Origin of the sequence: Salinicola lusitanus, assembly GCF_003206045.1 — a bacterium.
Classification (GTDB): Bacteria; Pseudomonadota; Gammaproteobacteria; order Pseudomonadales; family Halomonadaceae; genus Salinicola; species Salinicola lusitanus.
Map to the genome: position 1 here is coordinate 506434 of NZ_PZJM01000004.1, position 115343 is coordinate 621776.

105 protein-coding genes and 1 pseudogene (2 of these 106 only partly in view) are annotated in these 115343 nt (G+C 64.7%); 44 read left to right on the forward strand and 62 right to left on the reverse strand.

Translation table 11 applies throughout. The features are described from left to right. Positions 1–506, forward strand: partial view of a hypothetical protein gene (locus DOM45_RS09685; protein ID WP_110599897.1) — the 3' portion only. It extends 394 nt beyond the left edge of the window; 506 of the gene's 900 nt are visible here — the last part of the coding sequence; its start codon lies off the left edge, out of view; it ends in the stop codon at positions 504–506. Positions 507–533: 27 nt separating this feature from the next. Here DOM45_RS09685 and DOM45_RS09690 read toward each other — a convergent pair whose 3' ends face one another. Further along, positions 534–1325 carry an alpha/beta fold hydrolase gene (locus tag DOM45_RS09690; protein ID WP_110599899.1) on the reverse strand — a complete coding sequence of 264 codons (792 nt, stop codon included), beginning with the start codon at positions 1323–1325 and terminating at the stop codon, positions 534–536. A 70-nt stretch (positions 1326–1395) separates the two neighbouring features. After that, positions 1396–2076 carry a 7-cyano-7-deazaguanine/7-aminomethyl-7-deazaguanine transporter gene (locus DOM45_RS09695; protein WP_110599901.1) on the reverse strand — a complete coding sequence of 227 codons (681 nt, stop codon included), beginning with the start codon at positions 2074–2076 and terminating at the stop codon, positions 1396–1398. Between the two features lie 272 nt (positions 2077–2348). On the opposite strand from DOM45_RS09695, the gene DOM45_RS09700 reads away from it, so the two are divergent. Beyond that, complete coding sequence (locus tag DOM45_RS09700; protein ID WP_110599903.1) at positions 2349–2651, forward strand: ArsR/SmtB family transcription factor; 303 nt, start codon at positions 2349–2351, stop codon at positions 2649–2651. Positions 2652–2661: 10 nt separating this feature from the next. Here the strand turns inward: DOM45_RS09700 and sohB are convergent, their stop codons facing one another. Further along, positions 2662–3702: a protease SohB gene (gene sohB, locus DOM45_RS09705; RefSeq protein ID WP_110599905.1), complete on the reverse strand. Its 1041-nt coding sequence runs from the start codon at positions 3700–3702 to the stop codon at positions 2662–2664. Positions 3703–3830: 128 nt separating this feature from the next. On the opposite strand from sohB, the gene DOM45_RS09710 reads away from it, so the two are divergent. Continuing rightward, complete coding sequence (locus DOM45_RS09710) at positions 3831–4151, forward strand: SCP2 sterol-binding domain-containing protein (RefSeq protein ID WP_110599907.1); 321 nt, start codon at positions 3831–3833, stop codon at positions 4149–4151. Positions 4152–4159: 8 nt separating this feature from the next. Here the strand turns inward: DOM45_RS09710 and nudC are convergent, their stop codons facing one another. The 4 genes from nudC to DOM45_RS09730 form a co-directional block, all read right to left on the reverse strand. After that, positions 4160–4930, reverse strand: a complete 771-nt coding sequence (gene nudC, locus DOM45_RS09715; RefSeq protein WP_110599909.1) for an NAD(+) diphosphatase — start codon at positions 4928–4930, stop codon at positions 4160–4162. Continuing rightward, positions 4930–5679, reverse strand: a complete 750-nt coding sequence (gene dnaQ / locus DOM45_RS09720; RefSeq protein ID WP_110599911.1) for a DNA polymerase III subunit epsilon — start codon at positions 5677–5679, stop codon at positions 4930–4932. Before dnaQ ends, nudC begins: the two co-directional genes overlap by 1 nt. A 53-nt stretch (positions 5680–5732) precedes the next feature. After that, the gene (gene rnhA / locus DOM45_RS09725) at positions 5733–6188 is read right to left on the reverse strand and encodes a ribonuclease HI (protein ID WP_110599913.1); all 456 of its coding nucleotides are present in this window, start codon (positions 6186–6188) and stop codon (positions 5733–5735) included. Positions 6189–6287: 99 nt separating this feature from the next. Next, entirely contained in the window at positions 6288–6950 is a 663-nt protein-coding gene (locus DOM45_RS09730; RefSeq protein ID WP_240612348.1) for a class I SAM-dependent methyltransferase, read from the reverse strand. Positions 6951–7375: 425 nt separating this feature from the next. On the opposite strand from DOM45_RS09730, the gene gloB reads away from it, so the two are divergent. The 6 genes from gloB (at position 7376) to DOM45_RS09760 (ending at position 15099) form a co-directional block, all read left to right on the forward strand. After that, a complete protein-coding gene (gene gloB / locus DOM45_RS09735) occupies positions 7376–8143 on the forward strand; it encodes a hydroxyacylglutathione hydrolase (protein ID WP_110599917.1) in 768 nt (255 codons plus the stop codon). Positions 8144–8220: 77 nt separating this feature from the next. Continuing rightward, positions 8221–9387, forward strand: a complete 1167-nt coding sequence (locus DOM45_RS09740; RefSeq protein ID WP_110599919.1) for a transglycosylase SLT domain-containing protein — start codon at positions 8221–8223, stop codon at positions 9385–9387. A 92-nt stretch (positions 9388–9479) separates the two neighbouring features. Beyond that, the gene (locus DOM45_RS09745) at positions 9480–11333 is read left to right on the forward strand and encodes an extracellular solute-binding protein (protein ID WP_240612349.1); all 1854 of its coding nucleotides are present in this window, start codon (positions 9480–9482) and stop codon (positions 11331–11333) included. 9 nt (positions 11334–11342) lie between these two features. Continuing rightward, complete coding sequence (locus DOM45_RS09750; protein WP_110600465.1) at positions 11343–12416, forward strand: microcin C ABC transporter permease YejB; 1074 nt, start codon at positions 11343–11345, stop codon at positions 12414–12416. Next, positions 12416–13519, forward strand: coding sequence for an ABC transporter permease (locus DOM45_RS09755; RefSeq protein WP_110599921.1), 1104 nt, complete (start codon positions 12416–12418; stop codon positions 13517–13519). Before DOM45_RS09750 ends, DOM45_RS09755 begins: the two co-directional genes overlap by 1 nt. Further along, a complete protein-coding gene (locus DOM45_RS09760; protein ID WP_110599923.1) occupies positions 13516–15099 on the forward strand; it encodes an ABC transporter ATP-binding protein in 1584 nt (527 codons plus the stop codon). The genes DOM45_RS09755 and DOM45_RS09760 overlap by 4 nt, the downstream gene beginning before the upstream one ends. A gap of 69 nt (positions 15100–15168) precedes the next feature. On the opposite strand, the gene DOM45_RS09765 is transcribed toward DOM45_RS09760, so the two are convergent. Genes DOM45_RS09765 through DOM45_RS09775 form a run of 3 tightly spaced genes read right to left on the reverse strand, consistent with a single transcriptional unit; the run spans position 15169 to position 17688 of the window. Further along, positions 15169–15873 (reverse strand): pseudouridine synthase, encoded by a 705-nt coding sequence (locus DOM45_RS09765; protein WP_110599925.1) that lies wholly within the window; start codon positions 15871–15873, stop codon positions 15169–15171. Positions 15874–15905: 32 nt separating this feature from the next. Continuing rightward, positions 15906–16853, reverse strand: a complete 948-nt coding sequence (gene corA / locus DOM45_RS09770) for a magnesium/cobalt transporter CorA (RefSeq protein ID WP_110599927.1) — start codon at positions 16851–16853, stop codon at positions 15906–15908. A gap of 13 nt (positions 16854–16866) precedes the next feature. Then, positions 16867–17688 (reverse strand): amidohydrolase, encoded by an 822-nt coding sequence (locus DOM45_RS09775; RefSeq protein ID WP_110599929.1) that lies wholly within the window; start codon positions 17686–17688, stop codon positions 16867–16869. A 103-nt stretch (positions 17689–17791) separates the two neighbouring features. Here DOM45_RS09775 and rarD point away from each other — a divergent pair, with 103 nt between their 5' ends. Beyond that, the gene (rarD, locus tag DOM45_RS09780) at positions 17792–18772 is read left to right on the forward strand and encodes an EamA family transporter RarD (protein ID WP_110599931.1); all 981 of its coding nucleotides are present in this window, start codon (positions 17792–17794) and stop codon (positions 18770–18772) included. Positions 18773–18877: 105 nt separating this feature from the next. Here rarD and fliE read toward each other — a convergent pair whose 3' ends face one another. After that, a complete protein-coding gene (gene fliE, locus DOM45_RS09785) occupies positions 18878–19204 on the reverse strand; it encodes a flagellar hook-basal body complex protein FliE (RefSeq protein WP_110599933.1) in 327 nt (108 codons plus the stop codon). A 305-nt stretch (positions 19205–19509) separates the two neighbouring features. On the opposite strand from fliE, the gene fliF reads away from it, so the two are divergent. From fliF to fliR, 13 genes are all read left to right on the forward strand, one after another. Beyond that, positions 19510–21354 (forward strand): flagellar basal-body MS-ring/collar protein FliF, encoded by a 1845-nt coding sequence (fliF, locus tag DOM45_RS09790; RefSeq protein WP_110599935.1) that lies wholly within the window; start codon positions 19510–19512, stop codon positions 21352–21354. Then, positions 21351–22349 (forward strand): flagellar motor switch protein FliG, encoded by a 999-nt coding sequence (gene fliG / locus DOM45_RS09795; RefSeq protein WP_110599937.1) that lies wholly within the window; start codon positions 21351–21353, stop codon positions 22347–22349. Before fliF ends, fliG begins: the two co-directional genes overlap by 4 nt. Continuing rightward, on the forward strand, positions 22336–23124 hold the full coding sequence (locus DOM45_RS09800; RefSeq protein WP_110599939.1) for a flagellar assembly protein FliH: 789 nt from the start codon (positions 22336–22338) through the stop codon (positions 23122–23124). Before fliG ends, DOM45_RS09800 begins: the two co-directional genes overlap by 14 nt. Further along, entirely contained in the window at positions 23099–24538 is a 1440-nt protein-coding gene (gene fliI, locus DOM45_RS09805; RefSeq protein WP_110599941.1) for a flagellar protein export ATPase FliI, read from the forward strand. Before DOM45_RS09800 ends, fliI begins: the two co-directional genes overlap by 26 nt. A gap of 173 nt (positions 24539–24711) precedes the next feature. After that, positions 24712–25167 carry a flagellar export protein FliJ gene (gene fliJ / locus DOM45_RS09810; protein ID WP_240612363.1) on the forward strand — a complete coding sequence of 152 codons (456 nt, stop codon included), beginning with the start codon at positions 24712–24714 and terminating at the stop codon, positions 25165–25167. Positions 25168–25241: 74 nt separating this feature from the next. Continuing rightward, entirely contained in the window at positions 25242–26663 is a 1422-nt protein-coding gene (locus DOM45_RS09815; protein WP_110599945.1) for a flagellar hook-length control protein FliK, read from the forward strand. Between the two features lie 216 nt (positions 26664–26879). Next, the gene (fliL, locus tag DOM45_RS09820; protein WP_110599947.1) at positions 26880–27350 is read left to right on the forward strand and encodes a flagellar basal body-associated protein FliL; all 471 of its coding nucleotides are present in this window, start codon (positions 26880–26882) and stop codon (positions 27348–27350) included. 18 nt (positions 27351–27368) lie between these two features. Then, a complete protein-coding gene (fliM, locus tag DOM45_RS09825) occupies positions 27369–28376 on the forward strand; it encodes a flagellar motor switch protein FliM (protein WP_110599949.1) in 1008 nt (335 codons plus the stop codon). Next, the gene (gene fliN / locus DOM45_RS09830) at positions 28369–28902 is read left to right on the forward strand and encodes a flagellar motor switch protein FliN (protein WP_110599951.1); all 534 of its coding nucleotides are present in this window, start codon (positions 28369–28371) and stop codon (positions 28900–28902) included. Before fliM ends, fliN begins: the two co-directional genes overlap by 8 nt. Beyond that, a complete protein-coding gene (gene fliO / locus DOM45_RS09835; RefSeq protein WP_110599953.1) occupies positions 28899–29327 on the forward strand; it encodes a flagellar biosynthetic protein FliO in 429 nt (142 codons plus the stop codon). Before fliN ends, fliO begins: the two co-directional genes overlap by 4 nt. Before the next feature lie 83 nt (positions 29328–29410). After that, the gene (gene fliP, locus DOM45_RS09840; protein ID WP_110600468.1) at positions 29411–30097 is read left to right on the forward strand and encodes a flagellar type III secretion system pore protein FliP; all 687 of its coding nucleotides are present in this window, start codon (positions 29411–29413) and stop codon (positions 30095–30097) included. A 57-nt stretch (positions 30098–30154) separates the two neighbouring features. Beyond that, entirely contained in the window at positions 30155–30424 is a 270-nt protein-coding gene (fliQ, locus tag DOM45_RS09845; RefSeq protein WP_110599955.1) for a flagellar biosynthesis protein FliQ, read from the forward strand. Between the two features lie 16 nt (positions 30425–30440). Next, complete coding sequence (gene fliR, locus DOM45_RS09850) at positions 30441–31232, forward strand: flagellar biosynthetic protein FliR (RefSeq protein ID WP_110599957.1); 792 nt, start codon at positions 30441–30443, stop codon at positions 31230–31232. Positions 31233–31400: 168 nt separating this feature from the next. On the opposite strand, the gene flgL is transcribed toward fliR, so the two are convergent. The 11 genes from flgL to flgB form a co-directional block, all read right to left on the reverse strand. Next, the gene (gene flgL / locus DOM45_RS09855) at positions 31401–32612 is read right to left on the reverse strand and encodes a flagellar hook-associated protein FlgL (protein WP_110599959.1); all 1212 of its coding nucleotides are present in this window, start codon (positions 32610–32612) and stop codon (positions 31401–31403) included. An 85-nt stretch (positions 32613–32697) separates the two neighbouring features. Further along, a complete protein-coding gene (flgK, locus tag DOM45_RS09860) occupies positions 32698–34326 on the reverse strand; it encodes a flagellar hook-associated protein FlgK (RefSeq protein WP_110599961.1) in 1629 nt (542 codons plus the stop codon). Between the two features lie 146 nt (positions 34327–34472). After that, positions 34473–35564, reverse strand: coding sequence for a flagellar assembly peptidoglycan hydrolase FlgJ (flgJ, locus tag DOM45_RS09865; protein ID WP_110599963.1), 1092 nt, complete (start codon positions 35562–35564; stop codon positions 34473–34475). Further along, positions 35564–36634, reverse strand: coding sequence for a flagellar basal body P-ring protein FlgI (locus DOM45_RS09870; protein ID WP_280951677.1), 1071 nt, complete (start codon positions 36632–36634; stop codon positions 35564–35566). The genes flgJ and DOM45_RS09870 overlap by 1 nt, the downstream gene beginning before the upstream one ends. Before the next feature lie 74 nt (positions 36635–36708). Further along, a complete protein-coding gene (locus DOM45_RS09875; RefSeq protein ID WP_240612351.1) occupies positions 36709–37362 on the reverse strand; it encodes a flagellar basal body L-ring protein FlgH in 654 nt (217 codons plus the stop codon). 59 nt (positions 37363–37421) lie between these two features. After that, on the reverse strand, positions 37422–38204 hold the full coding sequence (gene flgG / locus DOM45_RS09880) for a flagellar basal-body rod protein FlgG (RefSeq protein ID WP_110599969.1): 783 nt from the start codon (positions 38202–38204) through the stop codon (positions 37422–37424). 61 nt (positions 38205–38265) lie between these two features. Next, complete coding sequence (locus DOM45_RS09885) at positions 38266–39033, reverse strand: flagellar basal body rod protein FlgF (RefSeq protein ID WP_110599971.1); 768 nt, start codon at positions 39031–39033, stop codon at positions 38266–38268. Positions 39034–39094: 61 nt separating this feature from the next. Beyond that, on the reverse strand, positions 39095–40387 hold the full coding sequence (flgE, locus tag DOM45_RS09890) for a flagellar hook protein FlgE (RefSeq protein WP_110599973.1): 1293 nt from the start codon (positions 40385–40387) through the stop codon (positions 39095–39097). 64 nt (positions 40388–40451) lie between these two features. Next, entirely contained in the window at positions 40452–41153 is a 702-nt protein-coding gene (locus tag DOM45_RS09895; RefSeq protein WP_110599975.1) for a flagellar hook assembly protein FlgD, read from the reverse strand. A 29-nt stretch (positions 41154–41182) separates the two neighbouring features. Continuing rightward, positions 41183–41593 carry a flagellar basal body rod protein FlgC gene (gene flgC / locus DOM45_RS09900; protein ID WP_110599977.1) on the reverse strand — a complete coding sequence of 137 codons (411 nt, stop codon included), beginning with the start codon at positions 41591–41593 and terminating at the stop codon, positions 41183–41185. A 4-nt stretch (positions 41594–41597) separates the two neighbouring features. Next, entirely contained in the window at positions 41598–42017 is a 420-nt protein-coding gene (gene flgB, locus DOM45_RS09905) for a flagellar basal body rod protein FlgB (RefSeq protein ID WP_110599979.1), read from the reverse strand. Between the two features lie 209 nt (positions 42018–42226). On the opposite strand from flgB, the gene flgA reads away from it, so the two are divergent. The 3 genes from flgA to DOM45_RS09920 all read left to right on the forward strand — a co-directional run bounded on the left by flgA (position 42227) and on the right by DOM45_RS09920 (position 43883). Continuing rightward, entirely contained in the window at positions 42227–43000 is a 774-nt protein-coding gene (gene flgA / locus DOM45_RS09910) for a flagellar basal body P-ring formation chaperone FlgA (RefSeq protein WP_110599981.1), read from the forward strand. A gap of 115 nt (positions 43001–43115) precedes the next feature. After that, positions 43116–43391 carry a flagellar biosynthesis anti-sigma factor FlgM gene (flgM, locus tag DOM45_RS09915; protein WP_110599983.1) on the forward strand — a complete coding sequence of 92 codons (276 nt, stop codon included), beginning with the start codon at positions 43116–43118 and terminating at the stop codon, positions 43389–43391. Positions 43392–43430: 39 nt separating this feature from the next. Further along, a complete protein-coding gene (locus tag DOM45_RS09920; protein ID WP_110599985.1) occupies positions 43431–43883 on the forward strand; it encodes a flagella synthesis protein FlgN in 453 nt (150 codons plus the stop codon). Positions 43884–43953: 70 nt separating this feature from the next. Here the strand turns inward: DOM45_RS09920 and DOM45_RS09925 are convergent, their stop codons facing one another. After that, a complete protein-coding gene (locus tag DOM45_RS09925; RefSeq protein WP_110599986.1) occupies positions 43954–44331 on the reverse strand; it encodes a histone-like nucleoid-structuring protein, MvaT/MvaU family in 378 nt (125 codons plus the stop codon). A 516-nt stretch (positions 44332–44847) separates the two neighbouring features. Between DOM45_RS09925 and DOM45_RS09930 the strand changes: the two genes are divergently transcribed. The 4 genes from DOM45_RS09930 to DOM45_RS09945 all read left to right on the forward strand — a co-directional run bounded on the left by DOM45_RS09930 (position 44848) and on the right by DOM45_RS09945 (position 48259). Further along, entirely contained in the window at positions 44848–45783 is a 936-nt protein-coding gene (locus DOM45_RS09930) for a GGDEF domain-containing protein (RefSeq protein WP_157958394.1), read from the forward strand. A 171-nt stretch (positions 45784–45954) separates the two neighbouring features. Beyond that, positions 45955–46587 (forward strand): hypothetical protein, encoded by a 633-nt coding sequence (locus tag DOM45_RS09935; protein WP_110599988.1) that lies wholly within the window; start codon positions 45955–45957, stop codon positions 46585–46587. Beyond that, positions 46584–47330, forward strand: a complete 747-nt coding sequence (locus tag DOM45_RS09940; protein ID WP_110599990.1) for a DUF3307 domain-containing protein — start codon at positions 46584–46586, stop codon at positions 47328–47330. The genes DOM45_RS09935 and DOM45_RS09940 overlap by 4 nt, the downstream gene beginning before the upstream one ends. Beyond that, entirely contained in the window at positions 47327–48259 is a 933-nt protein-coding gene (locus DOM45_RS09945) for an N-acetylmuramoyl-L-alanine amidase (protein WP_110599992.1), read from the forward strand. The genes DOM45_RS09940 and DOM45_RS09945 overlap by 4 nt, the downstream gene beginning before the upstream one ends. A gap of 1 nt (position 48260) precedes the next feature. Here the strand turns inward: DOM45_RS09945 and DOM45_RS09950 are convergent, their stop codons facing one another. Further along, positions 48261–48812 carry a helix-turn-helix domain-containing protein gene (locus DOM45_RS09950; protein ID WP_110600470.1) on the reverse strand — a complete coding sequence of 184 codons (552 nt, stop codon included), beginning with the start codon at positions 48810–48812 and terminating at the stop codon, positions 48261–48263. 157 nt (positions 48813–48969) lie between these two features. On the opposite strand from DOM45_RS09950, the gene DOM45_RS09955 reads away from it, so the two are divergent. Beyond that, positions 48970–50163, forward strand: coding sequence for a benzoate/H(+) symporter BenE family transporter (locus DOM45_RS09955; protein WP_110599994.1), 1194 nt, complete (start codon positions 48970–48972; stop codon positions 50161–50163). Between the two features lie 2 nt (positions 50164–50165). On the opposite strand, the gene DOM45_RS09960 is transcribed toward DOM45_RS09955, so the two are convergent. The 3 genes from DOM45_RS09960 to DOM45_RS09970 all read right to left on the reverse strand — a co-directional run bounded on the left by DOM45_RS09960 (position 50166) and on the right by DOM45_RS09970 (position 57176). Next, positions 50166–51068 carry a transglutaminase family protein gene (locus tag DOM45_RS09960; protein ID WP_110599996.1) on the reverse strand — a complete coding sequence of 301 codons (903 nt, stop codon included), beginning with the start codon at positions 51066–51068 and terminating at the stop codon, positions 50166–50168. 28 nt (positions 51069–51096) lie between these two features. Continuing rightward, positions 51097–53625 (reverse strand): circularly permuted type 2 ATP-grasp protein, encoded by a 2529-nt coding sequence (locus tag DOM45_RS09965; protein WP_110599998.1) that lies wholly within the window; start codon positions 53623–53625, stop codon positions 51097–51099. Positions 53626–53801: 176 nt separating this feature from the next. After that, positions 53802–57176: a transglutaminase family protein gene (locus DOM45_RS09970; RefSeq protein WP_110600000.1), complete on the reverse strand. Its 3375-nt coding sequence runs from the start codon at positions 57174–57176 to the stop codon at positions 53802–53804. A gap of 219 nt (positions 57177–57395) precedes the next feature. On the opposite strand from DOM45_RS09970, the gene DOM45_RS09975 reads away from it, so the two are divergent. Next, positions 57396–58850 (forward strand): circularly permuted type 2 ATP-grasp protein, encoded by a 1455-nt coding sequence (locus DOM45_RS09975; RefSeq protein WP_110600002.1) that lies wholly within the window; start codon positions 57396–57398, stop codon positions 58848–58850. Between the two features lie 4 nt (positions 58851–58854). Beyond that, positions 58855–59853, forward strand: a complete 999-nt coding sequence (locus DOM45_RS09980) for an alpha-E domain-containing protein (RefSeq protein WP_110600004.1) — start codon at positions 58855–58857, stop codon at positions 59851–59853. A gap of 130 nt (positions 59854–59983) precedes the next feature. Here DOM45_RS09980 and DOM45_RS09985 read toward each other — a convergent pair whose 3' ends face one another. The 3 genes from DOM45_RS09985 to DOM45_RS09995 all read right to left on the reverse strand — a co-directional run bounded on the left by DOM45_RS09985 (position 59984) and on the right by DOM45_RS09995 (position 62305). Then, the gene (locus DOM45_RS09985; RefSeq protein WP_110600006.1) at positions 59984–61051 is read right to left on the reverse strand and encodes a zinc-binding metallopeptidase family protein; all 1068 of its coding nucleotides are present in this window, start codon (positions 61049–61051) and stop codon (positions 59984–59986) included. A gap of 87 nt (positions 61052–61138) precedes the next feature. After that, positions 61139–61558, reverse strand: coding sequence for a hypothetical protein (locus DOM45_RS09990; RefSeq protein ID WP_110600009.1), 420 nt, complete (start codon positions 61556–61558; stop codon positions 61139–61141). A gap of 141 nt (positions 61559–61699) precedes the next feature. Next, complete coding sequence (locus DOM45_RS09995; protein ID WP_110600011.1) at positions 61700–62305, reverse strand: Yip1 family protein; 606 nt, start codon at positions 62303–62305, stop codon at positions 61700–61702. Positions 62306–62631: 326 nt separating this feature from the next. Here DOM45_RS09995 and DOM45_RS10000 point away from each other — a divergent pair, with 326 nt between their 5' ends. Then, positions 62632–64341 carry a proline--tRNA ligase gene (locus DOM45_RS10000; RefSeq protein ID WP_110600013.1) on the forward strand — a complete coding sequence of 570 codons (1710 nt, stop codon included), beginning with the start codon at positions 62632–62634 and terminating at the stop codon, positions 64339–64341. A gap of 14 nt (positions 64342–64355) precedes the next feature. After that, positions 64356–64961 carry a lytic transglycosylase domain-containing protein gene (locus tag DOM45_RS10005; protein ID WP_342588717.1) on the forward strand — a complete coding sequence of 202 codons (606 nt, stop codon included), beginning with the start codon at positions 64356–64358 and terminating at the stop codon, positions 64959–64961. A 17-nt stretch (positions 64962–64978) separates the two neighbouring features. Here DOM45_RS10005 and DOM45_RS10010 read toward each other — a convergent pair whose 3' ends face one another. Beyond that, the gene (locus DOM45_RS10010; protein ID WP_110600474.1) at positions 64979–65494 is read right to left on the reverse strand and encodes an FKBP-type peptidyl-prolyl cis-trans isomerase; all 516 of its coding nucleotides are present in this window, start codon (positions 65492–65494) and stop codon (positions 64979–64981) included. Between the two features lie 179 nt (positions 65495–65673). Further along, the gene (gene rfaH / locus DOM45_RS10015; RefSeq protein WP_110600015.1) at positions 65674–66210 is read right to left on the reverse strand and encodes a transcription/translation regulatory transformer protein RfaH; all 537 of its coding nucleotides are present in this window, start codon (positions 66208–66210) and stop codon (positions 65674–65676) included. Positions 66211–66577: 367 nt separating this feature from the next. On the opposite strand from rfaH, the gene DOM45_RS10020 reads away from it, so the two are divergent. Next, on the forward strand, positions 66578–68032 hold the full coding sequence (locus DOM45_RS10020; RefSeq protein ID WP_110600017.1) for an AmpG family muropeptide MFS transporter: 1455 nt from the start codon (positions 66578–66580) through the stop codon (positions 68030–68032). Between the two features lie 18 nt (positions 68033–68050). On the opposite strand, the gene DOM45_RS10025 is transcribed toward DOM45_RS10020, so the two are convergent. Next, complete coding sequence (locus DOM45_RS10025) at positions 68051–69871, reverse strand: SEC-C domain-containing protein (RefSeq protein WP_110600019.1); 1821 nt, start codon at positions 69869–69871, stop codon at positions 68051–68053. A 121-nt stretch (positions 69872–69992) separates the two neighbouring features. Between DOM45_RS10025 and DOM45_RS10030 the strand changes: the two genes are divergently transcribed. The 3 genes from DOM45_RS10030 to DOM45_RS10040 all read left to right on the forward strand — a co-directional run bounded on the left by DOM45_RS10030 (position 69993) and on the right by DOM45_RS10040 (position 74966). Beyond that, positions 69993–71906, forward strand: coding sequence for a hypothetical protein (locus tag DOM45_RS10030; RefSeq protein ID WP_110600021.1), 1914 nt, complete (start codon positions 69993–69995; stop codon positions 71904–71906). 97 nt (positions 71907–72003) lie between these two features. Beyond that, positions 72004–74016: a DNA topoisomerase III gene (locus DOM45_RS10035; protein ID WP_110600023.1), complete on the forward strand. Its 2013-nt coding sequence runs from the start codon at positions 72004–72006 to the stop codon at positions 74014–74016. 26 nt (positions 74017–74042) lie between these two features. Next, entirely contained in the window at positions 74043–74966 is a 924-nt protein-coding gene (locus DOM45_RS10040) for a ketopantoate reductase family protein (protein WP_110600025.1), read from the forward strand. Between the two features lie 74 nt (positions 74967–75040). Here DOM45_RS10040 and DOM45_RS10045 read toward each other — a convergent pair whose 3' ends face one another. From DOM45_RS10045 to cysM, 9 genes are all read right to left on the reverse strand, one after another. Next, positions 75041–76534, reverse strand: coding sequence for a sugar porter family MFS transporter (locus DOM45_RS10045; RefSeq protein WP_342588720.1), 1494 nt, complete (start codon positions 76532–76534; stop codon positions 75041–75043). 6 nt (positions 76535–76540) lie between these two features. After that, positions 76541–77224 carry a nucleoside/nucleotide kinase family protein gene (locus tag DOM45_RS10050; protein ID WP_110600029.1) on the reverse strand — a complete coding sequence of 228 codons (684 nt, stop codon included), beginning with the start codon at positions 77222–77224 and terminating at the stop codon, positions 76541–76543. Positions 77225–77426: 202 nt separating this feature from the next. After that, complete coding sequence (locus DOM45_RS10055) at positions 77427–77732, reverse strand: chaperone modulator CbpM (RefSeq protein ID WP_110600031.1); 306 nt, start codon at positions 77730–77732, stop codon at positions 77427–77429. Then, positions 77729–78718 (reverse strand): DnaJ C-terminal domain-containing protein, encoded by a 990-nt coding sequence (locus tag DOM45_RS10060; RefSeq protein WP_110600033.1) that lies wholly within the window; start codon positions 78716–78718, stop codon positions 77729–77731. Before DOM45_RS10060 ends, DOM45_RS10055 begins: the two co-directional genes overlap by 4 nt. Before the next feature lie 92 nt (positions 78719–78810). Next, positions 78811–81474 carry a phosphoenolpyruvate carboxylase gene (ppc, locus tag DOM45_RS10065; RefSeq protein WP_110600035.1) on the reverse strand — a complete coding sequence of 888 codons (2664 nt, stop codon included), beginning with the start codon at positions 81472–81474 and terminating at the stop codon, positions 78811–78813. A gap of 148 nt (positions 81475–81622) precedes the next feature. After that, positions 81623–82519: a nucleoside triphosphate pyrophosphohydrolase gene (gene mazG, locus DOM45_RS10070; RefSeq protein ID WP_110600037.1), complete on the reverse strand. Its 897-nt coding sequence runs from the start codon at positions 82517–82519 to the stop codon at positions 81623–81625. An 8-nt stretch (positions 82520–82527) separates the two neighbouring features. After that, positions 82528–84777, reverse strand: a complete 2250-nt coding sequence (gene relA, locus DOM45_RS10075; RefSeq protein WP_110600039.1) for a GTP diphosphokinase — start codon at positions 84775–84777, stop codon at positions 82528–82530. Position 84778: 1 nt separating this feature from the next. Then, complete coding sequence (rlmD, locus tag DOM45_RS10080; RefSeq protein WP_110600041.1) at positions 84779–86218, reverse strand: 23S rRNA (uracil(1939)-C(5))-methyltransferase RlmD; 1440 nt, start codon at positions 86216–86218, stop codon at positions 84779–84781. A gap of 2 nt (positions 86219–86220) precedes the next feature. Next, positions 86221–87117 carry a cysteine synthase CysM gene (cysM, locus tag DOM45_RS10085; RefSeq protein ID WP_110600043.1) on the reverse strand — a complete coding sequence of 299 codons (897 nt, stop codon included), beginning with the start codon at positions 87115–87117 and terminating at the stop codon, positions 86221–86223. A 252-nt stretch (positions 87118–87369) separates the two neighbouring features. On the opposite strand from cysM, the gene DOM45_RS10090 reads away from it, so the two are divergent. After that, on the forward strand, positions 87370–89895 hold the full coding sequence (locus DOM45_RS10090; RefSeq protein ID WP_110600045.1) for a response regulator: 2526 nt from the start codon (positions 87370–87372) through the stop codon (positions 89893–89895). Between the two features lie 5 nt (positions 89896–89900). Here DOM45_RS10090 and pdxJ read toward each other — a convergent pair whose 3' ends face one another. From pdxJ to rpoE, 10 genes are all read right to left on the reverse strand, one after another. Further along, positions 89901–90692: a pyridoxine 5'-phosphate synthase gene (gene pdxJ, locus DOM45_RS10095; protein WP_110600047.1), complete on the reverse strand. Its 792-nt coding sequence runs from the start codon at positions 90690–90692 to the stop codon at positions 89901–89903. 85 nt (positions 90693–90777) lie between these two features. Next, positions 90778–91488 (reverse strand): DNA repair protein RecO, encoded by a 711-nt coding sequence (gene recO, locus DOM45_RS10100; protein ID WP_110600049.1) that lies wholly within the window; start codon positions 91486–91488, stop codon positions 90778–90780. Between the two features lie 70 nt (positions 91489–91558). Next, entirely contained in the window at positions 91559–92458 is a 900-nt protein-coding gene (gene era, locus DOM45_RS10105; protein WP_110600051.1) for a GTPase Era, read from the reverse strand. After that, positions 92455–93138, reverse strand: coding sequence for a ribonuclease III (gene rnc / locus DOM45_RS10110; protein ID WP_281430470.1), 684 nt, complete (start codon positions 93136–93138; stop codon positions 92455–92457). Before rnc ends, era begins: the two co-directional genes overlap by 4 nt. 180 nt (positions 93139–93318) lie before the next feature. After that, a complete protein-coding gene (gene lepB, locus DOM45_RS10115; protein ID WP_110600055.1) occupies positions 93319–94107 on the reverse strand; it encodes a signal peptidase I in 789 nt (262 codons plus the stop codon). Between the two features lie 12 nt (positions 94108–94119). Continuing rightward, positions 94120–95937 (reverse strand): translation elongation factor 4, encoded by a 1818-nt coding sequence (gene lepA / locus DOM45_RS10120; protein ID WP_110600057.1) that lies wholly within the window; start codon positions 95935–95937, stop codon positions 94120–94122. A gap of 218 nt (positions 95938–96155) precedes the next feature. Next, entirely contained in the window at positions 96156–97571 is a 1416-nt protein-coding gene (locus DOM45_RS10125; RefSeq protein ID WP_110600060.1) for a DegQ family serine endoprotease, read from the reverse strand. A 233-nt stretch (positions 97572–97804) separates the two neighbouring features. Further along, positions 97805–98854, reverse strand: coding sequence for a MucB/RseB C-terminal domain-containing protein (locus tag DOM45_RS10130; RefSeq protein ID WP_110600062.1), 1050 nt, complete (start codon positions 98852–98854; stop codon positions 97805–97807). After that, entirely contained in the window at positions 98854–99621 is a 768-nt protein-coding gene (locus DOM45_RS10135; protein WP_110600064.1) for a sigma-E factor negative regulatory protein, read from the reverse strand. Before DOM45_RS10135 ends, DOM45_RS10130 begins: the two co-directional genes overlap by 1 nt. 281 nt (positions 99622–99902) lie before the next feature. Further along, entirely contained in the window at positions 99903–100508 is a 606-nt protein-coding gene (gene rpoE, locus DOM45_RS10140) for an RNA polymerase sigma factor RpoE (protein WP_110600066.1), read from the reverse strand. Positions 100509–100841: 333 nt separating this feature from the next. Here rpoE and DOM45_RS10145 point away from each other — a divergent pair, with 333 nt between their 5' ends. Further along, entirely contained in the window at positions 100842–101924 is a 1083-nt protein-coding gene (locus tag DOM45_RS10145) for a 3-deoxy-7-phosphoheptulonate synthase (protein ID WP_110600068.1), read from the forward strand. 112 nt (positions 101925–102036) lie between these two features. On the opposite strand, the gene dinG is transcribed toward DOM45_RS10145, so the two are convergent. Further along, complete coding sequence (dinG, locus tag DOM45_RS10150) at positions 102037–104190, reverse strand: ATP-dependent DNA helicase DinG (RefSeq protein ID WP_110600070.1); 2154 nt, start codon at positions 104188–104190, stop codon at positions 102037–102039. A 123-nt stretch (positions 104191–104313) separates the two neighbouring features. After that, positions 104314–105603, reverse strand: coding sequence for an ATP-dependent RNA helicase RhlB (gene rhlB, locus DOM45_RS10155; protein ID WP_110600072.1), 1290 nt, complete (start codon positions 105601–105603; stop codon positions 104314–104316). Between the two features lie 357 nt (positions 105604–105960). Here rhlB and DOM45_RS10160 point away from each other — a divergent pair, with 357 nt between their 5' ends. Beyond that, positions 105961–106197, forward strand: a complete 237-nt coding sequence (locus tag DOM45_RS10160) for a hypothetical protein (protein ID WP_110600075.1) — start codon at positions 105961–105963, stop codon at positions 106195–106197. Next, a complete protein-coding gene (xthA, locus tag DOM45_RS10165; RefSeq protein WP_110600077.1) occupies positions 106197–107015 on the forward strand; it encodes an exodeoxyribonuclease III in 819 nt (272 codons plus the stop codon). The genes DOM45_RS10160 and xthA overlap by 1 nt, the downstream gene beginning before the upstream one ends. Positions 107016–107128: 113 nt before the next feature. On the opposite strand, the gene DOM45_RS10170 is transcribed toward xthA, so the two are convergent. The 8 genes from DOM45_RS10170 to DOM45_RS10205 form a co-directional block, all read right to left on the reverse strand. Beyond that, positions 107129–108340 carry a hypothetical protein gene (locus DOM45_RS10170; protein WP_240612352.1) on the reverse strand — a complete coding sequence of 404 codons (1212 nt, stop codon included), beginning with the start codon at positions 108338–108340 and terminating at the stop codon, positions 107129–107131. Further along, a complete protein-coding gene (locus DOM45_RS10175) occupies positions 108340–109107 on the reverse strand; it encodes an energy transducer TonB (protein WP_110600079.1) in 768 nt (255 codons plus the stop codon). The genes DOM45_RS10170 and DOM45_RS10175 overlap by 1 nt, the downstream gene beginning before the upstream one ends. Continuing rightward, positions 109107–109514 (reverse strand): ExbD/TolR family protein, encoded by a 408-nt coding sequence (locus DOM45_RS10180; protein ID WP_110600081.1) that lies wholly within the window; start codon positions 109512–109514, stop codon positions 109107–109109. Before DOM45_RS10180 ends, DOM45_RS10175 begins: the two co-directional genes overlap by 1 nt. Beyond that, positions 109507–110040, reverse strand: coding sequence for a MotA/TolQ/ExbB proton channel family protein (locus DOM45_RS10185; protein WP_110600083.1), 534 nt, complete (start codon positions 110038–110040; stop codon positions 109507–109509). The genes DOM45_RS10180 and DOM45_RS10185 overlap by 8 nt, the downstream gene beginning before the upstream one ends. Beyond that, complete coding sequence (locus tag DOM45_RS10190) at positions 110024–111442, reverse strand: MotA/TolQ/ExbB proton channel family protein (protein ID WP_110600084.1); 1419 nt, start codon at positions 111440–111442, stop codon at positions 110024–110026. The genes DOM45_RS10185 and DOM45_RS10190 overlap by 17 nt, the downstream gene beginning before the upstream one ends. Continuing rightward, a complete protein-coding gene (locus DOM45_RS10195; RefSeq protein ID WP_110600086.1) occupies positions 111439–112239 on the reverse strand; it encodes a DUF3450 domain-containing protein in 801 nt (266 codons plus the stop codon). Before DOM45_RS10195 ends, DOM45_RS10190 begins: the two co-directional genes overlap by 4 nt. Positions 112240–112718: 479 nt before the next feature. Continuing rightward, positions 112719–113645 (reverse strand): electron transfer flavoprotein subunit alpha/FixB family protein, encoded by a 927-nt coding sequence (locus tag DOM45_RS10200; protein ID WP_110600088.1) that lies wholly within the window; start codon positions 113643–113645, stop codon positions 112719–112721. Between the two features lie 14 nt (positions 113646–113659). Next, the gene (locus tag DOM45_RS10205; RefSeq protein ID WP_110600090.1) at positions 113660–114421 is read right to left on the reverse strand and encodes an electron transfer flavoprotein subunit beta/FixA family protein; all 762 of its coding nucleotides are present in this window, start codon (positions 114419–114421) and stop codon (positions 113660–113662) included. Between the two features lie 395 nt (positions 114422–114816). Here DOM45_RS10205 and DOM45_RS10210 point away from each other — a divergent pair. After that, positions 114817–115343 (forward strand): annotated as a pseudogene (locus tag DOM45_RS10210) (electron transfer flavoprotein-ubiquinone oxidoreductase) (its annotated part continues 1006 nt past the right edge of the window); the annotation flags it as partial.

The following is a 115343-nucleotide window of genomic DNA, read 5'->3' on the forward strand; positions in this document are numbered from 1 at the left end:
AGCCGACGCTGACCGACGGCCAGTGGGTGGTCACGGCTCGCTCCCGGTTCCATGGCCTGTTTCGTAATCGTCGCGACGCCCAGATGACGTTGCGGGATATTGCCAACCAGGAGTCGCTCTGCCTCCAGGTGCTGGGGCTGGAGAAAGGAGCGGGTCGCTGTTTTGGCTATCAGATCGGCCGCTGTCTGGGCGCATGCTGCGGCGCGGAACCTCGGGAGGCCCACACCCGGAGAGCACGCGACGCGATGGAACGGCTGCGTATCGAGAACTGGCCGTGGCCCGGTCGCGTCGCCTTCCGGGAGAGCGGGCCCGATGGCGACGTCGGGCTGCATGTCGTCGATCACTGGCACTATCAGGGCAGCGTCCAGCGGCTCGAAAACCTGCAGGCCCTCCCCGACGCCCGCGGCTTCGACATCGACACCTACCGCATTCTCAACCGCTTCCTCTCGGCGCCCGACGGCAGGATCGAGCCGATCCCGATCGATGGCGAGATCGACTTGGCATGATGCCGACGCGGCCGAGAAGCCACGCCGTCACGAGTTGGCGATGAACCGATTGACGGCGTCCCGAAACGCGTCGGGCTGTTCGGCGTGAAGCCAGTGCCCCGCGCCTTCCAGTGTCTGCCACTCGATGTTGGGCATCACCGCCTCGACCGTATCGCGATGACGATCCTGCACGTAGGGTGAGGCACCACCGCGAATCAACAGCGCCGGGCCCTCGAAAGGCCGGTCGCCGTCTGGTGGCGCGATGATGTCCTCGTACCCGGCACCGATTTCGTCGAGGCCGACGCGCCAGTGCATGACCCCATCGTCGCCGCGAAGCAGATTGGTCGCCAGGAACTGACAGGTGGCGGCATCGTCGATCTCTTCCTGCATCAGCGCCATGGCATCGCGCCGCGAGGTCGGCCTGCCCGCCTCGACCCGTCGCATCGCGGCGAAGACGTCATCGTGGCCGTGATCGTAGGCGACAGGCGCAATATCGGCGACGATCAAATGCGCCACCCGTGCCGGGTTCGACCGGGCCAGCGTCATGGCGACCTTACCGCCCATCGAGTGGCCCAGCAGGTCGAACTGTTCGATGCCGAGATCGTCCAGCAGCGCGATGACGTCGGCCGCCATCGCCGCATACCGCATTCCCTCGACGTGGGGCGAGCGTCCATGATTGCGCAGGTCAACCGCAACCACGCGACGATCGTCCTGCCACTGCTTGATATGGGAGCGCCAGTTGTCCGCGCTACCGAACAGGCCATGCAGCACGACCAGCGGTAACGCCGAGCTCTCTCCGTCCGGTGCGCCGGTATCGATACAGTGAAGTTGCAACGTCATCCCTCCCGAGATCCGATTCGGCAGCCGGAACGGCCACCGCTTCCCTCCCTAGAATAACAAAGACAGCCGGTTATCCCCGCCCGCGCGACATGCCCGGCAGATTGACCTGATCGCCCCGCGTCAGCAGGCGACGGCCAAGATAGGCCAGCAGTGCGCCGTAGAGTGGCAGGAAGAAGATCAGGCTGATCGATAGTTTCACCGCATAATCGAACCAGGCGATTTCCACCCAGTGCTGACGCATGAAGGGGTCCGGGCCCTGCCAGAAGGCGATGGCGAAGAAGGCGAAGGTGTCCGCCAGGTTGCCGGCGATCGTGGACAAGGTCGGCGCGACCCACCAGGCGCGAAGCCTGCGCAGCCGATCGAAAACATGGATATCGAGCAGCTGACCCAGGACGTAGGCCATGAAGCTCGCCAGCGCGATGCGTCCGACGAAGAGATTCCATGCCATCAGTGCTTCGAATCCCTGGAAGCGCCCCTGCTGGAACAGCACGGATACCGCGTAGGAGATCAGCAGCGCAGGCACCATGACCCCGGCGACGATTCTTCTTGCCGCTGGCTTGCCGAACAGCCGCACCGTCAGATCGGTTGCCAGGAAGATGAACGGAAAGCTGAAAGCGCCCCAGGTGGTATGCAAGCCCCACAGGGTGAAAGGGAGTTGAACCAGATAGTTGCTGGCTGTGATCACCAGCACGTGGAAGCTCACCAGGCAGAGCAAGGCGAATCGAAGTTGACGGTTGTCGAGTGCAAGCATGAGAAACCTTTTTCGTCTGCCGTGGCGCTGCGGAAGGCGATCTACCGGCGCCAGGCCGAGGGGTTAGGGAACCCTCTGGGTGATAAAGGAGCGATTCAGACGATCAGAAGCGGGCGCGAATTATAGGGATCCCGGCGCACGAGCACCAGCCCTGCCATCAAGAGACACATCAAAAACCATTGTAACTTTAAGTTACATTAGGCTAATATCAGAAACCCTGAACATGAGGTTCAGCGGCGGCGATCCGCCCAGCGTGCTTGGGAATTTTGACTATGACGACAATGGCTGCCCCACTGGGAGACCACCAGATTGGCCCAGCGACCGCCACGCTAAAGGCCGTCGCCAACGAGAGCCGGCTACGCATACTCTGTCTTCTGATGCAGGGAGAGCGCTCCGTTACACAGATCAATCAGGAGATGACGCTCAGCCAGTCGGCGCTCTCCCAGCATCTTGCCGTGCTACGCCAGGAACGCCTGGTGACGACGCGCCGCAGCTCTCAGGTGATCTACTACTCGCTGCGCGGCAATGTGGCCGAGCGTTTGATTCGGACACTCGGTGAACTGGATATCGCGTAGCTGGCGATAGCTAGCGACGTTCCCAGCGCAGGTCATCGACCCGCTGCAGCACGCGATCGATGCAATTTTCCATACTGCCTTCCACCCCCTTGCCCAGCCTTCCCAGCAGGCCGGGGCGAGATGCCAGCGACACTTTCAGTATTCGCGCTCGATCTGCCTGCCGCCCCAGTAGATAGGCATCGCTGGTGCCCACCGCATCGACCAGTCCCGCTTCCAGGGCTTCACTCCCATACCAGATCTCCCCGGTCGCGACTCGCTCGATATCCAGCGCGGGGCGACGGGCGGCCACGTAACGCTTGAACAGGTCGTGGGTGGACTCGAGGTCCTCGATGAACTTGGTCCGGCCTTCCTCGCTGTTTTCGCCCAGCACGGTCAGGGTCCGCTTGTAGCGCCCCGCCGTCAGGAGCTCGACATCCACGTCGTGCCGTTTCAGCAGCCGGTGAACGTTGGGTATCTGCGCCACGACGCCGATCGAACCGATCACGGCAAAAGGTGCCGCGATGAGATGGTTGGCGCAGCAGGCCATCATGTAACCGCCGCTGGCGGCAACCTTGTCGACGCACACCGTCAGCCGTGCGCCCGCATCACGCAGGCGATCCAGCTGCGCCGCGGCCAACCCGTAGCTGTGCACCAGCCCGCCGCCGGACTGCAGGCGCAACACGATCTCGTCTCCATCGCGAAGCTCCTCCAGCAGCAGGGATACCAGCTCGGCCAGCGCCGGTGTGCCCGAGGCCTTGAGGTCGCCATCGAAATCGAGGACCCACACACGCTCCGGGTCCTGCGAGGTCCCCTGCTTGTCTGCCTGCTTGGCAGCTTTACGCAGCCGCTTGGCCAGCTGTCGGCGACGCGCTTTGGGCTCGGCGGCCAGGCGCAATTGTCGAGATCGGCGCTGAAACCGCTCATCGAGCTCCGTGACCGTCAACTTGGCTTCATTGTCGCCCCGACCTCGACGCCGCCCCTGAGCCATCAGCGCCAGAATGATCCCGATGGCGACGACCAGCGTTACCGTCTTCGCCAGAAAGAGGCCGTATTCGGCCAGCCATTCGATCACGTCACACTCCTTGGTTCGGAAACTTCTTCGGTTTGAGCAACTCGCCACAGGCGATTAAGCTGCTCCGGCGCTTGCGTGCCGATACCGGCAATGATCTGCTTAGCGCTTCTGCCACGGGAGATGTCATCATGAACGACGATCCATTGATCGCCAAACTCAGGGCCCGATTCGACGCCGAGGCGGCCGAGGGCGTTTCGGCCATCTATCAGTTCGATCTCGACGATGTCGACGATTACCACATGACCATCGAAGACGGTTCGCTCGACATCCAGCCCGGCCGCCATCCGACTCCCGGCGTCACCATCACCAGCGACACGGCAACGCTGATGGCACTGGTCAGGAAGGAGCTCAACTCGATGCAGGCGTTGCTCACGGGCAAGGTCAAGGTCAAGGGCGACATCGGACTCGCGAGCCGCCTGCCCAAGCTCTTCGCCAAATCCAGTCGCTGAGCCGCGGGTCAACGCACCGCAACCGCGCCCCGGTGGGTCTCGATCAATTGACGGGAAATCGAGTACGCCGGCGGCAGTTGCGGCAACGTCGTCGGGCTGAACCAGGCCGCATCCACGATCTCCTGGCCATCGATACGAATATCCCGGCTGGCCGCTTCGGCGAAGAAGCCCATCATCAAAGAGTGTGGGAATGGCCAGGACTGGCTCTTGAAAAAGCTGACCCGGCCGACGTTCACGCCCACCTCCTCCATGACCTCGCGGCGAACGGCGGCCTCCACGGCTTCTCCGGGTTCGATGAAACCCGCCAGGGTCGAATACCGCTGGGGCGGAAAGCGAGGGCTTCGCGCCAACAGCATATCCGTGCCATGGGTCACCAGCGTGATGATGCAGGGCGATATCCGCGGATAACCGCGCAAGCCGCAGTGGTCGCACTGCATCGCGAACTCATGGGTCAGGCGTCGGGTGGCATTGCCGCACCGTCCGCAGAAACGATGGTCGCGTTCCCAGCGAGTGACCTGCAGTGCGGTCGCCAACAACTCGCTCTGCGCGACGCTCACCTGGGCCAGCCAGTCACGGAAGCCCGGCCAGTCGTCGCCGTCCGCCTCGACCACGACAGCGACCGGCTCGCCCTCCCAGTATCCCAGCCGCAGCGCCTGGTCCGGCCACCGCCGGCAATAACCGAGCATGCTGCCCGATTCGGCCGGCGCCACCCCAGTGGCGTTCATTCGCAGCAACCAGCCGCCGACGACGTCCATCGGGGGTATTTCCCGCCTTAGCATCAGTGCTGGGTCTCCGCTGCCGTCAGCGCATCCCAGCGGCACTCGCCGGCCGCCTGACGAATCTGCTCGAGACGCTGATGGTGAGCCTGCCACTCGGCTTCGCTGGGTCGGGTGACCGCCAGGGTCAAGCCGTCGCGGTCGATACGCCGCAGCCCGCTGGCGCCGCCCGCCTCGCGATCGCCCCCCTCGTCGTTGCCTGCCAGCGACAGTGCGGTCTGCCCCCCGGTCATGGCGAGATAGACGTCGGCGAGGATCTCGGAGTCCAGCAGTGCGCCGTGAAGCACGCGTTGACCGTTGTCGATGTCGTAACGCTTGCATAGCGCATCGAGGCTGTTGCGCTGTCCCGGGTGCATCTCGCGCGCCATCTTCAACGTATCCAGCACGCTGCAGTGCTCCGCCACCGGCCCCAGAACGGGTTCGCCGCGCGCTGCCTTCAGCAGTCTGAATTCATGATCGAAGAACCCGACATCGAAGGGCGCGTTGTGGATGACCAACTGCGCACCCCGCATGAACTCCCAGAGTTCGTCGGCGATCTGCGCGAACACCGGCTCGTTGGCGACCCGCTCGTTGGTGATGCCGTGAATCCCGATGGCTTCCGCCTCGATGTCCCGCTCGGGATTGACGTACTGGTGATAGGTCCGCCCCGTGAACCGGCGGTTGATCAGTTCGATACCACCGATCTCGATGATGCGATGGCCTTCACGCGGATCGATACCGGTGGTTTCCGTATCCATGACGATCTGGCGCATGGTTGTCCTCGCTGTAGTCTGGCGGTATTCCTGTCATTGCGGACGGTAAATCGCTATCTGGCCGCGCCGCGCCCGGCGACCACTTCATCGATCGCCTCGTTGACCAGCCGGTCGGCCGCTTCATTGCCCCGATGTCCGCTGTGGCCCTTGACCCAGTGCCACTCGATACGGTGACGGCGGGTCTCGGCAAGCAGCTCCCGCCAGAGCTCCGCGTTCTTCACCGGCTGTTTCGCCGCGGTCACCCAGCCTCGCTTCTGCCAGCCGTGGATCCATTCGGTGATGCCCTTGCGGACATATTGGGAATCGGTCCAGAGGGAGACCTGGCACGGCCGGTCCAGCGCCCGCAGCGCCTGAATGGCGGCCATCAGCTCCATGCGGTTATTGGTGGTCTCGGCCTCGCCGCCCTTTATCGGCTTCTCGTGTCGGCCGGAGACCAGCAAGGCCCCCCAGCCACCGGGGCCCGGGTTGCCGCGGCACCCACCGTCGGTGTAGATCGTCACGGCAGGCATCGTAGGGGATTCAGAGGTCGGGGCGGACAAGACGTACTCTCTCAGTGTCAGGCGATCTTGGTTATCTATCGGTGTCGAGGTGGGCGGGGCTGTACCCGCTCAGGCGATCGTGCGGAAAGATCCGTTGCGCAAGGCGCCACGCGGTTCGGGTCGCTCTTGCTTCGCTGCGGTTTCCAGACCCTCTTGGTCTTTGCCCGGCGGCAGTGGCGAGGGCGCCCGGCGCCGGGCACTGACTGGGGTCGAATTCGACGCCTCGCGATCGCGCGACCGACTGGGTCCGGTCTCCTTCGCCAGCCCGAGCCACGCGCCCGACCGGCGACCCTGGAGCACCGGCTCACGCAGCTTGATGGGCTGAACGGGTATGTTGCGCCGACGTGCCACCAGCAGGTAGGCAGCCGCCAACGGCACATTGTAGCGACGACCGAGCGTTTCCAGCCGATCGCTTCCCATCGCCCGACCGGGCAGTCGAAAGCCGCAGTAGTCTACCCGCTCGATCTCGAAGTCGACAAACGCCAGCCAGTCCCGCAGCCGTCCCGGTGTCCGCCACTGACGCTGCCACGGCGCCGGACGTTTACCACGGCGGGCCGCGGCGGGCCCGAACGGATGCCAGCCGAACACCAGCAAGCGGCCGTCGGCGCGGGTGACGCGAGCCGCTTCCTGCAGCACGTGATGTGGCCGGTCCACCGCCTCCAGCAGATGATGCAACAGCGTCAGGTCGACGCTGTCGTCGGCCAATGGCAGGCTGTCGGGCAGGCATATCAAGCTGTTCCGGGTGCGGACGAGATCAGGAGAAGGTGCCCAATCCAGAGCGTGTCGAATGGGGCACATATCGCTCATCAAGGGCGCCATCCCCAACTGCAGACTCACGATGCCCCGGTGCTGTTCACAGTGCGGACCAAGGCAGGCGCGCTCGGCTCGCCAAAGCGAGAGACCTGATGCCGATTCCCAGAACCGGCGGCCCTCCCGAACGGCGGACTGCAAGCTCTGAACGGGCGACGAGATTGACACGGCCGACTTTACTCCCCAAGGTTAGCGCTTTTTGACGATGGTTCGAAGCGGCTCTCCACGTCACGTTCGCGCCCAGACGATGATCGTCTCGGTGAACCTGCGGCCGACGTGGGGGTCACAACGACGTTCGAACCCCGACATCCGAATCTCGAGACCAACCTGCCGGAGAAGCATGCCACATGTTGACCGTGATGCCGATTCCCGCGTTCCAGGACAACTATATATGGGTGCTGCGTCAAGATACCCAGGATCGTGTCGCCGTTGTCGATCCCGGTGATGCCGATCCCGTCATCGCCTGGCTGGAGCAGGAGAACCTGACCCTCGACACCATCCTCGTCACCCATCATCACAAGGATCACACAGGCGGACTGCGAGCGCTGATCGAGCGCTATGCACCGCAGGTCTACGGTCCCGCCAACGACGCCATCCCCGGTATTCACCACCGCGTCGGCGAGGGCGATGAATGTCGTGTCCTGGGTCGACGCTTCGAGGTCTATGCCGTTCCCGGCCATACCCTGGATCATATCGCCTTCCACGCCCCCGGCACACCAGGATTGCTGTTCGCCGGTGACACCCTCTTCTCCGGCGGCTGTGGGCGACTGTTCGAGGGCACCCCTCTGCAAATGCAGGAATCGCTCGCCAAGCTCGACGCCCTGCCCGAGGACACCCTGGTGTTCGCCGCCCACGAGTACACGCTGGCCAACCTTGCCTTTGCCGCCGCTGCCGAGCCCGACAATGCGGTCCGGGACCGCTATCGGCGCGAGTGCGAGAAGGCCCGCGATCTGGATCGTCCGACCTTGCCGACCACCATGGGCCGAGAGCGCCAGATCAATCCTTTCCTGCGCATCGGCAACCCAGGCCTTCGCGAAACGCTCAGCCAGCAGGGGCCGGTCGATGACGACGCTGCCGCGTTTGCCACGCTGCGAGCCTGGAAGGACCGCTTCTGATCGTCACCGTCGAAGACGGAGGTATCCACCGTCGGCCGCGTCGATCGGCCGCCGGTGTCATCAAGGATTCTGAACGCATGAATTTTCGAACCCGACGCTGTCGGATTGTCGTCGGCATCACGGGAGGGCTGCTGCTGTCGACGCTACCCTTCACGGCGGTAGCCAAGGAAGTTTCGGCTATCGCCAGCAGTGCCTCCCGGCACTCGTTCTGGTCCGCTCTCGCCCTGCAGAGTCGTCGCGCACCCGATGCCTGGGCCCGTCTACGCAACGGCTTTCGGCTGTCTCACGAAAAGACCAATCCTCGGGTCGCCGCGTGGCTCGACTGGTATCGCGCTCATCCGCGGCACGTCGAGAGTGTCGCGTCGCAGGCCAAGCCCTGGCTGCGCTGGGTGACGCAGCAGTTGGAATCCCATCGGCTGCCCAGCGAGATCGCGCTACTGCCGTTCATCGAAAGCGGCTACGACCCGACGGCCACCAACCCCGGTGGTGCCGCCGGATTGTGGCAGTTCATGCCGGCGACCGGCGATGCGATGGGCCTGGCGCGCACCGCCTGGTACGACGGGCGCCACGACGTCGTCGCCGCCACCGACGCGGCGATGAACTACATCCAGCAGCAGGCCGATCGCTGGTACGACGGCGATATCCTGCTGGCGCTGGCCGCCTACAATGCCGGCGCGGGCACGGTCAACGCCGCCAGAGAGGCGGCCGCCAACCGCGGAGACCCGATCGACTACTGGCATCTGCGACTGCCCGCCGAGACCATGAATTACATTCCGCGTCTGCTGGCACTTTCCGAAGTCATTGCCGAACCCGAGCAGTACGGCGTAGTCCTGCCGACGATCCCGGACAAGGCCCAGTTCGCCCAGGTCGATACCCATGGGCCTTTGACACTCTCGATGGCAGCCGATCTCGCGGGGGTGGACCCGCAGACCTTGCGAGCGCTGAACCCGGGGTTCAAACGGGCGTCGACACGACCACGCGACGATGCCAGTATCCTGGTGCCGGCGGCGGCCAAGCAGCGGTTCCTGGCCAATCTCGCCACGCTACCTGACTCGGAGCGCACGGTGCTGAACCGCTATGTGGTTCGCCGCGGCGATACGCTCTCAGCCATTGCCAAGCACTTCGGGGTCAGTGTCGGCGAGATCCAGCGGGAAAACGGCCTCGACGGCAGCACCATTCGCATCGGCCAGGCATTGACCGTCCCGTCCATGGCGCTGGCTCAGAATAGCGGCGCCCGACGCTAGCCCCCGGCGCGAACGCTGTGGCCGTTATCAATGCAACGTGCTGAACGCCAGGTACCCGTGCAGACCGCCGCACCGACAGGAGGATGTCGACAATGGCTGGATTTCGATGGCTGCTGATGGCCATCACGCTGGCCGCGCCGCTGGCGGTAGCCGCCGACGGCCAGCTTGACGCCCCCGAGCAAGTGCATCGCGATGTACCGACCGTGCACGCCATCGCGCTCTACGATGATCCGGCACTGCCCGCTGGCTTCCAGCATCTGCCCTACGCCAACCCCGAGGCGCCCAGAGGCGGCACCTTGCGCCGCGCGGCCAACGGCAGTTTCGACTCGACCAATCCCTTCATCATCCAGGGCACGCCAGCGGCTGGGCTCAATCAGATCTACGACACGCTGATGGAGTCCAGCGCCGACGAGCCATTCACCATGTATGGACTGCTGGCGGGAGGGATACGGCTCGACCCGGATCGCCACTGGATGGAGATCGATCTACGACCCGAAGCGCATTTCCACGACGGCCATCCTGTCACCGCCGAGGACGTGGTGTTCAGCTTCCAACTGCTGCGCGACAAGGGCTCGCCCTTCTATCGCGCCTACTACGCCAGCGTGGAGTCGGTCTCGGCGGTGAGCGAACGGACGGTGCGATTCGAGTTCTCGAACAATCAGTCGCGAGAGCTGCCGCTGATCCTGGGTCAACTGCCGGTATTGCCAGAGCACTACTGGCAGGATCGCGATTTTACGCGGCCCACGCTCGACAAGCTCCTGGGCTCCGGTCCCTACGAGATTGCCACAGTCGACCCCGGCCGTCGCATCGTCTACCGCCGGGTCGACGACTACTGGGGCCGCGACCTGCCGCTGAACCGGGGCCGCTACAATATCGACCGCCTCGTCTACGACTATTTTCGTGATCAGTCGGTCGCCCTGGAAGCCTTCATGGCCGGGGCACTGGACATGCGTATCGAAAGCAGCGCCAAGAACTGGGCGACGGCCTATGACACGCCGGCGGTCGAGGATGGCGCGATCCAGCGCGTGATCGTGCCGGATGGGCAGCCCGCCGGCATGCAGGGCTACGTGATCAACACCCGACGAGCACAGCTCAGCGACCCGCGGGTCCGCCGCGCACTGGGCCTGGCGTTCGATTTCGACTGGGTCAATCAACATCTGTTCTACGGCGCCTATCAACGCACCGAGAGCTACTTCCAGAACTCGGAGATGGCAGCCAGAGGGCTGCCCGGAGACGAGGAATTGGCGTTGCTCGCTCCCTATCGCGACCAACTGCCCGCCGCGGTGTTCGATCAGCCACTGCCCATAGCGCAACCGGAAGCGCTCCGTCCGCGCCTGCGGGAAGCGTTGGGGCTGTTGCGTCAAGCCGGCTATGACGTGCGCGACGGCACCCTGGTGAACCTCGAGACCGGTCGACCTTTCACCCTGGAGTTCCTGCTCTACGATAGCCAGTGGGAACGTATCACCCAGCCCTTCGTCCGCAACCTGGAACGGCTCGGTATCCGCAGCAAGATCCGGGTGGTCGACGTCAATCAATACCTCGACCGCCTGAGACGCTTCCAGTTCGACATGATCGTCGGCAGCTTTCCGCAGTCGGCCAATCCGGGTAATGAGCAGCGGGATTTCTGGAGCAGCGAATACGCCGATGTTCCCCAGAGCCGAAACCTGGCCGGCGTGCGAGACCCGGTCGTCGACGCCCTGGTCGATGACCTGATTCGTGCGGACAGTCGCGAAAAACTGGATACTGCCTCGCGAGCGCTGGATCGCGTGCTGCGATGGGGGTTCTACGTCGTGCCGCAATGGAACTTCGACGGTACTCGCGTCGCGATATGGAACAAATTCGCGTATCCCCGACCTTTCCCGCGCTATACGCCGGATTTCTCGGTCTGGTGGGTCGACCCCGAACGGGCCGGCGCCATCGCCGCCCGTCAGCGCGGACAGGAGTGATTGCCGATCATGGCCAGCTATGTCGTTCGCCGCCTGCTGTTGATGATCCCGACGCTATTGGGAATCCTGCTGCTCAACTTCATCATCGTCCAGGCGGCGCCGGGCGGCCCCATCGATCAGATGATGGCGCGCTTCGAGGGCTTGAGCAGCACCGCGAGCACCGGCCTCGAGGGCGGTGGCGGGGACAGCGTCGGCGGCAACGACTCCCGGCGCCTCCAGGGCGTCAACGACCAGTTGCGCCAGACGCTGACCGAGGAGTTCGGGTTCGACAAACCCGCCTGGGAGCGCTTCGCCCTCATGCTGCGGGACTACGCCACTTTCGATCTCGGTGACAGCCTGTTTCGGGGCCAGTCGGTCACCACCCTGATTCTGGATCGACTGCCGGTATCGATCTCGCTGGGTCTCTGGACCACCCTGCTCGTCTACCTGATCTCGATCCCGATGGGCATTCGCAAGGCGCTACGCCATGGTAGCGCCTTCGATATCTGGTCCTCGGGGGTGGTGATCGTCGGCTACGCCATTCCCGGCTTCCTGTTCGCCATCCTGTTGATCGTGGTATTCGCTGGGGGCAGCTACCTCAACTGGTTCCCCCTGCGCGGGCTGACCTCGGTCGATTTCGACGAGCTGTCCCTGCTGGGCAAGATCCAGGACTACTTCTGGCACATCACGTTGCCCGTGGCTGCCTCGGCGATCGGCAGCTTCGCCACGCTGACGATGCTGACCAAGAACAGCTTTCTGGACGAGATCCACAAGCAGTACGTGCTGACCGCGCGCGCCAAGGGCGCCTCCGACCGGCGCGTGCTCTACGGCCATGTCTTTCGCAATGCCATGCTGATCATCATCGCCGGCATGCCGGCGGCACTGATCGGCATCTTCTTCACCGGCTCGCTGCTGATCGAGGTGATCTTCTCGCTCAACGGCCTGGGGCTGCTCGGTTTCGAGGCCGTCATGCAGCGTGATTACCCGCTGATCTTCGGCACGCTCTATCTCTATACCCTGATCGGCCTGCTGCTGAAGCTGGTCTCCGACCTGACCTATGTCTGGGTCGACCCACGAATCGACTTTGCGACCCGGGAGTCGTGATGACACCGAATCGACGTCAACGGCTCTCGCCGATCACCCGGCGCCGGCTCCAGGTCTTCCGGCGCCACGGGCGCGCATACTGGTCGCTGTGGCTATTCGGGTTACTGTTCGCGTTCAGTCTCGCCGCGGAACTGATCTCCAATGACAAGCCGATCGTGATGCAGTATCAGGGCGAGTGGTACGTCCCCATGCTGGTGGATTACCCGGAAACCGAATTTGGCGGGTTTCTCCCCACCACGGCCGATTACCGGGACCCTTTCGTGCGCGAGCAGATCGAGCGCCACGGCTGGATGCTCTGGCCCCCGGTCCCCTTCTCCTACCAGACCCTCGATCGCGATATTCAAGGCCCGGTCCCCTCCCCGCCGGGGTCACGCCACTGGCTGGGAACCGACGATCAGGGTCGCGACGTGTTCGCGCGGGTGCTCTACGGCTTCCGCCTGTCGGTGACATTCGCCCTGGCCCTGACCGCGGGTTCGATTCTGCTCGGCGTCTTCATCGGCGGCGCGCAGGGGTACTACGGCGGCAAGATCGACCTGTTCGGCCAGCGCCTGATCGAGATCTGGTCGGGACTGCCCGTGCTGTTCCTGCTGATCATCCTGGCCAGCCTGGTCGAACCCAACATCTGGTGGCTGCTGGGTATCATGCTGCTGTTCTCCTGGCTGGGCCTGGTGGACATCGTGCGTGCCGAATTCCTGCGTGCCAGGAACCTCGAGTACGTCAAGGCGGCCCGAGCCATGGGCCTGCCCTCCCGGTTGATCATGCGGCGCCATGTGCTGCCCAACGCCATGGTCGCCACCCTCACCTTCATCCCGTTCCTGTTCACCGGCGCCATCACCACCCTGACCGCACTGGACTTTCTCGGTTTCGGTTTGCCGCCGGGCTCGCCATCACTGGGCGAGCTGGTGGCCCAGGGCAAGAACAATCTGCAGGCGCCGTGGCTCGGCATCACCGCCTTTCTCTCTCTCAGTGTGATGCTGTCGCTGCTGGTGTTCATCGGCGAAGGCCTTCGCGACGCCTTCGACCCGCGCCATATCATGACGTCGACGACCGCAGCACGACCTCCGCTAGCGGCAACGACCCAGGCACAGGACAGCCAGCCATGAGTCAAACGCCCCTGTTCGAACTGCGTCGGTTTTCGGTCCACTTCGGCGAGACGCAAGCGGTGTCCGAGCTTGACCTGCAGGTGGAACAAGGCGAGACGGTGGCCATCGTGGGCGAGTCCGGCTCCGGCAAGTCGGTCAGCGCCCTCGGCGCTCTGGGGCTGCTTCCGCCTGGCAGTCGGGTGACGGGGACGCGCACCTTCGCCGGCCGCGACCTGGGCCGGTTGAGTCGGCGGGAATGGAACGAGCTTCGCGGCGGCGGCATCGGTTTCATTTTTCAGGAGCCGATGACCTCGCTCAATCCACTGCACACCATCGGCAAGCAGCTGCGGGAAACGCTGCGCCTGCATCAGGGTTTGCGTGGCAACGCCGCGACGCGGCGTGCCAGGGAGCTGCTGGCGCAGGTCGAGCTCCCCAGAGTCGACGAGCTCATGGCTGCCTGGCCTCACCAGCTCTCCGGGGGCCAGCGTCAACGGGTCATGATCGCCATGGCGATCGCCAACGAACCACAGCTGCTGATCGCCGACGAACCCACCACGGCGCTGGACGTCACGGTGCAGCGGCAGGTCCTGGCGTTGCTGGACGAGCTCCGCCAGCGCCTCGGCATGGGCCTGCTGTTGATCAGCCACGATCTCAATCTGGTCCGGCGCCACGCCGACCGGGTGGTCGTCATGCAGCAGGGCAAGCAGGTAGAGACCGGCCCGGCTCGAACCCTCTTCGAGACACCGCAGGCCGCCTATACGCGCCAGTTGATCGACGCCGTGCCGTCCGGCCGCCCCAGGCCGTTGCCACCGCAGAGTGAGCTGCTGCTGAGCGCCCGAGATTTCAGCGTGACATTCAAGCGGCCCAAGCCGTTGCTGCGCCCCAGCCCGCCGGCTTTCGTCGCCGTCGAGCCGCTGTCACTGGAACTCCGCCGCGGTGAGACTCTCGGCGTGGTCGGCGAGTCCGGATCGGGCAAGTCGACCCTGGCCTCGGCACTCATTCGACTGCTGCCCTCCCACGGTGAGATCCACTTCGCCGACCAGCGTCTGGACCAGTTGGGTGGAGAAGCGCTTCGACGCCAGCGGCGAGCGCTCCAGATCGTGTTCCAGGATCCCTACGGCTCGCTCTCGCCCCGCCTGTCGGTTGCCGACATCATCAGCGAAGGACTACGCTTTCATCACCCCGAGCTGACGCCGCCGGAGGTGACTGAACGTGTCGCCGAAGCCCTTCACGACGTCGATCTGCCGGCGGATTGCGGTCACCGTTATCCCCACGAGTTCTCCGGCGGTCAACGCCAGCGTATCGCCATTGCCCGCGCGCTGATCCTGAAACCCAGACTGCTGATCCTCGATGAGCCGACCTCGGCGCTGGATCGCACGGTACAGAAGCAGTTGATCGAGCTGTTGCGTGACGTTCAGGCGAAACATGACCTCAGCTACCTGTTCATCAGCCATGATCTCGCCGTGGTACGCGCGATGGCACACCGGATTCTGGTGCTCAAGGATGGCAAGGTCATGGAACAGGGCGACTGCGAAACGCTGCTGCACTCGCCCCGAACCGCCTACACGCAAGCCCTCATCGCGGCTTCATCGCTAACCTGATGACGCTTGGCTCGTTTGTTTTGGCTGAAAGATAAGATAACGGTATAAAGTTGTCTGCCGCTGACGCGATCATTCGAAGGCTGCGACTTCTTCCGGACGCAGATGGCGACACTCCCCCGGCGCCAGCTCCGGATCGAGGGCCAAAGGGCCGATGGATTCACGATGCAAGGTCACCACCGTGTAGCCGACTGCCGTCAACATCCGGCGAATCTGGTGGTAGCGCCCCTCGGTCACGCCGACGATCACCTCGGACTCGCCAACGGCTTCGAAAGTCGCCGGTTTCGTCGGTTTCTCGTCGCCGTTCAGCATGATTCCCTCCGCGAACTGCTTCGCTACGCGCGCCGCGTCGGCGGCGGACAGGGTTTCTCCCAGTGTTGCTCTGTAACGCTTCTCGCAAGCGTGATTGGGCGAGGTCACGCGATGTGTCCACTTGCCGTCGTCGCTGATCAGCAGCAGTCCCGAGGTATCGACATCCAGCCGCCCTACCGGATGCAGTCGCTCGATCTGCTCGATCTCGATCAAGCTCATCACCGAGGGGTAGTGAGCCGGGCGCAGCGAGCACTCCACTCCGACCGGCTTGTGCATCATCAGATAGCGCCAGCCGATCCGCGCCAGCGCTGACCCCTGCCAGCGAATGTCCTGGGTATCCGAGACCTGGCGCGAGGCATCGCGCACGGTCTCGCCATCGACGCTGACTTCCGACTGGCGCAGGGCACGCTTGGCCTGGCTGCGCGTCAGCTCGGTGGCTTCACTGAGAAATCGGTCCAACCGCATGGGTTCTAGACACTCCTGGGTAGGCGGCGGGCTTACAACCAGCCGCGATATTTGAAGTAGAGATAGGGCGAGATCCCCGACAGCGCCATCAGGCCGATCGCCATCGGATAGCCGAAGCTCCAACTGAGCTCCGGCATCACCTCGAAGTTCATCCCGTAGATACTGGCGATCATGGTCGGCGGCAGAAACACCACCGAGGCGATCGAGAAGATCTTGATGATCTGGTTCTGCTCGATATTGATGAACCCCTGAGTGGTATCCATCAGGAAGTTGACCTTGTCGGATAGGAAAGTGCTGTGCGACATCAGCACATCAACGTCCTGCAGCGCCTCCTTGGCCTGCTCCTGCAGCTCGGCGTGATAGCGCAGGTGGCGAATGAGAAAGTAGAGCGAGCGCTGGGTGTCCATCAGACACAGGCGGATCTTGCCCACGCTGTCCTCGACCTTGGCCAGCCGGTCGATCGCCTCTTCCAGATCCGCATCCTCGATCTCCAGCACCATATGGCTGACCTGCTCGAGGTCGCGGTGCATGTCCTCGATGCTGTCGGCGAGGTTCTCGACCTTCTGCTCGAACAGCGTGACGATCAGCGACTGCGGCGAATGGGCCTCGGTCTGACCGCGCCGTGCGCGCAGCCGGAACAGGCGAAAATCGGCCAGGTCGTCCTCGCGGAGCGACAGCAGCCGCTGCGACTGGAGGATGAAGACCACGGTATTGGTCTGGTGCTTGCCCTCGTTGCGGGATAGAAACAGCGAGTGCACGTGCAGGCCGTCGGTATCGGTGAAGAAGCGCGCCGAGGATTCGATCTCCTCGATATCGGTATTGGCCGGCAGCTCCTCGGCGAGGAACGGCTTCAGCGCCTCGCGATCCTCGTCACCGAGATCATAGGCATCGATCCAGTTGGCCTCCAGCAGGCGTTCGGCGATGGCGCCGTCGCTGAGCTCCTGAAAATCGGCCTGGTCGAGGCGAAAGGTTCGGATCATTGCTCATCCTTACTCATTGCAGGTGATCGTCGAGGTCGATCAACGCGAAGGCATCTGCGTCTCTCCAGGCGGGGAAGGTATCGCGAAACGATGACAGCGCCGCTGCAGACAAGCTCACCGTCTCGACGAACGGCGTGTCGGCCGGGTGATCGATCATCAGCTCGCCCTTGAAGTCCACGACCATCGAGTCACCGGCGTACGCCAGCCCGTTGCCATCACGCCCCACACGGTTGACGCCAATGACGTAACCGAGATTCTCGATCGCCCTGGCCTGCAGCAGCGTCCGCCAGGGCCGTCTGCGCGGCGCAGGCCAGTTGGCGACACACAATAGCGCATCGTACTCGAACGGCTCGTGCTCGCTTGGTCGTTGGCGCAGCCAGACCGGGAACCGCAGGTCGTAACAGACCGACAGCAGCAGCCGAAATCCCTTCAGCTCGACGACCTTGCGGGTCTGCCCCATCGCGTAGTGCAACGGCTCATCACCCATTCGGAACAGATGGCGTTTGTCGTAGTGCTCGACACCGCCGTCCGGCGTCACCCAGTAGAGCCGGTTGTATCGGGCGCCACCATCGGCGATCGCCAGACTGCCGGCGATCACGCAATCACGCTCGCGCGCCTGGCGCCGCATCCAGTCCAGCGTGGGGCTCGCCTCGGCCGGCTCCGCCATCCCTTCGGCATTCATGGTAAAACCGGTGGCAAACATCTCCGGCAGCACGATCAGATCCGTCCGGCTTCCGTCCAGCGTGCCCATGCGGTGATCCATCAGCCGCCGATTGGCCTCCGGGTCTTCCCATTCGAGCTCGCTCTGGACGAGGCTGACTCGTAGCTCGTTCATGGCTTTTCCTCCTGCCGCATGTCGGGATCGATCAATTCGTCAACGCGAATGGCTGTCATGATAGATTACCCGGCCTCCAAACCCGAGAGCGACGAGCAGCGACATGTCGGCATCCCCCTCAGACAAGACCCTGTCAGGCAGCGTAGAACCGTCGATCGATACGCCACGCAACGAGACCCGCCGCGGTGTCGGTTACGGCATTACCGCCTACGCCCTCTGGGGATGCTTCCCGCTCTTCTTTTCGCTGTTCGACGGGGTACCGGCCTTCGAAGTGCTGATCCAGAGAATTCTCTGGTCCTGCATCTTCCTGATCGCCGTGGTCACGCTGATGGGGCGCTGGCCCGCCATCCGCAGCAGCTTTCCGGGGCGCCGGGAGGCGATCCGCGGACTGGGATGGATTCTGGGATGCGCGCTGCTCATCGCGCTGAACTGGGGGCTCTACATCTATGCGGTGGAAACGCATCGTGTGCTGCAGGCGAGTCTGGGTTATTTCATGACCCCACTGGTCAACGTTGCCCTGGGCATGCTGGTCCTGCGCGAACGGCTCGGCCGCTGGCAGAAGGTGGCAATGGGACTGGCGCTGGCGGCAGTGATGCTGCAGCTTCTCCTGCTGGGGACCCTGCCCTGGATCAGTCTGGTGCTGGCCATGACGTTCGGCAGCTACGGTCTGCTGCGCAAGCGCGTGCCGCTGGATGCGCTCTCCGGCCTGCTGGTGGAGACCAGCCTGCTGCTGCCGCTGAGCCTGGCGTCCCTCGCCTGGCTGACATGGCACGGGCAGTCTCACTTCGGTGTCAGCTACGATATCACCGCGCTGATGATCGTCAGCGGCGTGGTGACTACCCTGCCGCTGCTCGCCTTCGCCGGTGCCACCAAGCGCCTGACCCTATCCACCATCGGCTTCCTGATGTATCTCAACCCCACGCTGCAGTTTCTGCTGGCACTGTGGGTCTTCGGCGAGCCTCTCGTCTGGCCTCAGCTGCTGACCTTTGCATTGATCTGGGTCGGCCTCGGGCTCTACTCGATGGAGGCGTGGCGCGGCCACCGCAGGACCCTCGCCCGTGGCCGCGATGGCGTAGCGAAATGAGTGCATCGGATCGACTTCCGCGCATGGGCAACGTGGCTGGAACGCCCGCCCGAGCTGACAGCGCCCGGGCGCAAATGGGAGATCGTGGGGAAGCGTCGCCGGGTGTTACACCTGCAGCCCCATGATCTCCTTGTAGGCGGTTACCAAACGGTTACGCACTTGAACCCCCATGTCGAAGGAGACACTCGCCTTCTGCATGTCGATCATCACGTCGTTCAGCGCCACATTCGGGTCGCCGGCCTGGAACGACATGGCCTGCTGATTGGCGGTCTGCTGCATCTGATTGATTCGTCCAAGCGATGCCTGCAACTCACCGGCGAAACTGCCGCCTGTCTCGTTCAGCGATGGCTGCGATGCCGCGGCCTGACCGCTTGCCTGGGTCGATAGCGCCTGCATCTGCTGAAGCGCTGCTTGAATGGCTGGAGCACTCATGAGGGGTTCCTGTATGACGATGCTCACGGCCATGATGCCGGGAGCCGTCGTGGTAATCGACGCTGGCAGCCTATCAACAGCGTGACCACGACCATCGCGGTAAATGCGTGTGAAAACACCGGCTTTTCCCACCTTCAGCGTTAACAGACCGACACATAATGGCTGCCATCAAACTAACGCCCCGGCCAGAGCCGCATCGGAGCAGCACCCCGAGCGTGTCGAGGTACGGATGAGCAGACGCGTTGCAGGGAGCAGACTACTGCCATGTTGTCGAGTTGCACCACGTGCCATGATCGGAGCACGACATGAGCACGGCCACGTCGCCCAACGACACTTCAAACCCAGGTAGTTCGTCCGCACGCCAATCGACCCGACAGACCGCGTCGGAGACGACCGCCGGCGGACGCGACTGGTTGAGCAAGCTGCAGGGGAACCCGCGCATACCGCTTATCGTGGCCGGCGCCGCTGCCGTCGCCATCGTGATCGCGCTGCTGCTCTGGGCTCGCGCGCCGGAGTACCGCGTCCTCTATTCCACCCTGACCGATGCCGACGGCGGTCGCATCATCAATCAGCTCGATGCCATGGGCGTCCCCTATCGGTTCAGCGAAGGCGGTCAGGCACTGCTGGTGCCCGCCGACCAGGTCAGGCCCATTCGTCTCAAGCTGGCGGAGCAGGGTCTGCCGGAAGCCAGCGGCGTCGGCTTCGAGCTGATGGACGACCAGGCCTTCGGCATCAGCCAGTTCGCCGAGCAGGTCAACTATCAGCGGGCGCTGGAGGGAGAGCTGGCCCGCACCATCGGTACGCTGGGTAGCGTCGCCCGGGCTCGCGTCCATCTCGCCATGGCAAAGCCATCGGTATTCGTCCGCGAGAGCCAGCCCGCCACCGCCTCCGTCGTTCTCGATCTCCAGCCGGGCCGCGTCCTGGGTGAGGGCCAGGTCAACGCCATCGTTCACATGGTTTCCAGCAGCGTACCCCAGCTGGCCGTGGACGACGTCACCGTGATCGATCAGAACGGCGACCTGCTGAGTCGCCCTGCCAGCAACGCCAGTCAGCTCGACGGCAGCCAGCTCGACTACGTCAGCAACCTCGAGAACCAGTATGCCGACCGCATCGAGGCGATCCTCGCCCCTATCGTCGGCGCGCGCAATGTCCGGGCACAGGTCACGGCCCAGGTCGACTTTTCCCAGCGGGAGCAGACCGCGGAACGCTACGGTCCCAATCAGGCACCGAACGAAGCAGCGGTTCGCAGCCAGCAGAGCAGCGCTTCGTTCCAGAGCAATGGCGATCTCGCCATGGGCGTCCCCGGCGCCTTGAGCAACCAGCCGCCGGGTACCGCGGCCTCGCCGATCAACGCGCCGGCGACCCAGGCGCCGGCCCAGGACCAGAATGCCGCCAACGACAATGGCAACGGCAACCAGGCCGACGGTCAGGCGACGGACACTCAGGGCACGGACACCCAGACCGCGAGCAATACCGATACCGGCCAGGTGCATCGTGACAGCACGATCAACTACGAAGTGGACCGTACCGTCGAGCACGTCAAGCAGCACAGTGGCGATATCGACCGCCTCTCGGTCGCCGTCGTGGTCAACTATCGCGACGGCGTCGATGATGCCGGCAACCCGACCCGCGTCGCTCTGAGCGACACGGAGATGGACCAGATCCGTGGCCTCGTGCGTCAGGCGATGGGCTTCTCGGAGGCACGCGGCGACGACCTCGCGGTCGTCAACAGCCCCTTCCAGGCCAATGCACCGGAGTTCGAGACGCCGCCGTGGTGGCAGACGCCGGAGATCTGGAGCCTCGCCAAGAGCGTGCTGAAGTATCTCGTCGTGGCACTGGTCGCCCTGTTCCTGTGGTTCAAGCTGGTCAAGCCGCTGGTGCGTCGCCAGACCCGCGAACCGGTTCCGGCCCAAGCGACTTCGCCGATGTCCGCCACCGATGCGGCGGCCGCGGCGGCAAGCTACCAGAGTGTCGGCGCTGGCGCCGGCGTCGACAACGCTAGCCGCGCCGGTGGTGCATCGCGTGGACGAGATCGCAATCGTCGCGGCGCCTCGAGTTACGAGCAGGATCTCAAGGACGTCCGTGAAATCGCCCAGGAAGACCCGCGCCTGGTCGCCATGGTCGTCAGAAGCTGGATGGACAAATCATGACGACGGCAATGACCGGCGCCCGACGTGGCGCCATCCTACTGCTCTCCTTGGACGAGGACAGCGCTGCCGAGGTATTCAAGTACCTCTCGAGCCGCGAGGTGCAGGACATCAGCCAGGAGATGGCCAAGTTGGGGCAGGTCTCCCACGAGGAGATGGCGCTCGTTCTACGGGAATTCCACGCCGAGACCGAGCAGTTCACCGCCATCAACCTGCACTCCAACGACCATATCCGTGCGGTGCTGACCAAGGCCCTGGGCAGCGAGCGCGCCAGCAGTCTGATCGAGGACATTCTCGAGACCAGCAACACGGCATCGGGCATCGACTCCCTGAACCTGATGGAAGCGTCGATGGTCGCGGAGATGATTCGCGACGAGCACCCGCAGATCATCGCCACCATCCTGGTGCACCTGGAGCGCGGCCAGGCCGCCGATATCCTCGAGCTGTTCGACGAGAAACAGCGCGATGACGTCATGCTGCGCATCGCCACGTTCAGCGGCGTGCAGCCGGCGGCTCTGCAGGAGCTCACCGAAGTGCTCAGCTCGATGCTGGACGGTACCAACCTCAAGCGCAGCAAGATGGGCGGCGTGAGAACCGCGGCCGAAATTCTCAACCTGATGAATTCCGCCCAGGAAGAGCAGGTCATCAACGTGGTTCGCGCCCACAGCGAAGATCTGGCGCAACGGATCATCGACGAGATGTTCCTGTTCGAGAACCTGCTGGATATCGACGACCGTGGCATCCAGCTGGTGCTACGCGAGATCGAGACCAACTCGCTGGTCATCGCGCTGCGAGGCGCGGAGGAAGCGTTGATCGACAAGTTCACCCGCAACATGTCCCAGCGTGCGGCACAGCTGATGCGCGAAGACATGGAGAATCGTGGGCCGGTGCGCCTGTCCCAGGTGGAGAACGAACAGAAAGCGATCCTCGGCGTCGTGCGGCGACTGGCGGACTCCGGCGAAATCGCCCTGAGCGGTGGCGACGATGGCTACGTCTGATCACGACGACCGTTCCACGTCCGGCAATCGTGGCGAATGGCACCGGTGGCAGATGGAGGAGCTGGGCTACCCGTCCGCTTCCGAGCCGTCCACCACGCATGCCGACGCCCGCCGACGCCGCCAGCGTCAGGATGCCGAGGCCAAGGCGCGCCAGAGCATCGCCGAAAAAGCCCGACTCGAGGGGCTCGAGCAGGGCTACCGCGAGGGACACGAGCAAGGCTATCAGGCTGGCTACAGCGAGGGCGTCAAGGAGGGTAACGCCGCTGCCGAGCTGGAGTTCAACAAGCGGCTGGACATGACCCTGGCACCGCTCGCCGGGCTGGCCGACAACTTTCGGCTGGCGCTGGCATCGCTCGACGCCGAGATCGCGGATCAACTGGTCGAACTGGCGCTGATCGCCGGTCGCCAGCTGGCCGGCGAATCGCTGGCTGCCAAGCCCGAACACATCCTCAGCGTGGTGCGGGAACTGCTCGATGCCGACACCACGCTGAACGGCAAGCCTCGGCTCTGGCTGAACCCGCAGGATCTCGAACTGGTGAAGTCGACGATGAACGATACGCTCGAGGCGAGCGGCTGGGAATGCCACGCCGATCCGACGCTGGAGCGTGGCGGCTGTCGTGCCACCAGCGCCGGCGGCGGCCTGGATGCGAGCCTGAGCACGCAGTGGAAGGCCATTCTCGATCAGCGCCGACGCTCGCGGACCGGTTCGGCCCCCGTGGAGTCAACGCCGCTGGCGAAAGGAAATGCCGATGACGGAGAAGCGCCCGGTGAGTGACATCGGCCAGTCGGCAAAGGCACCGGAGGTCGCCTCGCACCATCAACGCTGGCGCCTGGCGCTGGACAAGGTCACCCAGCGGGTCGAATCGCTCTCCCACTACCGTCACGAGGGGCGGGTCACCCGCGCCACCGGCCTGGTGCTGGAGGCCGTCGGCATCCGTCTTCCCCTGGGCAGCGCCTGCCTGATAGAACTCTCTGCCGGCACGGGCAACGGTGATGGCGAACGGTTCGCCGAGGCCGAAGTCGTCGGCTTCTCCGGCGACAAGCTGTTTCTTATGCCGCTGGCCGACACCAGCGGCTTGCTCCCCGGCGCCCGCGTACTGGCACTCAGCGGCAATCGCCTCGACGTTGCCAGCGCGAGACGCTTTCCGCTGGGCGACGGGCTGCTCGGGCGCGTCGTCGACGGCAATGGGCGCCCTCTCGACGACCACGGCCCCCTCGAACAGCTACCACACGCCCCGCTCGAGACGCCCCCCATCAATCCCCTGGCCCGAGCCCCCATCGATACCACCATCGACGTCGGGATTCGTGCCATCAACGGCCTGCTGACCGTGGGTCGCGGCCAGCGCATGGGCCTGTTCGCGGGCTCCGGGGTGGGCAAGAGTGTGCTGCTGGGCATGATGGCCCGCTACACCGACGCCGACGTCATCGTCGTCGGCCTGATCGGCGAGCGTGGGCGCGAAGTCCAGGATTTCATCGAGAACATCCTCGGCGAGGAGGGTCTGGCCCGTGCCGTGGTGGTGGCGGCCCCCGCCGACACCTCGCCGCTACAACGCATGCAGGGCGCCGCCTACGCCACGCGCCTGGCGGAGGATTTCCGCGACCAGGGCCGCAACGTGCTACTGATCATGGACTCGCTGACCCGATACGCCATGGCCGCTCGGGAGATCGCCCTGGCGATCGGCGAACCCCCGGCCACCAAGGGCTATCCCCCGTCGGTATTCGCCAAGTTGCCAGCGCTGGTCGAACGAGCCGGCAACGGCAAGCGCGGCGGCGGCTCGATCACCGCGTTCTATACCGTCTTGACGGAAGGCGACGACCAGCAGGATCCGATCGCCGATTCCGCCCGCGCCATCCTCGACGGCCATATCGTCCTGTCACGGCAGTTGGCGGAGAGCGGCCACTATCCCGCGATCGATATCGAGGCCTCGATCAGCCGCGCCATGCCCGCGGTGGTCGACACCAGGCGTCTCCGCCAGGCCCAGGGATTCAAGCAGATGATCTCCCGCTACCAGCGCAATCGCGACCTGATCAACGTCGGCGCCTACGTCAGCGGCCAGGATCCTCAACTCGACCGCGCCGTCGCCCTCTATCCGAGGCTGGAGACGTTCCTGCAGCAGCGAATGAACGAGACGGCGGGGATCGACCATACCCGTACCGAACTCGACCGGCTCATCCCGATCGACGACTGAGCCGTCACCCCGGCGCATCGCCCCCTATCCCCTGATCTCGAACGGGAATAGTGGCTTTTTTTGACGCTTATCGAACCTTTGGGGTGGCACCGGCGCCGTCACAATGGGCGTCGTTGAATTCTCCCGTCGCCATGATGACGGACGGATGGATAGGAGGTAACGCTTTGGCCAACATGCAAGCCATGGAGATGCTTCGAGACCTGGCACAACGCAGCAGTGACAAGGCCGTGGAGAGTCTCGGTCAGTTACAGCGTCAGCAGCAGGAAGCCCAGACCCAGTTGGGTCAACTCCAGCGCTATCGGGAAGAGTACCAGCGCAAGCTGCACGACAGCCTGACGCAGGGCGTCTCCTCCAGCCAGTGGCGCGACTACCAGCAGTTCATCGGCTCTCTCGACAAGGCGATCGAACAGCAGCAGCGACGGCTCGGCGAGCACCAGACCCGGGTCGACAGCGGCAGGCAGCATTGGCAAGGCGAGCGCCGCAAGCTCAACGCCTACGAGACGCTGCACGCCCGGGGAGAGCGCGATGCCGCCTATCACCAGGCTCGCCAGGAGCAGCGTCACAGCGACGAGATGGCCGCGCAGCTGCTACGTCGCCAGCAAGACGCCCGACACTCGCAGCAAAGCTGAAGTAGAGATTCGGCGCACCGAATCGAGGCCTGATCCGAAGCGTCACCCGACCACGAAACCGACGGCCCCCGCCCATGGAACTTTCTGCAATCACCGCCGTGACCTTGCCCCCGGATCGTAGCGCGAGTGCCAAAGGCAAGGCCTCCAGCGAGAGCGCCCCTTTCGCCGACTCCCTGCAGCGGGCGACGGCCGAAAAAACAGCGCGACCGGCCGCACAGAACAGTACGACCGCCGCCAAGGCGCCGAATTCGGACGCCAATGGCCAGACCAGCAGTGAGCCAGCGAACGCCGTGGCGGCGCAACCGCCTGCCACCGATAGCGCCGAGGCCGGCACCGGGTCGTCGGTCGCGCCTGCCGTTCCCGCGCCGCAGGCGCTCGACGAGGAAGACATCTCCAGCCTTCGGGCCATCCTGGCCAGCCTCTCGTCCGCCGCCGACGATCCGTCGGGCAGCCGAGCGGTCGACGGGGAGTCGAGCTCGATTGATGCGGACTCTCTCGCCGCCATGGTGGCCGGTTTGCCGCTCGCCATGGCGTCGCAACCACCGAATGCCGCCAGCGGCACTGGCGCAAGCACTGGCTCAGCCTTGCCGAACGCCGGGCAACGGGAACTGGCGCAGCAGCTTTTCAAGGCCACCGTGACCGCACCGCCGGCCGATGGTGACGAGGCCGCCACACTCGATGCACCGACCGCCGACGTCGGTCGGGCCGGAACCTCGGATCGCGCCAAGACGACCGTCAGCCAGCCGGGTTTCGGTGGACTGCTGTCAGCCATCGATAGTCGACGCAGCGATGGCACCGCACCCGGGGCCAACTCCGGCATGACCGCCATGAACGGTCAAACGCCCGCCCTCCCCGGCGCTTCGGACAGCGCAGCCGTGACCGCGGCGAGCCAGATCCGCGATGCCGCATCGATCAGCCTGCCCGAGAGAAATGCGTCGGACGTCGGTTCCGTTCCGACGCCCCGCTCCGATATCGGCTCGTTGGCGACCGCCACCACGTCGTCGCCGACCGGTGCGGCGAGCCCTGCATCGGCGGGCTCCTCGACGCCCGGTTTCATCAATGCACCGGTACAGTCTCCCCAGTGGCCGGCCTCCTTCGGCCAGCAGGTAGTGCAGATGCACCAGCGCGGCGACCAGCAGATGTCGCTTCGCCTCCATCCCCAGGAACTGGGACCGCTGAGCGTCTCGCTGACGGTTCAGGATCAGCAGGCACAACTCCAGATCCTGTCGGCGCACGCCCCGGTTCGCGCCGCCGTCGAGGCGGCGATCCCCCAACTGCGTCAGGCGTTGGCCGATAGCGGTATCGCGCTGGGCGAAGCGATGGTGAGCGATCAGGGCCACTTCCAGCAGGGGCACTCCTCCGGCGATGACCGTCCGCGCCACGGTGGCGGAGCTGCCGGCTCCCTGTTGACGGCGACGGGCATCGAGCCGGTCGATGACGTCACGGCGCGGAGCATCGCGCTGACCGGCAATGGCAACATCAACCTTTACGCCTGACCGGCGCTGCCGATAACACGGATGACGGCTGGCTCGTGCCAGCCGTGACACCAGGTCGTGCGGCGAGCCGGCGACCGCAGCGTCCCTTCTCGGTAGTAGCGTGACACGAAAGGGGAAGTTGACCGACCGGAAGGCGTCTTTTCCGGCGATCGCCAGGCCGCCCGCCACCGCATAATCCGCTGCAACTTCCAGAGATCACCCGTAATGGCAGAAGCAATGGCCGCACCCCGTAAAAGTCGATCCCTACTCGTGGTAGGGCTCTTGATCGTCCTGCTGGCGATCGCGAGTTCGATCGCCGTGTACTTCTTCCTCGATGCCCGTGGTGGTAGCGAGGCGACCGATGTCGTCGAGGAACAGCCGACCGAGCCCCCCGTGCCGATATTCGTGACCATCCAGCCGTTCACGGTCAACCTGCAGAGCGACTACGGCGACCGGCTGCTCTACGTGGGTCTGTCGCTGCGCGTCAACGACGATCAGACCCGTGAGTTTCTGACCCAGCACATGCCGGAAGTTCGCAGCCGTCTGCTGATGCTGCTGTCCGGCAAGAGCGCGGAAGAGCTGATCAAGCCCGAGGGCAAGGTCAAGTTGAAGCAGCAGATTCTCGGTCTGTTCGACGACCCGATCACCACGCCACAGCCCACGTTAGCCATCAGTGACGTGCTGTTCTCCGACTTCATCGTGCAGTAAGCGGACGCCAGGCCAACCATGTCCCAAGACGACCTGTTATCGCAGGAAGAGATCGATGCCCTCCTCAACGGCGTCAGCGGCGATGACGACAAGCCCGCCGACGAGCCGAAAGGCGAGCGTCGCACCCGCCCCTTCGATCCGGCAAACCAGCATCGGGTCGTTCGCGAGCGCCTGCAGGCGCTGGACATCATCAACGAACGTTTCGCGCGTCTGTTTCGGGTCGCGCTGTTCAACCTGATCCGGCGCAGTGCCGACATCACCGTCTCCGGCGTGCGCTACCAGAGCTACAGCGAATTCGCGCGCAACCTGCCGGTGCCGACCAATCTCAACCTGATCAGCCTCAAGCCGCTGAAGGGAACGGCGCTGCTGGTGTTCCCGCCGGGACTGGTCTTCATGGTGGTGGACAATCTGTTCGGCGGCGACGGGCGATTCCTGACCAAGTCGGACGGCCGCGAATTCACTGCCACCGAGCAGCGGATCATCCAGCGCCTGATGTCGTTGGCGCTGGAGGGCTACAGCGACGCCTGGAAATCGATCTACCCCCTGGAGATCGACTACATGCGCTCGGAGATGCAGGTACGTTTCGCCAACATCACCAATTCGCCGAACGAGATCGTCGTCAACAGCACGTTCCATCTCGAAGTCGGCAATCTGGCCAGCGACTTCAACATCTGCATACCGTTTTCCATGATCGAACCGATCCGGGACATTCTCTCCAGCCCGATCGGGACGCTCGACAGCGACGATACCCAGTGGGAATCGCGCATGGCCGGCGAGATCAAGCAGACCCAGGTCGAGCTGATCGCCGACTTCGTCAAGATCCCCTCGACCATTGGCGACGTACTGTCGCTGGAGGTCGGGGACGTTCTTCCCATCGACATTCCCAAGGCCATCGACGTGCGCGTCGACGGTGTGCCGGTCATGACCTGCGAGTACGGTAACCGACAAGGCCAGCGCGCACTGCGGGTGAAACATCTCATCGACCATGGTACGTACTCCGCCATGAAGGACTTCGACAATGAGTGACGATCAAAAACCGGGATCCCAGAAGGGAGCCTCCGATACGGCCGGCGACAGCCAGCAGGAAGCCGAGGATCTGTGGGCCGCGGCGATGGCGGAACAGGGCGTGGAACCCGAGACCGAAGAGACGGAAGCGCAGGCCGAAGACACAGAGCCTGCCCAGGCACCCGATGTCGACGCCAAGGCGAAAGCGACGCCCGCGGCGGCGAGCTCGGTGGATGCCGGGATCTTCCAGTCCTTCGACCAGGGCGGAAGCGATACCCGCCAGCCCCGCGACCTGGGCGTGGTGATGGATATCCCGGTCAAGCTTTCGGTGGAGCTGGGCAGAACCCGTATCACCATCAAGCAGCTGCTGGAGCTTGCCCAGGGCTCGGTCGTGGAGCTGGACGGTCTCGCCGGCGAACCCATGGACATCCTGATCAACGGCTACCTCATCGCCCAGGGCGAAGTGGTGGTCGTGGATGACAAGTACGGGATTCGAATCACCGAGATCATCACGCCCTCCGAGCGCGTCCAGAAATTGAACCGATGAACGAAGCTACCCTACAGCAGGCTACCCAGGCCGGCGGCAGTGACAGCATCGGTCTGCTGATGCTGGGCAAGACCGCGGTCTCCCTGCTGGTGGTCGTCGCGATCATCCTGGCCTGCGCCTGGCTGCTCAAGCGCCTCGGCCCCAATCGGCGGGCAGGTACGCAACATCTCCGCGTGGTGGCCAGTACGCCGGTGGGGCAGCGCGAGCGCGTGGTGATCGTCGCCGTCGAGGATCGTTGGCTGGTACTGGGTGTCGGTGGCGGACAGGTGACCAGGCTGGACACCCTCGAGCCACCGACGGCGCCCGAGGTCGAGCCGCCGGGATCAGCACCTGGCGGCTCCTTCGCCAGCCGCTTCGCCCAGGCGCTGAAGCAGAACGCCCGGGGCGCGGTCCGTGGCCGGCACAACGGACGGGACGGCAGCTAGTGGCGATGACGCTCCGACTCAACCCACGCCATGTCGCCGCCGGTCTGGTGGCGGTGCTGGCATTGACCGCCAGCCAGTGGGCGATGGCGCAGGCCCTGCCCGGGATCATCAGTGAGCCGATGCCCGACGGCGGCCAGCGCTGGTCGCTGAGCCTGCAGACCCTGCTGTTCCTGTCGTCGCTCGCCTTCCTGCCGGCGATGCTGCTGATGATGACCTGCTTCACCCGAATCATCATCGTCCTCGGGCTTCTGCGCACGGCCATGAGCACGCCGTCGGCGCCACCGACCCAGGTTCTGCTGGGACTGGCGCTGTTTCTCACCTTCTTCGTCATGTCGCCGGTGCTCGACCGGGTCTACGACGAGGCCTGGCAACCCTTCTCGGCCGAGCAGATTTCACTGGAGGAGGCACTCGATCGGGGTAGCCAGCCTTTCCGGGAATTCATGTTCGCACAGACCCGCGAGGCCGATCTGGCGATGTTCGCCCGCATCGCCGACATCGGCGCAATGCAGGGCCCGGAGGACGTCCCGATGCGGATCCTGGTGCCGGCGTACGTCACCAGCGAACTGAAGACGGCATTCCAGATCGGCTTCACGATCTTCATTCCGTTCCTGATCATCGATCTCGTCGTGGCCAGCGTGCTGATGGCGCTGGGGATGATGATGGTGCCGCCGGCCACGATCTCGCTGCCGTTCAAGTTGATGCTGTTCGTGCTGGTCGACGGCTGGCAGCTCCTGATCGGTTCGTTGACCCAGAGCTTCTATTTTTCCTGAGTTCCTGACATGAATCGCGTCGTGATGGCATGTCGCGGGACCACACGGAGGTGAGCAATGTCTCCCGAGATGGTAATGAGCCTCGCCTATCAGGGCATGAAGGTGACCCTGATGATGGCCGCGCCACTGCTGCTGACTGCGCTGCTGATCGGCCTGCTGGTGAGCTTGTTTCAGGCCGCGACGCAGATCAACGAGATGACCCTCTCCTTCATCCCCAAGATCCTCGGCGTCTTCGCCATGCTGATCGTCTCCGGCGCCTGGATCATCCAGCTGCTGGTCAACTTCACCCGGGAACTGCTGCAGAACATTCCCCAGATGGTCAGTTGAGACGCTGTCGCCGGCGATGATCGACATCACCTCCGACCAGTGGCTGGGCTGGCTGCAGCTGTTCTTCTGGCCCACCGTTCGCATCCTCGCGTTCTTCATGGCCTCTCCGCTTTGGAGCCTGCCCAGCGTACCCACACCGGTCAAGGCCCTGTTCGGCGCCGCCATCGCCGTCGCTATCGCGCCGTCGCTGCCAGCGATGCCGGCGATCCCGCTGTTCTCGCTGGAAAGCTTCGGCATCCTGCTGCAGCAGATCCTGATTGGCATTGCCATGGGGCTGGTGCTGCGGATCATGATCGCCGTGGTGCAGACCGCCGGCGAATTCATCAGCATGCAGATGGGGCTGGGATTCGCGACGTTCTATCAGCCGGATGCCGGCACCAACACCATGGTGCTGTCGCGAATGCTGGAACTGCTGACGCTGTTGATGTTTCTGGCGATGAACGGACACCTGATCACCATCGAGATCCTGGCCTGGACCTTCGAGGTGCTGCCCATCGGCGCGACTTCGATCGATGCCAGCTTTGCCGAGACCCTGGCCCGCTGGGGAGGCACCATCTTCTCCTCGGGCCTGCTGATGGCCATCCCCATCGTCACTGCCCTGCTGCTGATCAACCTGTCGCTGGGCATCCTCAACCGGGCTTCCCCCCAGCTGTCGATCTTTTCCGTGGGTTTCCCGATGACGCTGACCGCCGGCCTGGTAATGATCACCGCCCTCATGCCGGATCTTGGCGGGTTCTGGCATGACCTCTTCACCCAGCAGCTGCGTTTCATGCAAGGCATGATCGAGCAGATGAGCGGCACGCCCTGAGACGACGGGGCCGGCCCGAGGGCCGGCTCCCCCCAACGGGCACGATGCCACCGTCGGAGGGCCCCAACGACAAGGGCGCACCCACTGGATGCGCCCTTCTTCCTGCTATCGCCCTGCCGCGCCCGCCTTCGACCGCTATCCCGGCCGGCCGCCGGAGCGCCATTACGTTCACATCATCTCGAACAACGACGTCCCCTGGAGATCGACGAAGGCTTTCTGCGCCGCCTGCAGCCCCACCTGGCGCAGCACGTAATCGGAGATCGCGGTGGTGTAGTCGAGATCGATCAAATCGCTCTGGGTCTGGGTGTAGGCGATCTTGCGATCGCTGCCCACGGTATCGAGCGTGTCCAGCTCGTTGAGGCGAGCGCCGACGGAAGCCCGCACGGTCAGCACATTATCCAGCGCGTTGTCCATCTCCCGGCTGGAAGTCGACAGCGTATTGGCAAAGGCGGCCTTGTCGACATCCGAATCGAGCGGTTTCTCCAGCGCCGAGAGCATGTTCTCCAGCGTGGTGAATACGTCCGGATTCATGTTCTTGGCGGTGCCGACGTCCAGCCCATCGCCATCGGCCGGCGTGCCCTCCAGGGTGAGACGCACCCCGCCGAATTCCAGGGTAGCGCTGGTGCCGTCGTAGTTGCCGGTGGTGTCGCCATCCGGTCCGCTGATCGTGTAGTCGAAAGTGCCATCGCCATTGGCACTGAACGAGATCGCGTAATCGTCACCGTATCCCGGCGCGGTGGTATCGGCGACCTGCGGACCGGTGAACGTCAGCGTGCCGGCGTTGTCCGCGTCGGCCCGGGCGATATAGCCGGCCCCTCCCGCCACGGTCTGGAACACGTCACGGCCGGTATTGCCCACTTCCATCAGACGCGAGGAGTCCACCTTCTGCTGGCGAACCTGATCGGCGCCGGCGTACTGGACCGCGCCGGTAGCATCCTTGACGAAAGGCTCGGCGCCGTCCTGATAGCCACCGAACAGATAGCTGCCATTACCATCGGTCGAGTTGGCCTGGCCGAGAAGCGCTTCGTAGACACCGCGCATTTCGGTCGCCATCGACTGGCGATCCGCATCGCTCAAGGTGCCGTTGCCGGCCTGGACCATGAGCTCCTTGGCACGGGTCAGCGAGTCGGAGACACTGTTGAGAACGCTCTCCTCCTGGCTCAACGAGTTGCGTGCGGTGATCCGGCTGTCGCTCTGCTGGGCGTTGGACGCCAGCGACTGCGACACGCCCACCGCGCGCGAGGCGGCCTGGGGATCGTCGGAGGGACGCACCACGCGCTTGCCGGAGGCGATCTGTTCGCCCACCTGCATGAAGGCGCTCTGCTGGCGGTTCATCGAGCTGACACTGCGCTCGAACATCATCACGGTGCTGACACGCACGGCTCTCTCCTCGAAGGCGCCTCCACACGGCGCACTCAATGGCTATTCAATAACGACGCGAAATCGACTCTTGGCGATCCCTGGCTCAGGCTCGCAGGCCCAGGATCGTGTCCAGAATGCTCGAGCCCGCCTCGATGATCTTGGCATTCGCCGAGTAGTACTGCTGGTACTTCAGCAGGTTGGCGTACTCTTCATCCAGGTTCACGCCCGAGTCGGCCTGCTGATAGGCGAAGAGCTGGTCGCTCAACCCCGTCTGCGTGGTGAGGTTGGCCTGGGTGATCGCAGCCCGATTACCGACATCGCTGACCAGCGAGGCGTAGCCTCCGCTGAATGTCTTGCTGCCGCCGACCAGCCTCTGATTCTGCAGGTCAAGCAGAGCCAGGGCGTTGCGGTTATCGCCGCTACCGCCACTGTCGGCATCCGCGGCGGCGATCTTGTCGGTATCGGTAACCGCGACTTCGAATACACCCGCGGCGTTGCGCGTCGGCTGGAGCATGAAGACATCGCCTTCGGCGGGCGTGCCACTCGGCGTCAGGGTCACGCCACCGACGGATAGCGTGCCATCCCCGGCCGGCGATACCGAACGGGTCTCGCCGCTGCCGAGGTTCTCGACCGAATAGCTGCCGTCCGCCTGATAGGTGAGCCGGTAGTCGTCCGCCGTCAACTCGCTGACATCACCGTACTCGGCGGCCAGCGAACCGCTCCCGTTGTTGACCGCGCTGCTGACGACGGTCGGACTGCCGATGGCGAAGAACGCCTCGCCGGCATCGCCGTTCAGATCCACCCCGGCTTCATGCTGGGCGTTGAAGCTGCGGGCCAGCGTCACCGCCAACTGGCCGAGCTGGTTCTGCGTGCTATCGAGGGTCTCGCTGCGGAAACTGAGCAGCCCGCCCAGCTCGCCTCCCTTGACCACGGACTCCTTGAGCGCGGAGCGCGTCCCGCCGCCATCTTCATAACCGAGCGTGATGGACGAGGGATCTTCATTGCCCTTCATCGCCACCAGGTCGAACGACTTGTTGCCCGCGACCAGCGGCATGCCGTTGGAGAGCGATACCTGATAGGTGGAGCCGTCCTGTACCTGGACATTGACGTCGACCAGATCGCCGAGATCGCTGACCAGCTTGTCGCGTTGATCGAGCAGGGCGTTGGGCTCTTCACCGCTGCGAGCCCGCGCCAGCGTCACCTGCTTGTTGAGATCGGCGATCTGGTCGCTGAGATTGTTGACCTGGGTGACCACGTCGCCGATCTGACCGTTGATGCCCTCGCGCATGTCGCTGAGATAGCCGTCATAGGCACGGAACTGCGCCGTCATGCTGCGAGACGTACCCAGCACACCTTCCCGCGCCGCTGCGTCCGCTGGCGAACCGGTCAGATCCTCCACGCTGGAGAAGAAACCCTGCATCAGCGTCGTCAGGCCCGAGTCGCTGTCCGCCAGCAGATCGTTGATCTGATTGACCTGACTCTGGTAGGTCTCCAGCGCCGACTGCCGGCTGTTGACCTGATTGAGCTGCGAGCTGATATAGCTGTTGTACTGGCGCTGGATACCGTCGACGCTGACGCCGGATCCGGCGCCGCCGCCACTGGCATTCTGGCCCAGTAGCGTCAGCTGTCGACTGTAGCCATCGGTATAGACGTTGCTGATGTTGTTGCTGGTGGTGGACAGCGCGTTCTGTGCCGCGCTCAACCCACTGAGACCAATCGAAAACAGGCTCATATCGCTATCCCGTGAAACGCCATCCAGAGTCCGGCGCGGATCCATGCAAAGTTATGATTTCTATCGGCTGTATCCGCCACTTCTTGAATCCCGGCCGGGGTGATTTCGCAATGTTTTGTTACTGCCCACCGCCATGCGGCCAGGCCCTAGAAAATCGCGGAAGGTAGCGTATCCGGACCGAAGGGGTTGTCGTCGTCGCTGGTGGCGGCCGCCAGCAGCCCGCGGTCAGGAATGGCGTCCAAGCCGCCCAACTGCGCCATGATCGCCTGGAGCTTGGCGGCATATCGCGGATCCGTGGCGTAGCCGCCCTGCTGCAACGCCCGGGCAGCCTCATCGGGCGACGAAGCCGCTACCACCCCTTGGTAGCGGGGATTGTCCCCGATCAACCTGGCGTAGTCGGCGAACGCCTCCGTATAGGAGTCGTAGACGCGGAACCGGTCGGCCATCTTGATCGGCCGGCCATTCACGTATTCGGTGGTGGTGATTTCCGTGGTGGTGCCCTGCCAGGACTGGCCAGCCTTGATGCCGAACAGGTTGTGACTGTTCCCCCCTCCTGCCGTGGGGATCTCGCGCTGCCCCCAACCGGTCTCGAGCGCGGCCTGGGCAAGGATCAGTTCGGCGGGCACCCCAGAGGAGTGCTCGGCACGTTGGGCCGGCCCAGCCAACTGCTCGAGGAAAGCGCGAACGTGGGCCGGTCGGTCGCCGAAATCGGCGCCCGACAGCCCTGTCGTCCCTGCGCCGGCCGACTCGCCGGCGGTCGCACCGCTGGCGGACGGCCCGGGCATCGCCAGACCATGTCGGGAGACGTCCGGCGCGAATCCGGGGGTGCGCAGGCCACCATGCAGCAGCCGCGGCGTGCCGCGGGGGATCCCGGCAATCAAGGTCGAGGCGTCCTCCCGCTCGCTGGCGGCCGGCAGCGCCGCTGTCCCGGGTAGGCCGCTGCCCTCGAGTTGCTGCACGAGCTGATCGGCCAGTCCCAGTCCCTTTCCCGCCAACTGCTGGGCCCACTGCTGATCCTGCATCGAGCGCATCATGTCCATCTGATGGCTCTGCAGCAGCCCGGACTTGGGACTGGCATCGCGCATGCTCTTGAGCATCATCTGCAGAAAGACGGCCTCGAACTGGCGCGACGCTTCCTTGAGGCTGTCCTGCGGCGAGTTCGCAGCGCTGTACTTGAGCCGCTGGACGCTCTGGACGTCGAGCGCGAACTGGCCGGAGAGATCGTTACCCAGTGCCATCAGATGATATCCAGTTCAGCGTTGAGCGAGCCTGCGGACTTCAGCGCCTGCAGGATCGACATCAGATCCTGTGGCGAGGCCCCCAGGGCATTCAGTGCGTTGACGACATCCATCAGGTCGGCGCTGGTCTGGACCACCTGCAGTGCACCGCCCTCCTGCTGCACGCTGATATCGGCATTCGGCACCACCACCGTATCGCCGCCGGCCAGCGCGTTGGGCTGACTGACCTGGGGGTTGGAGTCGATGACGATCGACAGGTTGCCGTGGGCGACCGCCGCGCGGTTCAACGTGACGGTATCCGACAGCACCACGGAGCCGGTGCGGGCATTGACGATCACCTTGGCCGGGCCGCGTTCGGTGGTGACGTCGACCCCCTGTACCCGGGCCAGGAAGGTGACCCGATCGTTGCTGTTGGCCGGCAGCTTGAGCTGCACCGTCCGCCCATCGAGCGCGGCCGCCACCGGCGCGCCGAACTCCTGATTGATGGCCGCCACCATCCGGCGAGCGTTCTCGAAATCGGATTGCTTGAGGAACAGGTCCAGGGTGCCGCTGGCGTCGCCCAGCCGCACCGGCACCTCCTGCTCGACCAGCCCGCCCCCGGGAATTCGGCCCGCCGCCAGGTGGTTGACCGACACACTGCTGCCGGCCGCCTGGGCGCCGGCGCCCCCCACATAGACGTTGCCCTGGGCCAGGGCGTAGACACGACCGTCCGCGCCCTTGAGCGGCGTCATCAACAGCGTGCCGCCCCGCAGGCTGTCGGCGTTGCCGACGGAAGAGACGGTGACGTCGATCTCTTGCCCCTGGCGCGAGAACGGTGGCAACTTCGCGGTCACCATGACCGCGGCCACATTGCGCAGCTGCATATTGGTGCCGGCCGGGATCGTCACCCCCAGCTGCGACAACAGGTTGGTGATGCTCTGGCCGGTGAACGGCGCCTGGGTGGTCTGGTCTCCCGTGCCGTCGAGGCCGACCACCAGTCCATAGCCGACCAGCGGGTTGTCACGCACGCCCGAGAAGTTGGCGAGATCCTGGATGCGTTGGGCCTGCGCACCGAGGCTGAACAGCAGCATCGTCACCAACGCCAATGTTTGTACCAGCGACGGGCGGCACGACCGGATCGAACGGAACAGGCGGATCATAGGCATCAGAAAGGCGAGACGTTGAGGAAGAAGCGCTGCAGCCAACCCATGTTCTGCGCTTCGTTGATGTAGCCGTCACCGATGTACTCGATGCGGGCATCGGCGACCTGGGTCGACTGCACGGTATTGGCGCCGGTAATCGCCCGGGGATTGACCACGCCGGAGAACCGGATGTATTCGGTGCCCTGGTTTATCGCGATCTGTTTCTCCCCCCGTACCTTGAGGTTGCCGTTGGCCAGCAGGTCGTAGACGGTCACGGTGATCGTCCCGGTGAAGGTGTTGTTGGCGTTCGCCCCCCCGGAACCGTTGAACACGTTCTCGCCCGCCAGATCCGTACCGTATCTCTCGAGGAAGTCGATCGGGTTGGGAACCACCCCCGGTGTAAAGGTGGTGGAGCCGTTGCGAGTGGCGTTTGCGGCGGAGTTCTTGCTGGCGCTGACCTGCTCGTCGAGCACGATGGTGATGATGTCGCCGACCTGGCGCGGACGCCGATCCTCGAACAGCGGCTGAAAACCGAAGCGCGCCTGATAGATGGAGCCGTTGGCCTGGGCCGGCGGCGTCGAGGGGATTTCCACCGGTGCGGAATTCTCGACCACGGAGTGCCTGGGAATCTGCGCACAGCCCGTCACGACCATCGTCAGCCCAAGGCCGATCAGCATCATCACTCTGCGCCACGTCGTGGCTAGTTCTGCGGTCAGCAACACGCGACTTCCCCGATTTATAGCTGCGTCAGACGCTGGAGCATCTGATCGGACGTTTCGACGGCCTTGCTGTTGATCTCGTAGGCACGCTGCGTCTCGATCATGCTGACCATCTCCTCGACCACATTGACGTTGGAGGTCTCGACATAGCCCTGGTAGAGCTTGCCGGCACCATCCAGCCCCGGGTTGAGATCGGTACGCGGACCCGAGGCATCGGTCTCCAGGTACAGGTTCTGGCCGATGCTCTGAAGTCCTGTCGGATTGATGAAGGTTGAGAGCATGATCTGCCCCACCGCATTGCTCTGGGACGTCCCCGGCTGGGTGACGGATACGGCACCGTCCTGACTGACGGTGATCGAGAGCGCGTTCTGTGGGATCACGATCGGCGGATCGACGGGATAGCCACTGGCGGTGACCAGTTGGCCGTTCTCGTTGACCTGAAAACTGCCGTCGCGAGTGTAGCCGGTGGTGCCGTCCGGCATCTGTACGGCAAAGAACCCCTTGCCGTTGATCGCCAGATCGCGGGAGTTCTCGGTATTCTGCAAGCCGCCCTGCGTATGCAGTCGTTCGGTCGCCACGGGGCGAACACCGGTACCCACCTGCATGCCGGAAGGCAAGTTGTCGACGACCGACGACTGAGCGCCGGGCTGACGCACGTTCTGGTAGAGCAGATCCTCGAACACCGCGCGGGATCGCTTGAAGCCGTTGGTCGAGACGTTGGCCAGGTTGTTGGAGATCACATCCAGTTTGACCTGTTGCGACTCCAGACCGGTCTTGGCCGTCCATAGAGATTTGATCATGACAGGAACCTCACTATCGGTGCGCTCGCGCTGTGGCTGGCACCGCTGGTCGAAATTGGCATCAGCTGGTCAGTGAAAGCAGACTGTTGGCGCGCTGCTCGTTCTCATCCGCGCTTTCGATCACTTTCATATGCATGTCGTAGCGCCGGGCGCTGTCGATCATCGAGATCATCGCGTCGGTCGGAGTGACGTTGCTGCCCTCGAGCGCGCCGGGAACCAGTCGCCGGGTGTCATCGGCCGGCAACGGGGCCGCGACGTCCTCGCCTTCCGCCGGCACTCTGCGGAACAGGCCATCCTCCCCGCGCACCAGATTGTCGTTGCCCGGAACCACCATCTTCAGACGCGCCAGCGGCGCCACGGCGTCGGGATTCTGGCCCGGCTCCAGCACGCTGATCGAACCGTCCGCGGCGATCGTCACGTCGCCCCCGAGCGGTACCACGATCGCCTGGCCGTTGTCGGAGAGAACCGGGTTGCCGAGCGACGTCAGCAGGCCGGTGGCGTCGACCTGGAGATCACCGCGCCGCGTGTAGGCCTCCCCGCCGTCCGGCGACTGCAACGCCAGCCAGGTGTCGTCGCCCTGCAGCGCGACGTCGAGGCTGCGCCCGGTGGTACTGATGGTGCCCGGCGTGAAATCGGCGCCGGGCGTGGTCATCATCGAAGCGATGCGCGTCGGCAGGCGCGCGTCGCCCTCCACCGGCACCGCGCGAAAAGCCATCAGCTCGCCACGAAACCCGGGAGTACTGACGTTGGCCAGGTTGTTGTTGACCACCGACTGCTGAGCCATGGTCTGGCTTGCGCCACCCCCGGCGGTATAGAGAATCCGGTCCATGCTGAAACCCTTTGGAAGCGAGGTGGCTGCCGGTCAAGACTTGACCGGCAGCGTGCCGTTGTCAGCGCAGCTGGGCGATCTGATCCATGACTTCGGACTGCGTACGGATCGAGTTGGTATTGGCCTGATAGTTGCGTTGCGCAATGATCAGGTTGACCAGTTCCTGGGTCAGGTCGACGTTGGAAGCTTCCAGCGTCTCGGCCTCGATCGATCCCAGCGTGCCCGTCCCGGCGATGCCCAGCAGCTCGTTGCCGGAAGTGGCGGTCGCCGCGAACAGGTTGCCGCCGGAGGGCGACAGCCCCTCGGGGTTGCGGAAGGTGGCCAGCGCGATCTGTCCGAGATCGATGGTTTTCTCGTTCGAGTAGCTGCCGACGACGGAGCCGTCATCGGCGAAGCTGACGCCCACCAGGGCGCCGGAGGCATAACCGTCCTGCGCCAGGCTCTTGACCGTGGAGTCGTTGGAGAACTGGGTGCTGCCCGCCATGTTGAAGGTCGCACTGATCGGATCGACGCCGTCGCCCAGCTCGTTGTCGGTGAACGCCAGGTTCGGCCAGTTAACCGGATTGGCGGTGGCGTCTTCACCGTCGATGGTGGCCAGCTTGCCGGCGCTATCGAAGGTCGCGGTGAGCGTCTGATCGGTGAGCACGCCGTCCAGCGCCGTGCGGGCGCTCCAGGCATTGTCGTCGGTCTTCTGGAAGTACAGCGTGGCGTTGTGCTGCGCGCCCTGCGAGTCGTAGACCGTGAAGCTGGTGGAGTAGTTGTAGGCGACGTTCGTCTGCTGGGTAGTGTCCCCCGCCGTCTTGGCCGCAAGACTGTCGTAGAGCACGGCGGTCGAGGAGTCGTCGGCCACGGTGGAGGCATCCAGGTTGAGCTGAATGTTGATCCCCGTGCCGGTGGCACCGGTAGCACTGGCCGGCATGTCCGCCGCCGGCACGTTGAGCACCTGCGGCTGGCCGCCGACGACAACGCCGGAGTTGACGTTGGTGGCATCCGCCAGGCCGTAGCCCATCAGCCGGGCGCCCTGGGCGTTTTCCAGAAATCCGTCGGCGGTCAGCGTCAACTGGCCGTTGCGCGAGTAGCCGACCTCGCCCTCCTGCTGGAAGCGCAGGAAGCCGTCGCCGCTGATGGCGATGTCCAGGTTGCGTCCGGTGGACTCGAGGCTGCCGGTGCTGAAGTCCTGGAGCACGCCGGAGACCCGGGTACCCAGGCCCACGGCGCTATTGGCGAATACGTCCGAGAACTGGACCGATCCGCTCTTGAACCCCTTGGTCTGGGAGTTTGAAATATTGTTGCCGATCACATCCAACTGCTGGGAAGCGGCGTTGACGCCACTCAATGCCTGCGAAAAGCCCATGACTGATCCCCTACGTTTATCGGTTGCGTCCGCTAGAACGGTTGATGTCGTTACTGAATCTCGCTCAGAGAATCTGACGTACTTCCGAGAGCGCCACGGGATCCTGAGCGTATCCCAAGTCGAGCTGGGCGCCGTTCGCCCCCTGAATCACCCCGTTGACCAGGGCGTAGTTCAGCGCAGCCGGCGCGTAGGTTTCATCCCCTACGGTGCCGGTCAGGGAAGCCGTGTAGGTGCTGTTGACGGCAGCGTTGGAGCCATCGGCCAACTTGCCATCCCAGGTAAAGCTGTGGACGCCCGCGGACAAGGGCCCGGTGGAGAAGCTGTCGATGATCTCGCCGCTGGCACCGCGAATATCGATCTGCAGATCCTCGACGGCACTATCCAGCTCCACGCCGATAGGCGTGGTGACCACACCGTTGGCATCCTCGGAAGTTCCCACCAGGATCCTGTTGCCCGGCACCATCACGCCCTGACCGATCAAGGCCGTGGCCTGTAACGCCTGGCCCGCGTCGATCTGGTCGGTAATCGCGGACAGACTGTCGTTGAGCTTCTCGATACCGCTGACGGTGTTGATCTGAGCCAGTTGCGCCGTCATGTCCGAGTTTTCCATCGGACTGGTCGGGTCCTGGTTCTTCAACTGTGTCACCAGCAGCGTCATGAAACGCTCGTTGAGCTCGCTGCCGGAGTCGACTCCCGTGGTAGAGCTCTTGGCGGCCGCACCATTGATGTTGGCCAGGGTACTGTTGCCGATCACCGGACTGGACATGACCTCTCCTCGCTATGGACCGACACCGATCAGCCTTCGCCGATGGTGAGTGTTTTCGTCATCAGCGTCTTGGCGGTGTTCATGACCTCGACGTTGGCTTGGTAGGAGCGTGAGGCGGCGATCATGTCCACCATCTCGTTGACCGGGTCGACATTGGGCATCGTCACGTAGCCCTCGTCGTTCGCCAACGGGTGCCCCGGTCGATACTCCATGCGCATCGGCGTGGTGTTGTCCTCGATCACGCCGTTGACGCGAACACCGCCTGCACTGCCGCCCTGCTGGCTCATCGCCTGGAACATCACCTGCCTGGCGTGATAAGGCTGCCCGTCAGGACCGGCGACACTGTCCGCGTTGGCCAGATTGCTGGCCGTCACGTTCATCCGCTGTGAATTGGCGGACAGCGCCGAGCCGGAAATTTCGAATACGCTGAACATCGACATCGTGTTACTCCGATTGCATGGCTTTCTTCAGCCCTTGGATCTTGCGGCTGACGAAAGTGACATCCGCCTGATAGCGCAGCGAATTGTCGGCAAAGGCCGAGCGCTCCCGATCCATGTCGACCGTGTTGCCATCGAGACTGGGCTGATCCGGCACCCGATAGAGCAGATCCCGGACGCCCGCCCCGCCTCCGGCCTGCCCGGGAATGTGCCGGGCCGAGGTCCGCGCCAGTGACAGCCCACCGGAAGCCTCGCTGCGGCCCTGCTCCATCACCCGGTTCAACTCGGCGCGAAAATCGAAATCCCGGGCCTTGAAGTTGGGCGTATCGGCATTGGCGATGTTATTGGCCAGAACCTGCTGGCGCTCCGCACGCAGATTGATGGCCTCCTGCTGGAAGCGCACCGCGTTATCCAACTTGTCGAACATGCCGTGCACCTCGAATGGCGTTCGCTGGAAAATTGACAGAGTGGAGAATAGCGGCGGGATGTTCGTGGCAAATGTGTAAACAGACCCGTAATTGCGCGCCATTTTTATCAATGCCTGGCGGCGGGCCCGTTTAAAATCGCTTCCACTATGGGGAATTCCGTCGATCGACGCGGTACACCGCGAGCCTGCCAGCCACCGAGGTCCATGACATGCGAGCAGATCCGCCCGACACGTTTCAGCGCGCCATGTCGAAGTGCCGCCCCGGTCTGCGCCGGATCGCCTGGACCGGAGCCATGACGCTGATGGCGCTGCTGTTCGCGCTGTCGCTGTTACCGATACCTTCGATATCGCAGGCGGATACCGAGGTTCCGCCGGACGATGCGATCAGCGCGAGCGTCACGCGCTTTCTCCAGCAGCAGACCGCTTCACTCGGGGATCAGGTCGAGATAGCGGTTCAGGATCGTGCAGCCGATCTCGGGGATTGTCCGACACCCCAACCTTTCCTGCCTCGACCTGGGGTTCCCCAAGGCCGGGTGACCGTGGGCGTGCACTGTGGCAGCGACAGCAGCCGCACCCGCTATGTGCAGGCAACGGTTTCCGCGGTCGTCCGTCACCTGGTGGCCAGCCAGCCAATCGAGCCGGGGCAAAGGATCGATGCGAGGGCGCTGGACTGGCAGCAGACGGACATTTCCCGGCTCCGCCGTGGCTATCTGGACGACCCCGCCCAGGTGGACGGCATGGTCGCCACCCGGCGTATACCGCCGGGCACCACCCTGACCGAGAGCATGGTGCGCAAGCCCTGGATGGTAAAACGTGGCGACACGGTGGTACTCACCGCCGTCGGCCAGGGCTTTCGTGTCAGTCGCAACGTCGAGGCGCTGGACAACGGTGGGCTGGGGAGTACGATTCGGCTCAAGACGGAGAACAACCAGATTCTCCAAGGGAGAGTGACAGGGCAGGATCGACTGCGGGTGGACTTCTAGCCTACCCGGATAAATTTCTTAACAAAACTCTTCCTTAATTGCTTTCAGCTTCCGCGGGCGCTGCCGATAACGTAGGAAACCCCGTCATCGTGCATCCAGCCATGAGGTAACGACTTTGAAAATCGACCAGACACAGCCGCTGACTCGCCCCACGCAGAACGAAGCCGCCGAGCAGCGCAAGAGTGTTGAATCGCTGGGAAACGCCAAGACGGCGGCCGGTTCGACCACGACGTTGAGCCAGATACCGACCGCTGACGATAGCGGCGACATCGACACTGCTCGCGTCAACGACATTCGCCAGGCCATCTCCGAGGGCCGGCTCGAACTCGATACCGGCAAGATCGCCGACGGCCTGATCCAGAGCGTCCGCGACATGCTGGGTGAGCGTTAATCATCTGACTGACTTCAGGTCCGGATTCAGGAATCTTTCATGACGCCAGCCGAATTGCTCCGCGAACAACAGGCCCTGCTGCAAGCGTTCGCCGAAACCCTGGATGCCGAGGCCACTTGCCTGGGCTCGGGTAACGCCGATGGAGAGCGTCTCAGCACGCTGGCGGCATCGAAGCAAAAGCAACTGAGCGAGCTTGATCGACTCGAAGGTCTACGCAGGGAGCAGCAACGGTCGCAGGGATTTGGCGTCGGCAGCCAAGGCGCGGCCCAGTTCGCCAATGCCACCGGCATGGACGAGACCTGGCAGCGTATTCGCCGGTTGGCGGAACAGGTTCGCCAAACCAACCGTCTCAACGGCCACATTATCTCCCAGCGGCTGGAGCATAACCAACAGGCCATCGATTTCCTGAATCGTGCCATTGGTGGCAGCGTCTACGGGCCAAGCGGCCAATCCCGACATGGCGGCTTCGGCGGGATCAGTTCCAAGGCCTGAAAAGCAGAACCCTCCGCCAAAACGATGGCAGAGGGCTCTTTAGACCAAGCGAAGTAACAGTAGTAAATGCTCAGTCTTCCGTTCTGACGACCCAAGATTCGACGGTATCGCCGCCGTGCTCGTCTTTCCAGGCCTTCAAGGTCTTGTGATTGCCGCCACGCGTCTCGACGACTTCACCAGTCTTGGGGTTCTTGTAGATTTTCAGCTTGCGCTTGCGGCGTCCTCCAGTGGAGCTCGCCGGCGCTGCCGAAGCCTGGGAGCCCTCGGCCGGACTCAACAGTTCCATGACGTCCCGCGTCGTCTTGCCGTATTCCGCCATCAGTGCCTCGAGCTTCTCCTTGAACTCGAGTTCGGATTTCAGGCGCTGATCACCCTCCATGCGCTTCAGCTCTTCTTCAAGCTGCTTCAGGAGCTGTTCTTTCTTGACATAATCGCTGAGTAGAGACATTCGTCGTTCCGTTGCGGATTGGTTTAAGCGAAGACATTATTGCCGATATTTACAGAGTTGCAAGGCTTGTCGGGATGATTTTTTTAAAGCATACCAATTACCGCTATTTATTAACTCACCCTTCCTTTCACTTCTTATCCGCGAACTGACTCCAAGCGATGACCGCCCGACACTTGCCACAAGGAAAACCCCACCGCCGAACTGAGCGCAATGTTCATCTCGGCAAAAAAAGCAGCGCCAGGGATATTCCGATGCCGATTTGATTGTTAAGACTTTATTCGAACAGGCGGCCTTTAAGATTACCAGCCTGCAAAACCTGGATCAGCGCACGCTAAATCAATGACATCTAATTACTTATGGTTCCGACGATAGCGCTACAGTTCGCCTACGGAACGTCGATATTGAACTGGAGGCCACGCGTATCCCCGCCTCGGCACGAGGGGGCACACGTTCCACTCATCCGACGACGGACTGCGGTCTTCGGCAACCAGGACATCGGTTCAAGACATGCCGAAAATGAAAAACTATTTATCGGCCCGGACACTGGGGGTCCTCGCCGGGATCTGGATAGGCAGCTCGCTGGCCACACTGACGGCGGCCTGGCTCGTGACGACCGCGGGCGGTACCTTGGTGACGGTCATACTGGCCGGTCTGCCTGTCGGGTTCGCGGGGCTGGCGGCCACGCTGTGGCTGATAAACCGCCAACTACTGGTGCCAGTCAGGCGCATGACCGATCACGTCCGCCTCGAACATGACTTCAGTACCACGCCTCGTGAAATGCCCTTCGATCTCTCCAGCCGTGCCGATGCCGTCGGTCTGCTGGCACGGCAACTCCAGCGATTGATCGAAGAGTCCAGAAGCCACCACGCCGCGCTACTGGAGCAGACCCTCAACGATCCGCTGACGGGACTCGGCAATCGCCGGATGCTGGAAAAGCGCCTGGATATCCTGGTCCCGCTGAGTCGCCGGCTGAGCTGTACGGTATCGGCGATGATGATCGACGTGGATCATTTCAAGGCCTTCAACGACAACTATGGCCATCCGGCAGGCGACAGCTGTCTCGTGGATATCGCCGGGGTGTTGAGGGATACTTTTCGGCGAGAGACCGATGTCGTGGTGCGTCTCGGCGGTGAAGAGTTCCTGGTACTGCTGATCAATACTGGCCATGAGGAAGCCCGGGCCCTGGCAGACGCGATGCGAGGCATGATCCAGGCGCTGGGGCTGCCGCATGAGTACTCTCCCGTTGCCCCCGTCGTCACCGTCAGCGTTGGCGTGGTAACGAGCCCCAACGGCCTGTTGATCGATATCGACGAAATGATCAACCACGCGGATCAGGCACTCTACGACTGCAAGGAACACGGGCGGAATCGGGTGGCGGTGAGACTGATCGGTGCCGACAACACGCCGGCAGCGCATACCACTGCCGTTGATTCGGCCACCCGGACATCATAGGGATAACAAAATTTACAAGCATGCACTGGATGAATATCCAGTAGTCGTTTACCTTCATCTTATCGATATCTTCAGCGTCCTGCCTTAATAGCTTTTTTTATGCATAATCGCAAAAATAGCTTTTTTAATCTATAATCCAGCTGTTTCACCTGGATATCGATAAGGAGTCTCATGACATTGATCGGCGTGCTCAGTGGAGACATCGTTGCCTCCCGCGATATTGCCGACAAACGCAAGTTGCGCGGCACGATCGATACCGGCATCCAGCGTCTCGGCCAGACGCTGGGTGCCGTGGGCACGCGGTTCCGTGGCGACGCCTTCCAGCTGGCCGTTCCGGGGATCGAAGACACTATCGTCGCGGCTGTCCTCATGCGTGCCAGCCTGCTCGAGCACTCTCCCTCTCGACGCCAGAGCTGGGACGCACGAATCGCCATCGGGATCGGCGAGGGTGAAGTGCCCGCGCCGGAAGACTTCATCAATGCGGATGGGGAGGCCTTCGTGCGCTCCGGTCAAGGTCTGGACGCGTTGGGCCAAGGCCATCAACGCCTGGGCCTGTTCCTCCCGTCTCCCCAACCGGATCTGAATCTGCTGATTCAGTTCGCCGATGACATCATCAGCCACTGGAGCCACAACGCCGCGGAAGTGGTTCGCCTGAGCCTTACCTCCGATCACTCCCAAAGTGAACTGGCCAAACGCTTGGAACGCTCGCAACCGACCATCAATCGCCGCCTGAGCGCGGCGCGCTGGTCGCTGATTCACGCCTTTCTCGAGTTCACCCGAGAACGCCTGGAGGCCATGAAATGAGCGAAACCGGCCTGTCGCTGCTCTTGGCGCTGCTGCTGTCGCACACCGTCGCCGATTTCATCCTGCAGAGTGACGCCTGGGCGCGCCAGAAGCAGCAATACCATTTCCGCGCGCGCTCGCTCTACTGGCATGTCGGCATCCACATGCTGCTGTGCCTGGCCATCCTGATCGCGTTTGGCATTCCCTTGCGTGAAGCCTTGATCGGCACGGGCGTCGTGGGTTTGACTCACTGGATGATCGACACGCTGAAAAGCTACATGCCGGCCCAGCGCGTCAGTTTTTTCGTCGTCGACCAACTTCTCCACCTCCTGGTTCTGATCGCCGTCTGGTGGTGGCTGATCGATGGCAGCGCCCTGCCCCTCGCCATCGATCTGAGCCTGTTATGGCAACCCCGAACGCTGCTGACCGCCCTGGCATATCTGCTGGTCCTGCGCCCGGCTTCGGTCCTGATCGCGCTGATCATGCGTCGCTGGAGCCAAGGCGTCGACACCCGCGGTACCCTGGCCGACGCGGGCGCCCGAATCGGCATGCTGGAGCGTTTTCTCATCCTGACATTCGTACTGAGCAACCAGATGGCCGCGATCGGCTTTCTCCTGACCGCCAAGTCGGTGCTGCGTTTCGGCGACCTCTACGAAGATCGCGACCGAAAACTCACCGAATACGTGCTGCTGGGCACGATGTTGAGCTTCTCGATCACCCTCACGCTAGGCCTACTGACACGTTATCTGCTGAGTGTGCTATGAAGCCCCCTTTCACGCGGTCACTGCACCAACTCGTCGCCCTGCTAGCGGTGGCGGCGTTGGCCGGCTGCGCCGGTTCATCGATCATGGAGACCCGGCCGGGTTACGTGGCGGACCACACCTACCAGTCGCAGGCCTACAATCACCGCGTCCGCTACCTGGTCCTGCACTATACCGATTCCGAAGCGCCCCGAGCCCTTCGCACGCTGCTTGGCCCCCATGTCAGCTCGCACTACCTGGTGGCTCGGCAGCCGAAGGCCGAAGGCGACGCCCCCCGAGTGTGGCAGCTGGTCGACGAAAAGGACCGGGCCTGGCACGCCGGTCTCAGCGCCTGGGAGGACCGCACTCAGCTCAACGACACCTCCATCGGTGTCGAGATCGTGAACCGTGGGCCCCGCGAAACGGCTTCGGGTAGACAGTGGCAGCCCTATCCGGATCCGCAGATCGAGGCCGTCATCGCGTTGGCGAGAGATATCATCCAGCGTTATGACCTTCCTCCGACCTCGATTCTGGGCCATTCGGACATCGCGCCCTCGCGCAAGATCGACCCGGGGCCGCGCTTTCCGTGGAAAAGGCTTCACGAAGCCGGCGTGGGAGCCTGGCCCGACGCTGAAGATACCGATACCTATCGACGTCGTTTCGCGCACTGCTCGCCAACCATGGCGCAATACCAACACGCGCTGAGCGCCTACGGCTATCGACTGGCGACGACGGGCATCCTCGATGAGCAGACCCGTGACGTCACCAGAGCGTTCCAGATGCATTTTCGACCCGCCAACTACGCCGGCCAGCCGGACGACGAGACCGCCGCCCTTCTCTGGGCGCTGCTGGCTCGCTATCGGCCACAGACGCTGGTGGGACCCGATCTGGCCGTGCCGAGGGGCTGTCTCGAGCCGAGGCAAGAGACTGTCGGCAGCGCTGGAATACAGTGAATCACGCGCTGAAAGGATAGTGAATCAGATCGTGAACCTTCGCTGGCGCCGGCCCCCGGTTGCGATAGCCATGCGGCTGGTCGGCCGCGAAGCGCAGCACTTCCCCTGCTACCAGCGTTTGCCATGCCCCCTCGACGAAAAGCTCCATCTCGCCTTCCAGCATGACCACGTGCTCGATCACCCCCGGCGCATGCGGCGATGACTCGCTCAGACAGCCCTGAGGCAGCTCGATCGCGAACATCTCGAACCCCAGCACCGGATCGAACGCGAACAGCGGCGTGACGATCATGCCGGAGGCATCACGGTGCCTGGGAGGTGACGTCGGTCGATGCACCACACCGCTCTCACCGACCAGGAAACGCGACAGTGGCGCCTGCAGGCCGCTGGCGATCTTCCACAGCGTCGCGACGGTCGGGGTCGACTCGCCCCGCTCGATCTGGCCCAGCATCGCCTTGCTGACACCGCAAAGCCCGGCGACCCGATCGAGGCTCAGGCCGCGCTCAGCGCGGAACCGTTTCAGGCGCTGCCCGATAGCCGCAAGATCTGGACTCATCATCCCTCCCAATGCTGACACTCCCGGCGCCAGGTACAGACCCGCTCCGGACCGATTTCGTTGCGACACTCCGCCAGTATCGTGCGCGACAGCGGAGATTGTCGAAATCCGCAATGTGCGTTATAACGCACACTCAATATCGATTTCGAGCATCGACATGGCACGTCTTCCGGCCGAGCGCCGACCCACTCCGCCTCCATTCACCGCCTCGCACATCACGGCGGGGTTCGTCGCCGTGCTGGTCGGCTACACCAGCTCCGCGGTGATCATCTTCCAGGCAGCGGCGGCGGCAGGCGCGTCGCCGGCGCAGATCGGTGGCTGGCTGAGCGCGCTCGGTCTCGCCATGGGCCTCACCTCGATCGGCCTCTCCCTGCACTTTCGACAACCGATTCTGACGGCCTGGTCGACGCCGGGCGCGGCCCTGCTGGCCACCAGCCTGCCGGGCCTGCCACTGAGCGAGGCCATCGGCATCTTCCTGTTCAGCGCCGCACTGGTCGTCGTGTGCGGCGTCACCGGCTGGTTTGCCAGACTGATGCAGATCATCCCCCAGTCCATCGCCGCCGCCATGCTGGCGGGTGTGCTACTGCGCTTCGGTCTCGACGCCTTTGCATCGATGGAGACCGACTTCATCCTGGTGCTGTCGATGTTTCTGACCTATCTCGTCGCCCGGCGCTGGCTGCGACGGTACGCCATCCTGCTGGTGCTGGCGGTGGCGCTCGGCGTCGCCGCCCTGCTGGGCAAGATCGACGCGGCGGAGACCCACCTGATCCTGACGCTACCGCAACCCATCTGGCCGACCTTCTCGCTGTCCAGCCTGATCGGCGTGGGCATTCCACTCTTCGTGGTGACGATGGCCTCTCAGAACGCCCCCGGCGTGGCAACGCTGCGGGCAGCCGGCTACGATACCCCGGTATCGCCATTGATGATCTGGACCGGGCTGACAACGCTTCTACTGGCGCCGTTCGGCGCGTTCAGCATCTGCCTGGCGGCCATCACGGCGGCCATCTGCATGGGACCCGACGTCCACCCGGAGGCCGACAAACGTTATCCCGCGGCCATATGGGCAGGCGGATTCTACCTGCTGGCAGGTCTCTTCGGCGGCTCGATCGGGACGCTCTTCGACGCCTTGCCCCAGGGGCTTGTACTGGCGATAGCCGGACTCGCGCTTCTACCGACCATCGGCAGCAGTCTTCATCGCGCGCTACTGGAGGCCCACCAGCGTGAGGCCGCCCTGGTGACCTTCCTGGTCACCGGTTCCGGCGTCACGCTGTTCGGCGTGGGTGCAGCGTTCTGGGGGCTCGTGGCCGGCATGCTGGTGCTGATCACCGCCTCCCCGCGGCATCCGAACTGATCTCAGATACCGCTCAAGGCCCCTTGCCGAAAGTCATCCCCGGGGCCTTCGATCGGCTCGACATCCACCGCCACCTCGAGTTCGTGGGCACCGCCACCGTTCATGACCCCTTTGAGCGGTGGCACATCCCCGTAGTCCCGTCCCCACCCCAGCACGAGGTGGCGCTCGCCCGGCACACTGCCGTTGGTGGGATCGTACTCTAGCCACCCCCAGTTCGGGATGTGCACCGCCACCCAGGCATGCGAGGCATCGGCGCCGACCAGGCGCGGTTGTCCGGGCGGCGGCAGCGTCTCGAGGTAACCGCTGACGTAGCGTGCCGACAGTCCCAGAGAGCGCAGGCATCCGATCATCAGGTGGGCGAAGTCCTGGCAGACGCCACGTCGCGCTTCCAGCACCGTCAATACCGGAGTCGCCAGAGACGAGAATTCGGGATCGTAGGTGAAACTCTCGAAAATCCTGCGATTGAGATCGTCGACACCGTCTCTCAGCGACCGCCCCGCTGGAAAGCTGGGCGCGGCGAATGCGCGCAGCGCCGTCTCCCGGGACACGAATGGAGAATCGAGCTGGAATTGCCGCAGTTCCGGCGTACGGCTGGCATGACGCGCCGCGGATTGCCAGTCACCGTCGACCTCTGCCGGCGGCAGCGGCCGCCCCAGTGTCTCCAGGCAGGTGGTGGCCGTGACCGACAGCGCCATATGAATCTCCTGGACGCTGAAGAAGTTCACCCGATTGCCGAAGAAGTCGACCCGCTGGTGGCTGACCGCGGGCCGCGGCACGATATCGAGCGCGGTGTCATCGACCCGCTGCCAGGAGAGCGCTCGAGGCACCACGCGTGCCTCGTTGTGACACAGCGATACCGGCGCGGCGTAATCGTAACGGGTCGAGTGGCGGACACGGTAACGCATGACGAAATCCTGTGACGGTAGAGACGACCTATGGCGCCTGCATGGGGACCAGCTGACGGGGCGTTTCGACGTGGCTGAAATGGCTGTGCTCGATGGCGAGCGAAAGGCTGCCGAGCGGCTCGGCCAGCGCATCCAGCAGTACCGCCAGGGCCTGCCTGGCATCGTCGTCGTCATCCAGTCTCGAGAGCCGTTCCAGATCGGCCAGGTGCAGCGCCGACCGCGCCTGGATCAGCAGGCGGGCCTCTTCACTTCGGTAAGGAGTATTGCTGGGCTGCGGCAGGCGTCCGATCTGGCGCTCCAGCCGCTTGAACATGTAGCCCACCGAGCGCGGATTGGCCTCGTCGAACAGCAGCAGGTCGAGAATGGCCGCGGGATGAAGCTCGCTCCGATACCGTCGCCGGTAGGCTGTCGCATTATCGGTCGTGGCCAGGACCACGTCCCACAGCGACTCGCCGGCATGAGCCGAATCGATCAACGCCAGCCGCAACAGGGTCAAGGTCGCCAGAGAGCGCTCGAGGAAACGCCCGATATCCATGAAACGCCAGCCGAAATGGTGAGGCATGGTCTCGTTGCACAGCCCGAAGAAGGCGGCGAGTTGGGTGATCACCGTCTCCACCGATCGACGCCCCTGGTCGATGCCTGCCAGGGGTAGGCGGCCCGACTCCTGCCGCAGTTGATTGAAGACCCGCCAGGCATCGTCGCCGAGATGATCGCGTACCGCGCGGCAGTTGTTGGCCATGCGCGAGACGAGCGTCGGCAGGCTGCCGTCCCGATCCTGCTGGAACAGCGCCAGCAGACGCTCGCGATACGCGGAGAAGCGCTCCTCCGTCATCTCGTCGGGCGAGAGTGCCTCCGGCTCCATCAGGTGCAGGATATCGGCCAGCGTTTCATCCGCGAGCCCTTCCTGGTCCTGCTCGAACAGGCGGTAGAGCGCCTCGCGCAGCAGCCGGGAACGGACATCGAGACGCTCGCCATAACGCCCCACCCAGAACAGGCTATCGGCAACGCGACTGGGAAGGTCGGCACCGTCACGCGTCACCACCAGAGGCTGTCGCGAACGTCGCAACCGGCTGACATGAGGCTGCGGCTCGTAGGCGGTGACCCAGACGTCCTTGACGCACTGGCTGGATCGCATGGCGGTTTCCGGCGAGCCCTGCCAGGCCACGCCTCCGGGCATCACCTCGTAGTCGGTGAAGCGGTGGTCCGCGTCGAAGACCGCCTGGCTGAAGCAGCGAACATTGAATGTCGAAGGCGTCAGGCGGCCGCAGTCGCGACTGAAAAACGGCGCGGTGGCGGCGACCAGCGGCTGCTGGGCCACGTACCGGTCCGGCTGAGCGACGATCGACTGGCGCAGCCGTCCGGCCGCCTCTTCGCTGAGTTCGGCGGGAGAGACCCGATTCCGATCTCCATCGAGGCGCTGGAAGTCCAGCGTCTCGAAGCCCGCCATCGCCCAGGCGAGCCCTTCCGGTTGCCCGCACCAGTGGCGTTCGGGGCTGCCGATCTGCAACGTCTCGCCGAGCAGGCGCTCGCACAGTGACGGCAGGTAGGCGGCGATCAGGGGGTGCTCCAGCGCCCCCACCCCCGGCGGGTTGGCGACCCCGACGCCGCCTGCCCGTATCGCCTCCAGCAGGCCCGGCACGCCGATCAGCGAGTCACCACGCAGTTCCAGCGGATCGACCCAGCCGTCGCCGATATGGCGCAGCAGCACGTCGACGGGCTGGAGGCCACCCAGCGTGCGCATCCAGAGCCGTGAATCCCGCACCACCAGATCCCCGCCCTCCACCAGTGCCAGATTGAGATAGTTGGCCAGATAGGCGTGTTCGAAATAGCTGTCGTGGCCAGGCCCCGGCGCCAGTAGCGCAATGGTGGGATGATCGAGATTGAATCGTGACAGCGACGACAGCGAGTGGTGTTGCGTGGCGAGAAACCCGGCCAGTCGCTTCAGCGGTGCGTTGCGGTAGAGGTCCGGCAGCGCGCGGGCCATGGCGATACGATTTTCGAGGGCGAACCCCATCCCCGAGGGGGACTGGACACGGTCGGCCAGCACCTGCCACTGGCCATCGGCGTTCCGGGTCAGGTCCACGCCGTGCAACAGCAATCCCGAGTCATCGTCGCTGAAAAGTTGATCGCATGGCAGCAGAAAGGCGGGGTTGGCATACAGGGCATCGGCCGGCAGGATGCCCTCCGCCAGCATCCGACGGGGGCCGTACATGTCCTTGAGCACGGCGGCCAGCAGCCGGCTGCGTTGACGCAGGCCCTGCTCGAGGCGTTTCCATTCCCGTGGAGAGATCACCAGAGGCAGCGGATCCAACCACCACTGCCGGCGACTGCCCGTTTCATCATTGGGCAGGTTGTAAGTCACGCCATTCTCGTGCAACAGGTGCTGCACTTCCTCCGCTCGCTGAACCAGCGACTCACGCCCCAGTCGTTCCAACTGGTGGAGCAGCGGCAGCCAGCGCCGACGCACCGAGCCATCGGAAGCGACCAGCGCATCGTGAACATCGCCGGAGGTGTAGGTCTCCAGCCAGGAAGGGCGAAGCGTCTCGGTTACTACCATCGTCTTTTATCTAAGTGTGCGCCGGGACTCCTTCCCAGCGGCCGTTCATCACCGAGCTCCTGCCGGTGTCGTGGGACCGGCCAGATCGCCGCCCCCTCTCTCGACTGTAAAGCGCTGGGCTGCCAGCGCTCGACCGAAAAACGTGCGCCCCAACGAACGGCGCACCGGAACCGAACCTAGCCAATCCCTGTCGTCCGCTCGCGTAGATCCAGGGTATACGGGTAATCGTCACTGATCGATGCGTCGGGCACGTCGTGGGTGCCCTGCCGATGGCCATGAGGCTGAAACCGCGCCAGGCGACGCGCCTCGGCCTCATTGGCATTGACCGGGAAGGTCTCGAAGTTGCGCCCAGCCGGATGCGAGACATGATAGCGGCAGCCGCCGATCGAGCGCCGGTTCCAGGTGTCGACGATGTCGAACACCAGCGGCGCGTGAACCGGGATCAGCGGGTGGAGCGCCGACGGCGGCTGCCAGGCGCGGTAGCGTACCCCGGCCACGGCCTCGCCATTGCGCTCCGTGGCCCGCAACGGCACGCGGTGGCCATTGCAGGTCACCGCGTAGCGATCACCGCTCATCCCGGCTACCTTCACCTGCAGCCGCTCCACCGAGGAGTCCACGTAGCGCGAGGTGCCACCACCGGCGGCCTCCTCGCCAAGCACGTGCCACGGCTCGATCGCCTGACGCAGCTCCAGTTCGACGCCCTGATACTGCACGCGCCCGAGGACCGGGCAACGAAATTCCAGGAACGGGGCGAACCACTCCGGTTCGAAGGCCATTCCATCGTTGCCGAGTTCGACCAGTATCTCCTCCAGGTCGCGCCAGAGATAGTGCGGCAACATCCAGCGATCGTGCAGCGCCGTTCCCCACCGGACCAGGTTGCCGTATGCCGGGCGGTCCCAGAAGCGCGCGACCAGCGCACGGATCAGCAGACCCTGCATCAGGCTCAGGCGAGGGTGCGGCGGCATCTCGAACCCGCGTAACTCGAGCAGCCCCAACCTGCCGGTGTCGCTGTCCGGCGAGTAGAGCTTGTCGATGCAGAATTCGGCACGATGGGTATTGCCGGTGAGGTCGGTCAGCAGATGGCGGAAGAGCCGATCCACCAGCCAGGGCTGCGCGGCCTCCTCCCGACTCAACTGGCCCAGCGCGATCTCGAGCTCGTGAAGCGACTCGTGCCGTGCCTCGTCTACCCGCGGGGCCTGACTGGTCGGGCCGACGAACAATCCCGAAAAGAGGTAGGAGAGCACCGGATGTCGCTGCCAGTAGCTGATCAGGCTACCCAGCAGCGCCGGCCGACGCAGGAACGGCGAATCCGCCGGCGTCGCTCCGCCCAGGGTGACATGATTCCCGCCACCGGTGCCGGTGTGGCGGCCGTCGAGCATGAACTTCTCGGCTCCCAGACGCGTCTGCCTGGCCTCCTCGTAGAGGATCTCGGTCTGGGCGACCAGTGCCGCCCAGCTCGGCGCCGGCATGATATTGACCTCGATCACCCCAGGATCCGGGGTGATCATGAATTGCTTGAGGCGCGCATCGGCGGGCGGCGGATAGCCCTCGACGAACACCGGCATCTCGAGCTCAGCGGCCGTGTGCTCGATCGCCGCGATCAACGCCAGGTAGTGTTCGACCTCTGTCACCGGCGGCACGAAGATGTAGAGCTGACCGTCGCGCGTCTCCAGGCACAGGCTGGTACCGATGACATCGGGCTGGTCGTTGATCGCAGCGGCATCGTTATCCCCGCCAGCGTGGCGGTTACCGCTCAACGCGTTGTAAGGCAGACTTTCGGCGCTCTCCAGCTGCGCGTCGGTTCCCGCCTCCGGCCTCGCCACGGCATGCCTCACCGCGTGGTAACGGCGCGTCACGCCGACGTGCGGGTCGGCCATGGCCGCTGGCGGCGCCCACAGCGACCGTGGCTGATCGACACCTCGGAACGCCGACTGGGGTAGTGACGACAGCGGCAACCGCAGCCCCATCGGTGAATCGCCCGGAATCAGGTAGAGGTGATCGCGTCGCAGCGGCCACTCACCGCTCTGCCAGCCACCCAGCCGCGGGGAATAGCGCAGCGGTAGCGCATACCCCGTGACGGTGCCGAGCCCCCTTTCCAATAGCCGGGCCAGCCGGCGGCGCTCTTCGTCGTCGTCGAGATCGTGCTCGCGGGGATCCACATCCACCGCCAGCGTCTGCTCGCGCCACAGATAGTAGATGGCATCCTCGTAGCCCGGCAGCAGATGGCCAGCGTCGACCCCCAGATGCGCCGCAAGGGCCTCGCCGAAGCGTAACGCATCCGCGGTGGCGTAACCGGGGTCGGCGGTTTCATCCGCCAGCCAACGATCGTCACGCCATACCGGCACCCCGTCCTCGCGCCAGTAGCAGGCCAGCGCCCAGCGCGGCAAAGGCTCGCCCGGATACCACTTGCCCTGGCGATAGTGCAGTAGGCCCCCGGGCGCGAACGCCCGACGCAGACGCTTGAGCAACTGGCCGGAGAGCTTGCGCTTGGTCTCCCCCTGAGCCGCGGTGTTCCACTCGTCGGCCTCCATGTCGTCGACAGACACGAACGTCGGCTCGCCCCCCATGGTCAGCCGTACGTCGCCGGCCGCCAGCCGTTGATCCACCTGCGCTCCGAGCCGGTCGATCGATCGCCACTGTTCATCGCTGTAGGGCCGGGTGACGCGGGGATCCTCGTGAATCCGCTCGATACTCATGGCGAAATCGAACGTTACCTCGCACTCGTCGGAATAGCCGACGATGGGCGAGGCGCTGGTGGGTTCCGGTGTCGCGGCCAGCGGAATGTGGCCCTCGCCTGCCAGCAGTCCGGAGGTCGGGTCGAGCCCGATCCAGCCGGCGCCGGGCACGAAGATCTCTGTCCACGCGTGCAGATCGGTGAAGTCGGTTTCGGTGCCGGAAGGACCATCGATCGACTTGACGTCCGCCGTCAGTTGGATGAGGTAACCGGACACGAAGCGCGCCGCCAGGCCGAGGTGGCGTGCGATCTGGACCAGCAGCCAGGCGGAGTCCCGGCAGGACCCGCGGGCTTTCTCCAGGGTCTCTTCCGCGCTCTGGACACCTGGCTCCATTCTCACCAGGTATTGGATGTCCTGCTGCAGGCGCTGGTTGAGCTGCACCAGAAAATCGGCGATGGCGAAGTCACCCTTGGGCGCCCCGGCCAACCATTTCGCCAGCCGCGGTCCGCGCTCGCGAATTTCCAGATAGGGCGCCAGCTCCTTGCGCAGCGCCTCCGGATAATCGAACGGGTAGCGTTCGGCATAGCCCTCGACGAAAAAGTCGAACGGGTTGATCACCGTCATCGGCGCGATCACCTCGACCGATACGTCGAGACGCGTCAATGGCTCGGGGAACACCACGCGGGCGATGAAGTTGCCGAAAGGGTCCTGCTGCCAGTTGAGGAAGTGCGGCTTGGCCGAGATGTTCAGTGAATAGGCCTCGATCGGCGTGCGGCAGTGCGGCGCCGGCCGCAGTCGAATCAGATGCGCGGAGAGGCCGACCGGGCGATCGAACACGTAAGAGGTACGGTGAGACAACGCAACACGTAAGGTCATGGCGATCTCTTGGTCGAGTGAGGGTCTCGTCGTGGACTTCGTGACACAAGATTGAGCAAATTCAGGCTAACAGGGTAGGCATTTAGCGTGACAGCGACATAGGCCTCTCACTATGCTTGATCGTGCATGCCGTCTCTTTATATACACGGTTTTGCCACAATGGGCGACGCGATAACACTCAACAACTGCGTCCTCGACCCCGCCGACAGGAGTCTTCCCATGGCCAATGTGGATTGGACGCATTATTCGAACCAGCACTTCTACGACGAGCTTCTAAGAACCAACGGCATTCCCCGGGAAGCGGCCAAGCCACTCTGCGACATCCTCGCCAGCTTCACCTCCAAGGAACTCAACGAGCGCAAGATCGCCGCGGAAGTGGCCATCCGTACCATGGGTATCACCTTTACCGTCTACTCCGAGGGCAGCACCATCGACCGGGCTTGGCCCTTCGACATCGTGCCTCGCATCATCCCGGCCAAGGAGTGGCGAATCGTCGAGGCCGGGCTAAAGCAGCGCGTCGACGCGCTGAACCTGTTCATCGACGACCTCTACCATGACCAGCAGGTCGTCAAGGATGGGGTGCTGCCCGGGGAGGTCCTGGCCCAGTCGGTCAACTTTCGTCCCCAGTGCATGGGCATCGATCCGCCCCATGGCGTCTGGGCCCATATCTGCGGTTCCGATCTGGTTCGTGACAGCGACGGGACCCTCTACGTCCTCGAGGACAACCTGCGGGTACCCTCCGGCGTCTCCTACATGCTGGAGAATCGCAACGTCACCAAGCGGGTATTGCCCGAGCTGTTCGAGACCGGCCGCATTCTGCCGGTCGACGATTATCCCGCCCAGCTCTACGACATGCTGGCCAGCATGTCGCCGCGTCCCAGCGATGAGCCACAGATCGTGGTACTGACCCCCGGCATCTACAACTCGGCCTATTATGAACACGCCTATCTCGCCCAGCAGATGGGGGTCGAGCTGGTCCAGGGATCCGACCTGATCGTGGACGATGACGATATCGTCCACATGCACACCGTCGATGGGCTCAAGCGTGTCGACGTGATCTATCGGCGCGTCGACGATCTTTTTCTGGATCCGGAGGCTTTCCACCCGGACTCCCTGCTCGGCACGCCGGGACTGATGCGGGCCTGGCGATCCGGGAAGGTGGCGCTGGCCAACGCTCCCGGCGCCGGTGTCGCCGACGACAAGGTGGTCTACGCCTTCGTGCCCAGGCTGATCAAGTACTATCTCGACCAGGAACCGACCATCCCCAACGTCCCCAGCTATCTCTGCATGCTCGAGGAGGATCGCCGCTACGTGCTCGATCATCTCGACGAGCTGGTGGTCAAGCCCGCCAACGAATCGGGCGGCTACGGCATGCTGATCGGTCCACGGGCAACCGAACAGGAGCGCCGGGAGTTCGCCAGGCGGATCGAGGCCGATCCGCGCAACTACATGGCGCAGCCCACCCTTGCCCTATCCACCGCACCAACGCTGTTCGACGGTGCTCCGGAACCCCGCCACGTCGATCTGCGACCTTTCATTCTCTCCGGCCCCGAAACGCACGTCACCATGGGCGGACTGACGCGGGTGGCCCTGGTCAAGGACTCGCTGGTCGTCAACTCTTCCCAGGGTGGTGGCAGCAAGGACACCTGGATCGTCGAAACCGAGGGGGAGTAAGAACATGCTGTCACGAGTTGCCGAAAATCTTTACTGGCTGGCGCGCTACGTCGAGCGCGCCGAGGACACGGCCCGACTGATCAGCGTCAACAGCAACCTGCTCCTCGACATGCCCGGCAAGGCGGCGCTGAGCTGGTCGACGCTGATCGACATCACCGGTAGCGGCGAAGTCTTCGATACGCTGTTCGATGAGCGCAACGAGCGCAATGTGGTGGATTTTCTCTGCCTGTCGCGCGAGCACGACAGCTCGATCCTGTCATCGCTGGCCAACGCCCGGGAAAACCTGCGCACCACCCGCGACGTGGTGCCGCGGGAGATCTGGGAGGAGATCAATCACTGCTACCTCGAGATCAGCGAGCAGACGCAGAGCGGCATGAAACCGCGCCAGCGCGATGGGTTTCTGAAAAGCGTGACCCGGGCATGCCAGACGCTGACCGGCTTGATCGAGGGCACCTTGAGCCATACCGAAGCCCGCACCTTCCTCTCGTTGGGGCGTCATCTCGAGCGCGCCGACATGACCACGCGGATCATCGATGTGCGCTCCGGCAACCTGCTCCCCCGCAACCCGGAGGAGCTGATCCCGTTTGAACACCTGCAGTGGATGAGCGTGCTCAAGTCGCTGACGGCCTATCAGATGTACCGCCAGAATGTGAGATTGCGGGTGAGAGGTCCGGACGTGCTGCGCTTCTTGCTGCAGAACCGCGCTCTGCCCCGGTCCGTGCTGCGCAGTCTCGATGAGGTCAGTTGGGAGCTGCAGTCGCTGCCCAACCACGATCGCCCGTTGGCGGTGGCCGCCCTGGTCCGCGCCGAGGTCGCCGAAGCGGACGTCCAGTCGCTGGCGCGCGCACCGGATCAGTTGCACCAGTTGATCGACGAGTTCCAGATTGGTTTCAACAACCTTCACGAAGCGATCGCCGGCGCCTACTTCGCGGTGAGCGAACGGCCGGTCAAGTCGTCGCAAAGCCAGGAGCAGACGACACTGGACCACGACGATGACGATTGACGGAGATCCTCATGGGCGTCGGGGGATGATGTCGGAGGGGCTGCCATCAAGAGAATCGCCAGCCCGGGCCACGACCTGACCCGATGCGCCTCGGCTCGTCGGGTCTGTCGGTTGCGGCCCTGCCCGCTTCTCAGGTAGCCGCCGCCGCGCCTCGCACCACCACTTGATGAACGTAGTGGAGCTTGTCACGAATCGGTGGCGTGATGATCAGCGGCACGATGTCCAGCAGCCCCATCTCGCGATTGAGCTCGTTCAAGGCCAGGCCGATCTGCTGGTAGGCCAGGATCATCTCATCGATACCACCGTCGTGCTCGGCCCGGCGCATGCCAAGGCTGGCGGCCGTATCGAGCACGGCGACGATATCCTGATAGGCGGCGAAGGTCTCGGCGAAATCCTCCCAGGCGTGCATGGTCGCGTAGGCCGACACATGGGATGCCTGCCAGTCCGGCGCAGGGCCCTGCTCGTAGTAGCGCTCCAGCGCCTCGGCATAGGTCGGGGAGTCGTGATCTCCGAAGACGGCCCGGCTCCCCTCCTCGTCCTGCCCCTTGATCAGCAGATCCCAGTAGTAGTGGCCGATCTCGTGACGGAAGTGGCCGATCAGCGTCCGGTGGGACTCGTTCATGTCGACGCGCAGGCGCTCCCGCTCCGCGTCGTCGGTCTCCTTCAGATTGATCGTGATCAACCCCTGAGCATGGCCGGTATAGACCTTCTCGCCACTGCCGGTCGATCGCCAGAGGCCGGCATCCGGCATGGCATCGGCCATGAACGCGAAACTGAGCGGCAATGGCGATCCATCCTGGGGAGCGGGATGCGGCAGGCCGATCAGGTCCAGGGTGTAGAAGAGCCGCCGCTTGGCAGCTTCCAATGCCGCCCAGCGTGCCCGGTGGCCCTCGACCGAAAGATCGGGAATCACCGCGTTGTGTCGACAGCAGTCGCACAGCCCACCGTACGTCGCATGGTCCTCCGCAGTCTGCATCCGGTTGCAGACGCCCTCGCTGGCGAAGTTGAAGCACTTGACCAGGGCCTGGCCACATCCGGGGTTGGCACAGCGGTAGCCGACTTCGCTGTCCGGGATCATCGCCGCGATGGCCTGGCACGACGGGCACCAGCCGACTTCGGCGTCGCAGACGACGCACCGGGTGTTATCGAAGAAGAGCCGGCTCGGCGGGTTGCAGTGATGGCATTCGAAAGTACGCATGACCAATCTCCGTATCAGTGGCGCAGCGAGGCTGGCGGCGGAATGATTCCACACACCAGACCAGAAGATTAGCAAAATGCGGCAGACTCAGGAGTCCATTGCGTCGCGACGATCGAATTCGATTCTGGAGAGGGCCTGATCCAGGGTTTCGACGCGTTCGACCACCGGGGCTTCCCCGGCTTCGATATCGCGCCCGGTACGGGTCTCGATCAGCGCGGCGAGCGAGGCGCCGTCCAGGTCGCCGTCGTAATGGACGCTGTCGACCGAGGCATCGCCGGAACCCGGCAGATAGATCGTGTTGTTGGAAAAGTCCACCGCGTAGGCGATCACGCCAGGGATGATGAACAGCAGCAGCCCCAACCCGTCGGCAATCGCCACGCCAGGATCGATGCGACCCTGGAGCTGCCCCTTGCGCTCGGGATAAAAGAGCGTGCCACAACCGGCAAGCGAGAGGACGAGCCCGGACATGACCGCGCCCACCACGAGACGTCGCAACAGTGAAAGCATCGAAGGATTCCAGTGACAGTTGGTGACGCAAGGTAACCTAATCCATCACCCACTGCCCGTCCAGCCATCGTAACTGACCGAACACCATCGAAAGTGGCGCCCGAGCTCCGGCCGGGCGCCTGAAGAGTAGCGGCCGCCGGCTCAGACCAGCGACGCGCCGTAGCCCCACAGCAGTACGGTGATGGCCAGCAATGCCTCCAGTACCAGTACGCCGATGGCGAGTGCAGCGCTCGAGGCCCGCATCCCCTCGTGCTGATCGATACCCAGGAACGACGGCAGTCCCGCGTAGACGAGGTAGACCGTATAACAGAGCCCGGCGATGCCAGCCAGCAGGCACAGCCATACCAGCGGATAGAGGGCCACCACGCCGCTCAGGAACATGGGGGTCGCCATGTAGCCCGCGAACACGACGCAATGGTTCAGATCCGGGCGCTCGGGGTAGCGACGCGCCAGCCAGTGGATGACGTTCCCCATCAGCCACACGGCCCCGAGGATCAGCGCGTAGAAGATGATGGCCAGCAGCACCGCCGTCGATGGCGACACGCTCACCGTCTTCGCCATCCCGGTCTCTGTGGTGCCGAAGTGCCAACCCACCATGGTCGTGCCGATGAAGGCGCAGACCACCGGGATCGCGGCCATCAGCAGCACGTGGGATCCATAGAAGTGCGACACGGTCTCGTTCTCGCCACGAATCTGTTGCCATTCGCGATTGGGATGCGTGAGCAGCCCCCAGACGTGATGAATCATGAAACACCTCCTTCCGACGCGGGCCGCCAACGACGGATTTTCAATGGTGTCCTGTTCCGCTCGCCTCTCCGACGATGCCGGATGCGACCCTGTCTCTCACTATAGGAAAGATCGTCAGGCTGAACAGCCGAATCTTCAACGAAATGCAGGTCAGCGAGACGGTGCGACAGGAGTGCGGCTCCGGCGGGGAGGTTTTTGCCGAGTGCCCTTTCCCGCCTGCGGCTCCCCTCTCTATACTGGCCGCCCGATGATTGACTGCAGATCTCGCCATATCGAGCATATGCCGCGTTCCGCTTGACGCTGATGAATACAGGAAAGAACACCCCATGCGTGCCAGCCAACTACAGATCTCGACCCTCAAGGAAACACCGGCGGACGCGGAGATCGTCAGCCACCAACTGATGTTGCGAGCCGGCATGATCCGGCGCCTGACGGCAGGGCTCTACACCTGGCTGCCAGTCGGTGTGAGGACGTTGCGCAAGGTCGAGCGCATCGTTCGCGAGGAGATGGATCGGGCCGGTGCGCAGGAGGTGCTGATGCCGGCGGTACAGCCCGCGGAGCTATGGCAGGAGTCCGGCCGCTGGGACGAATATGGCCCCGAGCTGCTGCGCCTCAAGGATCGCCATCAGCGCGACTACTGCGTGGGCCCGACCCATGAAGAGGTGATCACCGATCTGGTGCGGCGCGAGATCGGCAGCTACAAGCAGCTGCCGACCAACTTCTACCAGATCCAGACCAAGTTTCGCGACGAGATCCGCCCGCGCTTCGGCGTCATGCGCTCCCGCGAGTTCATCATGAAGGATGCCTACTCGTTCGATACCGACGAAGCCGGGCTCAAGGCTTCCTATCAGCGCATGTACGACGCCTATGTCCGGATCTTCACCCGCCTGGGCCTCGATTTCCGTCCGGTGCTGGCCGACAACGGCTCCATCGGCGGTACCGGCTCGCACGAATTCCACGTGCTGGCCGACTCCGGCGAGGATGCCGTGGTCTTTTCCACCGGCTCGGACTACGCCGCCAATATCGAAAAGGCCGAAGCGCTGCCGCCTGCGGGCGCCGAGCGCGCTGCCCCGCAGGAGAGCATGCGCCAGGTGCCCACGCCCGGCGTTCGCACGATCGCGGCACTGGTCGAAGGCTTCGATCTTCCGATAGAGAAGACCGTAAAGACGTTGATCGTGCACGCCGCCGATGGCGGCTTGATCGCGCTGATGGTACGTGGCGATCATCAGCTCAATGAGATCAAGGCCGAGAATCTCGACCTCGTCGCGGCGCCGCTGACCATGGCCAGCGAGGAGGAGATTCGGGCCGCCGTCGGCGCAGGCCCCGGCTCCCTGGGGCCGGTCGATTTACCGCTGCGGCTGATCGTCGACCACAGCGTCGCCCTGATGAGCGATTTCGGTGCGGGTGCCAACGTCGACGATCACCACCTGTTCGGAATCAATTGGGAGCGGGACCTGCCGCTGCCGGACGTCGCCGATCTGCGCAATGTGGTCGAAGGCGACCCATCGCCGGATGGCAAGGGCACGCTGTCGATCACCCGGGGCATCGAGGTCGGCCACGTGTTCCAGCTCGGTCAGAAGTACTCGCGGGCCATGAACGCCACCGTTCTCGATGACAGCGGTCAACCGGCGACCGTGTGGATGGGCTGCTACGGCATTGGCATCACCCGCGTGGTGGCGGCGGCCATCGAACAGAATCACGACGCCGGCGGCATCATCTGGCCCGACGCCATCGCGCCCTTCCAGCTGGCGATCGTGCCGATGAACGCCCACAAGTCGGACCGGGTTCGCGACACCGCCGACAGGCTCTATCAGGAACTGACCGCTGCCGGCATCGACGTGCTGCTGGATGATCGCGACCTGCGCCCCGGGGTAAAGTTCGCCGATCAGGAGTTGATGGGCATCCCGCACCGCCTGGTGGTCGGCGATCGCGGACTCGACAAGGGCGAGCTGGAGTACAAGGGGCGTCGCGACAGCGATGTCACCATGGTGGCGCTGGACGACCTCCGCCACTTCCTCGACGCCAGGTTCGCCTGAGCAGGCGCCAGCTCGTGACACGGTCGCTTCTCGTGCTGGCGGCGACGACCTGGCTCGTCGCCGCCAGCGCGCACGCCGGGGAGCAGGCCGCGAGCGGAGTCGACGAGCCGCCTTCCCGGGCGCTGCTCGATGCCCTGTCACGGGTCATGGCGGCGCCGGACGGGTTCGAGGATCTCTTCGACGCCCAGGTATGGCTACTGGACATGCAGTCGCGGCTGGCCAGACGACAGCCCAAGGCTTACCCCTCTCGGCCTCGGCGGCTGGCACTGCTCGAACGTATCCATACCGAAGCCCGGCGTGCCGGTCTGCCGCCCGAGCTGGTCCTGGCGCTGATCGACGTGGAGAGCCGCTTCCAGCCCGCGGCAGTTTCGTCGGCCGGGGCGCTGGGCTTGATGCAGGTGATGCCGTTCTGGAAAGCGGAGATCGGCCGTCAGCAGGATGACCTCCACGACATCGATACCAACCTTCGCTACGGCTGCACCATTCTCGCGCACTATCTCCAGCGCGAGCAGGGAGACTGGACCCGTGCCCTGGCTCGCTACAACGGCAGCCTGGGCCGCACGATCTACCCGGAGCAGGTGATGCAGGCCTGGTTCACCCGATGGTGGGTCGATCACTGACCTCACCTCCGGTTCCGCTAGCGTTTACGATCTTCGACCGCCGTGTGTGACGTCCCCGGCGGGAGCGGATGGCCCTTGGCCAGCTCGGCCCGCGTTGCCTCGCGCACTGCCAGGATCTCGATGTCGTAGGTCAGCGTCTCCCCCGCCAGCGGATGGTTGGCGTCAACGGTGACCCGAGCATCGTCGGTCGCGACCACCGTGACAGTGCGCGGCCCGTCCGGCCCCTGAGCCTGGAACCGCTGGCCGGCCTTTAACTGTTGATCCTGCGGGAAAGCCGAGCGCGAGCTCACGCCGACCAGCGCTTCGTCGCGCTCGCCATAGGTTTCGTCGGGCGCCAGCGTGACGCTCAGCCGCTCGCCGGAACGCCTTGCGGCCAGCGCGCTCTCCAGGGCCGGGAACAGATTGCCGTGGCCGTGAAGATATTCGAGTGGTTGTTGACGCGCCCTAGAATCGTCCAGGGTGCGACCTCGCTCGTCCGCGAGGACGTAGTGCAGGGTCGCAACATGGGACGTGTCGATGGCGAGCTGACTCATGATGACTCCGGAGTTGGAGGTGGAATTTGTGACGATGGATCGACGGCCGGCGCCGGACCCGAGAAATATCTGCGCGCTCACCCGCACGGCGTTGCCCATTGGCGGGAGGGCAAGCACGATCCGTTTTCGCCGCTCTTGCGCTTCGTCCTGCTGCCGCTCGTCGATGCCTAGGAGCATGCTCAGGAGGAGTGCTTGCGCAACGCCTTCACGGGTACCTCGAGACGCTGGGTCTGCTGCAACAGGTTGAGCAGCACGATGGCCCGCTCCTCGCCCTTCTGCGCTTCGAAAACGGCCTGAAGCGCGCGAAAAGGCCCGTCGGTGATCTCGACGATATCGCCCTGGCGATAGTAGACATTGGCGCGGTCACGACGGCTGTCGGCGCTGATGCGGTCACGGAGCGTCTCGACCAGTGCATCCTGGACGAATACCGGTTCGTTACCGAAACTGACCAGCCGCAGCACACCGCGGGTGGAACGGATCGGCCGCCAGTTGCTGGCCATTCGATCGAGACGAATGAACAAGTAGTGCGGGAACAGCGGCTCGGCCACCCAGGCCAGCTTGCCACGGCGGCGCTTCTGGACCTCGAGCACCGGGTGGAACACCTCGTAGCCCTGGTTGTCGAGATGTTCGCTGGCACGAAACGATTCGCCACCCTTGCATTGGATCACGTACCAGCGGGGTAGCGACTCGCCGTCCTGCGTCGGCTCACCGGTCATCGCACTATCCTTCCTGATCACAGCCACTAAAGAGACAATCCCTGTCGTCTGGCCCGCTGTCGGGGCAATATCACCTGCTGTCGCGGGATAGCCAGCGCGCCATTCGGACCAGACGCGACAAGCCATCTAGCGTACCATTTTCGATCCGACTCGTCCGCCCGCGGCGGGTCGACCCGGTTTCTTGGAAACACTGAACAAATCGGCGAGCAGGATGAAGCGGGCGGCATTCCGTCGCAAGGCGCACGGAGCGTAGCCACCGTAGCCTAGGGGTTATAGGTGAGGATGCGACCGGGCTGGCGCTCCAGCATCGCGCAACGCGGCGATTCACCTGCGCAGACATTTGGGCAGCGTTTCCTTTGGAGGTTGCATGCAACACGAGCCACGTGACTGGCTGACATCCTTGCGCGTCTATCTGCGGGCCCCGGTCGTGACCTTGCTGTTTCTGGGGTTTTCCGCCGGTCTACCCTACCTGCTGGTGTTCTCGACGCTCACCGCCTGGCTCGAGGACAGCGGCGTCGAAGTGGCCGCCATCGGCTTTTTCAGTTGGGTGGGACTGCTCTACTCGATCAAGTTGTTCTGGGCGCCGATCGTCGACCGCGTCAGGCTGCCGCTGATCGGGCGCTGGCTGGGCCAGCGCCGCAGCTGGATGCTGCTGGGCCAGTGCCTGATCGGCGGTGGCCTGCTCGGCCTCTCCGGGTTGGACCCCGTCGGTCACCTGCCACTGGTGGCGGCATTCGCCCTGGTCACCGCCTTCGGCGCCGCGACCCAGGATATCGTCATCGATGCCTATCGTATCGAGTCCGGCGAGGCGGCCATCCAGGCGGCCATGGCATCGACCTACATCATCGGCTATCGCATCGGTATCGTGATGGCCGGCGCGGGTGCGCTCTATATCGCCGATGCCGCTTCCTGGGCGGTGGCCTACCTGAGCATGGCCGCGCTGGTGGCGGTGGGCATGATAACCGTGCTGGTTCGGCCGGAGCCGCCTCGTCCGCAGAGTCTCTCGGTGGTGCTGTTCCATCCGCGGGTGAAGCGTTTCCTGCACCAGCGTCGCCAGCGGCCCGGTTGGCAACGTCAGGCCGGTGTCTGGCTGATCGCCGCGGTGGTCTGCCCGATCAGCGACTTTTTCCAGCGCTACGGCCGGCTGGCGCTGTGGCTTCTGCTCTTCATCGGCATCTACCGGATCAGCGACATCTCGATGGCGGCGATGGCCAATCCGCTCTACCTGAGCCTGGGCTTCACCAAGAGCGACATCGCCAGTGTCACCAAGGTCTTCGGCGTGCTGATGACCATCGGCGGTGGGATACTGGGCGGCCTGCTGGTGGTCCGCTATGGACTTGGTCGGATGCTGATCGTGGGGGCGCTCGCCGTGGCGCTGACCAATCTGCTGTTCGCCTTGCTCGCCACCGGCGGCAACAGCCTGCCGCTGCTGGTCGTCGCCATTACCGGCGACAACCTGGCCAATGGACTCGCCAGCACGGTCTTCATCGCCTTCCTGTCGAGCCTGACCTCGCGCACCTATACCGCAACCCAGTACGCGCTGTTCTCGTCGTTGATGACCCTGCCCGGCAAGTTCATCGGTGGTTTCTCCGGCCTGGTGGTGGCCGACCTCGGCTACGCCAGCTTCTTCGGCATCGTCTGCCTGCTGGGTCTGCCGGCCGTGGCCCTCGCCTGGTGGCTCAGTCGCCGCCTGCCGACACTCGATGGCGAAGAGATCGAGAACGGCAGGACGGCTGGGGATCCGGCACCGGCGTTTCAGGAGAGAGAGGCGCGCCCGCCGATGGGTACCGACGGGCGCCAAGGCGAGCAGCCGGGCCGCTGAGCGGCCCGCCGAAAGCCGTCAGCCGAGGGAGGTTCTTTGCCGCGAGAGCCACTCCAGCGCACCATCGGATGCCACCCACTGGTCGCGCATCAGTTGGCGATACTGCCACGCCTCCGCCCGCGTCCCCGGCTCCGGCATGTCCTCGCCGAGCCGCGCAGGGCGAGGCCTGTCCTCGCACAGGATGGTGAGGATATAGGGATTGGAAGCGTAGACATCCCGCAGCACGGCAAGCGCATCGTCGTGCCGGGTCAGGCGATAGAGCGCCAGCACCCTGCCCATCTGCACCCCCAGCATCTCGGCGCCTTCCGGCCCCTGCTCGCTCACCGCCAGCGCCTGCTCGTCACGCCCCTCGCGCAGCAGTTGGTCGATCACCAGCTCGCGCAGGCCCAGGCTGTCCTCCTCGTCCAGTGCCAGCAGCCGCTGGGCGAGTCGGCGCGCCTCCTGGCCGGCGCCTCGCTCCATGCCGATGACCAGCGCCAGGCCGGTCCGCAGCAGCGTGGCATTGTCCGCGTCGTGCCAGGAGAAGGTTCCACCGGCGTCCTCGAGCTGGCTCAGCCAGAAACCGTAACGCTCGGCCAGCGGCGTGAAGAAGGTGTCGACCATCCACGGCAGGCTACCGAAGCGACTGGCCAGCGCCAGCGTCAGCGCCTGCATCACGCGGGGCGCGTCGAGCCATTCCGGATTCGAGCACAGCGCCTGCAGCCACTGGGGTGCGGTCACCCAGGGATCGCCCAGAAATCCGAGCGCTGCATCCTCGTCGATCTCGACCTCGCAGGCCTCGGCCCAGCCCCGGTAGAGCGACTCCTCGCGGGCGCTGGGCTCGTACAGCAGCGCACCGTCATCGGCATGGCTCAAGGCGAGGCGTGGCGGCCGCTGCTGGGTGTGCAGCAACGCCTGCAGTGCCGTCAGTGGACCGGATAACGCCTCTTCGGAATGAATCACCTGCTCCGCCAGCGCCGCCTGAGGATCGTCGGCCAGTTCGGCAATGAATTCGAGCTGATCCGGGTCCAGGTGATGCTGGCGCGACAGCCGCCGCCACCAGAAGGCCGCCCGCTGCCGCGCCTTGCCGACATTCCCCTCGTGCAGCAGCACCATGGCTTCGATATAGGCCAGGGACGGCGAGTCCGGCAGGGTTCGTTGTGCACTCTGGAACGCCTCCCGGGCGCTGGCGAGATCCCCGCTATCCAGGTGCATCAGGCAGAGCCGCTCCAGCGCCGCGCCGCGCAGGAAGTCGGGGCCCTCCGCCATCACCCGCTCCAGCAGGGCACCCCGCTTGCGATGAAAGCCACGCTCCTGATAGAGGTCGACCAGGATCTCGAACGCCGGCTCGATCTGCTCCTTCAGCGCCTCCCAGTCCCGGTTGCCGGCGAACAGCGACTCCAGGATCTGCTGTGCCCGGCCGTTGTTGCCGCTCTCCGCCGACACGATGCCAGCCTCCAGCAGGGCCTGGGCCGGCGCCTTGCGGCTGTCCAGGGCCGCCTTCAGCGTCTCGCCCCGCCACTCGCGAAGCGACAGCATCCACATGAGATGCCCAGGTATCACGCTGGGCATCTCGACGCGGGCGCAACAGTCGCGGTAGAGCCGGCCCGAATCGCACCAGCACGGCTCGTCGCGCTGGGGCTCGGCCAGCGGTTCGGTATCGAAGTCGCGCCGCTTGAGCGGCGTCTGGTTCCAGATCAAGGGGGCAAGCGCCTGAGCCAGGTCGAGGCTGCCGCCGCAGTGTTCGACCCCCTCACTGCGGGCCCATGCCATCATCGTCGGGTAGTGTTCATTGGCGCGAATCGCCTCGAGGGCACCGCTGGCAAAGCCCAGCAGTTGTTCGACCCAAGCTGTCAGCATGGCATTCCTCCATTTTCTGGCTCCATCCTAGCACGCCGGGCAAGAGCGCTGGCGAGTGCCGCCACGGGGTGATAATTTAGCCGCCGCCAACCCCCGTCGTCGCTGCCAAAGAGGAGCGCCCGTGCTCTTGCCGAACCCGTTTCGTCGTCCTCCGCAGTCGACGGACAGCGATGCGCCTCAGGTTCGACTGGAACGTGAAGGCCGCAATGAAATCCGGCGGATCACCGCGGCGGTGGAGAAAGTGCCGTGGACCGTCAGTCTGCTCCAGATCCTGTGGACCGCCGGGCCCGTCACACTGCTGGGTGCCTGGGGTGGCTACCTGCTGGGGTACGGCAAGGCGCCGACGCTGGAAAACTACATCTTCTTCATCTCGTTCACGGTCATCACCGGCGCGGCGGGGATCATCGCCAACCTGCTGCATCACCTCACCGGCGGACGACGGCTGGAGCGAACCTCGAACCGCATCGAGCGCGTCATCAAGACGCTGCCGGAGCTGCTGCTGGCGACGCGCAACCTGATCGTCGAAAGCCTGGAAGGCGATGCGCGACGCCGCGAGGCCGCCGCCATGCTGCTGCGCAAGCAGGACCTTTCGCCCGAGGGCGTCGAACTGGCGGCGCTCGAGCTGCTGGACGACCGCGAAAGCGCACGCCTGATCGGCCAGATCGACGTCTACCGTCGGGTCGGGCTCCATGCCCGCGTCAGCGATCTGGTCGAGATCTACCGTGACGAGATCGAACCCCGCTTCACCGAACTCTACGACCTGGCACCGGCGGCGATCACGCTGCTCAGGGAGCGCTTCGAAGGCCACGCGCCGGACCCACGCTACGGCGTCCCCCGGGACGAGCACTTCATCGAGCGCGTCATGGCCGCGATCGAGAACGACAACGACCTGCTGATGACACTGCAGGACGTCGAGGAGATGGTGATCCTGGCATTCGAGCTGATCAGCGGTCGTAAGATACCGGTGCTGTCGTTCGAATACCGGGGTCGCTGGAAGCTGGCGCGGGCGTTCGACGGCCTCGAGGAGGCGCGGGCCCGGCACCGTATCGCCCAGGCCACCGGCCTCTCCCGCCTGAAGGCCCTGAACACCTACCTCGTCGAGCATTCGGTGACCCCGCTCGCCGAGAGTGTCGCCGGGCAGCGTGCCGACGCGCTGCTGACCCACAGCGTGGCCGCCATCGACGAACTGAGCGAGAGAATCCAGTCGCTGGCCCACGCCATTCATACCGGGCGCAGCGACGATCGCCAGACCCTGCGCCATCAGGCAGAAGTGCTGACCAACGCGATCAAGCTCTACAAGAGCGTCTCCAGTGCCTACAACGAGGTGGGCCGCAGTCACGCCCATCGGCTGCGAATGGCCCAGCGCTGGGACACGGTCAGCGCCGAGCTCTCCGACAACTCGACCCGTCTGCGACTCGGCCCGGGCCGTCGAGGCCTGCGCATCCGCGAGAGCGCGATCGCCCTCGACGACGAAGCCAAGGCCGTCGTCTGCAAACAGCTCGGCCGCTATCTCGAGAAGGCCAACATCGGCACCCTGCGGGAGCGGCTGCGGCAAGCCGAGCGAGACACCCAGCTCAGCGTGGGCGTCGAAAGTGCCAAGCGCGTCGCGGTCGAGATATTCCTGGCCCTGGAGCCTCACGTGCATCTATCGCGCCCGGCCGTGCAGCGTGCCATCAACAGCACCAACGCGGCGGACTTCGGCCAGCTCGAGCCCAATCTCTCGGTGGCGGCGAAAGCGGCGATGGGATCGGCCATGGTTCGCGAGATCGAGACCGACCTGTCGCGCACGGCAGAATCGCTGGCGCTGGCGCTGGTCAAACATTACCGGGTCGCTCTGGAACCGGAGGCGATGGCGTTCCTGCAGCGCCAGTACGGTGCCCGGGAGAGCACGCTGCAGATGCTGACCAACGTCAACCTGGAGCGCGGCGAGACGCCCAATGTCAGCTATCTGAGTATGGCGCCGCCGGCGGTGGGAACGCCCCACCGTCACTGGTATCGCGCCCTGGTGCGCGCGCGCCGCCACCTCGAGAAGTAAGCCGCCACCGACCGCAATCTCTCGAGCCGGGGCGTTTCCCGCAACGCCAAGTCACGGCAGAATCCAGCCTTGACCCCAAGTATCATCGGAGCGCGACATGCGTTTGATCATCGCCGAAAAACCGAGTCTCGCCCGCGCCATCGCGGATGCCCTGCCGGTAAAGGCGACGCGTCGCGAGGGTTATCTCGAAGCTGGTGATACCGTGGTGAGCTGGTGTCTCGGCCATCTGCTGGAGCAGGCCGCGCCCGAGCGCTACGACCCCAGGTACAAGCAGTGGCGACTCGACGACCTGCCGATCGTTCCCGAGCGCTGGCAGCTGGTGCCCCGCAGTCAGGCACGAAGCCAGCTGGCCGTCCTGCGCAAGCTGGTCAAAGGGGCCGACAGCGTGGTGCATGCCGGCGACCCTGACCGCGAGGGGCAACTACTGGTTCAGGAAGTCCTCAATCACCTGGGCTGGAGCCGGCCGACACAGCGCCTGCTGGTGCAGGACCTCAACCGACCCGCGGTGGCCAGGGCGCTCGCCAGCCTCGAGGACAACCAGCGCTACCAGCCGCTCTACGCCGCCGCCGAGGCCCGCTCCCGCGCCGACTGGCTCTACGGCATCAATCTGACCCGGGCCTGGACGCTGATCGGGCGCCAGGCCGGGTTCGACGGACTGCTGTCGGTGGGTCGGGTCCAGACGCCCGTGCTGGGGCTGGTGGTACGCCGTGATCGCGATATCGCCGCCTTCGAGCCCAAGCCGTTCTATCTGCTGTGGGCCGACCTGAAGGTCGCGGGTGGCGCGCTGAGGGCCTGGTGGCAACCCGGCGAACACCATCCGCTGGACGACCAGGGGCGCCTGCTCGAGCCAGGTCCGGCCGAGGCGCTGGCGCAGCGCCTCGCGGGTACTCAGGGTCATCTCGCCGAGCTCGACCAGAAGCGCAAGCGTCAGGCTGCCCCGCTGCCCTATTCACTGTCGTCCCTGCAGATCGATGCTGCGCGCCGCCACGGCCTGTCGGCGAAGCGGGTCCTCGACGTCTGCCAGACACTCTACGAGCGCCACCATCTGATCACCTACCCGCGCTCCGACTGCCGTTACCTGCCCGCCGCGCATCACCGGGAGGCTGCCAGAACCCTGACCGACGCCTGCCGCCTCGATGGCCAGTTGCGAGAGTGGGCCGAGCGGGCGAACTTCGGCCTGCGTTCCAAGGCATGGGACGACGCCAAGGTCGGTGCCCACCACGCGCTGGCACCCACGGGTCGCCCGGCCGACCTGAACAAGCTGAGCCGCGACGAGGCCAACCTGTTCCGGTTGATCGCCCGAAACGTGCTGGCCCAGTTCTACCCGGCCTTGGAGACCTACGAGACCCGGGCCGTCTTCGACCTCCTAGGCGAGCGCTTCCAGGCCCAGGGGCGGGAGATTCTGGAGCCGGGGTGGAAGCCGCTGTTCACGACGCGGGACGACGTGCCGGCCCTGCCGCCGCTGACCAGAGGCGAAACGGCCAGCGTGACCGAGGCCGGCTGCGAGGCTCGCGAGACCCGGCCGCCGGAACCCTTTACCGATGCCAGCCTGATCAAGGCGATGATGAACATCGCGCGCTACGTCGAGGATCCCGCCGTCAAGCGCACGCTGCGCGACTCCGATGGCCTCGGCACCGAGGCGACCCGTGCCGGCATCATCGAAACGCTGCTGACGCGGGGCTATCTGATCCGCGATGGAAAAGCGATCAGGGCCACGCGCACCGGCCATGCGCTGATCGACTCGCTGCCGCCGGCCGCGACGCGTCCCGAGCGCACCGCCCTGTGGGAGCAACGGCTCTCGGCGATCGCCGAAAGCCAGGACGCGCCAGCCCCGTTTCTGACCGCCCTGATCGAGGACCTCCAGGCGCTGCTGGCCCAGGCGGACGCCGGGCGCCTCAACCAGGCGCTTGCGGCCTCGGCCCGGAGCACGGCGCCGGTCGCACCGCCACCCAAGCGTGGCAAGCGGGCTGCCTCGGGGCGTAGAACGGGAGCGCGCCGCTCCCGGGGCAACGCCTCATCGAGCAGCGGTCGATCGACATCCGGTTCGTCCAACACCACCCCCAAAGGCAAGCCGACCCGGGCTCGGCGTGCCCGGAAGCCCGACGCATGACGTCGCGATCACGAGAGACCCGCGCGATGCCGTCGACTGCCGACGGGAGCTGGTTGATCGTCGGCGCCGGTGCCCTGGGCCAGCTTTTCGCGGCATCACTGGCCCGACGATTCCCCGTCGTCCTGCTCGGCAGGCAGGCGGCCGAGCCTCGCATCCATCTGCGCGGACCCGACGGCGAAGCGCTGAGGATCGCGGTGGCACGCCAACCAACGACAGCTTGGGCGGCCGATCGAACCGGCACCGCCGCCCCGACGCTGGTGGTACTGGCGACCAAGTCCCACGATGCGATGGCCGCGCTGAATGCCCTGGCACCGCGGCTCGCATCGGCCACCCCGCTGCTACTGCTGCAGAACGGATTTAGGGCACAACCCGCTATCAGCGAGCGCTGGACTGGGCCGGTCCTCTGCGCCTCGACCACCGAAGCCGCCTATCGCCCGCCTCCCGGCCCTCATTCGCCGGACGTGGTGCATGCCGCCACGGGGACGACCTGGATCGGCGATCTCGCCGACCGTCACTTCGCGCTGGCGACCAGCGTCGCCCACCGGCTTGGCCAGGCGGGCATTGCCGCAATACCCTGCCGAGACATTCGGCGACGCTTGTGGCACAAGCTCGCGGTCAATGCGGTGATCAACCCGCTGACCGCGTATCACCGCGTTCCCAACGGCGCCCTGGCCCGGCCGGCGTTTCGACCACGCGTCACGGCGCTGGTGGCCGAGATCGAACGTATCATGCAGGCCGAGGAAGTACCGCCACCGCCGCAGGGCTGGCAGGCCCTAATCGATGGCGTGATTCAAGCCACGGCCTCCAATCACTCATCGATGCTCCAGGATGTGCTCGCCAATCGCCCCACGGAGCACGACGCGATCCTCGGGCCGCTGGTCGAGGCAAGCCTTCGCCATCGCCTCGACACCCCCGAACTCCAGGCGCTCTGGCGCGCGGCATCTGGATAGACCGTAGTGGCGTAAGCGACGGGGCCGGTCATCGCGACCGGCCCCGTTGGCTATCCGAGCGTGGCGCGGCGCTGTCACTCGACGGCGCTCGTCGCCTCGACCGATGACCGCTTCGAATCGCCCCGGGACTTGTCCGCCGGAAAGAAGACGCCCGCCTTGAGATCGCTCTCGATCTCCTCCAGCGAACGCCCCATCGTCTCGGGCACGTAGCGGACGATGAAGACGAGCGCGATCGTGGTGATCACCGCATAGAGCCAGAAGGTGCCGGAAGTGCCGAGCGCGCTGATCAGCGACAGCGTCGTCAGTGTCACCAGCAGGTTGAAGACCCAGTGGCTCAACGCCCCCATGCTGGCCCCCTTGCCGCGGACGAACAGCGGATAGACCTCGGCGTTGATCAGCCACAGGCAGACGCCGAAACTGCAGTTGAGCGCCATGTAGATTGCCAGGCAGGCCACCAGGGCGTACTGGCTGAAAGCATCCTCGGGCGCACCGCCCACGAACAGTATCCCCATGATCACTAGCGCCACCGCCGATCCGGGGACCATCCACAACAGAAAGCGTTTCCGCCCGATCCGATCGACCAGGAAAATGCCCAGGATGGTCGCCAGATTGATCAGCACCGCGCCGCCGATCGCCGCCAGCACCGAGGCGCTGTCGCCGAAACCGGCCTGGCTCAGGATGGTCGGCGCGTAGTAGATCAGGGCGTTGTTGCCGGTGATCTGGGAGAACATCGCGATCCCCACCCCGGCCACCAGCGCCGGACGAATCCACGGCTGGAACAGATCGCGCCAGGAGCCCTCGGGGCGCGCCGACACCTCCTTGATCTCGGCCATCTCCGACTGCGCCCCCTCGCGGCTGGCACGCACCCGCTCGAGGATACCCAGCGCCTCGGATTCACGCCCCTTGCTCACCAACCAGCGCGGACTCTCCGGCAGTACCAGCATGCCCAGCATCAGAATCACCGCCGGGACGGTGCCCAGGCCGAACATCCAGCGCCACTGCTCGCCCAGGCCGTAGCCCACCAGATAGGCGACGAGAATGCCGAACACCACCATGAACTGGAACATGACCACCAGCTTGCCGCGGTGCTCCGGCGGCGTCACCTCGGCGATATAGACCGGGATGATCTGCGTCGCGCTGCCGGCGGAGAGCCCGAGGATGAATCGCGCCGCGATCAGCATGCCGACACTGGTCGAGGCCGCCGACAGGATCGAGCCGGCGATGAACACCGCGCCGACCAGTACGATCGTCCAGCGGCGCCCCAGCCGATCGGAGAGCCGTCCGGTACCCACGCAGCCAACGATGGCACCGAGGATGATCGCGCCGGTGACGAGCTGCTTGAGCGTATCGTCCAGCGCGAACTGCTTGGACAGCCCGAGCAGCGCCACACCGATGATGCCGGTGTCATAGCCGAACAGCAGGCCACCGAGTGCGGCCACGACCGACACCATCACGACCAGCCCCTTGCGCTTCGGGCCGCGACCGGCGGCAGCGATTGCATTCATGCTTCTCTCCTTGAAATCGGGCGTCCTGGAGGTTGAGTCGCCCAGCTCGAGTGATGACGACAGGTATTGCTACACGTCCTTGAATCGAATCCGGCTGCCGCTCCACCGCAGCTGGCGGTCGGCGTTGCCGGCCACGGCCTCGATGCGCGCGGCATTGGGCGCATCGGTCGCGCGAACCCACTCCAGCGCCTGCCGCTCGGTGCGCCCGAACTGGCGGTGGCGGGCGATCAGGCGGGACTCGCGCAGCTCACGGTCGACATCGAGGAACCACACTTCGTCCAGCATCTCCCGCACCTGCGGCCACGGCTCTTCCTCGAGCAGCAGATAGTTGCCCTCGGTAATGATCAGCGAGGTGGGTGACGCCACCGCGATACTGGCGGCGATCGGCTCCTCGATCTCCCGGTAGAAGCCCGGCGCGTAGATTGTCTCTTCGCCGAAGCTGGCGCGAAGGCGCTTGAGCAGGTCGCGATAGCCGAACGCGTCGAACGTGTCCGGCGCGCCCTTCCGCCCGGCCCGGTCCAGTATCGCCAGCTGTCGATTGGAGAGATGGAAACCGTCCATGGGGACGATCTGGGTCTGATCGCCGAGCGCGGCGAAAAGCGCGTCGGAGAGCGTGCTCTTGCCCGAGCCGGGCGCTCCCACGAGGCCGAGAATTCGGCGTTGGGATGAATCGATTAAGCGACGGGCGGCCTCGAGAACGAGCGGGTCGATATCGATCGATAGCGTCCGCGTCTCGGTGGTGGTGATACGCATTGGGGAATCGCTGGACAGCCGGGAGTGACGACAAGCGTAGCACGCTCATTTTGATGATGAGAGTCGTCTATCGGCGACACGACCCAAGTCGTAAACTTACCGACATCAGGCGTCGGACGACGAAACGACACTCACCGGATTCATCCCGGCGAGTGTCGCGAGGTGCCGTCATGGCCTCGAGTCGAGGAATCCAGTCGAAGGATCACTCGCCGGCTAGCCGACGCAATCGCGCGACCTCGTCCATCAGCTCCAGCGCCAGTGCCGCGCCGGCGAGATTGACCCCCAGATCGCGCTGCAGACGCTGGACGACCCTGACGCGATGCAGGCTCGCACCGTAGAAACGCCACTGTTCGCGTCGGCGACCGTGGGGAACGATGACGCCCTCGTCGACCAGCTCGATGACCCATTCGGCATGTACCGTACAGGTCCGGCACAGTTCGCCCAGCGTCAGAACCGGCGTCTCGTCGAGGTTGTCGACCGGGACCTGGGTGAGATCGTGGATGGTCATGGTGTCTCCTCCGCCGCCGCCCTGGGGTTGAAGTTCGCCACCGCTTCCAACCGGCGATAGGCCGCCTTCACATCGTCACTCGTCGCGGGCGGCAGTACGATCTTCAAGGCCACGTAGCAGTCGCCCGGTGGCTCGCCGGGAATGCCCCGCCCCTTGAGCCGCAGGCGCCGCCCGTCCTGGGAATCCGCCGGGACTTTCAGCTCCACCGAGCCCTCGGGTAGCGGCACCGCGATCGTCGCGCCCAGTGCCGCTTCCCAGGGCGCCACGGGCAGGATCAGGGTGACGTCGCGCCCCTCCACCTGGTAGCGCCGGTGCGACTCGAACTCGATCTCCAGATAGAGATCCCCCGCCGGACCGCCGCCCATGCCAGGCTCCCCCTGGCCGGCCAGGCGAATTCGCTGGCCCTGTTTCACGCCCTTCGGAATCCGGACTTTCAAGGTCCGCTGACGCGGTCGGACTCGTCCCTGCTCATCGAGCTCGCCGCTCTGCAGGGTGAGAGTGCGCACGGCACCGCGATAGGCATCCTCGAGCGCGATCGACACCTTGGCGTGATGATCCTCCCCGCGAGCACGATATCGCCTGCCGCCGGGGTCGCCGCTCGAACCCGTGAACCCCGGGCCCGGCCCTCGACGTTGGCCGAACAGCGATTCGAAGAAATCGCTGAAGGCGGCGTGCTGCTCCTGGGAGTAGCCCTCCTGGGTATAACCGCCTCCCCGAAACTCGAACCCGGCATCCCAGTCCGGTGGCGGGCTAAAGTCCTCGCCGGCCCGCTGGCCCTGGCCGACCCGATCGTAGGCGAGGCGTTTCTCGGGATCCTTCAGCACCTCGTAAGCCTCCCCGAGCTCCTTGAAGCGGGCATCGGCATCGGCTTCCTGACTGACGTCGGGGTGATACTTTCGCGCCAGTCTGCGATAGGCGCGCTTGATCTCGTCCTGGGCGGCATCCCGCTCCACGCCCAGTACCGCATAGTAATCCTTGAACTCCATGCCGCACTCCCGGGAAACAGATCGATGATCGGCCGCAGGTCCCTGCCGACCGGTCACTACCGTTATAGCAGGATTCGCCGCCTTTCAGGCCTCTAGCCAGTATTACGCAAGCCGGCCGCGATACCCGCCATGGTCACCATCAACGCCCGGGAAAGCTCCGGGGTGATCTCGCCCCGAGCATCACGGTTGCGCTGCAGCAGCTCGGCCTGCAGACCATGGAGCGGATCGATATACGGATTGCGCACCTCGATCGCCTGACGAATCAGCGGGGTATTCTCGAGCAGCTCACCCTGATCGAGTATCCGCAGCAGTACGGCCTCGAGATCGACCAGTCGCTGGCGCAGCGACTCACCCAACCGGGTCAGGGCGGGGTCATCGACCAGACGCTTCTCGTAGTAGGCGGCGATGAGCGGATCCGACTTGGCCAGCAGCATCTCCAGCATGTCCAGATAGGTGCCGAAGAACGGCCACTGCTCGCGCATCTCGCGCAGCCGGTCGAGCCCGCCCTGCTCCTCGAGCCGCTTCGCGAATGCCTCGCCGCTGCCGAGCCAGGCCGGAAGCATCAGCCGGGTCTGGGTCCAGGCGAAGATCCACGGGATCGCCCGCAGCGTTTCGATACCGCCTTCCTGGCGCCGCTTGGCAGGACGCGACCCCAGCGGCAGACGACCCAGTGCGCCCTCCGGCGTCACCGCGCGGAAATAGGGCACGAAATCCGGGTCCTCCCGCACCACGCCCACGTAGGCACCGTGGGCAATGGCGGCCAGACGATCCATCTCCTCGCGCCACACTGGCCGAGGCGCGGGCGGCGGCAACAGTGTCGCCTCCAGCACCGCGCAGACATAGATCTCCATCGAGCGCAGCGCGATATCGGGCTGACCGAACTTGAAACGGATCATTTCGCCCTGCTCGGTCACCCGCAGGCTGCCGTTCACCGACCCCGGCGGCTGCGACAAAATCGCCGCGTGGGCGGGACCGCCCCCACGCCCGACGGTGCCGCCGCGGCCATGGAACAGCGTCAACTCGACGCCGCCGTCGCGACACACCTCGACCAGTCGCTCCTGCGCCCGGTACTGGGCCCAGGCCGCCGCCAGTTGACCGGCATCCTTGGCCGAATCCGAGTAGCCGATCATCACTTCCTGGTAATCGCCGGCGACCTCTCGATAGCCCGGCAGTGCCAGCAGACGTTCGATCACGTCACCGGCCCGGTCCAGATCGTCCAGGGTCTCGAACAGCGGCGCGATGGGCAGGCGCACACCGTTGCCGGCTTCCTTCATCAGCAGCGCCACCGCCAGCACATCGGAGGGCTGCTGCGCCATCGAGATGATGTAGGTCCCGAGCGCCTGACGATGCTCGCGCCCGATGACCGCGAAGGTGTCGAGCACCTCCCGCGTTTCGGCGGAGCACGCCCAGCGCGGCGGGATCAGCGGCCGCGGAGAGGTCAGCTCCTCGAGCAGGAACGCCTGACGGCGCTCTTCGTCCCACTCCCGATAGTTGCCGAGGTCGAGATATTGGGTCAGCTCCTCGAATACCTGGGCGTGGCGGGCGCCATCCTGGCGCACGTCGAGCTTGGCCAGGTTGACGCCGAATACCGCCACCCGTCGCAACGTATCCAGCAGCACGCCGTTGGCGATGGTCTCCAGGCCCACATCGCACAGCGAGCGGTGGCAGGCCAGCAGCGGCGCGAACAGCTGATCCCGCGTCTCGATGATCGCCGCTTCGGCGGGGACGTCCCCATCGAGTCGCGCTCGCGCCCACGCCCGGGTCGCCTCCAGCCGGGTCGACAGTCGCTTCAGCAGCGTCCGATAAGGCTCCGGATCGTCGCCGACCTCGGCATGGAGCGCATCGTTCGCCTTCCACATCGACAGCTCGGCCTTGAGCTGCTCGAGATCGCGAAGATAGAGATCGGCCGCCATCCAGCGCCCCAGCAGCAGCACCTCCTCGGTCACGCTGGCGGTGACGTTGGGATTGCCGTCGCGATCGCCCCCCATCCAGGAAGCGAAACGGATCGGAGACGCCTCCAGCGGCAATCGCTCGCCGGCCTTCTCCATCAGCAGCGCATCCAGGTCGCGATGGAAGGTCGGCACCGCCTCCCACAGCGAATTCTCGATGACCGCGAATCCCCACTTTGCCTCGTCGACGGGAGTGGGACGCTCATGGCGGATCTCGTCGGTGTGCCAGGACTGGGCGATCAGCTCCTCGAGTCGACCCTGCGCGCGCTGCTGCACTTCCGGCTGGTCGCCACTGTCCTCGATGATCTGCAGGCAGTCGTCGATGGCGTCGTATTTCTGGATCAGCGTGCGTCGAATGACTTCGGTGGGATGGGCGGTCAGCACCAGATCGATGCGCATGCCGGCAATCGCATCCACCAGTTGACGAGGGGATTGGCCGGCTGACGTCGCGCGCTGCAGCAGTTCGCCCAGATCGGGCTGGGTCCCGGGCTTGTAATCCTCGACACGTCGAAAGCGTGCCCGGTAGTGCTGCTCGGCGATATTGGAGAAGTTGAGAAACTGGTTGAAGGCGCGGGTCACCGGCAGCAATTCGCCCTCGGGCAGCGCCCGGAGGTAGTCGATCAGCTCGCGACGGTCCGCCTCCTCGGCGCTCTGCCGCCCCTTCTTGGCCAAGGCGCGAATCCGTTCGATCCGATCCACGAACTCGTTGCCCAGATCCTTGGCAATGGTCCTGCCCAGGCTATCCCCCAGCAGCCGGACATTGTCCCGCAACGATTCGTGCAGCGACGTTTCCTGTTCTGAACGCATGGTTTCCCTCCCGGAAATGGCCGAACCGGCACGCCGACTGTCCTGCGGATTGCCGGCGGTCCGACGACGAAGATAGATCGCTCAATGCGTCAGCATAACGATCTGGGGGAAAGAATCGACCGGTACGGAAGCGACATTGGTCGTAAATTTACGACATGGACGAAACGCCCGCGGTGGCCTCTTCCTGTTTCGCCGCCTGCCAGTGGCGCTCCATCTCCTCCAGCGTGGCATCACCGGGGGCGGTGCCATCCCGTGCCAGCGCGCCCTCGACATGGCGGAAACGCCGCTCGAACTTGGCATTGGTGCGGCGCAGTTGCTGCTCCGGATCGCACCCGAGGCGCCGGGCCAGATTGACGACGGCGAACAGCAGATCGCCGACCTCTTCCCGGGCGTGCGCCCGGTCGTCGTCGGCCAGCGCCGACTCGACCTCCGCCAGCTCCTCCCGGATCTTGTCGATGACGCCACGCTCGTCCGGCCAGTCGAAGCCTTCGCCGGCAGCTCGCTTGCTCAGTTTGGCGGCGCGGCTCAGCGCGGGCAGCGCCGTGGGGATATCGTCCAGTGCCGAGAGCGGTTGCGAGGTGGCAGCAACGCGCGCCTCGCGCTCCTCGGCCTTGAGCGCTTCCCAGCGCGCCTTGACCCGGCTCTCGGTCACCCGCGGGGTCGTGCCGTCGCCCGCTTGGCGACGGGAACTCAGCGTGCCGTCCGGGAAGACATGGGGGTGACGTCGCAGCATCTTCGCCGTCAGGGTATGCACGATATCGTCGAAATCGAACCGCCCTTCTTCTTTGGCGAACTGGCTGTAGTAGACCACCTGAAAAAGCAGGTCGCCCAATTCACCGGGAAGTTCGTCGAACGCTCGACGCTCGATGGCGTCGGCGACTTCGTAGGCCTCTTCCAGCGTATGGGGGACGATGGTGTCCCACGCCTGCTTGAGATCCCAGGGACAACCGTGACGCGGATCCCTCAATACCGCCATCAACGTCAGCAGGTCATCGAGCGAATGGCGGTCATCGTTCGGCGGTGTCGGGGCGTTGCTGTCCTGCATACCGGCTCCTATGCCTGGCCGTGGCCTTGCCGCAGCCGTTTGACGTCGATCACGTTGGGCAGCTGCTGGATACGCGAGAAGATGCGCTCGAGCGCTTCCAGACCCTCGATCTCCAGCGTGATCCGCATCCGCGCGATGTTGTCGAGCTTATCAGTCACGGTGTTGACGGAGGTCACGTTGACCCGATCGCTGGAGAGCACGTGAGTCACATCGCGCAGCAGTCCGGAGCGATCCCACGCCTCGATCTCGATATCCACCGGATACTGGGCGCGCTCTTTCTGCCCCCACTCGACATCGACGATGCGCCTGGGCTCTTCGCTGCGGAGCTGGAGTACGTTGGGGCAGTCCTGACGATGGACGGTGACCCCTCGACCCTGGGTAATGTAGCCGATGATCTGGTCGCCGGGCACCGGGTGGCAGCAATTGGCCATGGCCGTCTTGAGATTGCCGACGCCCAGCACGGTGATGCCATCACTGGGTTCCTTGCCCTGATGCCGACGGGGCTTGGTCAGCAGGCGATCGAGCTGCTCCTGATCGTCGCTCTCGCCGAACAGCTGCTGGGCCTGATGCAGCACCTGGCCGATACGCAGGTCGCCGGCGCCGATGGCGGCGTACATGTCCTCCACCGAGGTGTAGTTGACCGCCCCCGCCAGCCGCTCGAGATCGACCCCGTCGATGTCGAGGCGACGAAACTCGCGGTCGAAGATCGCCTTGCCCTCGTCGAGATTCTGCTCCCGCGCCTGCAACTTGAACCAGGCCTGGATCTTGGACCGGGCGCGCGACGTGCGGACATAGCCGAGATTGGGGTTGATCCAGTCCCGGCTCGGTGCGCTCTTGGTCGCGGTCAGGATCTCGACCTGCTGGCCGGTCTTGAGCAGATAGGTCAGCGGTACGATGCGGCCGTCGACCTTGGCACCGCGGCAACGGTGACCGATCTCGGTATGCACGCGATAGGCGAAGTCGATCGGCGTCGCGACCTGCGGCATGTCGATGACATGGCCATCCGGAGTGAACACGTAGATCCGGTCCGGCGCCACGTCGCTCGCCAGCCCCTCCCGGAAATCGCCCACGTCGCCCACTTCCTCCTGCCACTCGAGGACCTGGCGAAGCCAGGCGATCTTCTCCTCGTACCCCCGGCTCTTGGCGTCGGTATCCATCCCCTTGTAACGCCAGTGCGCGCAGACGCCGAGTTCCGCCTCCTCGTGCATGGCGAAGGTGCGCACCTGGATCTCGAGCACCTTGTTCTCGGGGCCGATGACGGCCGTATGCAGCGACTGATAGCCGTTCTTCTTGGGGTTGGCGATGTAGTCGTCGAATTCGTTGGGGACGTGGTGCCAGCGTGAATGGACCACGCCGAGCGTGGTGTAGCAGTCGGCGATCTCGGGCACCAGGATACGCACCGCACGGACATCGTAGACCTGGGAAAAGTCGATGCGCTTGCGCTGCATCTTGCGCCAGATCGAATAGATGTGCTTTGCCCGGCCATCGACCTGGTAGCGCAGGATTCCCTGGCGTTCGAGCAGCGTCTCGAGGGTTTCCACCACCTCGTGGATATAGCGGTCGCGATCGAGGCGCTTCTCCGCCAGCTGCTTGGCGATCGACTTGTATTCGGTTTCGTGCAGGTAGCGAAAGGCCAGGTCCTCGAGTTCCCACTTGACCTGACCGATGCCGAGCCGATGTGCCAGCGGCGCATAGATATCGAAGACCTCGCGCGCGACGCGCAGGCGCTTCTCCCGCGAGGCATCCTTGACCTGCCGCAACATGCAGGTGCGCTCGGCGATCTTGATCAGCGCGACGCGAACGTCGTCGACCATGGTCACCAGCATCTTGCGCAGGTTGTCCTGCTGGTTGTGCTGTGACAGCCCGTGCTTGGGGGCCTGCAGCTGACTGATCGCGGCCATGCTGAGCACGCCCTCGATCAGCTTGGCGACCTCCTCCCCCATCTGCTTGGCAACGCTCTCCAGGCTCAGCAGACCACGGCGGACGCCGCGATAGAGAATCGCGGCCTCCAGCGTCTGCTGGTCCAGCTTGAGCTGGCTGAGGATGTCGGCCATTTCCAGGCCGGTCAACAGCGTCTGATCGGCCAGCGCCTCGTTACCCTGGACGTCCCGCTCGCTGGCCCGCAGAGCCAGTTGGCAGGCCTGAAGGATACGCCCGGGATCTCGCAGTTCGACCTCTTGCTGCAGCCGCTTCACCCACAGATCCAGATCGACACTGCCATCATCGACCAGCGGTTCGCTCTCTCGCACCTTCACCATGCTAGTGCCTGCCTCCCGAAGCTGGAGTGTCGTGATCTTCGTCTCGACGCCTTGGCCGCCCGCAACGGGCTGGCCGTTCGAACAACGCGAGTGATTCCAGATGTGCCGTGTGGGGGAACATATCGGCCATCGCCAGGCGCGACAGCACGAAACCGCCGGCCAGCAAGAGAGCCGCGTCCCGCGCCAGCGACGCTGGGTCGCAGGAGACGTAAGCAACCCGCGTCACGCCGCTCTCCGCCAATCGTCGGCAGATCGCGCTGGCACCCTCGCGTGGTGGATCCAGCAGCACCGTGTCGTGCTCGGCGATCAAGGTATCCACCGTCTCGCCGGGATCACTGAGATCGGCCTGCAAGGCATCGACATCGAGACCGTTCAGTCTGGCATTGTCCCGCAGGCGTTCGACCATCGCATTACTACCTTCGACAGCGGTGATCCTGACAGCGTCCTCGGCCAGGGCCAGCGAGAAGTTACCGATGCCGGCGAACAGGTCGAGCAGGGAGTCGTCATGCGCCGATGCCAGCCAGTCCCGAAGGGTGTCGATCAGCCGCTGGTTGATGTGGGCATTGACCTGCAGGAAGTCCCCCGGCGCCAGCGCCAGCGATATTGGCCGGCGAGACCCGGACACGGTCGTGACCAGTCGCGGCTGGTCGCTCAGCCAGACCAGCTCGGTCGCCTTCCGCCCGCGGCGAACGGCACAGGCCAACGCCTCGCGCTCCGCGAACGCACGCCAGCGCTGTTCGTCCTCCGGCACATGGCGCAGCTGACGGACGACCACGGTGACGACCTCGGCATCGGTCAGCAGCAGCTCGAGATGGCCGACGTGACGCCGCGCCTCGAGCGTCTCGAGCTGAGCCCGCAGTCGCGGCAGCAGTCTCGCCAGGGCAGGCGCCAGCACGTGGCAGCTGTCGATGTCGACCAGTTGCTCGCTGCCCCGCGCGCGAAAGCCGAGATGGACTCGGCCCTGGGCGTCGCATTTGACCCCGAGCCTGGCCCGGCGCCGGTAGCCGGCATCGTCGCCCTGCAATATCGCCACGTCTTCCGGGGCATCGATTCCCTGGCGTCCGAGCAGATCGATCAGCACCTCGCGCTTGTGCTCGCGCTGCCCGGCAACGCTCAAGTGCTGGAGATCGCACCCGCCGCAGCGTGTCGCATGGATGCAGGGCGGTTCGACGCGCGTCGCGGCATCGCTGAGTCGCTCGCGGACATGCGCCTCGTCATAGCGCTTGCGCTGACGGTGTATCGCCACCTCGACCCGCTCTCCCGGCAGCGCGGCATCGACGAATACCGTCTTGCCTTCCCCGTCGCGTGCGACGCCACGCCCGTCGTGGGCCAGCCGCTCGATCACCAGCGTGCCCGCTTCCGCAGCCACCGCGGGAGCGGGTGGCGATACCTGACGTTCCCGGCGCACGGCCGGCGTTCGCCTCTTTCCCAGCATCGCCATGGTCAGGCTTCCGGCGCGTAGAGGCCGGTGGACAGATAACGGTCGCCGCGGTCACACACGATGAACACGATGACGGCGTTGTCGACTCGCTCGGCGACCCGCAATGCGCCCGCCAGGGCACCGCCGGAGGAGACACCAGCAAGAATGCCCTCTTCCCGCGCCAGCCGGCGCATATGTTCCTCGGCCTCCTGCTGGCCGATATCGAGTACGCTGTCGACCCGCTGAGGTTCGAAGATGTCGGGGAGGTAGGCTTCCGGCCAGCGTCGAATGCCGGCAATGCTGGCGCCATCGGCCGGCTGCAGGCCGACGATCTGGATCGAGGGATTGCGCTCCTTCAGATAACGCGAGGTGCCCATGATGGTACCGGTGGTGCCCATGGCACTGACGAAATGCGTGATACGCCCCGCGGTCTGCTCCCACAATTCAGGACCGGTGGTGCGGTAGTGCGCCAGAGGGTTGTCGGGGTTGGCGAACTGGTTGAGCGGCTTGCCTTCTCCCCGGGCGATCATCTCGTCTGCCAGGTCCCGGGCGCCCTCCATGCCCGCCTCCTTGCTGACGCCGATCAGCCTGGCACCGTAGGCCGCCATGGCCTGCTTGCGCTCGCTCGAGGCGTTGTCCGGCATGATCAGGACCATTTGGTAACCCATCACCGCCGCCGCCATGGCCAGTGCAATGCCGGTATTGCCGGAGGTCGCCTCGATCAGCGTGTCACCCGGAGAGATGTCGCCGCGGGCCTCCGCTTCGCGAAGCATGGACAGCGCCGGGCGATCCTTGACCGAGCCAGCGGGGTTGTTGCCTTCCAGCTTGGCCAGAATCGTGTTGTCGCGTCCGGCGGAGATACGCGCGAGTCGGACCAGCGGCGTATTGCCGACGGTCTGCGCAAGCGTGGGGAATGCCATAGTGAATGTCCTAGAGCCAGAGCCTGAACGTTTTCGGTCCGCAAACCGATGATAGAGAGTGACCACAGTATATCGAAGCCGGCGGGGGACATGACAGCACTCCCCATCCGGTCATCGCGGCTTCGGCAATGCTATGACACGATGTCGAAGCCATTTTTTACACTGTGATCGACTGAGGTTACGGCAGACGCTACGGTTTTGACCGTATTCGCCGATAGAATCGATTGGGAACGCAAAGGCTTCGGAAAACCCATGGCTTCACGCTGGCTGATCACTCTCTCGCTGCTGCTGTCGGCGCTGCTGCTCGGCATCACCGGGTGGCACGCGTGGGACTGGCATCGGGCCAACGACCAGATGCTCTCTCGGCGCCTGCAAAGCATCAATCGTGTGTTCACGCCGTCGCTGGCCGAAGCCGCGCAGAATGAAGACATCGCGCGGGTCCACCAACTGCTGGATCGCCTGACCGATGATCCGGCGATCGTCAACGCCACCCTGCGGGATGACAGCGGCGCCTCGCGAGACTTCACCGGCTCCGCCCCCCCCGCGCCGCTGGCGACGCTTCCGGCGACCCCGATCTCCTGGCACGAGAATGGCATGCAGCGATGGATACAACCGCTGGGTGACTTCCTGGCGCTGCCATCGGCACGCAGTTACTGGCTGGACCTGACCCTCGACCCTTCCAGAGCCAGCAAGTATTCGCAAAGCCCCCTCCCCGCCCTGATGCCGATGCTGTCGCTGCTGCTACTGATACCCGCGGCACTGGCCTGGCGGCGCTCGTCACGCGCAGCGAGGCACGCCCGAAGCATCCCGGAATCCGACCAGGCGACGTTAGCCGACAATGTCGAGCCTCTCCCGAAGGCCCGCGAGGAGAGCGACCTGACCTACATGAGTCATGAGCTGCGCGCCCCACTCTCCGGTCTGCTCGGCTTTTGTCGTCTGCTGGAGAACAGTCCTCTCGATGCGCAGCAGCGCGAATGGCTGCGCCATATTCACCTGGCCTCCAATGGTCTCCTGGACACCGTCGACCATGTACTGGGAGATCCCCGCCGCTGTCGGACGAACAACGTGTTCGATATCGCCGAGGTACTGTGGGAAGTCCTCTGCCTCCAGACACCGCTGGCGCAGGCCAGGCGAATTACCCTGCTCGCCATCGTCTATGACGATGTTCCGCCCCGGCTCGTCGGTGCCGACGTCGCCGTGCGTCAACTGCTGACCAACCTGGTAAACAACGCGATCAAGTATGGCGGCGAGGGCGACGTCGTCACGCGCATCGTGCTCGAGAGCCGGGAAGGCAGCGCCGTGAGACTACGACTGAGCGTAAGCGATGGCGGCAACGCCACCCCCGCCCACCGTGAGCGGCTGCGCCGGCTGATCGCGCGAGGCGAGACTCGCTCCGCCGACGCCGAGGATGGCGTGGGTCTCGCCATCTGCCATCGTCTGGCGGGGGAGCTGGACGGCTCTCTGGCGCTGGGTGAGCGCCGGGGCGGGAGCCAGACGATCGTTTCCCGACTCGGGTTCGAGGCCTGCGAGCCCTACGTTCGACCGGCAGAGTTCGATCTCGGCGGCGCCATGATCGGTATTTGGCAGCCCCACGCGCGCCTGGCCCATCTGCTGGACTACGCCCTGAGACGCTGGCACGCACTGCCGAGCGCCATCGCCACGGCGGACGCCTTGTCGTCGGCGGATGAGACGAGTCAGTTGCTCATCGTCGGCATCGACGACAGCGCACTCGCTGCCGCCACCCGGGATCTCTGGCAACAACGCTTCGACGCCATTTCCCGACCCTGCCTGGTGATCGCCAATCTGGCGCCGACCCAGGCCCTGGACTGGCGACTCCCGAAGGGAAGCGTCGTGCTCAGACTGCCGATCTCCCGCTACATGCTGGGCCGCACCCTGGCCAAGATGCTCGCGGAAAGTCGTCAGCAAGCCATGCCATCCCGCCCTCGCGTGCTGGTCGTCGACGACGACGAGATCTCGCAGCACTACCTCGACGCGGTGCTGCCGATCATTGGCGCCAACGTGGTAGTGGCCGGCACCGCAGCGGAGGCCGTCGCCATCGCCTCGGAAACCTCGATCGACCTGGTGCTGATGGATCTGCACCTGCCGGACGCCAGCGGCTTCGAGGCCACGCAACGCCTGCGGCGCTTGAGCGCGGACTGGGCCCGCACGCCCGTCATCGCCATGACAGCCGGCCGAGACGCCCATGGTCACGACGTGGTAGCGGACGACGAGGTCGCCGAGGTGCTGACCAAGCCGCTGGACGAACGCCTGTTAAGGGAGGTACTGGCGAAATATCTGCCCCTCGCCGAATCGCCGAACACTGAGCCGCAATCGGACACGGCGAGAATCACACCCGTTACCGTCGAGCCGGGACAGACGGGGGAAGAAGTCGGCTTGCCGGCCCCGAGCTCCCTGGCTCATGCCGGCGACCTGCCGGTCGTCGACAAGGCACAGGCCCGTGAGCGCAGCGGCGGTCGCGAGGCGCTGGTCGTCGAACTGATGACCCTGCTGATCGCGGAGCTGCCAAGGCACCGCCAGGAACTGCACGCCGCCTGGCAACGGCGTGATGTCGCCCTGCTGCGGGAGCGAGTCCACCAGCTCGGAGGCGGCTGTCGCTACTGCGGCGTTCCGCAACTCGCGGCGGCTTGCGACGAGCTGGAGCGGCGCTGTGGTCATGGCGCCATCGACGAATGCGAAGAGGCGTTTCGTGAATTGATAGCGGCCTGCGATCGCCTGATCCTGTGGGCCGAGGACCAGGCGATGACCGACATCAACTGACAGCGCTATTCGTGGTCGTGGTCGTGGTCGTGGTCAAAAGACTCGATCTGGGCTATCAGTCCCGACTCCTGGCCCGCCACCATCAGTCGCTTCATCTCCCCCACGGCCTCCTTGAGCCCGACGAACAGAGCGCGGGCGATGATCGCGTGGCCGATATTGAGCTCGTGAATGCCAGGAATCGCCGCGACGGCTTCGACATTGTGATAGTGAAGCCCATGCCCGGCGTTCACCACCAAACCCAGTTCACTCGCGAACTCCGCCGCCGCCGTCAGCCGCGCGTACTCGAGACGACGCGCATCGCCTGTCGCCTCCGCGTAGGCACCGGTGTGCAACTCGACCACGGGCGCCCCCACCTCGAACGACGCCTGAATCTGCGCAGGCTCGGGATCGACGAACAGCGACACCTGGCAGCCCGCCGCCCGCAGCCGCTCGCAGGCGCTGGCGACCGTATCACGACTGGCCACCACATCCAGCCCACCCTCGGTCGTCAGCTCTTCCCGCTTCTCCGGCACCAGGCAGACATCCGCCGGCTTCAACCGCTCGGCGAGCGCGACCATCTCTTCGGTGACGGCCATCTCCAGGTTCATGCGCGTGTTGAGAACTGCCGAGATCAGTTCGACATCCCGCTCCTGGATATGGCGTCGATCCTCGCGCAGATGCAAGGTGATCCCGTCGGCACCGGCCTCCTCGGCCAGCAGCGCCGCCTGGACCGGGTCGGGATAGCGGGTGCCGCGTGCCTGGCGTAACGTCGCGACATGGTCGATGTTGACCCCCAGTTGAATACGAGTAGCGATCATGAACTGGAACTCCTTGAAGCGGTAAAGAAAGGATAGGGGCAACCCAGGTCGAGGACGCTACCCGCGTCCCGGCGATACCCGGGGGTCAGGCACGCCCCTGACGACGGCGCTGACTGAGTCGCTGCATCAGCTCGCGGGAACGCAATGGCTGATGGCCAATCAGCGGCGCCAGCGCCGCCCGGGTCAGCGCCTTGCTGAGGCCAGCCAGCCCGGGCGCCTCCCAGTCGCCGCGGGCCAGCAGTTTGAGACTGCGGCCGTCCCAACCGGGCTGTTGCACGCCAATGGGAGTGAAACGGCGACTTTCGGCGACATAGGTATAACGCGTGGAAGGATCGAGCGGGCTGTCGTCCGTCTCGAGGAAGACCGGTTCGGCGTCCAGTGTCTCGAGCAGCGTGATCTCGAGCCGCCTGAGGCTGGTGGCACGTTCGGCCGGCCGGGTAAGCCGTTCGATCGTCCAGGCGTAGATGGCGAAGAGATCACTCGTCGGCAGCCCGACCGGCAGCGCCCGCGTCAGCAGCTCATTGGCGTAGAGTCCGCAGAGCAAGCCTTCACCAGCCAGCAATACGGCGCTCTGGGTGGTCTCCATCATCCGCAGACGCTTGAGATCGCCGTCGCCGACCCAGGTCAGATGCAGCGGCGCGAACGGCTGCAGCTTGGCGCGGGACTTGCTCCCCGCCCGCTGCACCCCCTGGGCGACGGCGCGAACGTGACCGTGCTCCAGGGTAATGACATCCACCAGGGCGCTGGTTTCCCGATAGGGCCGCTTGTGCAGCAGATAAGCCGGCTGGGGCGTCATTGCCAAGGCCTCTTGAGAGGAGCGCGCAAATCCCTGCTCGAGTCAGTTCGTCGATCGAGAGATCGGCGGGTCAGTCGAGATTGTAGCCAAGGCTCTTGAGCGCCCGGTCATCGTCCGACCAGCCGCGCTTGACCTTGACCCACAGGTTGAGCATGACCTTGCTGTCGAAAGCCCGCTCCATCTCCTGGCGCGCCTCGATGCCGATCTTCTTGATCCGCTCCCCCTTGTCGCCGATCAGAATCTTCTTCTGACCCTGGCGTTCGACCAGCATCAACGCGCTGATGTGGATGACCTTGCCCTCATCACGGAACTCCTCGATCTCGACGGTCATCTGATAGGGCAATTCGTCCCCCAGTTGGCGCATGACCTTTTCGCGAACCAGTTCGGCGGCAAGAAACCGCTGACTCTTGTCGGTGATCTGGTCATCCGGAAAGTAGTGCACGCCTTCCGGCAGACGCTTGGCGACCTCGCCCTCGAGTTCCGGCACGTTGGTACCGTGCTTGGCCGAGATCGGCAGGATGGCGGCAAACTCGCGCCTGGCGGAAAGCGACTCCAGCCACGGCAGCAACGTCGTCTTGTCCTCGAGCCAATCGACCTTGTTGACCGCCAGGATCACCGGCGCTTCCACGTGGGTGAGCTTGTCCAGGACGACCTGGTCCTCGTCCGTCCAGCGGGTACGATCGACCAGGAAGACCACGCAATCGACGTCGCGCAGGGCCTGGGTGGCGGCCTGATTCATGAACCGGTTGATCGCCTTGTTGCGGTCGCGGGTCTGCAGATGGATACCGGGAGTGTCGACGTAGATGAACTGCGCCTCATCTATCGTCTTGATGCCCATGACCTGATGGCGCGTGGTTTGCGGACGCCGGGAGGTGATGGAGATCTTCTGCCCCAGGATGCGGTTCATCAGCGTCGATTTACCCACGTTGGGCCGCCCGACGATGGCGACGAAACCACAGCTCTGTGTCATTGGCGCTTGCCCTTTGATGGTTCGAGTCTGGACAACGCAAGCTCGGCGGCCTGCTGTTCGGCGATTCGCCGGCTGGAGCCCTCACCCAGCGTCGGCGACTCGGCGAGCATGGAGACATGGCATTCGACGCTGAACGTCTGGGCATGCGCCTCGCCCTCCACCGAAATCACCTCGTATCGGGGCAGCGCCTGTTGGCGAGACTGCAGGAACTCCTGAAGCCGGGTCTTGGGATCTTTCTGGGTGTTGTGCAGATCGATCGCTTCCAGCCGGGTCCCGAACCAGGCCAGCACCCGGCTACGGGCCACGTCCATGCCGGCATCGAGATAGATCGCACCGATCACCCCTTCCAGCGCGTCGGCCAGGATGGAGTCACGCCGATGGCCGCCGCTCTTCATCTCTCCCGATCCCAGCCGCAGGCACTCCCCCAGCTCGAACTCACGCGCCACCACGGCGAGGGTCTGGCCTTTGACCAGCCCGGCTCGCAGGCGGGACAGTTGACCTTCACGCGCCGCCGGAAAGCGCTTGAACAGCGCCTCGCCGATCACGAAATTGACGATCGAGTCGCCCAGAAACTCGAGACGCTCATTGTTGGCGCCACCCACGCTACGATGCGTCAGCGCCAGTTCCAGCAGCGTCGGATCACGGAAATCGTGGCCGATACGACGACTGAAGCCTTGCAGAGGATCACTCACGTCATTCCCATTGAGTCGTTGTCTTTGAAACGAAGAGCCGCTGTATCCGCAGCAAGGCGGGCGCGGGAACGCCCCGTCGCCCGCCGTGCGGATCCTGCCGCCGACCAGCAAGCCCAAAGCCGGGCTTCAAGCGGCCCGGCCCGAGATCGATGGCAAGTTATATAAGAATCAGTTTATCTGGCGTACCGTACTGAAGCTAGGCAATCCGCCATCCCAGTGCATCCAGACCGCAAACGCCTTGCCGACGATATTCTTCTCCGGCACGAAACCCCAGTAGCGGCTGTCATTGGAGTGATCGCGGTTGTCGCCCATCATGAAATATTCATGGTCGGGCACCACGACCTCCCGCATCTGCGGGCCGGGGCTCTGCGGGTTGTTGAAGATACGGTGGTCGACATCGCCGAGATGCTCTTCGAACAGCTCCTCCCCAGGCGCCTCGGCGGGATCGGAGTCGGTCAACGACTTGGGCACCGGCTTGCCGTTGATGTAGAGCTGCTTGTTCTCGTAACGGATACGATCGCCGGGCAGGCCGATGACCCGCTTGATGAAGTTGACCGAGGGATCCTCGGGGAACCGGAACACCATGACATCACCGCGCTGGGGCTCTCCGACATCCGCGATTTCGGTATTGACGACCGGCAGGCGCAGACCGTAGGCGAACTTGTTGACCAGGATGAAATCACCGATTTCCAGGGTCGGGCGCATGGAACCGGAAGGAATCTGGAAGGGCTCGATGACGAAGCTACGCACTACCAGGACGATCAGCAGCACCGGGAAGAAGGAGCGGGCGTAGTCGACCGGCCAGGGGTCCTTGTAGCCTGCCGACTTCTCATTACCCTGCGCTTCGGCGGCCGCCTGTTGGCGCTGGCGACGGGAACGACGCCAAAACAGGCTGTCCAACAGCCAGACGAGCCCCGTGATGGCGACAGCCAACACCAGTAACAACGAAAAATCCATGAAATGTTTTTCCTACTCGTTCACTTTGAGAACGGCGAGGAACGCATCCTGGGGGATTTCGACCCGACCCACCTGCTTCATGCGTTTCTTGCCGGCTTTCTGCTTCTCCAGCAGTTTCTTCTTGCGCGTGGTATCACCGCCATAGCATTTGGCGGTCACGTTCTTGCGCAGCGCCTTGACCGTGGATCGCGCGACGACGCTGCCGCCGATCGTCGCCTGAACCGCCACGTCGAACATCTGGCGGGGAATCAGCTCCTTCATCTTGTCGACCAGAATGCGGCCGCGAGAATGGGCGTGATCGCGGTGGATGATCACCGCCAGCGCATCGACGCGCTCCCCATTGATGAGAATATCCAGGCGCACCAGTTTGGCCGCGTCGAATCGCTCGAAGCTGTAATCGAGCGAGGCGTAGCCCTTGGAGATCGACTTGAGTCGATCGAAGAAGTCCATGACGACCTCAGCCATCGGCAGTTCGTAGACGAGCTGCATCTGGCTGCCGAGCACCTGCATGTCGAGCTGGACCCCACGGCGGTTGACGCATTCCGAGATGACGTTGCCCACGTACTCCTGCGGGACCAGAATGGTGGCGCGCACGATCGGCTCGCGCATCTCCGACACGTTGGCCATGTCCGGCAGTTTCGACGGGTTGGAGATAGTCACCAGGTCGCCGTTGTCCATCAGGATTTCGTAATTGACCGTGGGCGCCGTGGTCAGCAGGTCGATGTCGTATTCGCGCTCCAGGCGCTCCTGGACGATCTCCATGTGCAGCGTGCCCAGGAAGCCGACGCGGAACCCGAACCCGAGCGCATCGGAGTTCTCCGGGACGTAGTCGAGAGAGGCATCGTTGAGGGCCAGCTTCTCGAGCGCGTCACGAAAGTCCTCGTAGTCGTCGGAGCTGACAGGGAACATGCCGGCGTAGACCTGCGGCTTCACTTTCTGGAAACCGGGCAGGCGTGGCACGTCCTTGGTCTTGGTGTGGGTAATGGTATCGCCGACCGGGGCGCCCTGGATGTCCTTGATCCCGGCGATGACGAACCCCACCTCTCCTGCCCGCAGAATGCCGGTGGAGTTCTGCTTGGGGGTGAAGTAACCGATATCGGTCACCTCCCAGTCCCGGCCGGTCGACTTCATCTGGATCTTGTCGCCCTTCTTCAGCGTGCCGTCGAACAGACGCACCAGCGACACGACGCCCTGATAGTTGTCGAACCAGGAGTCGATGATCAGTGCCTGCAGATGCCCCTCGCGATCCCCCTTGGGTGGCGGAATGTCCCGAACCAGGCGCTCGAGCAACAGATCGATGTTGAGGCCGCTCTTGGCCGAGACGCGCACGGCGTCATGCGCCTCGAGGCCGATGATCTCCTCGATCTCGTGGGCGACTTTATCCGGGTCGGCCTGGGGCAGGTCCATCTTGTTGAGCACCGGGAGCACTTCGAGATTCTGCTCGATGGCGGTGTAGCAGTTGGCGACCGATTGGGCCTCGACGCCCTGGGCGGCATCGACCACCAGCAGCGCCCCTTCACAGGCGTAGAGCGAACGCGACACCTCGTAGGAAAAGTCGACATGGCCCGGCGTGTCGATGAAGTTGAGCTGGTAGGTATTACCGTCCTGGGCGTGATAGTCGAGCGTGACCGACTGCGCCTTGATGGTAATGCCGCGCTCGCGCTCGAGATCCATCGAGTCGAGCACCTGCTCCTTCAACTCACGCTCCGTCAACCCGCCGCAGAACTGGATGATGCGGTCGGCGAGCGTGGACTTGCCGTGATCGATGTGGGCGATGATCGAGAAGTTGCGGATGAACTTCAGTTGCTCGTTGCTTGCAGCGTCTGCCATTTAAGCCTTACCGGTAATTTGTACGCGCGCAGTCCACACGGTGGCACTGTTGCCGAGAAAACGCCGATGGTGTCGTTCTCTTCCAGCGTGCGGTCGATGACGAATGTGGCGCATTGTACCGACATGACCGAGGCAAGGACAGCAACAAGCCCAAAGCACACGGCCCCGCCGAAGCGGGGCCGTGTAGCGGACAGCCATGGGCTGCCGACCGATGCCGGTCAGCCTTTGGCCTTCAGCCGCAGCGCCACGAACAGCGAATTGCCATCGCGCACGATACGTACCGGAATGGCACGATTATCGTCCGCCTTCTTGACCGCATCGATCAGTTGATCGGCACTCTCGACCGGCTTCTGGTCGAAGCCGACGATCACGTCGCCCGGCTGGATCCCGGCTGCTGCAGCCGCGCCCCGCGGATCGACACGGCGAACGAGCGCTCCCTTGTCGATATCCAGCTGCTGCTTTTCCTGATCGCTGAGATCGCTGATCGCGATTCCGAGCTTGGTCTGATCGTCGGAAGACTGCGAGGACGGCGCCCCATCGGCATTCATCTCTTCCGGCCAATCGCCGACGGTGACGTCCACTTCGCGCTTGTCACCATCGCGCATGATCTGGAGCTTCACTTCGTCACCCGGGGCCACCTGGCCAATCAGACGCGGCAGGGTCGTGGAGTCGTCGATATCGGCGCCATCGGCACTGAGGATGACGTCACCCGCCTTGAGACCCGCCTTCTGCGCCGGACTGTCGTCGGTGACATCTGACACCAGCGCACCGCTGGTACCATCGAGGCCGAACGACTCCGCGAGATCCTTGGAGACGGGCTGAATCACGACACCCAGCCAGCCCCGGCTGACGTGACCTTCGGTACGCAACTGATCGGCCACGTTCATGGCGACGCTGATCGGGACCGCGAAAGAGAGCCCCATGAAGCCGCCGCTCCGGGTGTAGATCTGCGAATTGATACCCACCACTTCGCCGTCGAGATTGAACAGCGGGCCGCCGGAGTTACCCGGGTTGATGGCGACGTCGGTCTGGATGAACGGCACATAGGTCTCGCTCGGCAGCGTCCTGTTGATGGCGCTGACGATACCGGCCGTTACCGAGTGGTCGAAGCCGAATGGCGAACCGATGGCGGCCACCCACTCGCCGGCTTCGAGATCATCCGAGTTGCCGATCTTGAGCGTCGGCAGGTCATTGGCATCGACTTTCAGGAGCGCCACATCGGTGCGCGGATCCGAGCCTACCAGCTTGGCCGGCAGCTCGCGGCGATCGTTGAGCCGTACCGTGATCTCGTCGGCATCCTTGACCACATGGGCATTGGTCAGGATGTAGCCATCCTTGCGAATGACGAACCCGGAGCCCAACGACTTGCGCTCCTCCTCGCCCTGAGGCATCCCGGGCATCGGCGGCATCTGGTCGCCGAAGAAACGGCGGAAAATCTCGGGAACATCCTGCTGGCCATAGGGCCCGGCAGGCGCGCTGACGCTGCTGGTCGTGGAGATGTTGACCACGCCGGGAGCAGCCTGCTTGACCAATTCGGTGAAATCCGGCAGCTCGCGCGCCTGAGCGGCCTGAAAAGCGCACAGAGTGACGACCATCAATAGCCACGGAGCGAACCATCTTGTCATGCGTTCCATTAAACACTCCTAAACACTGGAAAAAGACTCGGAGAGTCACACGTTGAACAGACCGATACCCAAGGGGTAAACGTCATGCAAGAACCTCGCGCATCGAATCCACGCCACACCTGGAGTCAGGAAACGGCGACACTCTCATTGATAATAAAAGGCGGCAAGAGTTCAACGGGATGTAAAGTTTCTTTGCGGCGACAGCCGCCACCGTCCCGGTATCGACCGTGGCGGTCGCCGGCTCACGAGCCGGAAGCGGGGAGTTCGACGCTACCGTTTTCATGCGCTCCCGATGCAGCGCCTGGCACACTCTCGCCGCGGTCGTCACCCTCCCCCCACGTCACGCTCGAAGCGATACGCGCGAGCACTTCCGCGGGCGCCTCGCCCAGCACCAGTATCTGCATTGGTCTGCCCTGATGGATAACGTGGCGAACCGCGGCGTAGGAAATGCCCAGACGATGGATGCCCGCCAGTAGCGGGCGCCGGTCCCCCGCAAGGGGTTCGACGAACAGACTGATGCTGGTCAAGCCATCGCTGTACATCCGGTGATCTGCTCGCGCGTTCTGGCGTGGACTGTCGGGGGGGATCGGCTGTGGCGTGAAACCGTCCGGCAACCATTGCGCCTGCCAGGGCGAATCGCCAGGCGATTGGCCAGGGCCGAGGCGCAGCGTGTGGGGGTAGAGCGAGGGGGTCTGCAGCTCGGTGATCTGGAAGGTCTCGAGAATCTGGCCGTCGACGCCAATCATCTCGCGCTTCAGCGGCAGCGATGTCTCGCTGTCAAGCCACAGTCGGAAGCCGTAGCGAAAGGCGTCCTGCGGCTCGATATCGAGACGCCAGGCCGAACGACCCGCAATACGCTCCAGCTCCATCGGCTGGAGTTGGTAGTGCGCCGCGACTTGCGCGGTCAAGGCGCCGGGTGCGACCCCCGCAGTGAAATCCAGCGCGGTCTGGCTCGAACCCTGGCCGACGCTGCCCTGCTTCCTGACCGCGACGGGCGGACCGTCGAGAAATCTGGCGATCTCGGTCTCGACGCCGTCCTCCACCCGATGGATCAGACTCAGTGTGCGTACGCCGTCGTAGCCGATGCGCACCGCTCGCGCCTGGAAGTTGTAGCAGTGACTCGCCCAGAGACTCCGCTGGAACAGTGCCTTCGGCGCGGGATCGTCGCTTTCCGAGGCCAGCTGGCGACAATCGAAACTCTCCGCGGCTGATGGAGCTTCACCCTGCGCCAGCGCAACGCCCGGCAGCGTGCCCAGACAGATCGCCGCGGCCCCTAGGTAGCACCTAACCATCAACGCACTTCCGTGGCTCCAGCTCCGCCCCCTTGCGCGGACAGCGAGCCAGGCGTGCGAAGTAGCGGCATCCAGTTGTCACCCGTGCTGTAGGCAGCACCGACCGAATGGCGCTCGAGATAGGATTGCAGCGTCTGCGCCTGCTCGAGATCGACATTGGGCGACTGACGGGCATTCGGCGACAGGAACATCGGCTGCATGACCTGCTCGCCGACGGTCATCACACCGTTACCGCTTCCCAGTCCACTGCCACCCAGCGAGTAGGGCAAGCCACTGGATACCGGCGCCTGCATGGAAGCCTGCATCGCACCGCCCTGACCACCGGACGCCGCGTCGACTGCCAGCGACGCTTCCAAGTCGCCGCCCCGCGAGGCGTTCCCGCCGCTCGCCGCGACATCGGAAGCCGTGGGGGTGTCGCCCGCGAACCGGCCGTTGAACACCTGAACGCCGGTGATCACCATCAGCGATACCGCCGCCGCCACGGCGGCGCCGCCCATCATCGAGAAACTGTGACGTTTGCCGGCCTGAACGGCAGGCTCCTGAACCGGCACCGGCTCGTCCGCCAGCGCCGCCATCACGTCGCCGGAGATATCGATATCGACGATCGCATCTCGCTCACGGCGCATCATGCTGCGCGCCAGATGGTAGCGACGCCAGGTATCGGACTCCTGCGACGAGGTGCCCAATGTCTTGAGGACTCGTCTCAGATCGAACTCGTCGGCTTCGTCGTCCATCAATGCGGAGAACGATTCGTGTACCTGCTTCATAGTCACACCCTCACACTCGCCTTGCGGCTTGCCACGTGTTGAATGACGGCGACACCCAGGGCAGCGCCTGAAGACCTGTCATTGCAGCCGGCTCGGGCCGTAATGCGCCAGTCTCGCTGTTTCGCCACCGGTGTCGATCGCCTGCCGCGTCACCGGTCGACGACACCTTGGCTATCGCCTGCACCCCTATGACGACAGAAACCGGCAACAGTTCATTTTCGATTCATCTTTCGCCATCCCATCGCCGACCGGGCCGGTTCGCACGCTTGCGCCAACGGGAATCAGGACCCATTGACAGCGTTCTTGGCGCCATGTTCCAGCAAGGGTTCGATATGCTTGTCGACCGCCTCCCGCGCCCGGAAGATTCTCGAGCGGACGGTGCCCACGGGACACTCCATGATCGTGGCGATATCTTCATAGGAGAGGCCATCGAACTCGCGCAACGTGATCGCGGTGCGCAGGTCGTCGGGCAACTGCTCGATGGCCGCGAACACGGCTGATTCGAGCTGGTCGCGGGCGATGGCGGCTTCCGGTGACTCGATATCCGACAGCCGCCCGCTCTGGTCGACGATCTCGGCATCACTGATGTCCAGATCGCTGCCCGGCGGCCGCCGCCCCCGGGAGACCAGATAGTTCTTCGCCGTATTGATGGCGATTCGATACATCCAGGTATAGAAGGCGCTCTCGGCGCGAAAACTGCCCAACGCGCGGTACGCCTTGATGAAAGCTTCCTGCGCCACATCCTGCACCTCAGAGTGGTCCTGGACGTAGCGGCTTATCAGCCCGAGAATCTTGTGCTGGTATTTCTTGACCAAAAGATCGAAGGCCCGAGTATCTCCCTTCTGCGCGCGCTCGACGAGTTGCTGATCGGTCTCTCGAACACCCATTCAGCGCCTCCCCGAACGGCTGGGGACGGGACGCGGCAGAGCAGAACAACGATGACGACTATGGTGACTGGGAGACAATACGCTCATGATCCAACCTGGAGCCCCTGGGGCTCGCGATTCAGTGACAGGCGTGCAACTTATAACAGAAACGAAGGATTAGCACGCGAAGCCGGCCCAGTGTTGCCGTTTTGGCCCCTTCCATCAAGCCACCCGTTTTCCGCCCGATTCCCGGGAGACGGCGGCAGCCGGGCGCGCAAAGTTGATTTTTGCACCCTTGAACCTCCATAGTACGCGCTTCACGCGCAGTCACTACTAGAGCCAACGGGTCCCAGCATGTCGGAACAGCAGGTCAACAATCTCAACGTTCTCTCCCAGGATCTCCTGATTACCCCGGAAGCGTTGAAGCAGAACATCCCACTTTCGGAATCCGCCGAACGCACCGTCATCGAAGGTCGCCAGACCATCCAGCGTATTCTCGATCGTGAAGATCCTCGCCTGCTCGTCGTCATCGGCCCCTGCTCGATCCACGACCCGGACGCGGCCCGCGACTATGCCCGGCGCCTACGCAAACTGGCCGATACCGTCAGCGACAGCCTTTACATCGTGATGCGCGTCTACTTCGAGAAGCCCCGTACCACGGTGGGGTGGAAAGGCCTGATCAACGATCCGCACCTCAACGACTCGTTCGAGATCGAGGAAGGCCTGCATATCGCTCGCCGGCTGCTGGTGGATCTGGCCGAGATCGGACTGCCGCTGGCCACGGAAGCGCTGGACCCGATCTCGCCGCAATATCTGCAGGACTGCATCAGCTGGTCCGCGGTGGGCGCCCGCACCACCGAATCCCAGACTCACCGCGAGATGGCCTCCGGTCTCTCCGGCCCGGTCGGCTTCAAGAACGGCACCGACGGCAGCCTCGACGTCGCCGTCAACGCCCTGCAGTCGGTGGCGAGCCCGCACAATTTCCTGGGTATCGACCAGGCCGGCCAGGTCGCGGTGATTCGCACCCGGGGCAACGCCTACGGACATGTGGTGCTGCGCGGTGGCAACGGCAAGCCCAACTACGACAGCGTCAGCGTCACGCTCGCCGAGCAGGAACTGCACAAGGCGGGCCTGAAGGCCAACCTGATGGTCGACTGCTCCCACGCCAACTCCAACAAGGATCCGGCGCTGCAGCCGTTGGTGATGGAGAACGTGACCCACCAGATTCTCGACGGCAACCGCTCGATCATCGGGTTGATGATCGAGTCGAACATCGGCTGGGGCAGCCAGAAGATGCCCGAGGACCGCAGTCAGCTCCAGTATGGCGTGTCGATCACCGACGCCTGCATCGACTGGCCAACCACGGAACGGACGCTGACGCAGATGGCGGAGCAGCTCGCGGCGCCGCTGCGCGACCGCCAGCAGTCCGACGACTGATCCATTGTCGGTAATCGATCGTCCGCAGGATCGATAGAGCGAAAACGCCCGATNNATCGGGCGTTTTCGCGACAACAGATTTTCACACCGACAGAGGCCTCGCGGCCAGCGATCAGTTTCTTGCCGGCTCGCCCGCTTCCACCCCGTCGATCTGACGGCGAAACGGTGGTAGCGCATCCAGCAGCGCCTTGCCGTAGCGACGCGTCAGCACGCGCCGATCCAGCAGCGAGATGCGGCCGCTGTCGTTCTCCTTGCGAATCAGCCGCCCGCACGCCTGGACCAGCTTGATCGACGCATCCGGCACCGAGATCCGCATGAACGGGTTGCCGCCCTGGCTCTCGATCCACTCGGCCAGCGTGGCACCGACCGGGTCGTCCGGCACCGAGAAAGGCAGCCGGGTGATCACCACGTGGGTCAGATAGCGCCCCGGGAGGTCGATCCCCTCGGCGAAGCTCGCGAGACCGAAGATCAGGCTCCCCTTGCCAGCGTCGACGGCAACGCGATGACGTTCCAGCAGCTCTCTTTTCGGCAATCGATCCTGAGAGAGCAGGCGCGAGGCCCACGGCTCCTCCAGCGCATCGGCGACACTGCGCAACTGCTTGCGCGACGAGAACAGCACCAGCACCGCCTCATCGTCACTCAAGCCCTCGATGAACTGGACGATCGAGCGGTCATGGGCCATGGCGTCCCCCGGCTCGACGGCTTCCCGCGGCACGCTGAGAATCGCCCGCGAGTAGTCGAACGGGCTCGGCAGGCGCTGATAGCGGTAGCGGTTGGCCAGCCCCGCCCGCTCCTGAAGTCGTTCGAAGCGGTTGAGCGCCGTCAGCGTGGCCGAAGTCACCACCGCGCCATAGCAGCTCCCCCAGAGGTAACGGGCCAGCGTTTCCGCCGCCGACACCGGGCTGGCCGAAAAGGTGAGCTCCGGCTCCCCGGCGAAGTGCTGGAACGTCAGCCAGCGCGCCTGCGGCGCCTGCCCTGCCGGATCCGGCTTGGCCATGGCGGACCACAGCGAGTGCGCTTCCAGGGCGCGACCATGGAGCAGCGCCGTCAGCGGCAGCCAGGGCTCCGCCTGTTCGCGCGCAAGCCCGGTGGATTTATCCGGGTCGAGGCTCTCGCGCAGGATATCGCTCATCGTCTCGAGATCCCGCGACAGCTCGGCGAAGGGAATCACCAGTTGCTGGGCGAGATCGGCCAGCGGCGCCGGCGCCTTGCCGTTGGGAAACCGGAAGTGCTGCGTCTCGTCGCCGGCGCCGGCGTCCAGACCCGCGATCCGATGCCCCATGGCATAGACGTCACCCAGCCGCGGCTCCAGCGCCGCGATTCGCTCGGGGAAAGTCGCCAGCAGTCGCGCCAGCGTGGGCTGCGCGCCCAGCGCAGTGTTCAGTTCGGTCAGCGACTTCTTCAGGGTGCGCAGCCAGCGCAGCGCGCCATTGACCCCGAAGCGATGGTAGAAATGGTCCAGCGCCTTGTCCGGCAGATGATGCCCTTCGTCGAAGACGTAGATGCAATCCTTGGGCGCCGGCAGCACCATTCCTCCACCCAGCGCGAGGTCCGCCAGCACCAGGTCATGGTTGGCGACGATGATGTCGGCCTGTTCGAGATGCCGGCGCGAACGAAAATAGGCGCAGGCGCCGAAATGCCCGCAGCGGCGGTTGGTGCACTGGCGGTGATCCACGGTCAGCCGGCGCCAGTCCCGGTCGTCGATGGCGACCGGCCAGCTGTCGCGATCCCCTTCCCAGTTGCCGGAAGCGTAGGTATCGGCCATCTCCTGGATCAACTGCGGAAAGTCCCCGCCCGCATCCGTGGCGATGGTCTGCTCGAACAGCGACAGCGTCGGGTTGGGCTCGGCGCCCTCCAGCGCCTGATCGAGCTTGGCCACGCACAGGTAGCGGCCGCGCCCCTTGGCCAGCGCGTACTCGAAGTCGAGGCCGCTGTGCGTCTTGAGCATCGGCAGGTCCTGATTGAGCACCTGCTCCTGCAGTGCCACCGTGGCAGTGGCGATCACCAGCCGCTTGCCACGGGCCTTGGCCACCGGCAGCGCCGCCAATAGATAGGCGAGCGTCTTGCCGGTCCCGGTGCCCGCTTCCAGCACGCAGACGTGTTCGTTGGAGGTCCGATGCCCCTGCTCGTCCCGCTCGATCGACGCCAGCGTGCGCGCGATCTCCGCGATCATCAGGCGCTGGCCGTAACGCGGCGTGAGCTCCAGCCCTTCGAGCACACGCCGGTAAGCCTCCTGGATTTCCTGCTTGAGGGATTCGTCGAGCATGCGCTTTCCGGGGCGGACTATCGGAAGTGAGATCGCCCACCGGCGGTGGGCGATTGCCACGAGACGACCACGTCGTCCGATAACATCGATTGAACCACGGCTCCGGTCGACGGCGCCATCGGCTCACGACATCATGGACTCGGGCGGATGCTCGCAGGGGAGCTTGCCGTTGATATAGTTTTCGATCTCGGGCAGCGAGAAGGCGTCTTCCTCGCCGACGAAGCTGATCGACACGCCCTTGGCGCCGGCACGGCCGGTCCGACCGATACGGTGGACGTAATCCTCGGGATCTTCCGGCAGCGTGAAGTTGATCACGTGACTGACATCCTCGATGTGGATTCCGCGTCCAGCGACATCGGTGGCCACCAGCACGGTGACTTCGCCTTCGCGAAAGCGCTCGAGCGTCCTGATGCGCTGGTTCTGAGGCACGTCACCGGAGAGCATGGCAGCGTTGATGCCCTGGTCGCGCAGCAGTTGATCCAGCTCGCGCACCAGGTCGCGACGGTTGCCGAACACGATCACCCTCTCCATCGCTTCCTGACGGACCAGGTTGAACAGCAGTTTGCGCTTCTCGTTGTCGCTGACCAGATAGACGCGCTGGTCGATGTTGGCGGCGTTGTCGTGGGTCACCTCGATCTCGACGTGAGCGGGATTCTGCGTCCACTGCTCCGAGAGATTGAGGATATCCGGGGTGAAGGTCGCCGAGAACAGGAAGGTCTGGCGCTCCTCGCGCTTGGGCGTGTAGCGGATGATGCGCTTGACGTCAGGAATGAAGCCCATCGACAGCATGCGGTCGGCCTCGTCCAGGACCAGCACCTCGACCTGGGAGAGATCGATGTCCCGCTTCTGCTGGAAGTCGAGCAGGCGCCCCGGGGTGGCCACCAGAATATCCAGGTTCTTGCTCAACTGGTCGCGCTGCTTCTGGTAGTCCATGCCACCGACGACACTCGCCACATGCAGTGACGTGAAACGGGACAGCGCCTTGGCGTCCTTCTCGATCTGCAGCGCCAGCTCACGGGTCGGCGCGACGATCAGCGCACGCGGGGTCCCCGGCTTCTGGCCATCCGGCGCTTCCTCTTCCAGGAAGTAAGCCAGCATCGAGATCAGGAATGCGGCGGTCTTGCCGGTGCCGGTCTGCGCCTTGCCGACGACGTCGCCACCGAGCAGCGTGTGCATCAGCGCTTCGGCCTGAATCGGCGTGCAGTACTCGAAGCCTTCGGCCTGGATCGCTCGCATCAGCGGGTTCGGCAGGTCGAAATCGTGGAATCGCCAGCGTCCGGCAACGGGCTCGACCTGAAACTGCTTCAGCGACCAGCCCGAAGTGTTCCGCGACTGCGATTTACGTGGCTTGCGCCGACGCCGCTTGGGTCTGCGGTTCTGTGCCGGGGCCTGGGTGTTGTCAGACTCACTCATAGTTATGACGAATGTCCGAAATCGATTGACGGTTTGACTCGCGAGAGCCGGCGCTGTCCGTACCGGAGGCCGGTAGCACCGTGATCGGCGCGGCGGAAGGAGTGTTCACGCCTCCAGGGCGAATCCTCGACGCGACGAGTGACGATCTCGCGCAGAGACCACCCGACGCGAGCCGACAGTATTGTACCAGTCTCGCCCGCCAACGTCGCGAGCCCAGTCGATCGAGATTGCCGGCCCTGGCACACCGGGTGTGCGGGTCTGGTTCGGGTATTCGATGGCAGGCGCTGCGCTGGCTGTTAAACTATCCGCCATTCAATCGCTCTCGATTACCCGCCAAGAAGCTCATAGGTCGCGCGCATGACTCGCAGAAAAAAGACCCGGTCGCTGGCCGACAAGGTGACGATCCGCACCGGCAAGCGCAAGGATTACCGCCGCTGGCGCCATGACAATCCCGACGAAGTCGCGCCGTCGCGCCGCTACGTCGACAAGAAGACTCAGCAGCGCAAGCTGCAGGCCGAGCGCAAGCGCCAACGCCAGAGCGCCCCGCCACTCCCCCTGCACAAGCCCGCCAGCGACGACAAGGATTCCGACTGATGCGCCTGGTTTCTTTCAACATCAACGGCATCCGGGCGCGGCTCCACCAGCTCGAGGCGCTGATCGCGACGCACGCGCCGGACGTGATTGGGCTGCAGGAGACCAAGGTCCAGGACAGCGAGTTTCCCAGGCAAGCCGTGGAGGCGATGGGCTATCACGTCCATTTTCACGGCCAGAAGGGACATTATGGGGTCGCCATGCTGACCCGGTCGGCACCGGCGGCCGTCCACTACGGGCTGCCGGACGACGGTGAGGACGCGCAGCGCCGGCTGATCGGCGTGACGTTGACCATGAACGACGGTCAGCCCATCACGGTGTGGAACGGCTACTTTCCCCAGGGCGAGAATATCGCCCACCCCACCAAGTATCCCAACAAGCGGGCGTTCTACGCCGGTCTCAACGCCCTGCTCGAGCAACGCCATCGACCCGACGAGCGGGTGGCGATCATGGGGGATTTCAACATCTCCCCGGCGGACATCGACATCGGCATCGGCGAAGAGAACCGCAAGCGCTGGCTACGCGAGGGCAAGACCAGTTTCCAGCCGGAAGAGCGTGAGTGGCTTGCACGCCTGAAGGCGTGGGGGCTGGAGGACAGCTACCGGCGCTGCCATCCCGACAGCACTGATTTCTTCAGCTGGTTCGACTACCGCTCCAAGGGTTTCGACCGTGAGCCCAAGCGCGGGCTGCGGATCGACTACATCCTGGTGACCGAGCCCCTGGCGAGTGCGACTCGGCGCTCCGGGATCGATTATGACCTGCGCGGCATGGAACGACCTTCCGATCACGCACCGGTATGGAGCGAGTTCGATCTCGACTGAGGGGATGTCGATCTGATTGGCAGCGCCAGCAACGACGACGCCCCGGAACTCGGGGCGTCGTCGATAGAAGCCGTCGGTGGCCGAGTCGAAGAGCGGTGGAAAACCGCCGCTCGTCAGCCCAGTGAGTCCAGCCACTGCTGGGCCTGGGTCACGCCGGCGGCCTTGGCCTGGCGAAAGGCCTCCCGCGCCACGTCACGCCGATCGAGCCGGGCAGCCGCGATACCCTGCAGCAGCCAGTCGCGTCCCGACACCTCGCCACCCGCCTGGCGCAGGCTGGAGAGCGCATCCAGCGTCGTCTGCCATTCGCCCCAGCCGTAAGCGACCTCCGCCAGCTGTTGCCAATCCTGCCCGCGCCCGGTCCGCTCTGCCAGCGCGCGCCAGGCCCCCAGCGCCTCGTCGTGACTGCGTGCCGCCGTCCACGCCTGCGCCAGGAGCTTGAGGTTGTCGGCACTGGCTTCGAGCCGACCGTCGTCCATCCAGTGGGCCAGATGCTCGGCGGCACGGGCCGGCGTACCGCCGGCGATATGCAATTTGGCCAGTTGCCGCAGATCGTCTTTCGAGACCAGCACGCCACGGCGCCAGCCGCTCTCCCAGATCGCCGCGGCCCGGCCGTTATCGCCGGCTTGCTGGGCCAGGCCCGCGGCGCGGCGCCAAACGTCCGGCGAATCTTGGTCACTGCCCAGCAGCGCCAGGGCGTCGTCGAAACGCCCACTCTGTTGATAGACCGTGCTCGCCAACTGACGCTGCGACGAGCTCCAGCCTTCGCTGCCGGATTCCCGCAGGCGATCGAGCGACTGGCTGGCCGCTGTCCAGTCGTCGAGCGACGCCCGCGCCTGGACCAGCAGCCAGCGCGACGCATCGTCGCCGCCGCTGCGCTCGATCCAGGCGGTCAGCAGGTCGGCGCCCTCCCGCGTCTGGCCGGCGCGGAGCCGGAGACGTGCTTCCTGCTGCAACCAGGCGAGCCGGCGAGCGGCGGGGACACCGTCGATACGCCGCGCCTCGGCAAACTGATCCGCCGCCGTGGCATCCTCGTGGCGACTGGCATTGGCCGTGGCAGCCAGTTGCAGGAACAGCGCCCGTGCCCAGCGGTCGGCGGCGTTGCCACCTTGGAGACGCGAGGCGGATGCCGCGGCCCGCGAGGCCACCGTCGCATCGTCGCCGGCCTCGAGCTGCGACTGCATCGATTGCAGCGTTCGAATCATGTCCGGGCGCAGCGCCGGCCCCTCCGCCTGCGCCGGCGAGGCGCTGCCGAAGCCGACCAGGCCCGCTGCCACCAGCGCCAGGCAGCGCCTGCCCAGACGGCGAACCCTCGTCGAACTCATCATCAGCCCTCCAACTGGAACTGGATACGCTGAGTGGCGCGCCGCACGTCGTCGGCCGGCGGGAACCGCCACTGCGATACCGCCTCTTCCACCGCACGATCGAAGACATTGGCGGGGTCGGCATCGATCACCCGCAAGCTGCCGGTGTCGACACGCCCATCCGGTTGAATGATGAAGCTGACCTCGACGTAGCCTTCCATGCCGCGACGACGCGCCCGCATCGGGTAAGTCGGATTGACTCGACTGGTCGGCTGCAGCTGACCGACGTCACGTGGCGATGCCTGCGTACCCCGGGGCGGCTGCTGGGGTGCCGGATTGGGCTGCGCTGGCGCATCCGCCGGCTCGGGCGAGGCTTCCGGCTGCGGCGTGGCTTCAGCCACTGTTTCCTGCGTCGGCCGGGGCTCCGGCTCGGGGCGAGGTTCCGGTTCGGGCCGGGCTTCGCTCAGCTCGGGCAGTGTCTCGTCCAGGGTGACGTCCGGCGTCTGCATCGGCGGTGTCTGCGGCTCGGGAATCTCCACCGGGCTGGGCGCTTCGGCTGCCGGTGGCGGTGCTGCCGCGGGCGGCGGCGGTGGCGCGCTGGCCGGCGGCAACGCGGGGGATGTCGGCGTCGGCTGCGCCGGGTCCGGCTGCGGCGCGTCGACCATGGAGATCGCCGTGGGCGTGACGATCTGTGTGCGATCCGGCGCCGGCGGTGCCACCAGCAGCGCCAGTAGGTAGAACAGCAGCAGCGCCAGCAGCGCGCCACCCGCCAGACCGGCCAATCTACGCATCAGCCGGCGCCCCGGTTGGCAGCCACGGCAACGTTGTCGACCCCGGCCTGGTGAATCCGATCCATCACCTGGATCAGCAGGCCGGTGGTCGAGTTCTTATCGGCCTGGACCACGACGCTGCCGTCACCGGAGACCAGCTGCGCCACGCGTGCGCCGACGCGATGGGCATCCACGGCTTCGCCATCGACCCACACCGCGCCTTCACCGGTGATCGCGACCAGCACCTGGGTATCCTGCCTAGCCGTCGCCTCGCTGGACTCGGGGCGCTGGATCTCGACGCCACTCTCCTTGATGAAGCTGGTGGTGACGATGAAGAAGATCAGCATGATGAAGACGACATCCAGCATCGGCGTCAGGTCGATGCCGGTCGAGTCATCAGTCGCTTCCCGCAAGCGGCGCCTACGCATGAGAGTCCTCCACGGCGCGGGCCATGCGGTCGTGCAGCCGCTGGTCCTCGCGTCGAATGATCTGTTCCAGCCGGGTGACGAACAGCAGGCCGACCACGGCGACCGCCATTCCGCACAGCGTCGGCAACGTGGCCTGGGCAACGCCATCGGCCATCGCCCGCGCCTGATTGCTCTCGGTGAGTGCCAGACTGTCGAAGACCTGGATCATCCCGGTCACCGTCCCCAGCAATCCGAGCAAGGGGCAGACCGCAATGAGCAGCTTGAGCCACGGCAGCGGCAGACGCAGCCGGGCGATCAATTCGCGCGTCCACACCTCGCGCAGTGTCAGCGCACTCCAGCTCGAGTGATCGCGACGCCGAATCCAGGCGTCGATCAACACCCGCCGGGCCCGGCGGTGGGTGAACTGCCAGTAGAACAGCCGTTCCAGCGACATCGCGAACAGCGCCATGGCTACCAGCATGATCACCACCAGCACCTCACCGCCGGCGCCGATCAGCCAGCGGATCGGCTCAAGCGTGAGCACCATGACGACGCTCCTCGGCGTGGGCAACGGCAGCGGTTTCGGCTTCGAGATGCTCGGCGAGCACGGCGCTGGCGCGACCTTCCAGCAAGCCGATCAGACGCCGGCTCCGGCTGCTCAATGCCGTATTGACGAACAGCAACGGCACCGCCGTGATCAGGCCCAGCACCGTCGTCACCAGTGCCTGGCTGATGCCACCCGCCATCAGTTGGGGGTCGCCGGTACCGAACACCGTGATCGACTGGAAAGTCACGATCATCCCGGTAACCGTACCCAGCAGTCCCAGCAGCGGCGCCACCGCGGCGATCAGCTTGACGATCGGCTGCCCCCGCTCCAGACGGGGCTGTTCCGCCAGCATGGCTTCATCGAGACGAGCTTCCAGCGCTTCCGGCGCATGATCGCGACCCAGCGCGGCGAAACGCGCGAGGACCCGTCCCAACGGATTGTCGTCACGCAAGGTGTCCGGAGACTGCATCTGGCGACGCATTCTCGCACTGACCCGAAGCAGATAGGCGTACTGGACCAGCGCCACCAGTAGCCCGACGAGCCCCAGCGCCACGATCACGTAGCCGACGTAGCCACCCTGCTGAAAGCGCTGCCATAGCGTTGGCTGCTGAGACAGCGCCTCGAGCACGTCACCGTCGGTGGGGTCGATCACGATCTGGTTGCCGTCGCCCTGCTGGAACGCCTTCAACGCCTGACGAGCGTCGCCCGGCGTCGCCGCGAACACGGAGAGGCGGCCATCGTCGCCCACGCGCTGCAGCAGATCGCCATCGCTGAAGGCGACGGTATCGCCCAGCCGCACCACTTCCCGCTGGCTCACGTCGCCATCCTGACCCGCGACGGGCGCCTGGAACCGCACCCCGCGCCCGCTCTCCGCGACCAGCCCCGCCAGATCCCGACGTACGCGTTCGAGAGTCTGCAGATCGACGAGGCCGCGATCGTCGAGACGCGGCGGCAGCGTCGCATCGCCACCGACGGTCAGCCAGCTCTCGGCGAGGGCATCCCGAAGCTCGCTGGCCTGCTGCTTGACGATACCGGAGATATCGCCGATATCCCCGGCGTCCTGGGCGCGCTGCTGACCCAGGTCGGCCAGTTGCTGCTGCTGGTCCGATTGACGCGCCTCCAGCTCATCCCGCCGGGCCTGCGCTTGCTGCAGGCGTTGCTCGGCATCGGTGACCGCTTGCTGTAACGCCTGGCGATCGTCCAGCAGGGTCTCCAGCCGCTGGCTATCACGCTGTTCGGCGGCTTGGCTGTCGGAGCGGAACCTGTCGAGCACCTGCTGCATCGAGGACGCGGTATCACTCGTCGCATCGCCTGCCGCGGCGCCAGACTGGGCGCTGACGGTACCGGGCAGCAGCGTGATCGCCGCGAGGGGCAGCACCAACCACCATGAATGACGCCTCATGACTGGCCCTCCGTTGCTGATCGCCCCGCGCCGACCACCAGCGAGGCCGGCAGTCGGAGCAGTGCAGGCGCGCTCTGATCCTGAGCGATTCGGATGCCGCGGCGGACCTCATTGATCTGATCGCCGTTCAGCGCTTCCCAGTTACCGTTGGCAACGCTCCAGACTCCGCCGGCGCGGTCATCCGGGGTGACGTAGTACCAGCCGGTGCGGCCAACGCGCAAATAATCGACCTCCCTCGCCATCTGGCTGGCCTGGCCGGCGGCCTCGGATTGCGCGCCCTCGAGCGGTCCGCTCCATTGATCCATCTCCCGCCCGTAGGCCAGCTCGGCACGCCAGGCGGAAAAGATACGCTGCAGCTTGTCGGCCTGGGAGGCGTCATCGCGGGACAGCATCTGCTCCAGGTCATCGACGCGGGCCAGTCGCTCGTCACGCAGGAACGGCATGTCCGCCTCGATCATCGCCCGCAGTTGCCCGACCATCTGGCGCATCTCGCCCGGCAGCGCCTCGCGGGTCACGGAGATCTGCGCGAGCGCCTGCTTTTCGGCATCGATACGCTTGGCCTGATTATCGACGATCGGCGCCAGTTCGGCGTTGTAGCTCTCCAGTCGATCGGCCTGCTGATCGGCCTGGCGCAAGCGCTGCAGCGCCTCGCGGGTGGCGTCGTCGGCGTCGTCGATGCGCTGCTGGAGCTCGGCCTGGGTCTGCTGCGCCTGGATGCTGGCCTGACTCAGCGAGTCCTGGGCAAGTGTCGTGCTGGACGCACTCACACTGATGGCGGCGAGGCAGAGGACCAACACATACCCACCTCTTGTTCGCGGGAAATGGAGCACCACGCTATCTCCTTGCGGATAAGCCGTAACGACGAGGCGGTGAAGAGCGCCGCCGGGTCGGCGGAATGACGAGATTGAATTCGACGCGATACGCTAATACAAACAAGAACAATTATCAATACGCATCCACGCCGCCGCCCTCTCACCGACGCCTGGCGGTGACGCCGAGGCGAGGCTTCCTGAATACGGCGCCCGACCCCCGGACACGAAAAAGCCGATGNNATCGGCTTTTTCGCCACCGCGGTTCCGCGACGACGGGACCGTGGCTTCTGTCCCCGCTCGGGCAGGAGCTCGAACCGATCACCGGCGAGGCCGCAAACCCTCGAGAGCGCGACCTGGAAGATCCCGATCTCCTACAGCTTCTGTTCCCGCTCGGGCAGGAGCTCGAACCGATCACCGACGAGGCCGCAGACCCTCGAGAGCGCGACCTGGAAGATCCCGATCTCCTACAGCTTCTGTTCCAGCTCGGGCAGGATCTCGAACAGGTCGCCCACCAGGCCATAGTCCGCCACCTGGAAGATCGGCGCCTCGTCATCCTTGTTGATGGCCACGATCACCTTGGAGTCCTTCATCCCGGCCAGGTGCTGGATCGCTCCGCTGATCCCCACGGCGATATAGAGGTCGGGGGCGACGATCTTGCCGGTCTGCCCGACCTGCATGTCGTTGGGCACGAAGCCGGCATCGACGGCGGCACGCGAGGCCCCGATCGCTGCACCCAGCTTGTCGGCGATACCGTCGAGGAGCTTGAAGTTGTCGCCGTTGCCCATCCCGCGACCGCCGGAAATGACGACACGCGCCCCGCCCAGCTCCGGACGTTCGTTCTGGGCCAGCTCCTCGCCGATGAAGCGCGACAGCTCGCTGGAGACCACGATATCCAGGGCTTCGATGGTGGCGCCACCGCCCTCGGCCACTGGATCGAACGCCGTGGTGCGCACCGTGATCACCTTGAACGCATCGCTGGACTGCACCGTGGCGATGGCGTTGCCGGCATAGATCGGCCGCTTGAAGGTGTCGGCGCCTTCGACGCTCAGAATCTCGGAGATCTGGGAGACGTCCTTGAGCGCGGCGACGCGCGGCAGCACGTTCTTGCCTTCGGTGGAGGCCGCGGCCAGCACGTGGCTGTAGTCGTCGGCGAGCTTGACCAGCAGGTCCGCCAGCGGCTCGGCCAGTTGGTGGGCGTAGACCGGGGCGTCGGCCACGCGAACGCGCGAGACACCATCGAGCCTGGCGGCCGCCTCGGCAACGCCGGCGACACCGTCACCCGCGACCAGAATATCGATATCGCCGCCGATCGCCCGGGCCGCGCCCACGACGTGGGCGGTACCGGCAGCGAGCTGACCGTCGTGGTGTTCGGCGAGAACCAGAATGCTCATCTCATCCGCTCCTATCAAAGCACTTTGGCTTCGTTCTTAAGTTTGTCGATCAGCTCATCCACGGAGCCCACCTTGATACCGCCCTTGCGCTCGGCCGGTGTCTCGACCTTCAGCAGCGACAGCCCGCTGGCGACGGTCACGCCAAGCGCTTCCGGCGTCCGGGTGTCGAGCGGCTTCTTCTTGGCTTTCATGATGTCCGGCAGCTTGGCGTAGCGCGGCTCGTTCAGGCGCAGGTCGGTGGTGACCACGGCCGGCAGCTTGAGCGCGACGGTCTGCAGGCCACCGTCGATCTCGCGGGTGACGCGAATCTCCCCCTCCTCGACCCCGTCGCCGAAAGCGACTTCGGAGGCGAAGGTGCCCTGCCCCATATTGGCCAACGCCGCCAGCATCTGACCGGTCTGATTGTTGTCGGTGTCGATCGCCTGCTTGCCGAGGATGACCAGGCCCGGCTGCTCCTCGTCGACGACGCCCTTGAGCAGTTTGGCGACCGTCAGTGACTCGACGCGCTCTTCGGTTTCGACATGAATAGCGCGATCCGCTCCCAGCGCCAACGCTGTGCGCAGTTGCTCCTGCGCGGCCTTGGGACCGACCGTGACGGCGACGATTTCGGTGGCGATGCCCTTCTCCTTGAGTCGAACGGCCTCTTCCACCGCGATCTCGCAGAACGGGTTCATGGCCATCTTGACGTTGGTCAGATCGACATCGGAGTGATCCGGCTTGACCCGGATCTTGACGTTGTAATCGATGACGCGTTTGACCGCGACGAGTACTTTCATGGGTGTCCTCGCTGGCTATTGACAGACCGACCCGGCAGGCGTCGGCCGACATCGACGATTGGCGGCCCTGATCGTGGCTCGATGCCGGATAACAGAACGTCGGCGGAGACAGAATCACGCCGACGCCGGCCGGGGTCAACTCGACGCCCTTCGCGCCCCAGGGTGGTGCACCACGGGGACAGCAATGGGCGAAAAATGCGATGATAGCGCATCGACGGCACCGTGCCGAAGCAGCACCTTCGCATAAGGCCAGCGCCGGTTGGCATAACGACAACCCTCTGGCTAACGTAAGGCCATAACAAACGACGGCCCATCGCCGTCGACGAACGGACCGGGTGGGCAGCGCGACAGCGCCCTGCCAGCAAGCGAGGAGATCGGGTTTGGAACGTGAATCCATGGATTTCGATGTAGTCATCGTCGGGGCAGGCCCCAGCGGGTTGTCGGCGGCGTGTCGCCTGATGCAGCAGGCGAGTGACGCCGGACGAGAACTGTCGGTCTGCGTGGTGGAAAAGGGGTCGGAGGTGGGTGCACACATTCTCTCCGGCGCGGTGTTCGAGCCGCGGGCCCTGGCCGAACTCTTTCCCGACTGGGCTGAGCGCGGCGCGCCACTGAACACGCCGGTGCTGCGCGATGAACTCTACCTGCTGAAGGACGCCGGCAAGGCGCAGAAGTTGCCCAACGCCCTGGTGCCGAAGTCGATGCACAACACCGGTCACGGCGGCGACGGACCCGCCACGAAGAACTATGTCATCAGTGCCGGGAACCTCTGCCGCTGGCTGGCCGAGCAGGCCGAAGGACTGGGCGTCGAGATCTTCCCCGGCTTCGCCGCGCAGCAGCCGATCGTCGACGAGGAGGGCATCGTTCGCGGCATCATCACCGGCGACATGGGAGTCGCCGCCGACGGCAGCGAAACGGCCAATTA

Coding starts and splice junctions, on each gene's coding strand:
- DOM45_RS09690 (WP_110599899.1), bottom strand. CDS start 1,325: ATGACGTTGCAACTTCACTGTATCGATACCGGCGCACCGGACGGAGAG.
- DOM45_RS09695 (WP_110599901.1), bottom strand. CDS start 2,076: ATGCTTGCACTCGACAACCGTCAACTTCGATTCGCCTTGCTCTGCCTG.
- DOM45_RS09700 (WP_110599903.1), top strand. CDS start 2,349: ATGACGACAATGGCTGCCCCACTGGGAGACCACCAGATTGGCCCAGCG.
- DOM45_RS09710 (WP_110599907.1), top strand. CDS start 3,831: ATGAACGACGATCCATTGATCGCCAAACTCAGGGCCCGATTCGACGCC.
- nudC (WP_110599909.1), bottom strand. CDS start 4,930: ATGCTAAGGCGGGAAATACCCCCGATGGACGTCGTCGGCGGCTGGTTG.
- dnaQ (WP_110599911.1), bottom strand. CDS start 5,679: ATGCGCCAGATCGTCATGGATACGGAAACCACCGGTATCGATCCGCGT.
- rnhA (WP_110599913.1), bottom strand. CDS start 6,188: ATGCCTGCCGTGACGATCTACACCGACGGTGGGTGCCGCGGCAACCCG.
- gloB (WP_110599917.1), top strand. CDS start 7,376: ATGTTGACCGTGATGCCGATTCCCGCGTTCCAGGACAACTATATATGG.
- DOM45_RS09740 (WP_110599919.1), top strand. CDS start 8,221: ATGAATTTTCGAACCCGACGCTGTCGGATTGTCGTCGGCATCACGGGA.
- DOM45_RS09745 (WP_240612349.1), top strand. CDS start 9,480: ATGGCTGGATTTCGATGGCTGCTGATGGCCATCACGCTGGCCGCGCCG.
- DOM45_RS09750 (WP_110600465.1), top strand. CDS start 11,343: ATGGCCAGCTATGTCGTTCGCCGCCTGCTGTTGATGATCCCGACGCTA.
- DOM45_RS09755 (WP_110599921.1), top strand. CDS start 12,416: ATGACACCGAATCGACGTCAACGGCTCTCGCCGATCACCCGGCGCCGG.
- DOM45_RS09760 (WP_110599923.1), top strand. CDS start 13,516: ATGAGTCAAACGCCCCTGTTCGAACTGCGTCGGTTTTCGGTCCACTTC.
- DOM45_RS09765 (WP_110599925.1), bottom strand. CDS start 15,873: ATGCGGTTGGACCGATTTCTCAGTGAAGCCACCGAGCTGACGCGCAGC.
- corA (WP_110599927.1), bottom strand. CDS start 16,853: ATGATCCGAACCTTTCGCCTCGACCAGGCCGATTTTCAGGAGCTCAGC.
- DOM45_RS09775 (WP_110599929.1), bottom strand. CDS start 17,688: ATGAACGAGCTACGAGTCAGCCTCGTCCAGAGCGAGCTCGAATGGGAA.
- rarD (WP_110599931.1), top strand. CDS start 17,792: ATGTCGGCATCCCCCTCAGACAAGACCCTGTCAGGCAGCGTAGAACCG.
- fliE (WP_110599933.1), bottom strand. CDS start 19,204: ATGAGTGCTCCAGCCATTCAAGCAGCGCTTCAGCAGATGCAGGCGCTA.
- fliF (WP_110599935.1), top strand. CDS start 19,510: ATGAGCACGGCCACGTCGCCCAACGACACTTCAAACCCAGGTAGTTCG.
- fliG (WP_110599937.1), top strand. CDS start 21,351: ATGACGACGGCAATGACCGGCGCCCGACGTGGCGCCATCCTACTGCTC.
- DOM45_RS09800 (WP_110599939.1), top strand. CDS start 22,336: ATGGCTACGTCTGATCACGACGACCGTTCCACGTCCGGCAATCGTGGC.
- fliI (WP_110599941.1), top strand. CDS start 23,099: ATGACGGAGAAGCGCCCGGTGAGTGACATCGGCCAGTCGGCAAAGGCA.
- fliJ (WP_240612363.1), top strand. CDS start 24,712: ATGCAAGCCATGGAGATGCTTCGAGACCTGGCACAACGCAGCAGTGAC.
- DOM45_RS09815 (WP_110599945.1), top strand. CDS start 25,242: ATGGAACTTTCTGCAATCACCGCCGTGACCTTGCCCCCGGATCGTAGC.
- fliL (WP_110599947.1), top strand. CDS start 26,880: ATGGCCGCACCCCGTAAAAGTCGATCCCTACTCGTGGTAGGGCTCTTG.
- fliM (WP_110599949.1), top strand. CDS start 27,369: ATGTCCCAAGACGACCTGTTATCGCAGGAAGAGATCGATGCCCTCCTC.
- fliN (WP_110599951.1), top strand. CDS start 28,369: ATGAGTGACGATCAAAAACCGGGATCCCAGAAGGGAGCCTCCGATACG.
- fliO (WP_110599953.1), top strand. CDS start 28,899: ATGAACGAAGCTACCCTACAGCAGGCTACCCAGGCCGGCGGCAGTGAC.
- fliP (WP_110600468.1), top strand. CDS start 29,411: ATGGCGCAGGCCCTGCCCGGGATCATCAGTGAGCCGATGCCCGACGGC.
- fliQ (WP_110599955.1), top strand. CDS start 30,155: ATGTCTCCCGAGATGGTAATGAGCCTCGCCTATCAGGGCATGAAGGTG.
- fliR (WP_110599957.1), top strand. CDS start 30,441: ATGATCGACATCACCTCCGACCAGTGGCTGGGCTGGCTGCAGCTGTTC.
- flgK (WP_110599961.1), bottom strand. CDS start 34,326: ATGAGCCTGTTTTCGATTGGTCTCAGTGGGTTGAGCGCGGCACAGAAC.
- flgJ (WP_110599963.1), bottom strand. CDS start 35,564: ATGGCACTGGGTAACGATCTCTCCGGCCAGTTCGCGCTCGACGTCCAG.
- DOM45_RS09870 (WP_280951677.1), bottom strand. CDS start 36,634: ATGCTGCTGTTCAGCCTCGGTGCGCAGGCCCAACGCATCCAGGATCTC.
- DOM45_RS09875 (WP_240612351.1), bottom strand. CDS start 37,362: ATGCTGATCGGCCTTGGGCTGACGATGGTCGTGACGGGCTGTGCGCAG.
- flgG (WP_110599969.1), bottom strand. CDS start 38,204: ATGATCAAATCTCTATGGACGGCCAAGACCGGTCTGGAGTCGCAACAG.
- DOM45_RS09885 (WP_110599971.1), bottom strand. CDS start 39,033: ATGGACCGGATTCTCTATACCGCCGGGGGTGGCGCAAGCCAGACCATG.
- flgE (WP_110599973.1), bottom strand. CDS start 40,387: ATGGGCTTTTCGCAGGCATTGAGTGGCGTCAACGCCGCTTCCCAGCAG.
- DOM45_RS09895 (WP_110599975.1), bottom strand. CDS start 41,153: ATGTCCAGTCCGGTGATCGGCAACAGTACCCTGGCCAACATCAATGGT.
- flgC (WP_110599977.1), bottom strand. CDS start 41,593: ATGTCGATGTTCAGCGTATTCGAAATTTCCGGCTCGGCGCTGTCCGCC.
- flgB (WP_110599979.1), bottom strand. CDS start 42,017: ATGTTCGACAAGTTGGATAACGCGGTGCGCTTCCAGCAGGAGGCCATC.
- flgA (WP_110599981.1), top strand. CDS start 42,227: ATGCGAGCAGATCCGCCCGACACGTTTCAGCGCGCCATGTCGAAGTGC.
- DOM45_RS09920 (WP_110599985.1), top strand. CDS start 43,431: ATGACGCCAGCCGAATTGCTCCGCGAACAACAGGCCCTGCTGCAAGCG.
- DOM45_RS09925 (WP_110599986.1), bottom strand. CDS start 44,331: ATGTCTCTACTCAGCGATTATGTCAAGAAAGAACAGCTCCTGAAGCAG.
- DOM45_RS09930 (WP_157958394.1), top strand. CDS start 44,848: ATGAAAAACTATTTATCGGCCCGGACACTGGGGGTCCTCGCCGGGATC.
- DOM45_RS09935 (WP_110599988.1), top strand. CDS start 45,955: ATGACATTGATCGGCGTGCTCAGTGGAGACATCGTTGCCTCCCGCGAT.
- DOM45_RS09940 (WP_110599990.1), top strand. CDS start 46,584: ATGAGCGAAACCGGCCTGTCGCTGCTCTTGGCGCTGCTGCTGTCGCAC.
- DOM45_RS09945 (WP_110599992.1), top strand. CDS start 47,327: ATGAAGCCCCCTTTCACGCGGTCACTGCACCAACTCGTCGCCCTGCTA.
- DOM45_RS09950 (WP_110600470.1), bottom strand. CDS start 48,812: ATGAGTCCAGATCTTGCGGCTATCGGGCAGCGCCTGAAACGGTTCCGC.
- DOM45_RS09955 (WP_110599994.1), top strand. CDS start 48,970: ATGGCACGTCTTCCGGCCGAGCGCCGACCCACTCCGCCTCCATTCACC.
- DOM45_RS09960 (WP_110599996.1), bottom strand. CDS start 51,068: ATGCGTTACCGTGTCCGCCACTCGACCCGTTACGATTACGCCGCGCCG.
- DOM45_RS09965 (WP_110599998.1), bottom strand. CDS start 53,625: ATGGTAGTAACCGAGACGCTTCGCCCTTCCTGGCTGGAGACCTACACC.
- DOM45_RS09970 (WP_110600000.1), bottom strand. CDS start 57,176: ATGACCTTACGTGTTGCGTTGTCTCACCGTACCTCTTACGTGTTCGAT.
- DOM45_RS09975 (WP_110600002.1), top strand. CDS start 57,396: ATGGCCAATGTGGATTGGACGCATTATTCGAACCAGCACTTCTACGAC.
- DOM45_RS09980 (WP_110600004.1), top strand. CDS start 58,855: ATGCTGTCACGAGTTGCCGAAAATCTTTACTGGCTGGCGCGCTACGTC.
- DOM45_RS09985 (WP_110600006.1), bottom strand. CDS start 61,051: ATGCGTACTTTCGAATGCCATCACTGCAACCCGCCGAGCCGGCTCTTC.
- DOM45_RS09990 (WP_110600009.1), bottom strand. CDS start 61,558: ATGCTTTCACTGTTGCGACGTCTCGTGGTGGGCGCGGTCATGTCCGGG.
- DOM45_RS09995 (WP_110600011.1), bottom strand. CDS start 62,305: ATGATTCATCACGTCTGGGGGCTGCTCACGCATCCCAATCGCGAATGG.
- DOM45_RS10000 (WP_110600013.1), top strand. CDS start 62,632: ATGCGTGCCAGCCAACTACAGATCTCGACCCTCAAGGAAACACCGGCG.
- DOM45_RS10010 (WP_110600474.1), bottom strand. CDS start 65,494: ATGAGTCAGCTCGCCATCGACACGTCCCATGTTGCGACCCTGCACTAC.
- rfaH (WP_110600015.1), bottom strand. CDS start 66,210: ATGACCGGTGAGCCGACGCAGGACGGCGAGTCGCTACCCCGCTGGTAC.
- DOM45_RS10020 (WP_110600017.1), top strand. CDS start 66,578: ATGCAACACGAGCCACGTGACTGGCTGACATCCTTGCGCGTCTATCTG.
- DOM45_RS10025 (WP_110600019.1), bottom strand. CDS start 69,871: ATGCTGACAGCTTGGGTCGAACAACTGCTGGGCTTTGCCAGCGGTGCC.
- DOM45_RS10035 (WP_110600023.1), top strand. CDS start 72,004: ATGCGTTTGATCATCGCCGAAAAACCGAGTCTCGCCCGCGCCATCGCG.
- DOM45_RS10040 (WP_110600025.1), top strand. CDS start 74,043: ATGCCGTCGACTGCCGACGGGAGCTGGTTGATCGTCGGCGCCGGTGCC.
- DOM45_RS10050 (WP_110600029.1), bottom strand. CDS start 77,224: ATGCGTATCACCACCACCGAGACGCGGACGCTATCGATCGATATCGAC.
- DOM45_RS10055 (WP_110600031.1), bottom strand. CDS start 77,732: ATGACCATCCACGATCTCACCCAGGTCCCGGTCGACAACCTCGACGAG.
- DOM45_RS10060 (WP_110600033.1), bottom strand. CDS start 78,718: ATGGAGTTCAAGGATTACTATGCGGTACTGGGCGTGGAGCGGGATGCC.
- ppc (WP_110600035.1), bottom strand. CDS start 81,474: ATGCGTTCAGAACAGGAAACGTCGCTGCACGAATCGTTGCGGGACAAT.
- mazG (WP_110600037.1), bottom strand. CDS start 82,519: ATGCAGGACAGCAACGCCCCGACACCGCCGAACGATGACCGCCATTCG.
- relA (WP_110600039.1), bottom strand. CDS start 84,777: ATGGTGAAGGTGCGAGAGAGCGAACCGCTGGTCGATGATGGCAGTGTC.
- rlmD (WP_110600041.1), bottom strand. CDS start 86,218: ATGGCGATGCTGGGAAAGAGGCGAACGCCGGCCGTGCGCCGGGAACGT.
- cysM (WP_110600043.1), bottom strand. CDS start 87,117: ATGGCATTCCCCACGCTTGCGCAGACCGTCGGCAATACGCCGCTGGTC.
- DOM45_RS10090 (WP_110600045.1), top strand. CDS start 87,370: ATGGCTTCACGCTGGCTGATCACTCTCTCGCTGCTGCTGTCGGCGCTG.
- pdxJ (WP_110600047.1), bottom strand. CDS start 90,692: ATGATCGCTACTCGTATTCAACTGGGGGTCAACATCGACCATGTCGCG.
- recO (WP_110600049.1), bottom strand. CDS start 91,488: ATGACGCCCCAGCCGGCTTATCTGCTGCACAAGCGGCCCTATCGGGAA.
- era (WP_110600051.1), bottom strand. CDS start 92,458: ATGACACAGAGCTGTGGTTTCGTCGCCATCGTCGGGCGGCCCAACGTG.
- lepB (WP_110600055.1), bottom strand. CDS start 94,107: ATGGATTTTTCGTTGTTACTGGTGTTGGCTGTCGCCATCACGGGGCTC.
- lepA (WP_110600057.1), bottom strand. CDS start 95,937: ATGGCAGACGCTGCAAGCAACGAGCAACTGAAGTTCATCCGCAACTTC.
- DOM45_RS10125 (WP_110600060.1), bottom strand. CDS start 97,571: ATGGAACGCATGACAAGATGGTTCGCTCCGTGGCTATTGATGGTCGTC.
- DOM45_RS10130 (WP_110600062.1), bottom strand. CDS start 98,854: ATGGTTAGGTGCTACCTAGGGGCCGCGGCGATCTGTCTGGGCACGCTG.
- DOM45_RS10135 (WP_110600064.1), bottom strand. CDS start 99,621: ATGAAGCAGGTACACGAATCGTTCTCCGCATTGATGGACGACGAAGCC.
- rpoE (WP_110600066.1), bottom strand. CDS start 100,508: ATGGGTGTTCGAGAGACCGATCAGCAACTCGTCGAGCGCGCGCAGAAG.
- DOM45_RS10145 (WP_110600068.1), top strand. CDS start 100,842: ATGTCGGAACAGCAGGTCAACAATCTCAACGTTCTCTCCCAGGATCTC.
- dinG (WP_110600070.1), bottom strand. CDS start 104,190: ATGCTCGACGAATCCCTCAAGCAGGAAATCCAGGAGGCTTACCGGCGT.
- rhlB (WP_110600072.1), bottom strand. CDS start 105,603: ATGAGTGAGTCTGACAACACCCAGGCCCCGGCACAGAACCGCAGACCC.
- DOM45_RS10160 (WP_110600075.1), top strand. CDS start 105,961: ATGACTCGCAGAAAAAAGACCCGGTCGCTGGCCGACAAGGTGACGATC.
- xthA (WP_110600077.1), top strand. CDS start 106,197: ATGCGCCTGGTTTCTTTCAACATCAACGGCATCCGGGCGCGGCTCCAC.
- DOM45_RS10170 (WP_240612352.1), bottom strand. CDS start 108,340: ATGATGAGTTCGACGAGGGTTCGCCGTCTGGGCAGGCGCTGCCTGGCG.
- DOM45_RS10175 (WP_110600079.1), bottom strand. CDS start 109,107: ATGCGTAGATTGGCCGGTCTGGCGGGTGGCGCGCTGCTGGCGCTGCTG.
- DOM45_RS10180 (WP_110600081.1), bottom strand. CDS start 109,514: ATGCGTAGGCGCCGCTTGCGGGAAGCGACTGATGACTCGACCGGCATC.
- DOM45_RS10185 (WP_110600083.1), bottom strand. CDS start 110,040: ATGGTGCTCACGCTTGAGCCGATCCGCTGGCTGATCGGCGCCGGCGGT.
- DOM45_RS10190 (WP_110600084.1), bottom strand. CDS start 111,442: ATGAGGCGTCATTCATGGTGGTTGGTGCTGCCCCTCGCGGCGATCACG.
- DOM45_RS10200 (WP_110600088.1), bottom strand. CDS start 113,645: ATGAGCATTCTGGTTCTCGCCGAACACCACGACGGTCAGCTCGCTGCC.
- DOM45_RS10205 (WP_110600090.1), bottom strand. CDS start 114,421: ATGAAAGTACTCGTCGCGGTCAAACGCGTCATCGATTACAACGTCAAG.